The sequence below is a fragment of the Qipengyuania sp. 902 genome, from assembly GCF_051195295.1.
Classification (GTDB): Bacteria; Pseudomonadota; Alphaproteobacteria; order Sphingomonadales; family Sphingomonadaceae; genus Qipengyuania.
In genome coordinates this window covers 156336-269338 of sequence record NZ_JBNJLJ010000001.1, presented here as the reverse complement: position 1 = coordinate 269338, position 113003 = coordinate 156336, and the positions used below count along the sequence as shown (strand labels likewise).

Below are 113003 nucleotides of genomic sequence, written 5' to 3'. Positions count from 1 at the left end.
ATAGCCGTAATCGTAAAGGGTCCCGTCGCTCATCAAGGTAGCCAACGGCCATGCGGCCGGCAGCCTCCCGGTAAAATCGTAGCGCGGGTTGCCCTGCCGGTCGCCTACAAGGACGTCGGCAATGCCGCCCCCTTCGCTGCCCGGAAGCCAGGCCACGACGAATGCGTCGGCATCGTTGAGCGCCGGATTGACGTAAAGCGGGCGACCCGTGATCATCACGGCCACTACCGGGATGCCCTGGGCTTTCAGTTTTTCAATGGTCTCGAACGGCGTGGTAAGCTCCGGGTCGAGCACGAGTGCCGCACGGTCGCCCTGGAATTCCGCATAGGGCGTCTCGCCGAAGACCACGACTGCGGCGTCGGGCCTTGTCGTGAAGCTGCCGTCGGGCGACAGCTCGGCGCTTCCTCCTGCGGCCTCCACGGCCTGCGACAGGCCTCCGAAAATAGAGGTCGCGCCGGGGAAATGGCTGTTGTCCACGCCGGTGCCTTGCCAGGTGAGCGTCCACCCGCCCGACTGACGCGCGATGTCGTCGGCACCCTGACCGGCAACAAGCAGGCGACCGCCCGGTGCCAGCGGCAGCACGCCACTGTTCTTGAGCAGGACCAGCGACTTGCGCACGGCGTCACGCGCAACCTCGCGGTGTTCGGGGGCGCCGAGGAGCTCATATTCGCCGGAATAGGGGCGGTCGGAGGGCTTGCCCGCCTCGAACAATCCGAGACGGCCCTTCACGCGCAGGATTTGGGTCACCGCATCGTCGATCCGCGTCATCGGCAGCGTCCCGGCCCGCGCCCGTGCGAGCAGATCTTCGTAGATCGGTTTCCAGGTGTCCGGTGCCATGTACATGTCGATCCCGGCCGTCAGCGCCTGCGGGCAGCTTTCGTTGGTGCAGCCGGCCACCTGGCCGTGCGCATTCCAGTCCGAGACGACGAAGCCCCCGAAATCCATGCGGTCCTTGAGAACACCGGTAACCAGCGACTTATTGCCGGTCATCTTCTTGCCCTGCCAGCTGGAGAAGCTGACCATGACGGTCGAGACACCTTCTGCGATGGCGGGACCATAAGGTAATCCGTGAATATCGCGCAGTTCCTCTTCGCTGATCGAACTATCGCCCTGGTCGACCCCGTTATCTGTCCCGCCATCGGCGAGGAAATGCTTGGTCGAGGCGATCACGTAGGGGCCGGCCAGCAGATTATCGTTGCTTGGCGGGCCCTGTAGTCCGCGGACCATAGCGCCGACATAGGACGCTACCAGCTCCGGATCGGACGAGTAGCCTTCGTAGGCGCGCCCCCAGCGGAAATCCTGGGGCACGGCAACTGTGGGCGCGAAAGTCCATTCCTGGCCCGTCACGCGGATTTCCTTCGCGGTCACCTCGCCGATCTTCTCGATCAGAGCGGGGTCGCGCGCGGCGCCGAGCCCGATATTGTGCGGAAAGATGGTCGCGCCGATGATGTTCGAGTGACCGTGGACCGCGTCGGTCCCCCAGACGATCGGGACGCCAACACCGCCGTCGGTAGTGTCCACCGAAGCCTCGTAAAAATCGTCGGCTGCCTTCAGCCAGTCAGGTGCAGGAGAGAGATCATTGCCGTTGGGTCCACTGTTGCCGCCGACCAGGATGGAGCCAAGGTTATAGGCCCTGACGTCTTCCGGAGTGACGCAGCACAGGTCCGCCTGAACCAATTGGCCGATCTTCTCCTCGAGCGTCATGCGCGCCAGCAGTTCGGCGATACGGGCCTCGTCATCTGGCTGTAGGGGGACCGGATAGTCATAGGCGGGCCAGATTTCGGGGTTGGCAACGCCCGCCATCTCCCCGACATGTTCGGACTGGGACGCCGGTGCGGTTGGCGCGTCCAGCGTAGCCGCGGTTGCGCATCCCGCAAGGGCTGCGCCTGCACAAAGCGATACCCAAACACGACTAGACCAGCAGTTCATACGTCCTCCCCAGTCGGGTAATCCCAAACCCGAAATTCAGCCTCACTCTTTGTGAGCGCTATCATTGTGCTATGCAAAGCTCAGAGGGGAGTCAATTGTCAGGCCTTGCATTTCGTGAACGGCCTACGGTAGCAATCCCGAAAAGTCCTGCGCCAGACGGGATATATTGGTGGGTGAGGGGGAAAGTTCTTGATCGGACCTAAGATGATATCGCTACCATTCACTTGTGCAGCGGCGATGGTAGTTGGTTTTTCGGCGGCGCAGGCGCAGGCGCAGGCGCAGAACGCCGACCACCGTCAGGCGCAAGTTGAAGGCGCATCCCACACCGATATCGACGCGTTTCTGAAGCTAATGACGCGGGCCGAAAAAGTCGGACAGCTAGTACAGCGGATGGGTGGCCGCTCCAAAGCCTTGAATTCGCGTCTTGGTCCCGAGGAACTGGACCGGGTCCGCAGGGGAGAGGTCGGCTCCTATCTCCATGTCGCGGGTGCCGGACCACTGCGGGAACTACAGCGGGTTGCAATCGAGGAAAGCCGGCTGGGCATCCCGCTGTTGTTCTCGATGGATGTCGTCCATGGGTATCGCACGATCTTCCCGGTGCCGCTCGCAATGGCGGCGAACTGGAATCCCGACGCGGCGCGTCTGCACGCGGAGATCGCCGCGCGAGAAGCAAGTGCGGCCGGATTACACTGGACCTTCGCCCCGATGGTCGACATCGCGCGCGACCCGCGCTGGGGCCGCATCGTCGAGGGGGCGGGGGAGGACGCTTATCTCGGCAGCAGGATGGCCGAGGCGCAGGTGCGAGGCTTTCAGGGCGGCGACCTGTCCGCCCGTGATACCATCATGGCCGGGACCAAGCACTTCGGCGCTTACGGAGCAGCCGAAGGTGGGCGGGACTATGCGGGCGCGGAGGCGGGCGAGCGCAGCATGCGCGAGGTCTATTTGCCGCCTTTCCGTGCCGCGGCAAACGCGGGAACTGCCAGCTATATGACCGCCTTCAATGCTGTCGACGGCGTACCCACGACCGGCAACGCGGCCTTGCTGCGCTCCATGTTGCGCGACGAATGGGGCTGGGACGGGCTGCTACTGTCGGATTGGCGCGCGGTCGAGGAGCTGATGGCGCATGGCGTGGCGCGCGATCGTCTGGGTGCCGCAACATTGGCCCTGCGCGCGAGCGTCGACATGGACATGGTCGCAGACGTCTATGCCGAGGATCTGGTCGCCGCGCTGGAGTCGGATCCATCGCTCGAGCCCCTGCTCGACGAAGCGGTCCGGCGCATCCTCAAGGTGAAACGCGATCTCGGCCTGTTCGACGATCCCTACAAATATCACGATTCCGCGCGCGAAACCGAGGTCATGCTGACTGCAGCGCACCGCGATGCGGCGCGGCGTATCGCCGAGCAATCGATCGTTCTGTTGAAGAACGAGCGCCAAGTGCTGCCGCTTGCTCGGGACGCCGGGCGCATCGCGCTGGTGGGCGCGCTGGCCGATGACGCGCTCTCCCAACTCGGCTCGTGGCGCGCCCGGGGCGATGCCGCCGACGTCGTGACGCTTCGCGCTGCGCTGGAAGCGGCACACCCCGACGTAGTCTATGCCAGCGGAGCTGCCAGTCGTTCCGACGATGAGAGCGGCATCGCAGAAGCCGTGCGCGCCGCCGAAAATGCCGATATGGTGGTGCTGGCCATCGGCGAGGATTACGACTGTTCGGGTGAGGCGCGCAGTCGGTCCTCGCTCGAGCTCCCCGGCGCGCAGCAGGCGTTGTTCGATGCTCTCGAGGCGACTGGCAAACCCGTGGTCGTCGTGCTGACGGGCGGCCGCCCGCTCGCCATTCCCGAGGTGACGGAGCGGGCCGACGCTGTGCTTGCAGCCTGGCTACTGGGGGTGGAAGCTGGTCCGGCCATCGTGAACACGCTGTTTGGCGCGAACAATCCCGGCGGCAAGCTACCGGTAAGTTTTCCCCGTGCGACGGGGCAGGTACCGGTGAATTACGACCACCTGCCGAGCGGACGGCCCGCGGATCCCGATCTGTCGAAGGATACGGCACGTTATATGGATGCTCCGGTCACGCCGCTCTACGCTTTCGGTCACGGCCTGAGCTATACGAATTTCGACTATGGCGAGGTGCGGCTGTCCGCTGCCCAGATCCCGGCGCAGGGCGGCGCGATCTCGGTCACCATTCCGGTCACCAATACGGGGCCTGTGGCCGGTGACGAAGTGGTGCAGCTCTATATGCGCGATCCCGTCGCCAGCGTATCCCGGCCGGTCCAGCAATTGCGCGCCTTCGCTCGCATAGCCCTCGACGCCGGTGAGCGCCGCGAGGTCATGTTCACGCTCACATCGGATCAATTCGCGTTATGGAGCCTCGATGACGACTGGCTGATCGAGCCTGGCACGATCGAACTGATGGTCGGCAGCTCATCCGATGATATCCGCAAGCGCATATCGTTCGAGATTGCGGGGACGGCCACGGGGAGCATCGCGCCAGCGGCCATCGCCAGCGGCGTGTCGGTATCGGGAGAGTGACCATGGCGCGCAGGATTCTCTTCGCACTGACCGCGCTGCTAACCACTCCCGCCTTTGCGGGCCAGGCCGAGCAGGTCGCGCATGGAATGATCGTGACCACCGATGCCGGCGAGAAGGTCCGCGTGCTTGCCTATGCCGATGGCACGTTCCGCGTGACGGTGGCCGACGAGCTGCCCGAGGGTCGACCGACGACGATGGTGGTCGCCGAGCCGGACGGATCATCCGTTTTTTCTCAAGATGGAGAGACTGCATATCTCCGCAGCGGCGGGGGCTCGGCTGCAGTAAGCCTCGATGACGGTCGCCTGACCGTATACGATCGCGGCGGCAAGATCCTGCTCGACGAACACGCTCCCGCCCGCAGGATCGATCCGGTCGAGATCGAAGGCCAGCAGTGGTTCGAAACGCGGGTCCAGTTCAATCGCGGCACCGACGAGGGGCTTTACGGGCTCGGCCAGCATCAAAACCGGCAGATGAACTACAATGGCGAGGATCTCGAGCTCGCCCAGCACAATATGGCGATCACCGTACCCTACATGGTCTCGACCAAGGGCTATGGGATATTATGGGACAATGCGTCGATCACGCGCGTGGGCGATCCGGAGCCATACGAGAAGCTCGCTCTCGATTGGCAGGCGCAGTATTACCTCGGCGACCGGCTGGTGCTGGACCGTTTGGAGCGGACCATCGACTACCAGTATCTGAAAGATCAGGAGCGCTGGCCGGAGGAAGCCGATGTTGCGGTCGAAGCAGCGACGACCGGTCAGAATACGCAAGGCAATGCAGTCGAAACGCAGCGGGTCGTCTGGACCGGTAGCTTCACGCCGCAAGCAGCGGGGACGCACAAGTTCCGGCTCTATTCTTCGTCCTATGTGAAGGTTTTCGCGGGTGACGAGCTGGTGCTCGACCGCTGGCGGCAGAACTGGAATCCATGGTACCACAATTTCGAACTCGATCTTGCTAGGGGCCAGCCGATCGAGCTGCGGATCGAGTGGGAGCCCAACCAGGGCTACATCGCACTCGAACATGCCGATCCTCTGCCATCGATGGATCGCAATTCGGTGAGCTTCGCCAGCGAGGCGGGCAAGGCGATCGACTATTACGTGGTGCAGGCACCGACAATGGACGAAGGCATCGCCGGATACCGCCGACTGACAGGCAAGGCTCCGATGATGCCGCGCTGGGCTTACGGTTTCTGGCAGTCGCGCCAGCGCTACAATACGCAGGCCGAACTGGAAGATGTGTTCCAGGCCTATCGCGACCAGCGCATTCCAATCGATAATATTGTGCAGGACTGGTTCTATTGGCCCGAGGATAGCTGGGGCTGCCACTGCTTCGATCCCGAGCGCTTTCCCGACCCAACCGCCATGGTGGAAAAAGTACACGAGCTCGACGGCCGGATCATGATTTCGGTCTGGCCCAAGTTTTATCCCACGACCGAAAACGCCCGGGAACTGCGCGACAAAGGCTATCTTTACGAACGGCCGCTGGAAGCGGAGCAGCTCGATTGGGTCGGGCAGGGCTACCCCAATACTTTTTACGATCCCTACAGCGCCGAGGCGCGCGAGATCTACTGGCGCCAAATGGCAGAAACACTCGCTCCGCTCGGATTCGATGCGTGGTGGATGGATGCGACCGAGCCCGATTGGCATTCCAACCTCTCAGTCGAGGAGCGCAAAGACCAGATGACTTCGCCCGCGACCGGTGTGCCGGGTGCCGCGATCTTCAATTCCTATCCGCTCGTCCATGCTCAAGGCGTTTTCGAAGGGCTGCGGAAGGATAAGCCCGGGAAGCGACCGTTTATCCTCACCCGCAGCGGCTTCGGCGGTGTGCAACGTACATCCTCTGCGCTCTGGTCCGGCGATGTCGCGGCGCGATGGGATGATCTGCGCGACCAGATCAGCGCCGGGCTCAACCTGAGCGTCGCGGGCGTGCCGAACTGGACGCACGACATCGGAGGTTTCGCGCTGGAGGATCGGTTCAGTCGGCAGGATCCCGAACACGTCCCCGAGTGGCGCGAACTCTATCTCCGCTGGTTCCAGTTCGGGGCCTTTACCCCGCTGTTCCGCAGCCATGGCGAGTTTCCTCAACGCGAGACCTACATCGTAAGCGAGAGCGATCCCGCCATGCGCGAAGGGCTGATCTACTATCATCGCCTGCGTTATCGCTTGATGCCCTACATCTACACCGTAGCCGCTGGCACCCATTTCGAAGATGGCACGATAATGCGCCCGCTGGTGATGGATTTCGAGAACGACCGGACAGTTTGGGGCATCGACGACCAGTATCTGTTCGGGCCATCCCTGATGGCTGCACCGGTAAGCGAATTCGAGGCTCGAGAGCGAGAGGTTTACCTGCCTGCCGGAGCGGACTGGTATGATGCGCTGAGCGGACGCAAATTTGCGGGTGGACAAAGAATTGTCGCCTCGGCGGCGCGAGAACGGTTGCCGCTCTACGTGCGCGCGGGAGCGATCGTCCCGGCAGGGCCGGATGTGCAATGGACCGGCGAAAATCCGCAAGGGCCGCTGACGCTACATGTCTTCGCGGGATCGGACGGCAGCTTCACGCTCTACGAGGACGAGGGTACCGACATGGGTTATATCGATGGCGAGCATGCCCAGATACCGATGCGCTGGAACGACGAAGCGCGGACGCTCACCATCGGCGAGCGGAAAGGAGACTTTCCCGGTATGCAGGAAACACGTGCGCTCAAGATCGTGCTGCATGACGGAAGCTGGACCGGCGATCTCTTCGAACGGCGATCCGGGCAGGAAATCGTCTATTCCGGTCAAGCCGTAGAGCTGGCATTCTGATATGCAGTCCAGACTCTCAAATCTGATCGTCGCGATGCTGCTGCTGGGTGGGTGTAACGATACGCTCCAGAAGGCATCCTTCGACTACACGGGCAATCCCATCGTGCGGGACCGTTTTACCGCCGATCCTGCCCCTTTGGTCGTGGGCGACACGCTCTATCTTTATGTTGGCCACGACGAAGCCTCCGGCGATCAGATGTTCAACATCACCGAATGGCTGGCCTATTCGACCCGCGACATGCGTGAATGGACGCCTCATGGTCCGGTCATGACGCCGACCGATTTTTCGTGGGCAATCCGCGATGCCTGGGCGAGCCAGGTGCATGAGAAGAACGGCAGATACTGGTTCTATACCGCGGTTGAACACGATCCTGCGCAGGGCTCGCGCGGCAAGGCGATCGGGGTCGCAGTTGCGGACAATCCGCTGGGACCGTTCCGCGACGCCAAGGGCAGTGCGCTCGTCCGCAACGAGGACACCGACGGCCCGCACCACTGGGACGATATAGACCCGACCGCCTGGACCGATCCGGATGGACAAAGCTGGCTGATCTGGGGCAACGGCAATTGCTATATCGCGCCTCTGTCCGAAGACATGATCAGCTTTTCAGGGCCGATCAGGACCATCGAACTGCCGGACTTCGAAGAAGGACCATGGGTCTTCAAACGCGGTGATCTGTATTATCTGATTTATGCCAGTCGCGACGAAGCGATCCATCCGGATGAGCGAATTTCCTACGCGACGGCGCCCGCCATTACCGGCCCCTGGACGTGGAGGGGCGAGGTGACCGGACCGGCAGCGAACAGTTTCACAATCCATCCCGGTGTCGCGCAGTTCAAAGATGAGTGGTACCTGTTCTACCACATCGGCACCTTGAATATCGGCGACCAAGCCGGCGGGCTGGGTCGCAGGGCGGTCGCCGTCGAACGGCTGCGATTCGACGGAGAGGGAAGGATTCTTCCAGTCGCACAAACACAAGCGGGAATCCTTCGCCCCTAGCCCATCACCAATGTTCACACTGTACCATCCTCGATGCGGGCGATGGGAACCTGCGCCGGCCTGTAAGGATATTTCGCAGCCAGCTTCTCGTCGATACCGGTTCCATGACCGGGCGCTTCATCGCAGTCGAGTGTTCCGGCGGATATTCTGGTCCAGGCCTTGCGAACTTGCGCGGCCAAGCTGTTCGCCCGCTAGACCGGGATGTCTACCTTCACCACTGCGCCACCCTGATCGGCACTGGCATAGCACGCTTCCATGATGCGCATGTCGCGCAGGCCCATTTCGCCTGGCGTGCGCAGTTCCATCGCGCCGCGTGCTGCCAGAGAGAAACCGTCAACTTGCGCAGCGAACTGGCTCATCGCATCCCCTGCCTGATAGGTGCGCGGGGCCGAGCCGCCGCTCTCCAATGTAATCTGGTTGAACCCGTAAGTCGTCGCAGGCTGCAGTTCGATACTGGCCTCGCTTCCGAAATAGCGCTGGCGCGAAACGTAGGGGCTCCAGCAATAGGAAGACGATCCCTGTACGTTGATGCCGCTCGCCATGGTCAGGCGGTAATCGATGGCCCCTTCGACCTCGGTAAAGCGAGGGTCGCCCTCTGGCGTGGCATAAGCCGCCGACACCCCTGTCACCCGGTCGCCCGGAAGCATCATCAGCGAAGTGTTGATGCCGTAGATGCCGATATCCCACAGCGAGCCTCCGCCGCCCAGCGCCTTCTCGAGACGCCATTTGTGCGGCGGGTAGTCGGGATTGGCGGAAAAGCCGTGCTCGGCCGAGATGAAGCGCATCGTCCCGAGCGTGCCGCCGCGCACCTGGCCCAGGACATGGACATTGTTCGGTTCGAAATGGACGCGGTATGCGACGCCCAGCTTGCGCTGCGCTTCGGCTGCCGCGCGGACCATGGCTTCGGCTTCCTTCGCGCTCGCGGCCATCGGCTTTTCGCACAGCACATGCTTACCTGCTTTAAGCGCGCGGATGGTATATTCGGCATGCAGACCCACCGGGAGGACGATATAGACACAATCGATCTCCGGATCTTCGGCGATGGAGTCGAAACTGGAGTAGTCATAATGGCGCCCGACACCGTACCGCTCGCCCAAAGTCTGCGCCTTGTCCGAATTGCCCGACACGAAAGCGGTCATGCGCGAATGGCGCGCATTGGCGAAACCGGGAATGACCTGTCCCACGCCGAATGTGCCGAGACCGACTATCGCCCAGCCCATCCGCTTGCGGGGCTCTTCGGGGAGGTCGGGATTGCCCATCAGCGGCTGACCTTCGGCGGTCTGCGCGGCCGCGCTACCCGCTGCGAACAGTGCTGCGGCGCTGGCCCCTCCGACCAGTGTCTCGCGCCGTGTGGGATGTCTGCGCTTGCCGGTCTTCTCCATAATGCCTTGCCCTTCGTTGCCCTCCAAACCGCTATGGCAAACATCGAGGCGGGAGACTAGGATGGCAGGGCCGAGGAAGAGGGGGACGGAAGATCGCTGAGCAGGCCGGATTGCTGGGCGGTATCGAAGCGGGCGGGACCAAGTTCGTGCTCGCGGCTGGCAGATCGCCCGCCGATATCGCCGCGCGCCACGTCATTCCTACGAGCGATCCTACAAATACCTTGCGGGAAGCGGCAGACTGGTTCCGAGCGCAAGGCGCTCTCGCATCGCTCGGCATAGCCAGCTTCGGTCCGGTAGACCTTGACCCTGGATCGCTCACCTGGGGCCATATCACCTCGACGCCAAAGCCGGGCTGGAGGAATTGCGATATTGCGGGTTTCTTCGCCCAAACGCTGTCCTGCCCGATCGGCTTCGATACCGATGTCAATGCTGCTGCGCTCGCAGAATGGCGCGCGAGGGGAGCTTCGCGGCAGGCCTCGCTGGCCTATGTGACCGTGGGAACGGGTATCGGCGGCGGCGTGGTTGCAGGTGGCGAAATTTTCGGCAGGCCTACCCATCCCGAGGTCGGACATATCCGCGTGGCCCGGCATGAAGCCGATGGAGAGTTCGCAGGCAGCTGCCCCTATCATGGCGATTGCTTGGAGGGGCTTGTCAGCGGCCCTGCCATTGTGGCGCGCTGGGGCAGACGGCTCGATGAGTTGCAGGACGAAGGCACGCGGGAGGTGGTGGCCCATTACCTTGGCCAGCTATGCTTGGCGATCTTCTCGTTCTCGGCAGTGGAGCGAGTGGTGATGGGCGGCGGGGTCATGGAAACCCCGGGCCTGCTCGAACGTGTCCGCGATAGTTTCGCAAAGCTCGACAATTGCTACCTGCCCGGTGGGGTCGAGAGGAAGATAGAAGGTCCCGCGCTTGGCGAGCGTTCGGGCATTACCGGAGCGCTGGTGCTGGCCGAAAACGTCCTCTCGCAGCAGGACGATTAATCGCTGCCACCCTCATATTGCTGGCGCCATTCGCGCGCTCCCGATTGCGACTGCTGCCTGATCCTGGGCACTTCTATCTCCGCTGCCGGGTCGAGCGCGACCGACAGATAGTCCGCCACCGCTGCTACTGCATCCGTGGGAGAGGCGACCACATCTTCGTACCACAGTACTAGTGGCGTGATGCCCATCTCACGGCACATCTGTGCCCAGGCTTCGTCCTGCGCAGCGAGTTCGCGGCGGGCCCGCTTCACCATATGTGCCGAATAGATAGGGTCCGAGTCTTCCCCGCGTTCCTGCTCTGCGCGCCAGATCCCCGACAGGCTTGCTCGGGCCAAGGAGATTGCGTGCGCGATTTCGTCTCTGCGTCGCAATTGCACCACCCGGCTTCCCGGCCCTTTCCCGAGAAGGAAGCGCATGGTTCTTGTGAGAAGCGAAAGGTTCTGGCTGCCCAAGACCTCCATCTGGAGCGGGAAGGCCTTCATCCCGAAAATGCCGTTGGGCGAGGTCCGGTGTGCGACGACATGCTCCCAGACAGCAGCCTGCCGGTCCGGCAAGCCGCTAGCAGAGCCGAAGGGGCCGGTGGCTTCGAAGTTCAGATATTCCAGCGGAGCTCCGAGGCAGCCTGTCTGCCATAGCAGATGGCTGAGGAATGTGCTGCCGCTCCTAGGCGTTGTCGCGAGCAAATAGGGTTTGGGTTGACCTTGATAAAGTGGCCAATCCAGCGTCTTTTCATAACCGGTCACAATAGGGCTCATGGAATCCCTTCATAGTGGGCAGTAGGCGCCTGCGCACCCTCTGTAATTTGGTTCGTTCCCGGAGTAGGTTGCAGCACAAGAAACGCGTCTATTGCAAAAGAGCTGAGGCTTCGGTCTCTCGAGCAGCTGCCAATCTGGCTGTGCGGTTCGTCCGTGCCGCTCCCCGGTCACTCCAACACAGCGTCAATTCTAATCCCTCGCCGCAGGGAGCGTTCGGGTCCAGATCGACGCTGGTGTAGCTTCGCCACCGATCGGCCAGACAACCCCAAGGGAGCTGTGTCCGGTCAGTCAGCTTATTCGCATTATCGCAACTACAGGGAAATGTTCGTCCGTCGTGCGGTCCGGTGCCGGGGTTTAACACTTGTCTATGGTCCGAGAAACCACGCTTGAACGGACCTCGTGTCTTGGTTAGTCGAAAATTCAGCGACAAACCTGGAAACTGCATTGCACACCGAACTTTTTCTCAAAGGCCGCCTGCGGCACGAACTGGCTGCTCAAGAAAAGACCTGGCTCGAAGAAGCGGTCCGTCGCACTATCTGGCTCGAACCGCGGCAAACTCTGGTCGAGCGTGGAGAGCGGATCGAGCATTCCTATTATATCATCGAAGGGACCGTGCTTCGCCACCGCGACGATCGGAAGGGTGAGCGGCAACTGGTCGGGTTGAATATTCCCGGCGACTTCGTCGATTTGCACGGCTTCCCGATGAAGCGGCTGGATCATAATACGACGGCACTAGGGCGCGTTCACCTTGCCGAGGTCCCCCATTCGGCCATTGCCAAGCTGGTCGATCGATCAGGCCATCTAGCCCGCGCACTGTGGTTCTCCACCTTGCTGGATGCAGCCATGCACCGCGAATGGATCTTCCGCCTCGGACGGCTCAATGCGGAAGGGCGAATCGCCCACCTCGTTTGCGAGATCATCGAACGGCTCAAGTTCGTCGGCCTGTATGACGGTCGCAATCTGCCGGTACCATTGCTGCAGCGCGATTATGCGGAGGCGTGCGGCATCACGCCGGTCCATGCCAATCGCAGCTTTCGTATCCTGAAGGAACGCGGCGTGCTGGAACCGCATGGCGAAGGACGGATCGAGATTTTGGACGAGGCCGAGCTGAAACGGCTCGGCGAGTTTTGCGGCGACTATCTCTACGGCGAAGGCATGCTGGCACTGGATTCTTTCGAGGACCGGGACGAACAGGCCTCGCGGTAAAGCGACAGCGTCTCGCGCGCCATTCGCTGGGCAGAAAACCGTTCTTCGAACCGGTGGCGGATGGTTGACCGGTCAAGCTGCAGTACTTCGTCCATCCTACCGATTGCTTCGGCAACGCTATCGACGACGATACCTGTTACCCCGTCCTCGATCACTTCGGGGACGCTCCCCTGTCGCCATGCGATTACAGGCGTCCCGCATGCCATCGCCTCGATCATCACCAGGCCGAAAGGTTCGGGCCAGTCGATGGGGAATACCAGCGCGGCTGCCTTACCCAGATAGCCCTGCTTTTGCGCATCGTCGACACTCCCGACATGCCTGATCCGATTGTCCAGTGCGGGCAGTACGACCTCCTCGAAATAACCGGGGTTGCCTGGATCGACGGGACCGGCGAGGCGCAAGTCCCGGCCGGTTGCGCGCGCGAGTTCTATCGCGCGATCGGGCCGCTTCTGGTCCGTCATCCGACCGAGGAATGCGAGGTAGCCCCCCGATCCATCGCCCGCCCGATATCGCCCTGTGGGCATCCCGTGATGCACAACGCCTGCCAAACTGCCGACCGGCACTGCCCCTGCCTGCGCATTCGATATCGCGATGATCCGCTCTTGCGGGAATGCGCGAAAATGCTCGACGTGATCCGGCTCGTCGGCGCGCCAGTGGATCGTGCGGAACGCCGGGATGCCGAGCGCGCTGGCCGCAGCGCTCGCATGGGCCGAGCCGTGCAGATGAACGACATCGTGCGCTCCGCCATGGGTCAGCACGTCACGCAGCAATTGCGCCTCCAGCACCGCAGGCAGGCCCGGTGGGGCGGAACCCCCTTGCTGCTCGTGCCAGGATAGCGAACGGTAGTCGCCCACGTGCCGCACATCCGGAAGCGTGCAATCGGCCGGGCCGAACAGGGTGACCTCGTGACCGTCCTCGACCTGCGCGGCGGCAAGGTCCGCGATGACCCTTTCGGTGCCGCCGTAAGTGACGGGCGGGACCGAGTGAATGACTGGCGCGACGTGGGCTATACGCATGAAAGCAACATTTATCACCTTGATTGTCAGGAACTTGGAACAGCCACGAGCATCGGTACCCGCAGATCCGGAGCCCGTCGATGTTTGTTTGTCATATTGCCCTGCAGGGCTGCCTCACACTGTCCGATGTGCCCTATGGCATCAACGCCGATACCGGTGGCCACATCACCTATCTGCTCGAACTGGCCTGCGCGAGTGCGCGCGATCCGGCCATCGACCGTATCGATATCGTGACCCGTGGCTTTGCCGATGCGAAGCTGGGCATGCGCTTCGATGCGCAATGCGCAGAGGTGCAAGGCAAGATACGGCTCGTCCGGTTGGATGATGGCGACCCGTCATACCTGCCCAAAGAAGCCCTGCACGAGCGACACGAAGAGCTGTGCGAGGCGTTTCTCGCTTACCTGAACGATCTCGATCGCAAGCCCGACATCATCCATGCCCATTATGCCGATGCCGGCATCCTGGCCCGTAAGGCGAAGGAAGAGCTCGATATCACCTACGTCTTTACCGGCCACTCGCTTGGGGCGGTCAAGCGCGAAGTCAATGGCGGGGCCGACGCAAGCCTGCATACGCGGATAGCTGTCGAAGAGCGGGCACTGGCTCTTGCCGACGCCGTAATAGCAAGCTCGCGCGACGAGGCGGAAGCACAATACGCTCACTACGACAGCATCGAAGCGGGTCGCATCCGCGTGATCCCGCCGGGATGCGACCTGACCCGGTTCGAAAGCGCGCAACCCACCGACAAAGTGCGGGCGGATCTGGCGCATTTCCTGCGCGATCCGGCCAAACCCATGCTGCTCGCCATCGCCCGGCCCGTTCGCAAGAAGAACCTGCTCGGTCTGGTAGAGGCCTACGCCGGGGATCCGAAGTTGCAGGACGCCGCCAATCTGGTGATCGTCGCAGGCTGCCGCTCGCTGCTCGGCGATCTGGAAAACGAATGCCGCGAGGTGATGCAGGAGCTGATCGAGGCGGTCGACCGACACGATCTATACGGCAAGGTCGCCTATCCCAAGCATCACGACCCCGCCGACATCCCCGCCTATTATGCCTTGGCGCGCGAGAGCGGTGGCGTATTCGTGAACCCCGCCCTCAACGAACCTTTCGGCCTGACGCTGCTGGAAGCAGCCGCGTCGCGCCTGCCGGTGGTCGCCACGGACAGCGGCGGCCCGAACGATATTGTGGAACGGTGCAGCAACGGCGAACTCGTTTGCCCGCGCGATCCGCAGGCGATTGCCACCGCTTGCCGGGACATCGTGACGGACAGGCGCAAGTGGGTACGCTACGCCACTGCGGGTGTGGAAGCGGTTGCAGCCTACGACTGGACGGCTCACCGCGGCCAGTATCATCGCCTTCTGCATGAATTGACCGGCCCGCTGGAACGAGCACCGCACTGGGACCGGATCCTGATCTGCGATATCGACAACACCCTGCTGGGTGATCGGGAAGCCTTGCGCGAATTCCTCGCCTGGCAGGCGGAACAGTCGGGCCATATCGCGCTCGGCATCGCGACCGGGCGCAGTTTCCACAGCGCGCAAGCAATCCTTGCGGCGGAAGGCGTACCGACACCCGACGTCATCATTAGCAGCGTGGGCACTCGCATACACTGGTACGACCGGGACGAACGCTGTTTCTCGGAAGACGAAGGCTGGCGACGCCGGGTGGAAAACGCCTGGCAGGAAAATACGGTCCGCGAGACTACGGATACACTCGGGCTGCGGCAGCAGGCTTTGCTGGAACAGCACAGTGGCAAAGCCAGCTTCTTCATAGACCAGCACGATCCCGAAGACATCCGCCGCGCGTTCCGGAAAGCCGGCCTGCGCGTGGAGATCGTGGCCAGCCATGGTCGGTATCTGGATATCCTGTCCGAAGGTGCCGGCAAGGGGCCGGCGGTCGTCCATGTGGCGGATGAGCTCTCGCTGACCCAGTCGCGTGTCGTGGTCGCAGGGGACAGCGGGAATGACCTGACCATGCTGCGCGCCTGTCCATTCCCGATCGTGGTCGGCAATGCGAGCGACGGGTTGGCGCAGGATCCGTCGCTGTCCCATGCCTATTGGGCGAAAGGGTGCTACGCTGCCGGCGTGCTGGAAGGCGTCCGGCACTACCAGGCGCAAGGCAGCTGGTGAGTACCTATCGATCCGTTTCGGTGCTCACGCTGGTGCGCGGGCGCCAGCAGCATCTCGATCACCTGATTGCAGGCCTCGAGGCCCAGACCTTCCCGCCAGACGAACTCGTTGTCGCCTACATGCAGGACGAACCGCCGCGAATCGAAACCGGCGGACGCTTCCTTGTCCGCTGTGTGCAGGTACCGGGCGATCCCATGCCGCTCGCCGCCGCGCGAAACCGTGCTGCGGAACTGGCGGAGGGAGATGTTCTGGCTTTCCTCGACATCGATTGCATTCCCGATCCTGAATTCGTGCGCCGCGCGGCGGAAGCACATGTGCACGACGGCGAGGGCGTGTTCCTGCCCGAAGTGCGGTACCTGCCCGGGCGCGACGACGGCTGGCTCACCTCCGACGGGGCACCGGATTACGACCTGCTGGCCAGCACTGGCGTGCGCCATCCGAGCAAGCGCCCCCTCGATGAATCCTCCGTCGATCCGATCGCGGATTTCGGAGAACTCTGGGGGCTGGCCTTCATCATGTCCTCGCAGACCTGGGCTGAGGCTGGCGGAATGGATGAGGATTACATCGGCTACGGTGCCGAAGAGACGGATTTGGGCCAGCGGCTGAAGCGGGCAGGCGCGCGCATGTACTGGCTGGGCGGGACGATCTGCTTCCACCAGCACCACCATGTTCACAAGCCGCCCTTGCAGCATTTCGATACCATCATCCGCAATGCCCGGCTCTATCGCAGCCGGTGGGGGGAGTGGTGCATGCAGTACTGGCTGGACGATTTCGAGCGGCGCGGACTGGTGAAGCGGTCCGAAACACGCCTCGAGGTGGTGCGTCAGCCCACAACTAGCGAGATTGCGGATACCCGGCAGGGTGCCGACGTGCTGTTCAGCTGACCGCCCACAGGCGGGTTGCCTGTTCCTCCAGCCAGTGCGCGGCCTTCCGCGCGGCATCATCGTCATGCAGCGATGCAAGAACGCCGGCATCCAGCGCGTCGGTCTCGGATAGCGCGCGCTGCCATTCGGGGATCGAGGCGGGCCAGGTCTCCCGATAAGTCGCCGCGCCCAGGCGCTCCAACTCTCTCGCCTTGGCCTGCTGCTCGTCGAAATACCGCCATTCCGGGATGCACAGGAACGGCTTGGCCGCCCGGGCGATCTCGTGGACCGTATTGTCGCCGGCCGAAGCAATCACGCGGTCGGCGGCGCACAGGTAATCGGTCAGATTGTCGATCCAGCCTAGCTCTTGGAGGTTGCCGAAATCGGTTTCGTGCCCTTCGCGGTGTACCGGTCCGGCGACCAGCCATTGCGTTTCCGGCTCCGCCCGCGCGGCGACCGTGAGCGGGGCGTAAGGCGTACCCGATCCTCCGCCACCGGCGATTACCAGCGTCATGGTCCTGTCTTCGGGCAAGCCGAGCATGGCGCGCGCCTTTCCTTTATCGAGCAAGGGTGCGCGGGTGGTGCACAAGCCGCCCGTGTAAAAGGTGCGATCGCGAAGGCGCGGCGGGTAGCTCGCCTGCTCCATCCGCTCGTCGAACGGGGCCAGCATGGCGACACAGGCTTCGTAGCCCGCGACATGACCGACATCCTCACGGTCACCATGCATCCTGATAGTCACGGCCGGCACACTCATGATGCGCGACAACAGGGCGATCTCCGCCGAAACGTCGATGACGAACAGCGCCGGGTCGGCCTTCCGCAGCGTTTCTGCAATCGACCCCATGTGCTGGCGCATTTCCTCCACGCCGAGCGGGACGCAGTGCATCACCTCCGGCGTCGGCTGGTCGTGCAGCGCCGGACTGCGCGAGGGCGCACCGATCATGTTCGGCAGCTCGACCATGGTCGCATCGCGCGGCCGGTCATCGAACTGCGAGGGCGCTGCCGTCATGATCGTGACCGGCCGATCGTCCGGGATATGCTCCAGGATAGCCATGATCCGGTTGGCATGACCGCGGCCCTGATGGTGCGCGAAAAAGGCCAGTGGGCGCTTGTTCATTCCTGTTCCTTCGATTCCTCCTGCTGGCCACTATCCCGCGCTGGATTGACGATACGGCCGGCAGTCCAGTTTTCGCTGAGCCGAACCTTGGGATTGGGGGCGCACCAGATTTCGCCGGTCGCATCGATCGCGGTGATCCAGATAAGATTGTGCTCCAACCCGTAGTCGATGACCGCAAAGGCGAGCCCGGCGCCGCGATCAATGACGTGCACGGGAAGCGGAGGGTTCAGCTGGGTGAACATGTCAGGGGTTCCGTCTGCCTGAAGGAGGGCTGCCTCTAGACATCGTCGTGCGGCGTGAGCTTGGCGATCAGCGACCGGACGGTGCCGAACAGCATGGTGACCATGGCGACAAGTCCAGCACTGAGGACCACCACGATCCAGTACAGAACCTTGAAGAGCATCGGAAACCAGTTTTCCGGCACGTCGTCGAATTCGCCGATCGGCATCGTCATCAGGAGCAGCATGACGACGGCACCGCCCAGGAGGACGGTCGACATTACCGCAATGCGGTAAATCTGCTTGTACATCCGGACGTCGAACTCCGCATCGGCGCGCCTCACCAGACCGAGCAAGGTCAGCATCAGGGCAAGCGTCGTGGCCGCGCTTCCGGCAATGGCACTGCCGAGATAAAGTGCCGGGCTGGATAACGCCGAGATCATCTCGCGCGCTTCGAGCGAGGAGTAAATCGCACCCGAAGCGAAGTGTCCGGCCAGCCCGACAAGCAGGATGATGCCGGCCGAACTGATGGTCAGCGCGGTGTGTTTCATGCCGCGTCTCCAGCCTCGTTTGCGGGCTGCTTGCGTTCGCCTTTTTGCGGGCCGAGATAGCGATACACGCCCCACAAATTGATTAGCAGCAGGGCGATATTCTGCCAGCCGATCCCTTCGGCATCGTCGCTGAGGAAGCCCCAGGCCGTCAGCGCCAGCGAAGACGTGACGAAGAGCACGAAGGCCCATCCCGTCACCCGCGAGCTGACATTCGTCGCCACGACCAGCGCTGCAACCACGGCGGCGATGGCGCCGTACCATTCGAGGAAATCCAACAGCATTTCAGTTGCTCACATCGTAATCGATCGGTTTGAAAGTGCCGCCGTTCGAAGCATAAGCCGCGCACGCGGTGAGCCCGATCACGAGGTCCATCTCGGCCCGGAATCGGGTGAAGGTGCCCGGCGGAGACTGCGGCGGATCGACCGAAAGCGTGCCGTCGCCGGCGACCGGTACGTTCATGAATACGTTGAAGGCGGTGGGTATGTCGTCGGGACCGACGCCATATGGCTCCAGCGCTTCGGCCAGATTTCCGAAACAGCCGCGATGGACCGGCTTGTCCGGGTAGAAGTGGCGGAACGTGTCCTTCGAACAGGGCGTAAGGAGGAAGTCGTGCGCGGGTGCCGTATCTTCCAGAATGGTGAGCATGGGGTTCGACCGGTTCGACCAAAGCCGCGCGCCGGTGGTCAGCATGATCCGTTCTTCGTAGTCGAACGTCCTCCCGTTGGAGAGGATCTCCGCCGGATCGGCCCGCGACACGGCCAGGAGGTCGCTGACTTGCCCGCCCTCGGGATCGGTCACGGTCAGCACCTGCCCTTTCGACAATTCGAAGGCGGTTCCGGTGCGGGGTTCGATGCGGGTCATTTGCCGCTCCTCGGGTCGGAAAAGGGGCAGCGCCAGTCATCGCCGACGACGCGCCCGCTGTACTGCCGCGCCTCGCTCGTCGTGCCGTGCCGCGAAAGCATGGGGTTGATGGATCCGTCCAGCGCCATGTCGCGCTTCAGGATCGTCTCGCGCATGCGCTCGTATCTTTGCGAAGCGCGCAGGGCTTCGAACTGGTCGTGCAGATTGAAAACAAGGGTCGGATGCGGCATTCGCCGTGCGGCACGCGAAGCGTTGGGATGCATGCCGACCACGAAATAGGCCTCGCCGCCGAAGCTTAGAGAGAAATGCGGATCGCTCGGATCGCTGCTAACGTCCGGGTCGTAGTCCAGCCCGCGCCAATCATCCTTGGCAGCAAGCGAATTCAGCCGCTCCCACATCGCTTTCTCGAACGCCGCTTCATCCAGATCGTCGGGTCCCGAGAACACTACGGCGAGGCTGCGCAGACCATCAGGATCACTGGCGTAATCTTCGCTCCAGTCGAGCAAGGCGTCATGGATTTCGATATCGTTCCATGCGCTGGTCAGCGAACGGGCGGAGAGCACCTTGAGCCTGCCGGTCGCCAGAGCCGACTTCGCGCCGACACAGGGGAAGCCGTCCTCGGCAATATGCGCGCGCAGGACATCGGCCAGCGAAGCCTCGCCGTCGGTTGCATCAGCGTCGGTGTCGATGTCGATCTCTCCCATCATGATCGTACAGACGTTCGGGCAGGGAAAGCGTTGCTGCAATTTAACATGGATCATGCGGAAAGCCCGTGCGCATCACGGTAAGGGCCTCGCTCCCTACTCGGAGACATGTCTTGGCTATCGCGAAATTCAGGCGCTTTCAGGTCTATGGCCAGCGGTGCAGCGGCACCAACGCCCTGATCAAATTGCTCGAACGGAATCTGGATGAGCTACAGTTTACCGAAGACTTCGGCTTCAAGCACTGGCTCGTCCCCGAAGAGGTCGAGATTCCCGGCGATGTCTTTGTCGTCGTAATCGCGCGGCAGGTCGACCAGTGGCTGCGCAGCCTGCACGCCAAGCCGTGGCACGCGCATCCGGAACTCAAGCAGATGGACTTCGGCGAGTTTATCAGGGCCAAATGGCGCAGTGTGTGGGACGAAGATTTCTGGGGTATCGACAAACAACACCCGAAGTTCGGACAGCCGATCGAGGAAGAGCTCTGTCCGCAAACCGGATCGCCGTTTCCCAATGCCATCGCGATGCGCACCGCCAAATTGCGCCACTGGTCAGACGTGGCATCACGTGCGACCGGGCATGCACTGGTATCTCATTCCGAGCTTGTTATCCGGCCGGAGAGATTGATCGAGCGACTGGCTGCAGCGGCCAGACTGGAAAAACGTAGAGAATTCGTGCCGGTGACCACTTACAAGGGCCAGAATTCGAGCTCGTTCGTCCCCACGGAATATCCGCCCGTCCACGCCGCGGATGCTGCGTTCATCGCGCGTTATCTGGACCAGTCAGTCGAAAGCCAGTTCGCTTTGGGCCCTCTCCCGCATGGTACGGGTAATACCAGGACCGCTCGTCTCGCTAGTTCCTGAGCGGTCGCGAATATATCCTCCGAATGTCCGGCCGTGTGTTCGATCGGCTGGGCACAACCATTCACTCTCCTGCTTAAATGACCGATCTCGCGCATCGGAGTTTCGGGTGTTCTTAAATCGATCCGGTGCTAAAGAGCATGGTCGTGGACGGAGTTAAGTATCTGAAGGGCTGGATTTTGGCTGGGGTCTCGCTCGCCTTGGTGGTGAGCGCTTCGCCTGCGCTTGCCTCGCAGCAGGAAGACGCTCTGCCAGACGTTCAGAACGCGACGGAACTACCCGATCCGGGCGTGAGCCTGCCGACCGTCACGGAAGTCACCGAACTTCCCGACCCCGGCGAGAGCCCGCTCCAGCTCGATTTCGGTGCCGACCCCATTCTCGGCCTTGCCGACAGTGCGGCGGATCCAGAGCTTTTCCGGCGGATCGTGGCGTCGTCGCTGCAAGCCAACGCCTCGCGCCGCGAGGTCGAGGCCCAGGTCGATCTGGCCGAAGCGCAGGTAGACGAGGCGGAAGCCGGACACTTCCCGACGGTCGATCTCAACTTCACGACCTACAAGACCATCACGCGCAATTTCGGCGACGATCCCTTCAACCTGCTCGAACGCTCGCGCCCCCGCGAACGCTCCGATGCGACCGCGGCCGTGGAGTACACGATCTTCGACTGGGGTGCCGTCAACGGCGCCATCCTCGCCGCGCAAGCGCGTCTGCGAGCGGCGGGATACGAACGCGACGCAGCGCTCACGGGCCTGGTCAACGATGTCGTGACCAATTGGTACAGCGTGTTCGCCTACCAGTCGCTAAGCCGCCTCGCCGAGGGCTATCTCGCAGCGCAGGACGGGATCGACGAGGCACTCGACAAGCGCATCGCCCAGGGCGTCAACGCGCCTGCGGACCGGGCGCGGGTGGAAACGCTGCGCGCCGACGGGCAAATCCGCCTGGCGCAATTCGAGCGGCGGCTGGCTTCGGCAGAAGCACGCTTTGCCGAGCTTACCGGCGTGCCGCCGCCGCCCCTGTTGCAGCGCCCGCCGGTTCTCTCCGACATGCGGATCAGCCGCGACTACGCCGTGATGGCCGCCAGCGAGGCGCCTGCGGTCAAAAGCGCCGAAGCCGCTGCCGAAGCCGCGCGGATCGATGTGCGCAACAGCTGGGCCAGCCAGGCCCCCAAGCTGACCGCGCGGGTCGATGCCGGCCGCTACGGCGTGTTCGAGGACCAGCAGGATTACGACGTTCGCGGCAGTTTGAACCTGCGCTATCGCCTGTTCGGCGGCGCGCTTGCGCGAGACGATCAGGCACGGGCCCGCTCCGCCGCCGCCGAGGCGACGGCCGACCGCATCCGCCAGGAAAGCGAGCGCGATGCCGCGATCATCTGGGCCGATGTGCAGGCGCTGGAACAGCAGCTGGTCGCGCTCGAAGCCGCCTATGTTTCCGCCCGCCAGACGCGCGACGTCGTCTTCCGCCGCTTCGCCGCGCTGCGCGGCACGCTGTTCGACGTGGCCGACGCGCAGAGCGCCTATCTGTCTGCAGCCATCGCCTATATCGAAGGGCTGACCCAGCTCGACGCTTCACGCTATGTCCTGCTGGCGCGGACCGGACGCCTGCTCGAACAGTTCGACATGGAGGCCCAGCCATGAGCGAAGAGCGGATCGTCGACGTCCCGCAAAAGCGGCTCGCCGACTGGATCATGGAGCCGATCAAGGCGAACTGGCGCACCTATTCCAAGGTCGCCATCGCCGCGACGCTGATCAACATCTTCGGCCTTGTCACCGCTCTCTTCACGATGACGGTGTACGACCGGGTCATTCCCAACAGCGCCTTCACTTCGCTGGCGGCGCTCTCGATCGGCCTCGCAATCATCGTCATCTTCGACTTCGCGCTCAAGCTGCTGCGCGCCTATTTCGTCGATCATGCGGGCACCAATATCGACAAGGACGTCGGCGAAACGGTCTTCGAGCGCCTGATCGAGATGCGGCTGGAGCTGCGCAAGGGTTCGACCGGGCAGCTGACGGGGCTCATGCGCGAACTCGAAACGCTGCGCGATTTCTTCGCCTCGGCGACGCTGGCGGCCGTGGTCGACGTGCCGTTCATCTTCATCACGCTGACCGTGGTCGCGCTCATCGGCGGCTGGGTGGTGCTGGTGCCCGCGCTGATGGTCCCGTTAGTGATCCTCGTGGGCCTCGCCGTCCATCCGACCCAACAGCGCCTTGCGGCGAGGGCGATGGACGAGGGGCTGCTGAAACAATCGGTGCTGGTCGAGACGATCGGCAGCATCGAGGCGGTGAAGACCGCCGGGGCGCGCAATCTGTTCGAGGACCGTTGGGCGCGGGCGCTGGGCGACCACGCGCATATCTCGCTCCAGCAGCGTCTGATCTCCAGCATCGGGACCACTTTCGCCACCTCGGCAGGCACGATTTCCTATGCCGGCGTCGTGATCGTCGGCGTGTTTTCCGTGGCCGACAACCGCCTGACGATGGGCGGCCTGATCGCCTGTTCGATTCTCGCCGGGCGGGCCATCGCGCCGCTGGCGCAGATTTCTCAGCTGGTTTCGCGGCTGACCGCCACGCGCACCGCCTATCGCCAGATCCGCGCGTTGATGGAGCGGCCGCCCGAAGGGCCGGGCAGCGATGCCATCGTGATCGACCGGACGCGCGGCGAGCTGGAGCTGCGCAATGTCAGCTTCCAGTATCCCGGCGCCGCGACCAAGGCGCTCGACAGCGTCAGCCTGACGATCCGGCCGGGCGAGAAAGTCGCGCTGCTGGGCCGTGTCGGTTCGGGCAAGTCCACGCTAGCGCGAATGATGCTGGGCCTTTACCCTCCGCAGGACGGCATGGTGCTGTTCGACGGGATCGACATCGCCCAGCTCGATCCCAACTCGCTCCGCCGCTCGGTCGGATCGGTGCTGCAGGAACCGGCGCTGTTCTCCGGCACGATCCGCGAGAATATCGCACTCGGCCGCCCCAATGTGGACGACGAGGAAATGCTGCGCGCCAGCCGCGTGTCGGGCACCGACATCTTCGCCAGCCGCATTCCGCGCGGCTATGACTTGCGACTGGTCGATCGCGGCGAAGGGCTGTCCGGCGGGCAGCGCCAGTCGATCGCCATCGCCCGCGCGCTGGCCGGCAAGCCGCCGGTGCTGGTGATGGACGAACCCAGCAGCGCGATGGATGCGCAGACGGAAGCCGATCTGATCGGGCGCTTGCGTGACGAATTGGCCGACCGGACGCTGGTAGTCGTGACTCACCGCCAGCCGCTGCTCGCGCTGGTCGATCGGATCATCGTGGTCGATGAAGGAAAGATCCGCGCCGACGGGCCGCGCGATGCAGTGCTGGCAAAACTCGCCGAAGGGTCGCGCCAGCAGGGCAACCCGACCAGCGGCCACGTCACTACGGCAGTGACGTCCAAGGCAGTGAAACCGACATGAGCGCGCGCGAAGATCCCGTGAACGAGACGCCCGAAGGCCAGCCCCAGCCTGAGCCGATGCCCGGCCAGGTGCCCGAGCGCGAAGAGGGCCGCGTCGAGCGGTTCATCGACAATCTCGAACCGCGCCGCGTCTCGCGCTGGCTGTTCTGGGCGATCGTCGTCTTTTTCGTCATCTTCCTGGTCTGGGCGGCACTGGCGGAAATCGACCGCACCGTGCGCGGGCAGGGACGGGTCATTTCGAGCAACGAACTCCAGATCGTCTCCAGCCTCGAAGGCGGGGTTCTCGAGGAGATTTTCGTCACCACCGGCCAGCAGGTCGAAGCGCTGGACCCGGTGCTGCGGCTGGATCCGACAGAGACCGGTTCCAATCTCGGCAGCACCTCCGCCACGGCCGGGGCACTCGAAATGAAAGTCGCGCGGCTGGAGGCCGAGCTGGCCGGTCGCGCGCCGAGCTTTCCGGCACCGGCGGATGAGGAGGCGGCACGCCAGCGCAGTATCGAAAGCGCGCTGTACGCCTCGCGGCAGGCCAATTTGCAGAGCTCGCTGGCAGGTGCACGCGCGCAGCTCGCCCGGGCGCGGCAGCAGGTGACCGAAGCGGAACGCCAGTCGGACTCGCTCGCCAGCCAGGCGCAGGCGGCGCGGGCCGAAGCCGATCTTCTGAGGCCACTGGTCGATCAGGGTATCGAACCGCGTCTCTCTTTAGTGCGCGCGGAAGGTCAGGCGACAAGCGCCGAGGCGCAGCTGGCCGGAGCCCGCGCCAGCATCGGGCGCGCGCAGGCGCAGGTAGTCGAAGCGCAGGCCAATCTCGACCGGACCCTGCGCGACTGGCGCGCGCAATCGGCGAATGAACTCGCCGCCGCGCAGGCGGAACTGGGGGCACGGAGTGCAACCTTGCCGGCTCTGGAAGAGCGGCTCGAGCGGACGACCTTGCGGTCGCCGGTGACGGGCACGGTCAATCGCGTGCTGGTGAATACCCGCGGTAGCGCCGTTTCTCCGGGCGAACCGCTGGTCGAGATTGCCGCTACCGACGATGCGCTGCTGGTCGAGGTGCGCATCCGCCCGCAGGACATCGGCACCGTGCGGCTCGGGCAGGAAGCCAAGGTCGGCATCACGGCATTCGACCAGACGATCTACGGCAGCCTCGACGGCAAGGTCGTCACCATTTCGCCGGACTCGATCGTCGATGAGCGGAGCGGCGAGATTTTCTACCTGGTGCGCGTGCGGACCGAGATGGACTCGATCCCCAATGTCGATGGCGACCTCGAAATCGGCACCGGCATGGTCGCGGATGTCAGTCTGCTTGGCGACAAGCGGACCGTGCTACAATACATCCTGACCCCGCTGCGCCGCTTCAGCGATCGCGCGTTTCGCGAATAGGGCGCGCCGGACACCGGGCGGCTTGCAAGTCCGGGTCCGAGCGGCGACAATGCGTTGCATGAACACGACAATTCCGCTCGCCCTGCTCCTTGCGACCACCGGCTGCGCGGCCAGCGAAGGAACTTACGTGGCGGAGCAACGCGCGACCTGCACGGTCGAGAATGCCGAACGGGCAGGAATGGGCGAGGCGGAGCTGTGCGCCGCGTTGATGGGGGGCTTCGCCGAGACGGGTGGCGATCCGGCGATGAGTATCGCGGTGACCGTTGTATCGCCAACGCAGCTTGAAGTGCTGGTGACGGACGCGTCTGGCGCGCAGCGCGAACCGATCACTTTCGATGTGATGGACACCGAAATGCGCGAAGCGATCGTGAAGGGCTTCGGCGCCGATCTCGCGCGTATCCTGGCCCGAGACGCAGCCTCCGGTGGTTGATCCGGCCCATTCGCCCAAACTCGTCGTCTTTGCTCGCCTGCCGGTACCCGGAAAGGCGAAGGCGCGGCTGATTCCGGCGCTCGGCGAGGAAGGCGCAGCACGGCTCTATGCCCGCTTGCTCAATCGCACGGTGGATGAGGCGAAGACCAGCGGGCTGCCGTTCCAGCTGCGAGTGACCGGCGGCGAATGCGCGGCATTCCGCGAGATCTACGGCGAGGATATCGAAGTGGTCGAGCAAGGCCCGGGCGATCTCGGCGATCGCATGGCGCGGGTAGAGGGGCCGGCGCTTATCATCGGGAGCGACTGTCCGGGAATGACAACGTCCCTGATCCATGCCGCTGCGGGGGCGCTGGACGATCGTTCGGTTGTTATCGGGCCGGCGACCGATGGCGGATATTACCTCATCGGCTTTCGCGAGCAGTTGCCCTGGCTATTCGCCGAGATGGAGTGGAGCACGCCGGCCGTCTTCGCCGAAACGCTGGCGAGGCTTGCGGCTCGCGGGCTGGGGCCGGCGGTGCTGCCCGAGCTTTCGGATATCGACACGCCCGAAGACCTTGCCAGCTGGCCGGAACTCCAGTGAGCACCAGCATCGTCGTTCCGGTGCTGGACGAGGAAGCTGCACTGCCTGCGCTGATCGAACGGCTTGCCAGCCTCGACCCCCGGCCTGCCGAGATCGTGCTGGTTGATGGCGGCAGCAGCGATGCGACGGTCGAACTCGCGCAAGCTGCGGGCTGGCGGGTGCTCGCCAGCGAAAGAGGTCGGGCGCGGCAGATCAATCTCGGGGTCGCCGAAGCGATCGGAAACAATGTCTGCGTGCTCCATGCCGACACGCTGCCGCCCGCGGACATGGTCGCCGTGATCGAGGATACGCTGGCCGACAAGCGCATCGCGCTCGCCAGCTTCACGCCGCTGATCAAGGGGCCGCACAAGACCCGCTGGTTCACCACGGCGCATAACTGGATCAAGACCTGGTACGCGCCACTGATCACCCGGCCGCACCTCTTCCTGCGCGGGGTCCGCCTGCTGTTCGGCGATCACGCGATGTTCTTCCGGCGCAATGACTTTCGACGCATCGGGGGCTGCACGCCGGGCGATGCCGTGATGGAGGAAGCCGATCTCTGTGTGAAATTCGCGCGGCTCGGACGGATCAACCTGGTGCCGCGCTGGGTCGAGACATCCGACCGCAGGATCGCCGCCTGGGGGCCGCTCAAGGCGAACTGGATCTATTTCAAGGTCGGCATGATGTGGGCCTTCGGTCTGCGCGACAGGATGGAAAAGCACTATCCCGACGTGCGCTAGGCTTTCGGCAGGAAGCCCGCTTCGATGCAGTAATCGATGAGGCGATGGATGTAGGGTTTGCCGGTCGCCGGACAGGCCTCGCCGCCAAGCTTGCGAAAGGCGCTGTCGTCGAAATGCGGGTCGCGCTGGAAGTAACTGGCATAAAGCCCCGCGATCCGTTTGAAGAGCCGGCGCTCGATAGCCGGAAGGGTGGCCGGATCGAAATTCTCGGGCGCGACCAGCTCGGGTTCGTGGAATTGCGAGTAGGCCCCTATCACGCCGGTAAAGTCGGTCACTGGCAGCGGTTGTCCCGCCACGAGATGGAAGGTCCCGCCGCTGCTCGCGCCAGACGTCGCGGCGAGACTCGCGGCGATGGTCACGATGCCAGTCGCCACATGATCGATGGGCACGAAATCCAGCGTGGCCCCCGGCTTCGCGGGCATGTGTTTAACCCGGCCCTCGGCGATCAGCTTGAAGGCGGCATAGGTCGTGTCGAACTGGCGGATCGCTCCGCTGTCACGCTCGCCGACCACGATCGAAGGCCGCGCAATCGCCCAGCGCAGATCGCTGGCGCGCACCAGTCGCTCGCCCGCCGCCTTGCTCGCCTCGTAGCCATTGGCAAAGCCGCCATCGGGCAGGGGATCGTCCTCGCGGATCGTGCCGTCGCGCGCGCCGCAGACATAGGCGGTGGACACGTGCAGCACGGCCATATCCCCCGCCTCGGCAAGTTCCAGCATGTGCGCGACGCCGTCGACATTCACGGCGCGGTAGTCCGCCTCATCGAGATCGAAGCGCACCGTCGCGGCGCAATGGACCACGACATCGTGCGCCTCGGCCACGTTCGCGAACAGCTCGTCGTCCCAGCCGAACCGCGGCTGCGACACATCGCATGTCAGCGTGCGCGCAGGCACCGGCGTCCCATCGTTCGCGCGCACATCGGGCGTGCGATGGACCAGCGCCGTCACGCGATGCCCGGCATCTATCAGCCGCGCGCAGACCTCTCCGCCCAAGAGACCGGCGGCGCCTGTAACCAGAATGCTTGCGATGACGAATGCCTTCCCATGGACTGCCGGGGGATGCGAAAGAGTTCGCTTCCTAGGCGTATTGGGTTACGGGACAAGCGATGAAATTCACCCATGACGTTATCGTGATCGGCGGCGGTGCCGCGGGCCTCACCGCTGCGGGTGGCTGCGCGCTGTTCGGCCTTGATGTGGCGCTGATCGAAGGCCACAAGATGGGCGGCGAGTGTCTCAACAACGGCTGTGTCCCCTCCAAGGCGCTGATTTCTGCGGCCAAGCGTGCGGCCGAAGCGCGCGAGGAAAAACGGTTCGGGGTGACGCTGGCTGCCCCGCAAGTGGAGTGGTCCGGCGTTCACAAGCATATCCACGACGCCATCGCCGGGATCGAGCATCACGATTCGAAGGAAACCTTCGAAGAGATCGGCTGCGAAGTGTTCCTCGACACCGCTCGGATCACCGGTAAGCAGACGGTCGAAGTTAGCGGACGCACCTTGCGCGCGCCACGCATTGTCATCGCGACCGGCTCCGCCCCCCTCGTACCGCCGATCAAGGGCATCGAGACCGTCCCCTATCTCACCAATGAAAACCTGTTCGACCTTACCGAACAGCCCGGCCATCTGATCATCATCGGCGGCGGGGTCATCGGCATGGAAATGGCGCAGAGCTTTCGCCGCCTCGGCAGCGAGGTGACGGTGATCGAGCCCGGCGAGCCGATGGGCCGCGACGATCCGGAGTCGGTCGCTGTCGTGGTCGATGTCATGACAGCGGAGGGCGTGCACTTCGTTAAAGGCTCGGCCGCGAAGGTAGAAGGCGGCGAGGGCAGCGTGACGGTGCATACCGACAGCTGTGAGACGGTCAGCGGCACCCATCTGCTCGTCGCCGTTGGCCGCACGGCGCGCGTTTCCGGCTTCGGTGCCGAGGAGATCGGCATCGCAACCGGCAAGAACGGCTTCAAAACCGACGAGCGCAGGCGTACTTCGGTGAAGGGCATCTACGCCATCGGCGATTGCCGCGAAGGGCCGCGGCTGACGCATGTTTCGGGTTACGAGGGCTCGAACGTGGCGCTGGAAATCGTAACCGGCTTGCCGACCAAGGTCGATTTCAGCGCGCTGCCCTGGTGCACCTATACCGAGCCCGAAGTCGCGCAGATCGGCCTGACCGAGGCGGAGGCCCGCGACAAGCACGGCGATGCGGTGAATGTCGTGAAGGAGCAGTTTTCCGAGAACGAGCGTGCCATCGCCGAAGGCTATACCAAGGGGCACATGAAGATGGTGCTGAAGGGCAAGAAGGTGCTCGGTGTCAGCATCGTCGGCAAGAATGCGGGCGAATTGTTGCTGCCGTTCACCCAGACGATCAGCGGCAAGAGCGGCACTTTCGCGCTCGGCAGTGCGATCGTCAGCTATCCGACGCGGAGCGAGATTTCCAAAGCGGCGGCCTTCAGCGCCTGGGAGCCAACCGTGTTCGGCAGCCTGCCGAAGAAGTACGCCGGTTTCGTCGCCAAGATGCGGCGCACCTTCGGCTGATGGCCTCGCGCAGCAAGAGCCGCACCCCGCCGGGCGGACCGTCGCCCTTTGCCGTCGAGGCCGCGCCGCTGCCGCGCGAGAAGTTCAGCGATCCGCAACTGACTGCCCAAGGTGAACCGCGCGCCAGTGTCGCGCTGAGCGAACTCGACACGCTGTGGCTCAATACCGGAACGCTCTGCAATCTCGCCTGCGCGACCTGCTATATCGAAAGCAGCCCGACCAACGATGCGTTGGTCTATCTGAGCGCGGACCATGCCTCGCGTTTTCTCGACGAGGCACAGACGATGGGCGCGCGGGAAATCGGGTTCACCGGCGGCGAGCCGTTCATGAACCCGGACATGATCCCGATGCTGGAGGAGACGTTGGCACACGGCTTCGAGGCGCTGGTGCTGACCAATGCGATGAAGCCGATGCGGAGGCACGAGGCGGCGCTGCTCGAGCTGCGCGAGCGTTTCGGGTCGAAGCTCACGCTGCGCGTCAGTCTCGATCATCACAGCCGGCAGGTGCACGAGGCCGAGCGCGGCACGAAGACGTGGGAGCCTGCTATCGATGGCCTGCGCTGGCTATCGGATAACAAGTTTTCAATCGCCGTCGCCGGACGCCTGCTGCCGGGCGAAGGCGTGGTCGAGGCACGCAACGCCTATGCTGCCCTATTCGACGCAGAGAATATCTCAATCGATGCCCGCGATCAGATGCGACTCGTCCTGTTTCCCGAAATGGACGCGGACAAGGACATCGCCGAGATCACCACCGCCTGCTGGGACATCCTCGGCAAGTCGCACGCGGACATCATGTGCGCCACCAGCCGCATGGTCGTCCATCGCAAGGGCGAAGCTGCGCCACGCGTGGTCGCCTGCACGCTCATCCCGCATGATCCGGGCTTCGATCTTGGCGCGACGCTGGACGAGGCAAGCCGCGACGTATCGCTCAATCATCCCCACTGCGCGCGCTTCTGCGTGCTGGGCGGAGCGAGCTGTTCGGCCTGATCTTTATCGGTTTTCGGACCGAAAGCAGTTGCCCGCGCATTTGGCAGGCATGTTCTTCGAAGAAACCTGGCTCGATATAGCCGCCCGCGCTGTAGTTCTCTCGTTGATCGGCATCGCCTGGGTCACGCTGGTGATCCGAATGATCGGCTTGCGATCACTGTCGAAGATGACGAATTTCGATTTCGTCGTAACAGTCGCTTCGGGTTCGCTCCTCGCGGGCGCAGTCCAAGCGAGCGAGTGGCCGGCCTTCATCCAGACATTGGCCGCTCTGGCGGCGCTCTTCGGGCTGCAGTTCGTCATCGCGAAGCTGCGCCAGCAGTCGGAGAGCTTCGAGCAGGCGATCCAGAACGGGCCGATCTTCCTGATGTGGGAGGGCAAGTTCATCGATGATGCGCTCGAGACATCGCGCGTCGCTAAGGATGATATCATCGCCAAGCTGCGCGAGGCCAATGTGCTGGATATGGGACAAGTGAGGGCAGTCGTACTCGAGACGACCGGCGACATATCCGTGCTGCATGGCGACCATCTCGACGACGACCTCGTCGACGGGATCGATCGGCCCTGACGGTCTAGAAGCTGCGCTTGTCCAGTCGGCGAGCCAACGCGACGCCGCCGGTAATCAGGAACGGCACCAGCACGATGCTGAGGGTCACCTTGGCGATCACCTGCCCGATCAGCAGCGGCGTGATGTCGAACTCGCCATAGAAGGCGAGCGTCACGAAGATGACCGAATCGATCGCCTGGCTGAGCGCACTGGCGATCGCGCCGCGGACCATCAGCCCGATCGTATTATCCTCGCCCGAACCGCGCAGGCGCGAGAAGATCCAGACATTGAGCAGCAGCGAGACGATATAGGCGGCAGGCCCGGCCGCCATGATCCGCGGTGTCTGCGCCAGCACAGTGTTGAACGCATCGAGATCCGCGCCGCGATAGTCGACCATGTCGGGGGAAGCGGGCAGCGACAGGACGAGGAAAATCAGTAGCGCGGACACCGCCAACGGCAGAAAGCCCCACCACACCAGCTTGCGGGCGAGTTTCTCGCCGTAGAGCTGGGCGATCGTGCTGGAAATTACCACCAGCCCGAGGAAGGCGAAGATGCCCGATTCCACTGCTAGCTGGGTCGGCCACAGCTGCACCTGCTTGAAGGCGAGGACGCCGGCGATCACCGTCAGCCCGCCGTAAAGCACGAGATAGACGAACAGGCCGAGAGGGATCGAGGCGGCGGCTACGCGTTCCTGATGGGCAGGCTGGTCGGTCATGCGGGGGAAAATCGTCCTTGAAAATCGGGTGACAGCGAATGCTGGCTTGAAATGCGAAAATTGACTAAGCGGACCCGCCGCGCAAGGTAGCGGCCGATTTCATCCGCAATTCGTCGCATCGCGAGAGGGGTCCGCAGTGCAGCCCATCCTGATCAATATCGCCGGTATCCTCGCGATCCTGGCGATCGCTTTCCTCCTGTCGACCGGCAAGCGCCGGATCAAGCTGCGCGTCGTCGGCGCGGCCTTTGCCTTGCAGGCGCTCATGGCGCTGCTGGTGTTGCGCACGCCCTGGGGAGTCGAAGCGATTCAGGCGATGTCCAACGGCGTGATCGCCCTGCTCGACTATTCCAAGGCGGGCATCACCGCGATTTTCGGCCCGATGGAGGGGAACCCCTTCGCCAATACCTTCGTGATTGCGGCGCTGCCGGTGATCATCTTCTTCGCCGCGCTGGTCTCCATCCTCTACCACTGGGGAATCATGCAGCGGCTGGTGCGCTGGGTCGGGGGCGCGATCGGCTGGATCACCGGGATCAGCAAGGTCGAGGCGCTGGGCAGCGCGGCGAACATCTTCGTCGGCCAGTCGGAAAGCCCGCTGGTGGTGCGCCCCTATCTCGCCGCACTGACGCCGAGCCGCCTGTTCACGCTGATGGCAGTCGGCATGGCCGGGGTCGCTGGCACGATCCTCGCGGCCTATGCCAGCTTTATCGGCGCGGAGGCCGTGCCGTTCCTGTTGGCGGCCGCCTTCATGTCGGCACCGGGCGGCATCCTGATGGCGAAGATCATTATGCCGGACGACGAAAGCGATCTCGCCCGCAATGCCGCAGAACTGGCCGAGGTCCAGTTGCCGACTACACGCATCAGCGCCGAAGGACCCGCTGCCCTGACCGAGAGCGGCAAGCCGCATGAGGTGGAAGTCGCCGAGACGTTCGAGGAAGGCCACAAGCCAGCCAATGTCATCGAGGCTGCCGCGCAGGGTACGCAGACCGGCGTGAAGCTCGCCGTGGCAGTAGGTGCGATGGTCATGGTCTTCGTCGCCCTGGTCGCGCTGGCCAACGGCATTCTCGGCGGGATCGGCGGCTGGTTCGGCTATCCGGATGTCAGTTTCCAGCAGTTGCTCGGCTTCATCTTTGCGCCGGTGATGTTCCTGATCGGCATCCCTTGGGAGCAGGCGGGGGCAGCCGGCGGGTTGTTCGGGACCAAGATCGTGCTCAACGAATTCGTCGCCTTCATCGAACTGGGCGCAATGGACGCTACCGTGCTGTCGGACCGCAGCCGCGCGATTGCGACCTTCGCGCTCTGCGGCTTTGCCAATTTCAGCTCGATCGCAATCCAGATGGCGGTCACCGGCGGCCTTGCCCCCAACCAGCGACCGGTCATCGCCAAGCTCGGCCTGCGCGCGCTCGCCGCCGGCAGCCTTGCCAATCTGATGAGCGCGGCGCTGGCGGGACTCTTCCTGCCGTATTAGAGAGCGCGTCATGAGCGAATCGAACACCGACATCGCGGTTGTGTCCCTGGCGCAGCCGATCGAAAGCATTGCCGACGAACTGGGCCGCAGCTTCGAGGAATACGGCTTTGCCGTCATCCGCGATCATGGCATCCCGCAGGAGCTGATCGACCGGGCCGAGGCCCTGTCGAAGGAATTCTTCGCGCTACCCGATGATGTGAAGCGTGCTTACCACATCCCCGGCGGCGGCGGCGCGCGCGGCTATACGCCCTTCGGCACGGAAAAGGCCAAGGATGCCGAGGTCCACGACCTCAAGGAATTCTGGCACGTCGGTCGCGAACTGCCGGAGGGGCACGCGCTCGCGGAATATATGGCCGACAATGTCTGGCCCGAGGAGGTCGGCGGGTTCCGCGACACTTTCACCGAGCTCTACGCCGCGTTCGAGGAAGCGGGCGCGCGAGTGCTGCAAGGCATCGCCCTGCACCTCGGACTGGATCGCGACTTCTTCGCGGCCACGGTAGAGGACGGCAATTCGGTTATGCGCCTGCTTCGCTATCCGCCGCTGGAGGGCGAGGAAGCGGAAGGCGCGATTCGTGCGGCGGCCCATGGCGATATCAACACGATCACGCTGCTGCTGGGCGCCGAAGAGGCCGGGCTGGAGCTGCTGACCGCACAGGGCGAGTGGAAAGCCGTCGCGCCGCCGGAAGGGGCGCTGGTCGTGAACATCGGCGACATGCTCGACCGGCTGACCAACGGTCGGCTACGCTCGACGACTCACCGGGTCGTCAACCCGCGTGGCGAAGCGGCCTACCGGGCGCGCTATTCGATGCCTTTCTTCCTGCATTTCCGGCCGGACTATGTAATTGAAACCCTGCCGCAATGCATCGACCCGGCACGCCCGGACGATCACCCGGAAACGATATCCAGCCACGACTACCTCATGCAGCGGTTGCGCGAGATCAACCTAGCCTGATCGATGCTGCACTGCGGCAAGACAATAAAATTCACGCGGCGTTGCATTTGCGCAACACCGTGAAGTGTCTGATAAGGCATGCATTTTCTGTCGTTCGCAGGTGCAGCGTAACCGGGCGGCCACCACTGTCTTGACTCTGTCACAAAACCTCCGCTTTGCGGCAATCAACCCGGATTAGCCGGGCTCCGCTTCTCTCGAGCACAGTTTTGATTTGGACACTTAAGGGGTCTCCTGACATGAAGTTCAAGTATCTCCTGGCTGCCTCCGTAGTCAGTACCGCCAGCGCAATGGTCGCCGCACCGGCGGCCGCACAGTCGACCGGTTCGGTCGAATTCGAAGACGATGTGATCGTCGTTTCCGGCGCCCGCAATCAGGACGTTGGTGGCATCGAAGTCCCCGATACGCCCAAGGCGAAGCAGGAGCTGAACGAAGAAATCATTCGTCGCCAGCGCCCCGGCCAGACGGTAAACGACATCGTCAACCTCGTCCCCGGCGTCAGCTTCCAGAACAACGACCCCTGGGGCTCGTCGGGCGGTAGCTTCACCATCCGCGGCTTCAACGACAGCCGTATTTCGCAGACGCTCGACGGTCTGCCGCTGAACGATTCGGGCAACTACGCGCTCTACACGAACCAGCAGGTCGACCCGGAAGTTCTCGAATCGGTCAACGTCAACCTTGGCGTTACCGACGTCGACAGCCCGACTGCTTCGGCCGTCGGCGGCACGATCAACATCCGTACGCGTGAACCCGCCGACGAATTCGGCGTGACCATGACGCTGACCGCTGGCGACACCTTCCCTGAAGGCGACAACATCGGTGTCGACCGCCTCTACGGTCGCGGCTTCGTAATGATCGACACCGGCGACATCACCGGCATGGGCACCAAGGCGTTCGCTTCGGCCAGCTACACGACCTACGCCAACCCCTTCAACAATTACGGCGAAGTGGAAAAGCAGCAGTACAACGGCCGTATCTGGCAGGACATCGGCAGCAATGGCGATTTCGTTGCCGTTGCCGGTCACTATAACGAGAACCGCAACAACTTCTTTGGTTCGTTCTTCGTCACCGACATCATCGATGCGATCGAAGCGGGTAACGACAGCTTCCGTTTCTACAACATCAACTATCCCTGCACCGTGGACAGCGTTCCGGGCGTGTTCGAGACTCCTGCCGATCTGGTTAATCCCGCTAACCTCGATGACGAAGGCGATTACATTGATCCCGATGGTGTGAATGGCTGCGGCGCCGAATTCGAGCGTCGCTACAATCCTTCGAACACCGGCAACATTCGCGGTGCGTCGCGCTTCACACTGACCCCGGACCTGATTCTGACGATCGACCCGAGCTATCAGTATGTGAAGGCCAACGGCGGTGGTAACGAAGAATTGCTGGAAGGCACGCGCACATACAATGGTCAGCAGTACACCGGTTTCCTTCGCGGCGGCTACTACTTCGGCCGTGACCTCAATGGCGACGGCGACATGCTCGACGAGATCAGCGGTTTCGACCCGAGCCAGACCCGTACGCACCGTTTCGGCGTAATCTCGAACCTCGCGTACGAGATAAATGCCGACCACCGCGTCCGCCTGAGTTACACCTATGACGATGCGAACCACCGTCAGACCGGTCAGACCTCGATCGCGCGCATCGACGGTGAAATCGTCGACGTTTTCCCGGTCAACGATCCGGTCATAACGGCAGACGGTTTCGAACTGAACAAGCGTAACCGCCAGTCCTATGCGACGCTGCATCAGGTGTCGGGCGAATATCGCGGTCGCTTCGGCAACCTCACGACGGTTCTCGGCCTGCGTGCGCCGTTCTTCAAGCGCGAGCTCAACCAGCTCTGCTACACGACCAGTGCTTCGGGCTTCGTCGATTGCTTTGCAAACCAGGATGCCGCTGCTTACGAAGCAGCCAATCCGAATGCGGCACCACCGATCTCGGTCACCTACAAGTACGACAAGCTGCTCCCGAACGTGGGTGCGGTTTACGAATTCGGCGATGCTTCGGTTTTTGCGAATTATGCCAAGGGCCTCTCGGTCCCTGGTACGGACGAACTGTACGACTCGCTGTTCTTCTCGAACAAGACCGACGACTTCCAGCCGGATTCCGAAACCACCGACAGCTTCGATCTCGGTTTCCGGTTTCAGAACGGCCGCGTTCAGGCCCAGATCGCCGGCTGGTACACCAAGTACAGCAACCGCCGTGCCGTGGCTTACGATCCGATCCTCGACGAATCGATCGCGCGTAATCTCGGCCAGGTCGACAAGTACGGTATCGATGGCTCGGTCGCGTTCCAGCCGACCAACAACACGCTGCTCTATGTGTTCGGTTCAATCAATGAATCGGAGATCAAGAACGACGTGCTGGGTGGCGTTTGCGGCTTGGACGATGGTGAGCCCGATCCTTCGGAATACTGCACACTGGCCACTGTCGGCGAACAGTATTTCATTCCCACCGGCGGAAAGAACGAGAGCGGCACGCCGCTTTGGTCGGTCGGCGGCCGCGCCCAAGGCTCCTTCGGTCCGGTCGAACTGGGCGTTCAGATCAAGCACACCGGCAAACGCTGGGTCAATGACACGAACACGCTTTCGGTCGGCGGTTACACGCTGGTCGATCTCGACGCGCGTGTCCGCCTCGGCGAGTACTTCAACGGTCGCGACGCAGCCTTGCAGTTCAACGTCACCAACCTGTTCGACGAATTCTACGTCGGCGGCTTCGGAGGCGATCTGGACGGCGTCGGCTTCGCGCAGCTGTCGCCGCCGCGCGCAGCCAGCGTGTCGCTGATCCTCGGCTACTAAGCCTATAACGGAACCGGGGCACGCATCCCGGGCCGATATACACTGGGGGCGGCCTTCTTTCGGGAAGGCCGCCCTTTTTGTGTCTCACGGAGTTTCAGGCCGCTTCGAGCAATTCCTCGGCTAGCTTCAGGCGCACATCAACGTCTACGCTCGAGCGAAGCGCCCTTTCGAGCGCCGCTGCGCGCGAGCCGAGTTCCTCCTCGCCGAACATCCCGGCTGTCCCGGCAAGCTTATGTACCACGCGCGCCAGGTCCTCGATCCCGGCGCCCTCCATCGCTTGGGCGCGAACCGCAGCTCCGACCGCTTCGATCGCTTCGCTGCGGCGTTGCTTCCAGCGTTCATCGATGTCTGAGGATTTCGGTGGCAGGGTCGCGGCGCCCGGATCGGGACGCCGGATGCGGGCCTTTTCGTTCTCGTTGTCCGCCACGATGTGCATCGGAAGCCAGCGGGCGAGCGCGGCGGCGAGATCCTCGAACACCAGCGGCTTGGCCAGATGCGCCTGCATCCCGGCTATTTGCGCTGCGAGCACATCTTCGGGATAGGCGTTCGCGGTCAGCGCAACGATCGGCAGGTGCTCTGCCTCGATGCCGTAAGAACGAATGGCGCGCGCTGCCGCATAACCGTCGCAGCCGGGCATCTGGATGTCCATCAGCACCAGGTCGAATGAAGGCCGCCTACCGAAATTCGACGTCACCGCTTCGATCGCGGCCACGCCGTCATGCGCATGAGTTACCTCCTGCCCAAGGTCCTCGAGCATGGCGGTCACGAGCATGCGGTTCACGTCGTGATCCTCGGCCAGCAGGATGCGACCCTTGGGCGGCATGGCAATATCGGTCGCTCGGCGACCATGACCTTGCTGGCGGGCAGGTACGGTTTCCACTTCGACGAGCGGAATGCACAAGGTGAAGCGCGATCCGATGCCGGGCATGGAATCCACGCTCAAGGACCCGCCAAGCAATTCCGCCAGCTGGCGCGAAACGCTGAGGCCCAGGCCGGTCCCGCCGAAGCGCCGCGTAGTCGATCCTTCCGCCTGGACGAAGGGATCGAAAATCATCGCAAGGCGGCTTTCATCGATGCCGATGCCGCTGTCCTCGACCGAGATTGCCAGTTGCGTCTGCTCCCGAGCGACTGCCATCTTGATGCCTCCGCTTTCGGTAAACTTCACGGCGTTGCCGATGAGGTTGAGCATTATCTGCCGCAGGCGCAACGGGTCGCTGGAAACCGACTGTGGTATGCCGACAACCGGTGCGATACTGAGAGACACGCCCTTGCATTCCGCCTGGGCGCGGTGCAACTCGACGCAATCCGCCGATAGCTGCACGACATTCACCGGCTCGCTGGTTACCTTGAGCTGGCCGGATTCGATTTTCGACAGATCGAGAATGTCGTTGAGCAGCATCATCATGGACCGGCCGGAACGTTCGATCAGTTCCGCATAGCGGGCCGATTCCGCATCGAGGTCGCGGCGCTGCAACAGCTCGGCGAAACCCAGCACGCCGTTCATGGGTGTGCGGATTTCGTGGCTCATATTGGCAAGGAACTGCGCTTTGGCGCGCGCCGCGTTCTCCGCATGCGATCGTGCGCCCTTGAGCTGGCGCTCGAGCAGCACGCGGTGCGTTACGTCGCGGGCGGAGACCACGATGCCTTCCTGCTCGCCTGTTTCGGCATCACGCGCAACGGCACAGTCGGCCTCGATGTAAACCGCCTCGCCATCCTCGCCGTCGAGATATCGGCGGTAAGTGAAGCGTTCCTTCTCGGCCTCACCGGAATTGAGCCGGTGTTCGACCGCAGCGATCTCGTCCGCGGCGTCGGCGTGGACCCGCTCGCTGACGCGCTTCCCGATGAACTGCTCTGGCGGAAGACCCAGGACTGCCATCACCGAAGGTGACGCATAGGTAATTACGCCTTCGCCATCGACCCGCAGGATGGCGTCGGTTACATTCTCGGCCAACAGGGCGAGCTCGGCTTTCTGCGCAGCGAGTTCGGCAGCGAACCTTTGGCGCGTAGCAAGCACTGCGGAGACCGGCAGACCCAACAGGATGGCGGAAGCAAGGAAAGCTTCGAGGACCAGGAAACGGATGGTTTCCGGATAGGTCAACAGGTTGATCGGACCATGGCCCAGCTCGGTGCAGACCAAGGCGATCACCGCCACCTTGATCGTCGAAAAGGCAGTCCCGAGGCTGCCGAGCCGGAAGGCATGGATGACCACGACCGGCGGGACGAGGAACAGCAGCGGATAGGTCGTCTGGACGAAGACCACGATCGTGAGGGCCGTCCCCGCGAGGGACAGGCCGACCCATTCGGCAAGCTCTCGCCTTCGCAGCTTCCTGCGTGTCCGCAAGGCATCGATCGCAATCATGATGCTGGGCGCAAGGATCAGCATGCTCAGGGCATCGGACGTCACCCACTTGCTGTAGACCGCCAGCAGAGTCGCCGGCTGCGCCCCGAAAGCGAGGATCGCGATCAGCCCACTGGCGGCGGGCGCGATCATGCCCGAAGCAATGGCGAAACGGCGCAGGTCGTCGATATCCTCCATGATCGGCTGCCTCCAGCACCAGCGCCGCGTGAGCCACACCGCGAGTGCGATCTCGATGCCGTTGGCGCTGGCGAGCAGGAGGGCTTGCGCGATCGGGTCCCCGGAGGCGATGTTCGCCACGACATTACCGACGAAGATCGCGCCAATCAGGGACCTGAATTGCTCGAAACGGAAGCGCAGGAGAATTGCGACGGCAACCGCATTCGGTAGCCAGATCGCCGCGATCCGCCCCTCGTTACGGGCGAAATCGATGCTGACATAAGCCAAGGCGAAGAACGCCAGCGCGGCTCCGGTGTGGATCGCCACCATGCGCCTAAGTCCGGGAGATACTGCCTCGGAAAGCGAGGAAGTGGCGAGCGTCTGGTCCATGCTGTCCTCGTGCAGCGATCGATGATCCTGCCCCTGCGTCCGGCGGAACACGGGGGGCGAGTGGGCCGTTCCAAACCCCATGGCACACGAAGCGACGCGCTACGCAGGGATCAGAAGAAAGCCCAATCCGTGGGTTATCCTCGCCATCGTGCTGATTCATTTGGGCATCTTCTACGTGCTCATACGTAGTCTGGCGCCGAATGCGGTCGCGACCGTGGAGGAAAGCGTCGTCTCCGCCTTTACTGTCACCGTCACCGTCCCGCCAGAGCCAGAGCCAGAGCCGGAGGTGCAGCAGCCGGAGCCGGAAGGGGAGCAGGGCGACCCCGGGCGCGATGCGGTGGCGAAACCTGTGACCGCGCCCACGCCGAAACGTCCGCTGCGCGAGGATCGGCCTGCTCCGCGTGCGGCATCGACCGGCACGGCAGATACCTCGGGCGCAACCGACGCAGGCGACGGCACTGGCGCTGCGGGATCGGGGCTCGGCACCGGCAGCGGCAATGCCGGAACCGGTCGTGGCGGAGGCGCGGTGACGAAGCCGGAAATTGTTTCCGGCGCGCTCAATTCGGCGCGCGACTTCCCCATTCCGCCAGGCGGGCGCGAAGCGCGTATCGGCACCTCGGTGATCGTGAAGGTCACGGTGTTGCCGAGCGGCCGGGCGACGAATTGCTCGGTTTACCGCTCAAGTCCGTTTCCCGACACCGACGCGGCAGTCTGCCGCTTGGTGGTCGAACGGCTGCGCTTCCGCCCGGCGACCGATGCCGACGGCGAACCGGTGGCCGCGCCGTTCTATTACCAGCAGCGTTTCTTTAATTAACTTTCCGCTGATCAGGCAGCAGGCTCGTATTCCGACAGTATTCGCGATAGCTCCTCACGGCCGTATGGCTTGGTCAGCAAACCAGTCGCGCCGAGTGCTTCCAGCCGCTCCTGCATCTCGCCATAGCCGGTCGCAAGCCAGAACGGGATGCCGAGTTTCACAAGCTCCTGCGCGACACGCTCGCTCGACTCCTGGCCTAGGTTGAAATCGAGGATCCCAAGTTGGGGAGCGTTCTTGCGAATGGCATCGAGCGCGCCGGTGACATTGCTCTCGACATCGACCGTCGGCACGCCGAGATCGCGAAGACAGTCTTCGGTATCCAGCGCGATCAGCATGCTGTCTTCGACCAGCAGAACTCTCTCAGGAAGATCTCCGGGCATATCGTCCTTCGGTTTAGGGACGCTGGTCGGGCTCGGCGTTTCTCCGCGCGATGCCCATTCGACGAAGCGCTCAGGCACGCAGAAACGCGCTCTAACGCCTTCCAGCTTATATTCGATGCTGGCCTCGCCGCCGAGTTCGTAAGGCAGTGAGCGTTCGATGATCGTGCTGCCGAAACCGCGACGCTTGGGCGGTTTGACCGGCGGACCGCCGCTTTCGTGCCACAGGATTTCCAGATCGCCGGTATCCCCCCGCCGGACATCGATTTTCAGCTGACCGGTCGAATCGCTGAGCGATCCGTACTTCGCCGAGTTCGTAATCATCTCGTGGATGACGAGTGCCAGGACGGTGTAGGCTTCCGGGGTAATCATCGCTTCCGGCCCATTTACCTCCAGCCGGTCGCATTTGCCGGCAAGATAGGCTTGGGCTTCGGAATCGATCAGCTCAGAAAGCGGGGCTGAACTCCAGTTCCCCTTGGTAATATTGTCGTGCGCCATCGCGAGCGAAGCGATGCGCCCGCCGACGATTTCGGCGAAATTGTCGACGTCTTTCGCATCGCCCTTCGACTGATTGATCAGGCCGCGGATCAGGTTGAGGATGTTGCGGACCCGGTGGTTCAGCTCGGCGATCAGGAGTTCCTGCTTCTCCTGAGCCCTGCCCCGCTCCTGCATCGCCTCGTCGGTGACGCGAAGGATGATTTCGAGCAGCGTGACGCGCAGGCCCTCGGCGATCTGTTTCTCGGATGCCGTCCACGGGGAAGACCTGCCGTCGACCGTTTCCTGCCAGGCCTCGAAGCTCTTGCGCGGGGTCAGTCGCGCGCCGTTCGGTCCGTATTCGACAGGCTTTTCCGGATTGCCCGCCCAAGTCACGACCTGGCTCAGCGGCTTGCGCCAAAGAACGAGATAGTCGCGCGGGGTGCGCGACACCGGGATGGCCATCGCGCCAACTGCGCGGTCGGCAAAACGCTCGGCCTTCGGGATGCGTTCGGCGATCGCGTCGGTGGTAAAGACGCGGCTGGTTGCAGCCGCGTTGAGCAAACCCACGATGGCACGGAACTCTTCCTCGTTCGGTGCCGAGCCGCGGGCATTGTAGACATCGTCTATGAAGACGCTGGCCCCGTCGTGCTCGACTATGCGCTGGATCAGCGGATCGATCGTCGGCAGGCTTTCGGAGAGCGACTGGCCAGCGGCGATGTCGCGCATCAGGCGGTCGTGCACCTTGCGACCTTCTTCGCGAACCGCTTCCTCCTGGCTGGCGATTACGCGCTCGAGCGTCAGGGAGAAAAGCTCGGAAAACAATTCCGCGCCGGTGCGCTGCGAATAGGGAAGCAGCTTGGGGCTGTAATGATGGCAGGCGAACAGGCCCCACAACTTGCCGCCGATGATGATCGAGATCGACAGCGAGGCGCCGACGCCCATGTTTTTCAGATATTCGATATGGATCGGCGAGACGGCGCGCAGTGTGCTCATGCTGAGGTCGAGCGGTTCGCCGTCGAGCGAGATGCCGGGCTCGATCGGGACGGGCTCTGAATGCACATCGCTGATGATGCGGAAGCGATTGCGCACGTAAAGCTCGCGCGCCTGTGCGGGAATATCGGACTTCGGATAGCGCAGGCCGTGGAAGCCTTCCAGATCCTCGCGCTTGGCCTCGGCGACGACTTCGCCCGACAGGTCATCATGGAATTTATAGACCATGACCCGGTCGATATCGAGGCTGTGGCGCAACTGCCGTGCCGCTACGCCGACAAGCGCCGACACCTCCGTGAACTTGTCGAATCGACCCAGTACCGGGCGCAGCGCAGCCAATTGGCGGTCGAGTTCGCCTTCCAAGTACGGCTCGATTTCCAGAACGGTGTAATTGCTCGTGGAGTGGATGGCGCAGTCGAACTTCTTGCCATTGCCGAACAAATCGAATCCGAACATCCGTTCGACCTGATCGGAATGGGAGACTTGCGAGGCAAGGCTGCGAAGGCGCTGCATTGCATGGGGCGGCACGATGTCCGTGAGTGCCATGCCCAATTCTATAGGCTTCTCGGAGCCGGTAATCTCCCCGAAATTTGCCGAGTAATGCGACACGAACCAGTCGGCATTTAATGCGACGAGCGCGCCGAAGGGCTGGATAGCACCCAGCTGGTGGATCGGCTCGCGATCGCAATTCGTCAGGTCGACATCGTATTTGGCGGCTTTCATGCGGCGGCCCTTTCGGTCGCTGAGCGCTGAACCGCAAGGAAAATCTCGAACACCCGGCGCGCACCGCGGATGGCGTGCTTATGCGTTGCTTCGTCCATGGGGACTTCTATGCGCGGGCGCAGCTCCGCCCAATAATGCGGCATGGCTTCGTCACCGAGAAAGCGATCCGCGCCGCGCAGCCCCGCCTTGCGGCGTCGGTGCAGCAAGGCCCGGTTGCCGAGAGAGGACCCGGCGAGCGTCCATGCGATGCCCCACGCCTCACGTGGGTCTTCCGCCTCGAACGTCGGCACATCGTCGATCGGCCGAGCGCCAAGCTCTCTAAGGTCTTCCCGGATCAGCGAAGTCTGGTTTGGCGGCAGGGGGGCGGTTGCATGCACCGACAGCCAGCTTTCGACCGGAGAGCGCACGGCATGTTGGATCTGCAGGAATTGGGCATACTGCGCGCCCTCGGCCAGTGACGATAATTCCCGGTCGAGCGCATCGTGCTGGAAGCGTGTGGCTGCCTTCAAATCGGTGCGGAGCGTGGTTCGCTCGGTCATGGAACGGGTTGGTCCCCCAAAAATCGGACTTTTCCCTCCGCGACAGCCTAACCCGCCTGCGACGCGGGATGGGGGATGATGCCGATCTCAAACAACCGCGCAGGGCAGTTGCTGTTCCGGGAAATGGGCAGTTTTCGGCTGGTGGTCAGTCGCCGCTCTTGTCGGCCAGCATCCGCTGGCCCTGGCTGGCGATCGCCTTTGCGACCATCGGCTCCACGAAGGAGAGGGCCGGAGGCAGGTTCACCTCGAAAACGACCTGGTTTTCCTCGATCAACACCTTGCCGTCCACGCGCTGGCCCATGGTGGAAACCGACAGGTTCATGCAGTCCTCGTCCGGCCAGCTGGTCTCCACCTCGGCCATGCCGCCGGGGACGAAGTCGCGGATCTTGTGCGAGCGCGATTTCAGGCGGTTGCGGACGGTGTCCTTGGGCAGGTCGTGGGCAATCGGAACGCGCATCAGCTCTTGTCCTCCAGTTGCGGGCTGGTCTCGGTGCCCGCGCCGAACTTGTAATCGAGATAGCGATGTTTGATCGCCAGATCGTCGAGCGAACCTTCGGCCAGTTGGCGGGTGATCGAATCGATCTCGCCGCTAATCTTGCCAAGGCTCTCGGTCAGTTGCTCGTCGGGCGTTATCCCCGCGCGCTTCTCGGTGCGGAGATGCGCCGGGATCTTGCGATAGCTTTCGATCATCTCGGGGAGCTGCTCGCCGACAAGGCTGCGCACTTCGCGCGCCTTGGGATGGTTCTGGTCGACACCTTCGAGCTGGAGGCCGAGCGCGTCGAGCTGGACGCCCATGTCGTTGACGATAGTCGCGGCAGGCGGGGGCAGGGCGGGGCGCTGGGCTTCCAGCCACAATTCGGTCCGGCCGACCATCTGCTGGACATTGCCTTTGTTGATGTCGGCCCGCCTAGGCGTCTTCACCTTCGGGAAATTCGAGAAAACGGCGATGGCTATGGCAGTCGCGACGACTACGGCCATCACGCCCCAGAAGCCGATCCCGCTCAGGATGGCCCCGGCGATGCCCGCGCCCACCCAGATCGCGAAGACGGCGAGCACGATATTGCGCACGCGCAGCCACAGGTTCTTCTGCTTCAGCCTGGCCGAACCTTCGCCGATCGACGGCGCGCGGCGGTGCCGACCGCCCGCGCGATTGTCGTCGCGCAAGATGCGGCCCTGCTCGATCAGGCGCTCGCTATCGCGGGTGAGGTCGTCCACGTGACTGGCCTCAGTTCTCGATGCTCAGCAGACCGCTGTCGGCCACCTGCTGCTGCGCTTGGGCCTGCCCTTCGGCGCGGGCGATATAGCCCTTCGACTTTTCGACCTCCTGCCCCAGCAGGGTGACGGTCTGCTTCATGGAGTCGAGCGCGCGGATTTTGAACTCGTCCACCTCGTCCATCGTGTCGTAGATGTTCTGGAAGGCGCGTTGCAGCGTTTCCAGAGGAATGGTGCTGGCGGCGGCCTGCTCGTGGATCTTGCCGGTCTGATCACGCAGCATGGTGCTGGTGCTGTCGATGATGCCGGCGGTCGTGTCGTTGAGTGCGGTGATCTGGCCGAGCACGAGGCGCTGGTTGGTCATCGCCTCGGCAACCGTGACCGCCGTGCGCAGCGCGCCGACGGTGGTGGTGCTGGCGCGATCCACGCCCTTGACCAGCTCGACATTGTTCTTCTTCACGAGATCGAGCGCGAGATAGCCCTGCACGCTCACCGCCATCTGCGTAAGCAGATCCTGCGTGCGCTGGCGGACATAGAACAGCGCAATTTCGCGCACGGCCTTGGCTTTCGCCGGATCGGTCGCGTCGAGTTCGGCGGCCTTCTCCTCGAGCTTGGCGTCGAGCGTGTTGGAGATGTGGATCATCTGTTCCAGATTGCCCATCGCCTCCCACAGCTTCTGGCGCTCCACATCGATCGCGGCATTGTCCATGATCAGCTCGTCCTTGCCGCTGGCGAGGTTCGAGAGGATCGACTGGATGTGCGTCTGCGCACTCTGGTAGCTGCGGAAGTAATTGGTCAGCTTGTTGCCGAACGGGATGATGCCGAGGATCTTGCGCGTGCCCGACAGCTTGCCGCGCTTGCCGGGATCGAGGTCCTCGACCACGCGGCGCAATTCGGCAAGGTTCGCGCCGACGCCTTCGTCCTTGTCCATCGCGCGCACGGGGCGGTCGAGGAAGCGATTGGACATGCCGGCGGCCGCCATGATCTCCTTGCGGCCCATATTGGTGAGCTGGTCCACCTTCTTGCCGAATTCAGGCGAATTGGCGTCGGCGGAGATCAGGTCCTGAACGAAGCCGTCGACCTTGGTTTCCAGCTTGCTCTTGGTCTCTTCGGAGACGGGAACGAGGCCGGCTGCCTTCTCGGGCGCGACCTGCCGCACCGGATCGGGCGGCGTCAGGTCGAATTCGGTCGCAGTGGCAGTCGCGGTTTGCGTCTTGCTGTCGCTCATGGTCGCGCGGGTCTCCCGGTTACAGGCGCTGATATCTCTCCACCTGTATTAGGATCGTAAGACACGATCTTCAAGGCGGCATCGCAATCCTGCGCGCAGCGTCGCGCGTTCGGCAAGCATTTTCGGCGGTGGTCGCCCGCGCAGGGCTCGTTAGGCGGCGAGGTCCAGCGGCTGGATTTCGCCCGACAGGTAGAGCCGCTTGGCCTTGGCGCGGCTGAGCTTGCCGGAACTGGTACGCGGCAGCGTGCGCGGCGGTACAAGTTCGACCACGCAGCTCATGCCGGTGACGCCGCGGACCTTGTCGGCGATCTGGTCGCGCAGCTTGATGCGTTCTTCCGGTTCGGACACGCGGCAGTGGACCAGCACGGCGGGCGCTTCTTCGCCGTTATCGGTATCGACCGAGAAGGCGGCAATGTCGCCGTGGTTGAAGCCGGGCAACTGCTCCACCGCCCATTCGATATCCTGCGGCCAGAGGTTCTTGCCGTTGATGATGATCATGTCCTTCGCCCGACCGACGATGAACAGGTAGCCATCGGCCATGTAGCCCATATCGCCCGTGTCCAGCCAGTCGTCGACGAGGCATTCCTGCGTCGCTTCCTCGTTGCGGAAATAGGAGTGCATCACGCTCTTGCCGCGGCACCAGACCTTGCCGATCTGATGGTCGCCCTTGGCCGTGCCCTTTTCGTCGCGGATCTCGACCTCCATGCCAGGGATGGGTTTCCCGCAGTTGACGATGGCGCGATAGCGAGCAGGCTTCGACAGATCGCGCGGGCGACCCGACAGGCGCTCTTCCTCGACCAGTTCGACTCGGATGCCTTCTCCCGGCGGCATGACCGTCACCGCGAGGGTCGCTTCGGCGAGACCGTAGCTGGGGTTGAAGGCACTGGCCTTGAAGCCTGCTTCGGCAAAGGCATTGACGAAATTCTGCATGACGTCGGGCCGGATCATGTCTGCGCCATTGCCCGCGACCCGCCAGCGTGAGAGGTCGAACCGGTCGCCGACATTGCTCTGGCTGGAAATGCGGCGCGCGCAGATGTCGTAGCCGAAGGTCGGGGAATAGCTGAGCGTGGTGCCTTTGTTGCGGCTGATGAGATCGAGCCATGCGAGCGGACGGCGGGCGAAATGCTCCGTCTTCAGATAATCGATCGACGCCTGGTTCGCGATGACCGACAGGAAACAGCCGACCAGCCCCATGTCGTGATACCACGGCAGCCAGCTGACCACGCGGTCGTTACCGCAGAACTCCATCGAGATGGAATGGCCCTGCAAATTGTGCAGTAGCGCCTCGTGCGTCACCGCGACGCCGGTCGGGAAACGGGTCGAGCCGGAGGAATACTGGAGGTAGCAGATGTCTTCGGGCCGCGCTTCGGGCAGATCGCATTCGGGATCGGGCCGCAGGGCGAAATCTTCCCAGCTCTGCCCTTCGCAACTCTGCCGTTCGGCAGCCGCGGCGCCCATTTCGGCGATTTCGTTGGGGTAGATCAGGATTTTCGGATCGCTGCTGTCCAGCTGCACGGCAAGCTGGTCGATATAGCCTTCCTTGCCGCCGAAGCCGGTCGGCAAGGGCAGCGGCACGGGCCAGGCCCCGGCATAGACGCAGCCGCAGAACAGCGCGGCGAATTCGGCGCAGGTTTCCGCCACCAGCGCCACGCGGTCGTCCTTGCCGATCCCGGCGGCGACCAGCTGGCGCGCGACCTTGAGCGCGTCTTCCCGCATGTCGGCATAGCTGTAGACGCGCTGCAACGTCCCGCGCATATCGTGGAAATTCATGCCTTTCGCGCTCTTGGCGGCATAGTCCACCGCCTCGGTAAAGGTCGCGAAATCGGAACGGCGACGGGTGAGGTCGCAATCGTTCGGCGTCGGCGTCAATGCGGCGTCGGTCATAATCTTGTAGCGATACCCGTGGATTGCGTAGGCGCCCGAGGCCACCCTCATGATTCCCGAAAAGCGCCCGTCGTTATGCGGGCGCTTGCACAGTCTTTCCCATTTCATGGGGACTGTGGCAGGAATATGGCCGATGAGTGATGCAGACGCAACGTCCCGGCGTAGAAAGCGCACGCCTAAACCCCTCGACGCAAGCCGTCTGGAGGAGCTGGCGCTGGCTTACGTGGCGCGGTTTTCCACCAGTGCAGGCAAGCTGCGCGCCTATCTGAAGCGCAAACTGCGCGAGCGGGGCTGGGATGGCGATAGCGAGCCGCCGGTGGAGCAGCTCGTCACGCGCTTTGTGGAAAAGGGCTATGTCGACGACGCGGCTTACGGTCGTGCCAAGGCGCAGGGCCTTCTTGCACGCGGCTATGGCGGGCGGCGGGTCGAACAGGCGCTGCGCGCTGCCGAGATCGAAGAAGAAGTGCGGAGCAAGCTTGCGCCCGACGAGGCGGAGCGGCGCGCGGCGATCGTCGCGCTGGCGAGGCGGCGCAGGTTCGGCCCTTATGCCGGGCCGCCGCCCACAGATACAGAAGCCGCGCACAAGCTGCGTGAAAAGCGGCTTGCCGCGCTGCTGCGTGCAGGCCATGATTTCAACGCGGCACGGCGCGTGCTGGAAGCCGCGACTGTCAAGGAGCTCGAAGAATGGGTCGCGGAAGCAGCGCAGGACGATTGATGGCGCGTGGCCTGGCGGGGCTCGCCGCGGCGCTGCTCGCGGCCTGTTCGGCGCAACCGGCAGCGGAAGCCGGACCTGCGGCGGACGTCGCGGCCGAGACGACGCATCCCGTTTCCGGCCTCGAAGTCATCCCGCTCACCGTCACCGGCGCGTCGGGCACGCATCGCTTCGCTGTCGAGCTTGCCGACTCGCCCGAAGCCCAGCGCCGCGGCCTGATGTTCCGCACTGAGCTGCCGGACGATGCGGGCATGATCTTTCCCTATGACGGGACGACGGCGCAAAGCTTCTGGATGAAAAACACGCCGCTGCCGCTCGACATCATTTTCATCGGGCCGGACGGGCGGATCAGCAATATTGCCGCGATGACGGAGCCCTATTCGCTCGAATCGGTTTATTCGGTCGGCCCGGTCCTCGGCGTGCTGGAGCTGCGCGGCGGCCTTGCGAGCGAGCTCGGGATCGAGCCCGGCGACAAGGTGGATTGGTGATGGGGAGATGAGTGTACGCCTGCGCCTGCCAGGAACCAGACAACCGAGCGGATGCGAGGCAAGCGCGACTGCGCGCCCGCAGCGACGCGACCTTAAGGTCGTGTGAGCGAGGAAAGCCAAGTGCGCGGATGCGCACGCCGGCGCTTGAGGCGCAGCAAATAAAAGGCTAATCGCGCCGCCATGAGCTTTCTCGGCAAGATCTTCACCTGGTGGAACGGTGCCACCATCGGCACCATGCTGTGGTCCTCGCGCAATGGCGAACATGTCGGCACCGATGCGCAGGGCAATGCCTATTATCGCTCCAAGAAGCGCGGCGAAGGGCAGCGCGAGCGGCGCTGGGTGATTTACGAAGGCAATAACGACGCGAGCCGCATCCCGGCCGAATGGCACGGCTGGCTGCACGGCGCGGGCGAAGATGTGCCCGAGAGCTTCCTGCCGCCGCCGCGCATCTGGGAAGCGGATTACACGCCGAACGCCACGGGCACGACGGGTGCCTATCGCCCCGCCGGTGCGCTCGAACGCGGCGGCAAGCGTGCGCGCGCGGTCGGCGATTACGAAGCTTGGTCGCCGGACGCGTGAGCATGCGCGGGGCACTCGCCCTCATCGGCACCATGGCTTTGGTCGCAGGCTGCTCGGACGAGGTTCCGGAAACGCCTGCGACGCTGGAAACCGAAATCCCCGAGGATTTGCAGCAGTCGGAGCTGCCTGAGGTGCCCGCCGACGAAGCCGGCATCGGCACGCCCATGGCCGAGCGAGTCGCCACGATCGGCCTTCTCAACAAGCGCAACAATGTCAGCCAGGAGTTCGAGCTTTCGCCCGGCGAGCAGCGGCGCGCGGGCGATGTCATCGTGCGGCTGCAGGCCTGCGAGCGCACCGCGCCGTGGGAAATGCCGAAGGAAACCGGTGCCTTCGTCCAGGTGCTGGTGCGTCAGCGGGGTAGCGAGGACCAGTTTGCCCGCATTTTCTCGGGTTGGCTGTTCAAGAACTCGCCCAGCCTGAACGTCGTCGAACACCCGATCTACGACGTCTGGGTCAAGGATTGCGCGATGAGCTTCCCGGGCGAAGAGGCCTTGGACGAGGCCACTTCCGAATAGGAGCGGATCGCCGTGGGGATTGCCATCTCCGGCGACCCCGTGGCCCCCGACAGCAGGCCGAGATAGCCCGCTTGCGGCAGCGCCACAGCGCCCAGCGTCGCGAGGTGTTCGGTCATGAACTGGCAATCGAGCAGGCGATAACCCGCTTTGCGCATAGCGGCGACCAGCCACGCCAGCGCCACCTTGCTCGCATCGGTCCGGCGGCTGAACATGCTTTCCCCGCAGAACACCTGGTCGAAGGCGACGCCGTAAAGCCCGCCTGCCAATTCCCCGTCCTGCCAGCATTCGATCGAATGGGCATGACCGGCGCGGTGGAGCGCGAGATAGCTCGCCTCGATGCGGTGGCTGATCCAGCTTTCCGCATGCTCTTCGCGCGGCTCGGCGCAGGCGGCGATGACCTCGCCGAAAGCGCGGTCGCACGTTACCTCGAAGCGACCTTGCCGCAGCGTCTTGCGCAGGCTGCCCGACAGGCGGAACCCGTCCAGCGGGATGATCGCCCGCTCGCGCGGCTCGACCCAATAGACCTCCGGGTCACTACGATGGTCGGCCATGGGGAACACGCCCGCGCGATAGGCGCGCAGTAGCAGGTCGACGGGAATCACTTGGGAGCCAGGGGCGTGCATCGCGGGCGGTCTTACCAGTTCGCCGCCACGCATGATATCCGCCTTGCTATTCGCGCGGCCCCATATTAGAGCGCGCCCTCGCTGCAGGGGTGTAGCTCAGCTGGTAGAGCATCGGTCTCCAAAACCGAGGGCCACGGGTTCGAATCCTGTCACCCCTGCCATTTCCTTTTCCTTACTTGTCCAGCGCCGCGCCGCGCCCTATCGCGCCGCGCATGACAGAAGAAGAAAAGCGGAGACGCGATCTCGCAGATCGCAAGTTCTACCCGGCCGAAGAAGAGGCCAAGTTCGAAAAATCTTTGCCGAAGCAGACGCCGCAGACGGCGCATCCGGCCTATAAGCTCGCCTTCCAGGACAAGGACTTCCTGCTGCGCGAGGAATTGCGCCCGGTGCGCTTCCAGCTGGAGCTGCTGAAGCCGGAAATGATCCTCGACGAGGCCGGGGTCGGATCGACCATGGTGATGTACGGTAGCGCGCGCATCCCGCCCCCCGAATCTGCCGAGGAAGCACTGGAAGGCGCCAAGGACCTGCCCGACGACGAGCGCAAGATCGTTGAGAGCCTTGTCGCGAAGAGCAAATATTATGGTGAGGCGCGCAAGCTCGCACGACTGGTCACCGAAAAGTCGATCATCGAGGACGGCAAGCGCCAGTTCGTCGTCTGCTCGGGCGGCGGCCCTTCCATCATGGAAGCGGCCAATCGCGGCGCCAGCGATGCGGGCGGGGAAAGCATCGGGCTCAACATCATCCTGCCGCACGAACAGGCGCCCAACAGCTATGTGACGCCCTATCTGTCGCTCAACTTCCACTATTTCGCTTTGCGCAAAATGCATTTCCTGCTGCGCGCGAAGGCCGTTGCCGTATTCCCCGGCGGCTTCGGCACGTTCGACGAATTCTTCGAACTGCTGACGCTGATCCAGACCGGCAAGATGAAACCGATGCCGATCCTGCTGTTCGGCAAGGATTTCTGGACCCGCGTGGTGAATTTCGAGGCGATTGCCGAGGAGGGCACGATCTCGAAGAAAGATCTCGACCTGTTCCGCTGGTGCGAAACAGCGGACGAGGCCTGGGCGCATATCAGCGCCTTCTACGAACTCGACCGCTAAGGCCGGGTCACTCGGAAGATAGCGAGCGCACGGCCTGATGGCCGAGCGGGCCGTTACCCTCACCGAAGCCGGGCGCGCTCTCGATTGCCGCGAAGGTAAAGGCGCGGGCGATCCGCACGGCATGGGTCAGCGGCTGGCGATGAGCCAGCATTGTGGCGAGCGCGGCGGATAGCGTGCAGCCCGTGCCGTGGGTGTGCCGCGTATCGAGTCGGGCGTGGCCGAAGCTGCCGATCTTGCCTGCTGCGGAGACGATCCGGTCGATGGCTTCGCTGCCCTCTCCATGACCGCCCTTGGCGAGGATGACCGTGTCGTGGCGTGATGCGAGTTCGCCGGCCGCGTCGTAGATTGCTTCGTCTGCCAGCGTGTCCTGACCGGTCAGCGCGGCGAGTTCGGGCAAGTTGGGGGTGACCACCGTGGCGATGTCCATCAGCGCGCCAAAGGCGGCGATCGTCGCCTCGCTCGCCAGTTCCGCACCGCTTGTCGCGACCATGACCGGATCGAATACGATGGGGCCGGCAAAACTGTCGAGACGCTCTGCCAGCAGCATGGCGATCTCGGGCGAGCCGAGCATGCCGATCTTGATTGCGTCGGCGCCGATATCGTCGAGGCAGCTCTCGACCTGATCGAGTACAAGGTCTGGATGCATGACCTCCACCCCCTGTACGCCCCGCGTATTCTGCGCTGTCACGGCGGTGATCGCGGTCATCGCATAGCCGCCGAGCATTGCGATGGTCTTGATGTCGGCCTGAATACCGGCTCCGCCCGAACTGTCCGAGCCGGCGATCGAGAGGACTCTGGGAGGGGCGCTCATCCCTTGAACCTGCGCTCTTGCGAGGCAGGAAGCTTTTCCTGCAGCGCCTTGCTTCGCGTCGGGCGATCCATCAGTTCGCCGCCGCAATTGGGGCAACGGTCGTCGAGCGCTTCGGAGCATTCGGCGCAGAAGGTGCATTCGACACTACAGATGAAGGCACCGGGCGCCTCGGCGGGCAAGTCGGTGCCGCAACGCTCGCAATCGGGACGCATTTCCAGCGCCATCAGGCAGCTGCCTTCACGGCATCGCAGATCCGGTCGACGCACGCCTCGACCTGTGCGGCATCGTCGCCTTCCGCCATCACGCGGATGACGGGTTCTGTTCCGGAAGGCCGGATCACCAACCGACCCTTGCCTTCGAGCTCAGCTTCGGCTTCGGCAATTACCTGCTTCACGGTTTCGTTGTCGAGCGGCTTGCCGCCCGAATAGCGCACGTTCTTCAGCAATTGCGGCACCGGATCGAAGACATGGAGCAACTCGCTTGCCGGCTTGCCCGATCGCACGAGGCTGGCGAGCACGCGCAGCGCCGCGACCGACCCGTCTCCGGTAGTCGCGTGGTCGAGCAGGATCATGTGGCCGGACTGCTCTCCGCCGACGTTGAACCCACCTTCCTTCATCCGTTCCAGCACATAGCGATCGCCGACCTTGGTCCGCTCCAGCGTCAGGCCGAGGTTCTCGAGATACCGCTCCAGCCCGAGGTTCGACATGACCGTCGCCACGACGCCGCCGCCGGTCAGCGAGCCGCGCTCGTGCATGCGCGAGGCGATCAGCGCCATGATCTGGTCGCCATCGACCGTCTCGCCCTTCTCGTCGATGACGATCAACCGGTCGGCATCTCCGTCGAGCGCGATGCCGATGTCCGCGCCTTCCTCCACGACCCTGGCCTTGATCGCTTCGAGCGAAGTCGAACCGACGCCGTCGTTGATGTTCGTACCGTTCGGATCGACGCCAAGGGTGATGACCTTCGCCCCCAGTTCCCAGATGACCGATGGTGCGACCTGATAGGCCGCGCCGTTGGCGCAATCGACCACCACCGTGAGGTTGTCGAAGCGGATGTCGCTGGCCACCGACTGCTTGATCGCATGGATGTAACGCCCGCGCGCGTCGTCGATCCGGCGGGCGCGGCCAATGCGGTCTGCCGAGACAAGCAAGGGCTGTTGTTCGAGCAGACGCTCGATCGAAACCTCCGCATCGTCCGACAACTTGAAGCCATCGGGACCGAACAGCTTGATGCCGTTGTCCTCGAACGGGTTGTGGCTGGCGGAGATCATCACGCCGAGGTCGGCGCGCATCTCGCGGGTGAGCAGGGCGATGGCGGGGGTGGGCAGCGGCCCGGTCATGATCACATCCATGCCCACGCTTGTGAAACCGGCAACCAGCGCGCTTTCCATCATGTAGCCCGAAAGGCGCGTGTCCTTGCCGATCACGACGCGGTGCCGGTGGTCGCCGCGCAGGAAGTGCGTGCCTGCCGCCTGGCCCACGCGCATGGCGGTTTCGGCTGTCATCACGCCTTCGTTGGTGCGTCCGCGAATGCCGTCGGTGCCGAAGAACTTGCGTGCCATATGCGTTGGAAACTCCTGCCTTTCGCGCGCGCTCTCTGTGCCGCGAATGCCGGGCGAAAGAAACCCCTGGCGATCTTTTCGCCGGGAAATGGCGGGAGGCTGCAACTCATCGCTTCCCCGCGCGTTGCAAACCTGAACCTTACCTTTCCGACGCCAGACTAGAGGGGACTCCCAATGGCATTCGATCTGATCGACCTACCCTATGACGACACTGCACTCGAGCCGGCCGTTTCGGCCAAAACGCTGTCGTATCACCACGGCAAGCACCACCAGGCCTATATCGACAAGACCAATAAGGCGATCGAGGGCACCGACCATGCCGACAAGAGCCTGGAAGAGGTGATCGCTGCGGCCCGCGGATCGGACCAGGGCCTGTTCAACAATTCGGCCCAGAGCTGGAACCACGGCTTCTACTGGCACTCGATGGCGGCTGACGAGACCTCCGCTTCGGACGAACTGAAGTCCATGATCGACCGCGACTTCGGCTCGGTCGATGGCCTCAAGGAAAAGCTCGCAGAGCGCGGCGCCGGCCATTTCGCCAGCGGCTGGGTCTGGCTCGTGGTCAAGGGCGGCAAGCTGACCATCGAAGAAACGCACGATGGCGACACGCTGGCCGATCAGGACGGCGTGAACCCGCTGCTCGTGATCGACCTGTGGGAGCATGCCTATTATCTCGACCACCAGAACGCCCGTCCGGCCTATCTCGACGCCGTGAACGGCAAGCTCAACTGGAGCTTCGCCAGCGAGAACCTCGCGCGCGGCACGACTTGGGTCTATCCCAGCTAAGTCACTTGGCTATCTGATTATGCGAAAGCCCGCTGCGCCACTCGCGCGGCGGGCTTTTGCGTTTGCGCTCAGCTACTTTCCTCGGTTTCTTCGCCACCGAATATTTCGCTGGCGAACAGCGGCTCGCCGAAGACGAAGCCGACGAGGTTCGGCCTGCCGACATGGTCGAACAGGGCAGTCAGCATGAGCAGGATCGGGACCGACAGCAGCGCGCCGAAGACGCCCCAGATCCATGAAAAATAGGATAGGGCGATCAGGATCATTACCGGGTTCATGGTGAACCGGGCGCCGAGGATCGACGGGGTAACGACATTCGCCTCCACCGTGTGCAGCGCGAGATAGGCGATCGCCGGGACCATGCCGAGCAGGATCGTATCCGCCGTGCCGATGCCGAACAGGCCCAGCAGCGTGACCATTACGATCGGCCCGATATAGGGCAGGAAATTCAGCAGCGCGGCAAGCCCGCCCCACATGATCGGCGCGTCGACACCAAGTGCCCATGCGCCGAGGGCCACGACCACGCCGACCATCGCGTTAATCCAGCCGACCGTGAGGATATAGGCGGCAACGCGCTCCTGCACCTCGCGCAGCACCCGCGCCGCCTTTATGCTGGTGCCGAAGCTGGCGCGGCCGAACAGCAGGCGCTGGCGCAGGCGAACGCGCGCTTCGATCATGAAATAGGCCATCAGCAGGGTGAGCACGGTTTCGAGAACCACGCCGGGCGTCGCGAAGGCCAGTTCTTCCAGCAGGCTTGGGCTGGCGAGAACCACCTCGCGCCCGCCTTCGCGGCTCATCAGCTCGGCCAATTGCTCGTTGATCTGCGCAACCCAGGCGAACTGGCGCTGCAATTCGCCGAAGCGGTCCATCACCTGGTTGGCCATCGCCGGCACATCGTCGAACAGCGCCACCGCCGGCTGGAGAATGAGCGCTAGGGCGAGCAGCAAGACAGCGAAAAATATCAGCAGCGCGACCAGCGAAGCGATCGCATTGGGCAAGCCCCAGCCGTTCAATTTGTCGGCGAGCGGGGACAGGATCACGGTCAGTACCAGCGCCGTCACCAGGGGCAGGAATACGACCGCGCCGATCGAAAGGACGAAGGGCAGGGCGAAGAACAGGCCGAGGCCGATCAGCAGCACCAGCGAGGAAATGAGTCGCAGCTCCTGCTCGGCAAAGGCGAGCCGCCGCGAGCGGCCCGTGCGCGCAGGCGTCGGTTCGACCGGTGCGGAGGCTTCGCTGTCGTCCATCGCGCCTATCTGCCGCGCACGGCAATTTCTGACAAGTTTACAGTGCGGTTTGCGCCTGCGTCAGCTGCGCGCGGCAATGCCGTTGCCTGCGGCGACGTCGTCGAGTTCTTCGAGGATCGCCCGGTGCGCCGCATCGTCCTGGAGCGAGCGCTTGGGGATCGAACCGTCGCTGAGCATCGTGTTCAGCGCAGCACGCGCGCGCCCGACACGGCTCTTGATCGTACCGACGGCGCAGTCGCAGATCGTGGCCGCTTCCTCGTACGAAAAGCCACCCGCGCCGACGAGCAATAGCGCTTCGCGACGTTCCGGCGGAAGCGTCAGCAGGGCGCGGTGCATGTCCGACAGATGGATCGGCTCTTCCTGACCGGCGGGCGCCGTCAGGATGCGCTCGGCCACGGTCTCGTCATACTCGCCGCGGAAGCGGTTGCGCCGCATGTCGGTGAGATAGGCATTGCGCAGGATCACGAACGTCCATGCGCGCATGCTGGTGCCCGGCTGGAACCGTTCCTGCGCAGCCCACGCCTTGAGCAGCGTTTCCTGCACGAGGTCGTCGGCCATATCCGCACGTCCGCAGAGCCCGCGCGCAAACGCGCGCAGGTGCGGGACGACTTCCGTCAGTTCCCGCTTGAATTCGGCCTTCTCGGAGGCCGTTCGTTCAGTGCCTCCCATCAGTCCTTCGTATCCAGTTGCTCGAGAAGATCCTTGAAGCTGTCCGGCAGCGGTTCGTCCACTACAGAATCATACAACTTGCGCAAACCGTTTGCCCATTCGGGATCCTTGCCGTCCCTCTTCGCGGTCGATCCGCCGCGAGGGGATGGCATGTGTGACTTATCGGAATTCATATCGATCCAGAATTATTCCCTCTACGGCTCTATTGCGCGCATCGCCATCACTGTGAGAGCGCAGAACCGAACCCGTGTGTGGAGGCGGAACGCAGTCGATAGCTTCTGGTTCCCACCAAAATGTATCATGGAACCAAACGCCGGGCGCGACATACTACAGGCACGCCATCAAATGATAACAGGGGTTCGCGCTGGGAACCGAGAATTTCGAACGAAAGGGTAGCCGCCGGCGATTGCTGGCCGAATACCCGCGTGCGGCGCCGGTGGTCATTTTTCTGCTGGTCATGGCGATTACCGTCACCAGCGTTTTCGGCATCGAGCGTGGGGAGACGAAGCGCGACGAAGCCGAGATCAACCGCCTTACCATGGCGATGGCATCGGCGATCGAACGGCGGGCCTTTTCCAGCACCTCCTATCTTCGTGCCGGTGCGGCCCTGCTGAGCACCCAGGACGAGGTGACCGGCACTCTTTTCCGACGGTTCGTCGAGGAGTTGAGGCTCGATTCCAATTTTCGCGGTGCGGAAGGGATGGGCTGGGCGCCATCGATCACGGCGTCGGAGGTGCCTGTCTTCGAGGAAAGGCTGTCCGAAGGCCGAGTGTCCGACGTGAGGATCACGCCGTCGCTTCCCGCCCAGCCGCGGCCTACGCTTGTGCCGATCCTGTATCTCAGACCCGATACGTTGCGGAATCGCCGCGCGCTCGGCTACGACATGTACTCCGAGCCGGTTCGCCGGGCCGCTATGGACCTTGCCGAGCGCGAGCAGCGTCCGATCGCAAGTGGCCGGATCGTTCTCGTTCAGGAAGGTAGTGGAGACGAGCCAGGCTTCATCGTATTCATGCCGGTCTTCGACACGAGCGGATCGGGCCAGGACCTGAAGGGCTTCATATATAGCCCGTTCAACGGCCAGCAGCTCCTTGCTTCCGCCGCCGAGCTGGTAAGCTACGACGGCCTGTCCGCTCGGTTGTACGATGTCGAAGGCGGCGAACGCAGTCTGCTTGCTCAGCTGCCGGGTTGGCGCAATTCGGCGAACGTGGTCGAGCGCGAAGTCGAGATCGCCGATCGCAACATGCTCTTGGTGGTCGAGTCCGGTCGCGACGAAGCGTTGTCGATGATGTCCATGATCACGCTGCTGTTCGGTCTGGCGGTGGCCAGCCTGCTGATGCTGGTCGCGCGCCTATTGGCCCAGCAAGCGATGGAGGACAGTCGTTCGCTCGATTGGTTCGCGCAGCAGAATTCGATCCGCGATTCGCTGACCCGCGAACTCAATCACCGCGTGAAGAATACACTCGCCAACGTGCTTTCGATCGTCTCGCTGACCCGCCGTCGGGCCAGCGATCTCGACGAATTCGCCGAAGGGATCGACGGGCGCATCCGGGCCCTTTCCGCCACGCACGACCTGCTGACCCAATCGGAATGGGGCACGACGCCGATCCGCTCCGTAGTGGAGGTGGAGCTGGCGCCCTATTCGCGCAACGCGGAACATGAAGTGGTGCTCGACGGGCCGGATGTTGATCTGGCGCCCAACGATGCGTTGAGCTTCGGTCTCGCGATCCATGAACTGGCAACCAATGCAGCGAAATATGGGTCACTCAGCGTGGACGGTGGAAGGGTCGAGGTCCAGTGGGCCAAGGTCAACGAGCGCCTCGCAAAGGTGGAATGGACCGAGCGCGGCGGGCCGACCGTCGTCAAGCCGGAGCGGCGCGGCTTCGGCACCGAACTGATCGAGAAGATCGTGGCGCATGAACTGCGCCATCCGGTCGAGCTGGTGTTCGACGAACGCGGTGTGTGCTGCACATTGCTGGTCCCCGTGCGCCAACCGAGCGAGTTTGCCCTGCGGGCGGCCTACCAGACCGGCAGCAGGCCCACCCCGCCCGACCAAAGCTAAGCGCCGCTCTGCGTTGCTAGCGCAACGAAAAAGGCCCGCCGGATTGCGGCGGGCCTTTCGGATCATTCTGCGATGACTGTCTTCAGAATCAACCCAAGGGCCTGCTCGATCCGAAGAAGAGCGCCTGACTGATGGCAGCGCGAACGGTCTGTTCCTGGAATGGCTTTGTAACCAGATAGGTCGGCTCGGGCCGATCGCCGGTCAGCAGCCTCTCAGGATAAGCCGTGATGAAGATCACGGGTACGCTGCTGATCGCGAGAATGTCGTCCACCGCGTCGAGACCCGACGAACCGTCGGCGAGCTGGATGTCGGCCAGCACGAGGCCGGGCGTCTTATCCGCCACGACTTCCTGTGCCTGCGTCCGCGTGGCGGCCGTGCCGCAAACTTCGTGGCCGAGCGAGGTCACAAGATCTTCGAGCTGCATCGAAATGAGCGGCTCGTCCTCGATGATCAGCACGCTGGTCGCGGATTCCTTGTCGATTTCGCCGACGGCCTCCTGGACCAGCTGCTCGATCTCTTCAGGCTCCATTTCCATGATGTCTGCTGCCTGTTCGACGGAAAAATCCTCGAGCGTGGTCAGAAGCAGGGCCTGGCGGTTGAGCGGCGTGATGGATTTCAAGCGGTCATGCGCCGCGCCTTCGTGGCCTTCGCCGGAGTCCGGCTCGGACACATCCATATAGGCGCTGGCCCATACCTTGTTGAACGCCCGGTAGAGCGGCACGCGCCCCCCTTCGAGCGATGCCTTGAGACTTTCATCGGCTAGCGCCGCCTCGAGCGTGGCGCGTACGAACGCGTCACCCGTGGCCTGCGAGCCGGTCAGTGCGCGCGCATAACGGCGCAGATACGGAAGGTTGCGGGCAATTTGATCACCAAGCGACATAAGACCCCTTTTGGTTAAGTGCGCGCATTGAACGCCCTGCATCCATCTTGGTTCCTTTCCGCGGCGCGTTGTGTAGTAAGGACGAACGACATGCAGGTGCAGGCGGTTTGGAGCCCGTCTGTAGCGAAGAGGGGAGATGATGCATGCACGAGGTCGCAAATCCGTACAGCTGCGAGAATTGCCCCCTTCAAAGTAGGCCGGGATTGCGCCCGCTCGAACCGCAGCAATTGGCTTACATGGGCGAGTTCAAGGAAGGCGAGATTGCGCTCGAGGGTGGCGAGAGCCTGCTGGAACAAGGCGAGGAAGGTAATCGCCTCTACACGCTGATCGAGGGTGTCCTGATCCGGTTCCGCACGCTCGATGACGGACGCCGCCAGATTGTCAGCTTCATGTTTCCGGGCGACCTGAGCGGACTTCAGGGCGCGTTCGACGAGCCGGCGAGTCATTCGGTCGAAGCGCTTACCAACGCACGCCTGTGCACGTTCAAACGCCGGGACTTCATCGAACTGATCTCCCAGCATCCGCGCCTCGGTTATGACATTACCTGGCTGGCCGCGAAGGAGGAGCGTCTGCTGGAAGACCATATCGTCGCGCTGGGCCAGCGCAGTGCGCGCGAGCGAGTGACCTATTTGGCGGTCTGGTTGGTGGATCGGGCCCTCGAGACCGGACTCGCGGCACGCGACAATGTGCTGCACCTGCCGATTAAGCAGGCCCAGATCGCCGATATGCTCGGCCTGTCGCTGGTCCACACCAACCGCACCATCCGACAGCTGGAGCGCGAAGGACTGGTGATCTGGAAATCGCGCGAAATCTGCGTGCCGGACATGGATGCCGCCTGCAAGGTCGCGCAATTCGATCGGGACGACAACAGCCTGCGGCCGTTTATTTGAGGCGGAAACCAAGGATTTCCGGTCCTATGAAAGTGGACCGAAAATTTTTTCCTTTTCGATGGAACCGGATTTCAGGCCGGTCATTTAGTCTATGTCACCGCCGAGACCCCCCTCCCGTCCAAGCGGCTGGTGATACGATCCCGAAAGGCCTCCATTGGAAATATCCAGTGGAGGCCTTTTTTCGTGGATCGCGATTTTCCATCCGGCGATGGCAAGCATGTGGTGCTGCGCCGCGGGTGCGACGTTTCCTTCCTCCAGCGATTTATAAGATTCAGCGGAGCCGGCCGCGAAGGCGCGAAATTATGCCGCGGCGTTTGGGCTCGCGGAGCAGGTCGATCAGCGTTTCGATATCGTAAGGCTTGGCAAGGACACAGCCCATCTCGGCGACCTCCTCGGGAATATCCTGCGGCGCCCCGGTCGAAAACACGATCCGCGGGCTGTCGGGCCCCAGCGTCTTGACGAGCTCCGCGATCGCCCAACCGTCGTCGCGATCGGCCAGATGCACATCGAGCACAATAGCGTCGGGGCGTTCGCGGCGCAGCGCATCGAGCGCCTGCTCCGTCGTCGTGCTGATCTCGACATTCCGCACGCCAGCATCGGCCAGTGCGTCCTCGAGCGCCAAGCCGATGATCGCATCGTCCTCCACGATCAGGACGCGGTCGGGAAGGGGCGGCAGGTCTGTTTTCGTGGTTGCGGGTGCGTCTGGCATTGTCTGGCGATCGAGTGGGCGGGCGGCTGCCCATGTGTCGCCTAACGGTGCAGGGCCGCAGTGTGTTCCGGCAGGGCGCAGAACGCAGGGTTGGCGTGTCCGCGATGCAACAGCGCTGCGCTATAACGGCTTGCGATAGATCACGTATTCGCGATTTACGGAGCTGTCGATCGCATCGGCTATCGCCTTCATTCCCTGGTTGTCGTCTAGGATCCAGCCGATCTCCGCCCGTTTCGCGCCGTAGGCCTCGGTCGCGTTCACGCGGATCTGGCTAATCATCATGAAGGCGAGCTGGCTGGCGAGGCGCGAGTTATGCAGTTCCCTGAGGACCCCCATCAGCGGCACGCGCATGGCGGACCCGGTTGGCTTGCGCAGCCAGCGCAGCATGCGCACCCAGCCGAAGGGCAGCAGCTTGCCGCCGGTCTTCTTCAGCACTCCGTTTACGTCGGGGAAGGTGAGCATGAACGCCACCGGACGGCCATCCAGCTCGGCGATCATGTTGAGATTTTCATGGATGATCGGCTTCAGCTTCTTGCCTGCATAGGCGATTTCTTCGGGCGTAAACGGGACGAACCCCCAATTCTTCGACCACGCATCGTTGAGAATGGACAGCACGATCTCGATCTCTTCGGCCCAGCGCGATTTGTCGACCGGGCGGATGCGAATGCGCTCGTTGCGCTGGCCCGATTGCACGATGCGGCGGATCAGCGGCGGGAAATCCTCGGTGACATCGAGATCGTAGGTCAGCAGCGTCTTCTCGCGCACATAACCCGCGCTCTCGATCCATCCGGCATAGGCTTCCGGATGGTGGCCCATCATGATCGTCGGCGCGTGATCCTGCCCCTTTACGAGCAGCCCCGGCTCTTCCCAGACCGACATGGAAATCGGGCCGATGACATGCGTCATGCCCTGTGTACGCAGCCAGTCCTCGGCTCGCGCTAGAAGTGGAAGGGCGACTGTCTCATCTTCGGCATCGAAATAGCCGAACATGCCCGTGCCCGGTCCCATGCCCTGTTCCGGCGGCAACTCGAGAGCTAGATGGTCGATATGTGCGGAAATCCGCCCGACATCTCGGCCGCCCCGGGTGGCGACAAACAGTTGGTGGCTGGCGTGGCCGAAGAACGGGTTCTTGCCCGGATCGACCAGCTCGAGCTGCTCCGAACGCAATTGCGGAACGGCATGGGGTTCGCGCGCGGCGAAGGCGCGGCCTAGGTCGACGAAGCGGGCGCGCCCTTGCTTGCCTTCGACCGGTTCGATCACTATTTCGCCTGCCGACACCAAAACACTCCCGTTCAGTCTGCATTAGCCCGTTGTGTGCTGAATGATCTTTGTCAAGGAATGACCCCGCGGCCCCCGCGCACCGTCGATCACAATGATCGCAAGCGCCCGCTGTATTCCGCGCCCCTTTTGCGATAGGGGACCTCCAAGGAAATCGAGAGATGAACGCCCACCAGCCCATGCCTTCCGACGATTTCGTCGCACGCCGCGATGCGGGCGCCGGCTGGCATGCGCAAATGCCGGATGACAAGGCGATGCTGCGCGCCGCGCGCGACCTGACCAAGGACATCGCCGAAGCGCGGCCCGCGATTTACTGGCCAGACATGATCGGCTCCGCGCTGCTCGGCTACGTTGCAATTGCGGCTGCGATACTGGTCGACGGGGCGCTGGCGAAGATCGCTTTCGGCATCGTTGGCGCGCTCGCCTTCTACCGCGCGCTGATGTTCATCCATGAGCTCACGCATATTCACAAGAACGCGCTGCCGGGTTTTCGGTTGGGCTGGAACCTGCTGGTCGGCATCCCCCTGCTGGTGCCGTCTTTCATGTACGAGGGCGTGCACACGCTGCACCACAAGCGCACGCAATACGGCACCGTCGAGGACCCGGAGTACTTGCCGCTCGCGCTGATGAAGCCGTGGAGCCTGCCGCTGTTCGTGCTGGTTTCGCTGCTCGCGCCGATCGGGCTGATCGTGCGCTTCGGCCTGCTGGTACCACTTGGTGCAATCTTGCCGCCGGTCCGCAAGTTCGTGTGGCAACGTGCCTCCTCGCTCTCGATCAATCCCGAATTCCGCCGCCGTCCGCCCGAAGGCGATATCTCGAAGCGTGTCTTCTGGCAGGAGCTGGGCGGTATGCTGTGGGCCTGGGCGCTGGTCGGCAGCGTGTTCTGGCTCGGCTGGGCACCGCTGCTGACTGCCGGAGCGATCCTTTCGGTAACGGCCCTGCTCAACCAGCTGCGCACGCTGGTGGCGCATCTGTGGGAGAACGAGGGCGAGGCGATGACTGTCACCGCGCAGTTCCTCGACAGCGTCAACGTGCCGCCGCCGGGCTATGCGGCGGAAATCTGGGCGCCGGTCGGCCTGCGCTATCATGCGTTGCATCACCTGATGCCCTCGATGCCGTATCACTCGCTGCCCGAGGCCCACCGCCGCCTGGCCCGCGAGCTTGGCGTGAGTTCGACCTATCACGGGGCCAACCACAAGGGCATGGCGACGCTGGTGGGACGGATCGCGCGCAGCACGATGACGCCGCGCGGCTGATCAGCCGAGAAACCGGATCATCGCACAGCGCCGTTCGCGCGGCAGGCCCATCTCGACGGCTTTCTCGAGCGATTCCGCCAGATGCGGGCGGCCATCGAAATCCTGTAGCTCCACGAAACCATGGCGCGCATAGAACGGCGCGTTCCAGGGGATGTCGATATAGGTGTTGAGCGTGATGGCGCGGAAACTGGAATTCGCTGCATCGATCGCCAGTGCTTCCAGCAGCGTCGCGCCGATGCCGCAGCGCTGGTGCGTGCGCGCGACGCTGATTTCGGCGAGGTGCAATTCCCGCCGGATCGGCGCGGCGGCAGCGAAACCGACTACACGCTCGCCTTCGTAGGCCGTTAGGCAGTGGCCCTTGCGGATCAGGCGGCGATAGTGATCGGCGCTTTCGGAGGGCGGGACCGGGATGCCGTCCAGCGATGGCTCTTCGCGGAGTAAGCGGGCCGCATCTTCCTCGACCTCCCGGAACCCTTCCGCATCTTCCGCCCGCGCCAGCCGGATATGCCAGCCGCTCATTCCTCCGTCCGGACGAGCACCGTCTCGCCGATCAGGACGAACAGCAGGAACGGCGCCCAGGCGGCAAGGAAGGGCGGGTAGCCGCCGAAGCTGCCCATGGCGAGCGCAGCATTGTCGACTACGAAATACGCAAAGCCCAGCGCCATTCCGATGACCGCGCGCACGAACAGCTGTCCCGAGCGGGCAAGGCCGAAGGCGGCCACTGCGCCGAGCAGCGGCATGAGGAAGGCAGATAGCGGCCCGGAGATCTTGTGCCACCACTTGGCGCGCAATTCGGCGGTGCGCCGGCCGACCCTCTCATAGGCATCGATGGAGTCCGACAGCTCCCAGAAAGGCTGGGTCTCGGGATCGACCTTGGCAAGATCGATCTGCGCCGGTGTCAGACCTTCGCCGACCACCAGCGTATCAAGCTCTTCGGTCACCGCATTCTGCACGCTGAAGCGGGTCGCATCTTCCAGCCGCCAGCCGGGGGCAGCATAGGTCGCGCGCTCGGCATCGACCTGCTCGAGGATCGTGCCGTCCGCGTTGCGGTTGTACCAGGTGACGTCGGCCATCGCGATGTCGCTGCCGGAGCCGGTGAGGTTGGCCGCGCTTAGCACGCCCGTACCGTCGGTGAGATAGACATTGGCCCGCACGTCCGTCTCTTGAGGGATCGCGCCGTATTCGACCGCCTCCCACGCCTTGAGCGTGGCAGTTGCCCGTGTCGTGATCTGCTCGTTGAACGCGAAGCTCAGCAGCGAGACGATCCCGGCGGTCAGCAGCAGCGGCGCCAGCACCTGATGCGCCGAAAGCCCCGCCGCCTTCATCGCGATCACCTCGCTGTTCTGGTTCAGGGCAACCAGCGTAATGAGGGTCGCAAGCAGCACCGAATAGGGCAGGAAGCTCTGGACCAGCTGCGGTATCCTGAGGCCCGCATAGGTTAGCAACTGGCCTTGGCCGTTGCCCTCGACGGCGAGGATCTTGCCGCTGTTTGACAGCAGGTCGAGCATCATCAGCACCAGCACCAGCATGAACAGCATGGCGAGGATCCGCACCACGAACAGCTTGGCGAGATAGACCGTCAGGGTCTTCGACGGGAAGAAATCGAATTGCATGCCCGCGCCCTATTCCGCCGGTTGCGCCACGAGGTCGGGCCTCGCCCGCCTGCGCCGGAACAGCTTGCCGAGTTTCTTCGACAGCTTGGCGAACCACACCTCCAGCGCGCCGATCGCCTGCCCGCCCGGCACGAAAGCAACGCGGTAATACATCCAGCCGATCAGCGCGGCGAAGATGACGAAGGGGCCCCACAGCGCGATGATCGGGTCGATCCGCCCGAGGGCGGCCACGTCCTCTCCATACTGATTCACCTTGTGATAGCTCACCACCATGATGATCGAGAGGAACACGCCCAAGGCGCTGGTCGATCGCTTTGGCGGGATGCCCAGCGCCACGGCCAGCAGCGGCAGCATGGCCATCATCACCACTTCCACCAGCCGGAAATTAAAGCTCGCCTGGCTGGCATCGCGCTGGGCTTCGCTGGCATTGTCGCTCCAGCCGACGCGAAGCAATTCGGGCAGGATATACTCGCGCTCCGCATCGCCGCGGTCGCGGAAGGCCTCGATCGCGGGCAGGTCGATCGGCAGGTCGTGGCGAGTGAAGGTGAGCACGCGCGGCGTCTGTTCGCCGGTGTCCTGCACGATCGTGCCGTCGGTCAAGCGCAGGATGATCGTGTCGGGATCGTCGGAGGTCGCCAGGAACGCGCCCTGCTTGGCGGAGATCGAGAGGACCTGGTCGTTGCTGTCCGACACGCGCGCGAAGATGCCGTGCAGTTCGCGCCCCTCGTCCTCGCTCCGCTCGATCCTGAGCGCCATGCGATCGGCCAGTGTGGTGAACTCGCCGACTTTGATCGATGCTCCCAGCGCGCCCGAGCGCAGGTCGTATTCGAGCTGTTCGTAGTAATACCGGCTGATCGGCTGGACGTAGAACACCAGCGCGACATTCACCGCCATCAGGATCGCGGTGAGGATATAGGGCACACGCAGCAGCCGCCCGTATCCGAGGCCGACCGCGCGAAACACGTCGAGCTCGCTGGTCGTCGCGAGCTTGCGGAAGGCGAGCAGCACGCCGAGCAACAGGCCGAGCGGGATGGCGAGGCTGGCATATTCGGGCACCAGCGCGGCCAGCATCTTGAACACCACGCCGACGGGCCCGCCCTCGACCGAGACGAATTCGAACAGCCGCCCCATCTTCTCCAGCGTCAGCAGCGACGCGGCGACGAAGAACACGCCGAGCATCGGGACGATGACCAGCCGGAAGATATAGCGGTCGATGGCGGGAATGAAATTCAGCAAGGCGGTACCGGCGTTGAGGCGTTCGAAATGGCCCTAGCGTGAATTGCGGGCGAGGTCATGTCTCTTGGTCGATCGATGAAATTACCAGAACCGGCTGCCGGGGATGCCCTTGAACGGACCAGCTTCCTTGCTGGTGATCCACCCGCCGTAGAAGCCGCCTGGTTGCGGCACGACCTGCTCGCCATCGACCAGTACCTCGTCAAAGGGCTCGGGGTAGAAGGCGACATGTCCCGCGATGCCGGAAAAGCTCAGAGTGGGATCGGGGTAGGACCATCCCGCCGCCTCGATCCGCTCGCCTGCGATCTCGACATCCCAGTAGCCGGCCTGCCCCTTCCACTCGCACAGCGAACGACGGCCATTGGGCGACAGGTGGTCCATCGCGATGTCGGCCTGCGGGATGTAATAGGTCGGCGGGTGGCTCGTCTCGAGCGTCCGCCAAGCGTCGCGCGTATCAGCCAGCGTTACGCCGCGGTGGCGGATGACTGTGTGGCGGTTTGTGGGCTCGGCAATGGCGGGGCGGGGATAGTCCCAGACGCTTTCCTGCCCGGGGCCGGGCGGATCGGGCTCCGGATGGCCGAAGAGCGAAATCGCGTCAGGCCTTTTCCAGCGTACATTGCAGCGGATGCTGGTTCTGGCGGGCGAAATCCATCACCTGGTTCACCTTGGTTTCGGCCACTTCGTAAGGGAAGATGCCGCACACGCCGACGCCCTTCTGGTGGACGTGCAGCATCACCCGCGTCGCCTCTTCCATGTCCATGCGGAAGAAGCGCTTGAGCACGATCACCACGAACTCCATCGGGGTGTAATCGTCGTTCAGCAGCAGCACCTTGTACTGGCTGGGCTTCTTGGGCTTGGTCCGCGTCTTGGTGGCGATGCCGACCTGGCCTTCTCCGTCCTTCGCATCGTCGTCGTCGCCATCGGCGGCGCGGGCGGGAAAGGGAGGAAGGCGATCTATCATTGCAGGCCCATTATCGTAACGCTTTGCCAAATCGCAAGGCGGACGAGCGTTTCACACCATGTTTCGGGTTAAGAAAACGCTGAAATGCTGCGCCCCACGGTCGAAAATCGATGAAGCGAAAAAAATGGGCCGAATGGCGCGATGCCATCCGGCCCGGGTGTCCAATCACCGGGCGGGGAGAGAGGAGAGAGTGCCCGGCGGATTGAAGCTGGTAATTTCGCTTAGGCGGCGTTGCGGACCTTTTCGGCGGCGAGGCTCATGCGGTTCGAAACCGGTGCGAAAGCTTCGTTGGCGAGCTTCAGCATGGCTTCGGTGTTCTTCGAGGTGGTCGAAACCATCGCGTCGAAGTTGCGGCGCATGATTTCGCCCTGCAGCTGGAACAGCTCGGTCGGCGACTTTACGGCAGCCATCTTCTTGACGTCGGCCTGGACGGTCTCGGCAGCGGTCTTCGCTTCCTCGACATAGGTGCGGCCCATGTCCTGCATGCCCGAAGCGAGGATCTTGCCGCTTTCCACGAGAGCTTCGAAATTGCCCTTCTGGAATTCGACGGTGTCCTTGGTCAGCTCGGTGCCCTTGTCGTAGGCAGCCTTGGCGCGGGTCTGCATGTCGGCAGCAACTTCCTTGGCCTTGGCGGTGTAGTCGGTGGTCTTGGCGTTCTTGGCAGTGGCCATGATATTTTCCTTCAGCTTGGAAATCGGGGTGGTGTTGGTGGTGGCCGCTTTCTTGCGAGCGGCGATAGTCTTCTTCGCGGCGACCGGTGTCTTGGCCGGGGCCTTCTTCTTCGCGACGGTCTTGGCGGCAGCCTTCTTCGGCTTGGCCTTTTTCGGTGCAGCCTTGTTGGCGGCGACCTTCTTGGCCGGGGCCTTCTTCGGCGCTGCCGTCCTGGCAGGCGCGGCAACGGCTTCGGCGACCTTGTCGGTCTTCACCGGAGCGGTCGCGTCCGCTTCGACAGCCTTCTCGACGGTCTTCGCGTTCACGCTCGCCTTGGCGGCGTCGGCGGTCTTCTTTTCCGCAGCCTCGGCGAAAGCCTTCTCGGCGGCGGCATCGATTTTGCTCTGGCTGTCAGCCATGGGAACCTCGCTTTTGTTGCAGTGCACAAAATAGGCATCGCAGGTGCGAAGTCAAGCGGTTTTTGTGCAGTGCACAATAAAGCGCGATAGGTCGTTATATCAGTAAGTTAGCGCATGGCGACGTAGCGTCCCGGTGCATCTTCGATCACTTTGTCGCCCTTGCAGCCCGGCTTGCGCTTGCCCTCGGCGGGCACGGTTTCGCCGTCCTGCTCGCGCAGCCAGTCGATCCAGTCGGGCCACCAGCTGCCCGGATGCTCGACCGCGCCTTCACGGAACTCGGCCAAGCTACGGGGCTCCCCGTCGTTGAGCCAGTATTGGTATTTGCCCGCATCCGGCGGATTGACCACGCCCGCGATATGGCCGCTCCCTGCCAGCACGAACTTGATCGGTCCCTTGAAGTGGTCGGTGATCTTCCAGACGCTTTCGGCCGGGGCGATGTGGTCTTCCTTGCCCGCCTGCACATAGGTCGGCGTCTCCACGATGCCGAGATCGATCGGCGTATTGTCGACGCTGAGCGCACCCGGTTCGACGAGCTTGTTGTCCTTGTAGAGATCGCGCAGATACTGGGCGTGCCACTTCGCCGGCAGATTGGTTACGTCGCCGTTCCAGTGCAGCAGGTCGAAGGCCGGATAGTCCTCTCCCAGCAGGTAGTTGTTGACGACATAATTCCAGATCAGATCGGTGCCGCGCAGCAGGTTGAAGGTCGCCGCCATGTAGCGCCCGTCGAGATAGCCGTCCGCACTCATCGCCTTGACCATGCCGAGCTGCTGGTCGTCGACGAAGTTGAGCAGCTCGCCCGCCTTCTCGAAATCGACCTGCGCGGTGAAGAAGGTCGCGCTCTTCACCTTTCTTTGTTCGCCGCGGCGGTGCAGCAGCGACAGCGTCGCGGCCAGCGTGGTCCCGGCAACGCAATAACCGATCGTATGGACGGCCGGCACGTCCAGCCGCTCGCGAATATGGTCGATCGCATCGATCTGGGCGCGGACGTAATCGTCCCAGATCACATCCTTCATGCTGGCATCGGCCGATTTCCAGCTGACCATGAACACGGTCACGCCCTGGTCGACCGCCCATTTGACGAAGCTCTTCTTCGCATTGAGGTCGAGGATGTAGAAGCGGTTGATCCACGGCGGGAAGATCACCAGCGGCGTCGCCAACACTTCATCGGTGGAGGGCGAATACTGGATCAGCTGGTAGAGAGGCGTTTCGTGGACCACCTTGCCCGGCGTCACGGCGATGTTCTCACCCAAGGTGAAGGCGCTGGCATCGGTATGGGACAACTGGCCGCGCCTGAGATCGTTGAGCAGGTGCTCCATGCCCTTGACCAGATTGTCGCCGCGGCTTTCCAGCGTGCGCTCCATCACCACAGGATTGAGCAGCGGGAAATTCGCCGGGCTGGCAGCTTCGGTGATGGCCTTGGTGGTGAAGCGCAGCTGCTCGCGCTTGTCCTCGCTCAGCCCCTCCATCTGGTCGACCATGTCGGATACGCGCTGGGCGAGGAACAGATAGGTCTGGTGGATCAGCGCAAAGGCGGGATGCGCGCGCCACTTGGGATCGGCGAAGCGGCGATCCTTCAGCGGCATCTCGGGATCGTCCGCCGGGATGCCGGCCATTTCGCCCAATCCGTATTGCCCCAGCACCTGCTGCCAGAGCTGCATGCCTTCCTGCATCAGCTGTTGTTGCTGCGCCGGATCGGCGATCGGCATCTGGCGGAACCAGTCCTGCGCGAGGCTCTGCCAGCGCGTGGGATCGAAATAGGGTGCCATGGCCTGCGGATTGGCCAGCTGTTCGGCCTGATACTGCATCCACATGGTCTGCAGCTTCGTGCCGACCTCGGCCCAGTGCTGCGCGTCTTCCGGCTTCATCGGCGTATCGCCCATCATGCCGCCCGCCATCGCGCCCTGGAACGGCGCAAACATCATCCGCGCCAGCTTGGCCGGGGCTTCGTACATGTTGGTGAAGGGATCGGGGCCGGTCTCGGTCATTGTCGCTCCTGAGGGTGGCAAGCGCGGATTGTGCTGGCCATAGGATATTGCGTGCCCGCATGCACCTAGGCCGATTGCACCTGCACCGTGAATAGGTAATCAGTGTGACTCGTGTAACGCCTTACGGAGCCGGAATGTCCGAAGAATTCTACCGCATCAAGCGCATGCCCCCCTATGTCATCGCGGAAGTCAACGCGATGCGGCATGCGGCGCGGCAGGCGGGGCGCGACATCATCGACCTCGGCATGGGCAATCCCGACCAGCCGCCGCCGCAGCATGTCATCGACAAATTGTGCGAGGTCGCAGCCAAAGCCGACGCGCATGGCTATTCGCAGTCGAAGGGCATTCCGGGCCTGCGCCGCGCTCAGGCGAATTACTACCAGCGCCGCTTCGGGGTGGAGCTGGACCCTGAACGCGAGGTGGTGGTCACCATGGGCTCCAAGGAAGGCCTTTCGTCCATGGCCACTGCTATCAGCGCGCCGGGCGACGTGATCCTGGCGCCGAGCCCGGCCTATCCGATCCATACCTATGGCTTCATGATCGCTGGCGCCACGATCCGCAGCGTGCCGACCACGCCGGACGAGAATTACTGGAAAGCGCTGGACAATGCGATGGCTTACACCGTCCCGCGCCCGACGGTCTTGGTGGTCAATTATCCCAGCAATCCCACGGCCGAAACGGTCGATCTCGATTTCTACGAGCGGCTGGTCGCATGGGCGAAGCGCAACGAGGTCTGGGTGCTGTCCGACCTCGCCTATTCGGAACTCTATTACGATGGCAAGCCGACCCGCTCGATCCTCGAAGTGCCGGGCGCGAAGGATGTGGCGGTGGAGTTCACCTCCATGTCCAAGACCTTCTCCATGGCCGGCTGGCGGATCGGCTTTTGCGTCGGTAATCCCACGCTCATCGCCGCGCTGACGCGGGTGAAGAGCTACCTCGACTATGGCGCCTTCACCCCGGTGCAGGCCGCGGCCTGTGCGGCGCTCAACGGCCCGCAGGACGTGGTCGAGCAGAACCGCGCCCGCTACCAGCACCGGCGCGACGTGATGGTCGAGAGCTTCACGCGGGCAGGCTGGGCGATCCCCAATCCCCCCGCCAGCATGTTTACCTGGGCTAAGCTTCCGCCGGGTTTCGAGCACATGGGCAGCCTCGAGTTCTCGAAACAGCTGCTGCAGGAGGCCGGAGTTGCCGTGGCGGCCGGAGTCGGTTTCGGCGAGGAGGGGGAGGGCTGTGTCCGTATCGCCATGGTCGAGAACGAACAGCGCATCCGGCAGGCCGCGCGCAACATCAAGAAATTCCTCTCCGACCACCCACGCTGAGGCGCTGGCCTACCGGGGTGCTGGACAGACCGGTTGCGATCGGCAACGGTGTTCGCCTTCACCCGACGACTTGCACAAAGGATCCATCATGCAGCCCAACGACCGCGTTTCGATCGAGCTTGGCGACAATGGCGTGGCGCAGGTGCGCTTCACCCGCGGCGACAAGATGAACGCGCTCGACCAGGCGCAGTTCGCCAGCATCATCGAGGCGGGTGAGGCGCTGCGCGAGATGGAGGGCCTGCGCGTCGTGGTGCTCTCGGGCGAAGGGCGAGCGTTTTGCGCCGGGCTCGACCTGTCGAACTTCAACGCCGCACCCGATGTCGATCGCACGCCGCTGACCGAGCGCACCCACGGCAATGCCAACCAGGCACAGGAGGTCGCGATGACCTGGCGCAAGTGCCCCGTGCCGGTGATCGCCGCGGTGCACGGCGTATGCTTCGGCGGCGGGCTGCAGATCGCCAGCGGCGCGGACATCCGCGTGGTCCATCCCGACACGCGTATGGCGGTGATGGAAATGAAATGGGGCCTGGTGCCCGACATGGGCGGCTATGCCCTGTGGCGCGGTCTGGTGCGTGACGATGTGCTGCGCGAGCTTACCTACACGAATCGCGAATTCACCGGCGCGGAAGCGCTGGACCTAGGTTTCGCTACCATGGTGGAGGACGATCCCCTCGCCCGCGCCACCGCGCTGGCCGAAACCATCGCCAACAAGAACCCCGCCGCCATCCGCGGCGCCAAGCGCCTGTTCAAGGTGATGCACGAGGAGGGCGAAGACGCGATACTGATGGCCGAGAGCGAGGAGCAGGCCGGCATCATCCGCAAGCCCAACCAGATCGAGGCGGTGATGGCGGAGATGCAGAAACGCGCGCCGAAGTTTGCGTGACCTGACGCGGTGGGGCCGCAATCGCTGTCTCCTGCGACAGCCAGGCGGACTACTGTCAAAGCATTAGCACATACAGGTTAGCTCTCATGTCGAATTGAAAGGAATCGCGCTGTCATCGACCAAACCAGGACAGATCCTCTAATTCGTGAGGATTTGTTCTAACAAAATAAGGAGTGAGTTGATGGCAGTAGCAATGATCTGCGAACTTGACGAAGCTGAAATGACTGTAATTTGCGGAGGTCAGGTCAGCTACGAAAAAGGCACCGGAGATGCCAGCGTGAGCTGTTGTTCGTGGAGCTTTTTCGGTGTCGAATTCAGCATCGACCTCGGCACAGTGAACGTTGAACTGAATTCGGATTATGCCGCGCAGGAAGGTGCGCGTCAGCAGGAAATCGGTACCACGCAGGCCGGACGCTGACCTTGCGGATAGCAAATGCGAGCGGGGTTTTACGCCTCGCTCGCTATTTCAGATCGAGGCGGTACTCTGCGCCGTATGAGTGACTTCAGACTCTATCTCGAAGGGTTCGGCTGGACAGTGCTGATCGGCTTCTGGGTCACTATCGCAACGGTTATAATCGGCAAGGTCTTCCCACCGATTTTCAATCACTCCAATACGCTGGCCATCGTCGGCATCGTTCTGTCCAAAATCGTGACGGTTTCGATCGAGGACTCGTTGCGATACTTCGGTCTGAGCAGAATGCGCAGACGCTATAAGCTTGGTGCCAGCGCCTTCATCGTCGCGCTGTACATCGCACTTATCGAAAATGTGCAGCAGTTCTTCAGGGTCAGGGATGGCCTCGCAGAAAGCGGCGAAATGATGAACGCCGGCCTGCTCGTCGCGATCTTCATCGTGATCGGAGCAGCGCGACTCTTGCTTCATTTCGTTTTCGGCAAATATTACGTGCTTTTCGCCGACAAACGCCTGTGGGGTGGTATTGCCTTTCTGTTTGTCCTCCATGTCACCACGAATGTTGTTCTGGCGATCTTGCCGTTCTTCGCCGACTCATTGGCGCAAACGGTTGTTTGGGCGTGCGCATCCTTTGTGTTGGCGTCGGGTTTGGCTTTCACTGTCTGTCGCAAATGGTTCGGAAGATCAGCGCGCTCTATGACGCCGACATGACCGTGCATGTTTTCGTCTTTCCCAAATAGTTGGCGAAAGATGTCTTTCCTACTCGCGCCGAATTTGTCTTAACCTCGTGGATGACGAACCAACCGCACCCCTCTTCGTTCGCGCCCGCCGGCGATTCCGCTGCCGAGACGCTCCCTGCAACCCTCGATGGGTCCCCCGCCGCTCCCTCCCCATCCGAGCGCCACGATGGCTGGACGCCTGCCAGACAGGCCGCGTTCCTGCGCGAGCTTGGGGCGACGCATAATGTCTCTGCCGCGGCGAGGGCTGTGGGGATGGGGCGGCAGTCGGCCTACAAGCTGCGCGCGCGGCTACGCGGGACGCCATTCGACCGGGCGTGGGAGGCGGCCTTCGCCTCGCGCTTCGATGCACTGGCCGAGGCAGCGCTCGATCGCGCGCTCAACGGCGTCGAGGTTCCGCATTTCTACAATGGCGAGTTGATCGGCACCTCGCGCAAATACGACGAGCGGCTGACCTTGTCGCTGCTCGCCATGCGGCGCGAACTCGTGCGCAAGCCGAAATACGACTTCCTGCCCGAAGCCGCCTTTGAAACCGGCGATCTCGCCGCGCTGGCCGACCGGGTAGAGCAGGGGCCGCCAGAATGGCGGTCGAACGCCGATGCCGAATGCAAGGCCCTCAAGAAAGCGAAAAAGGCGAACGGTAAGTAAGGTGCGGGGGCGGGGGCGGCCCTTGCAATGCCGCTTTTCCAAGAACGGAAAACTTCCTTTTGTAACAGCGGTTTAGCGCCTATCATGAGCGGGCGACAGAGTGTCGCCTTTGTCGCCGCAGTGTCGCCCTATCCGAACACCGCCACGCACTGCATCCCGTCCAGCACCTGTTTGCCATCCGCGTTCCACAGCCGCAGCCGCTCGCTGGAATAGCCGGCATCGGCATGCTGGCTGGCATTCTCGCTCAGCCACCAGCCGTCGCGGGTCGTCGGTTCGGTGTCGAGCAAGTTGAATGACCAGTTGATCGAGCTGATCGGGCCCTGCCGCTCCATCGCCCGCATCGCGCCGGGCGGCAGGACATCGCCGAGCAGGATCAGCTCGCTGACGGGATCGAGGCCCTCGCGCTCCGTCAGCCGCGCCCAGCGGCGCACCACCGGATCGCCCGGCCCGCGCATCTTCTGCGCGCGCAGGATCTCGAAATTGTTCTGGATGAAGGCCGGGCCCTTGCCCTTCATCGCCGGCTCTTGCTCCTCCGGCGCGCCGGGCCAGTTCTCGACCGGGGCGGCGGGATGCACGGCATTAGGCTCGCGCGCGGTACCGAACAGCCAGAAAGCGGTGAGGGTGCATTTGCCCTCGCACCAGATCTCGCTGCGCACCTGCGCCACGTTGCGGCCCTGGCGCACGATCTCGCGCCGCAGTTCGACCTCCGGCCCGGTCGGTGCGACGAACGCCACCTGTCCGGCGCGAAGCGGCGGGAGGTCGGGAAAGGCGCGCACGGCGGCGAGATACGCGATCAGCGCAGACGCGCCGCCATAGAGCGTGCGCCCCTGCATCCAGTTGTCGAGGCCGCTAAAACGGGTGGCGCCGCCTTCGGCAGTGATGGGGTCGATAAGATTGGCAAGGCTCATGCGCGCTGTCATTGCGGCTGAGCGCGCGCGCGTCCAGAGTGACGTTACGTAAGGGTGTCACGCGGCGATTGCCAAGCCCGCGCAGAATCGCTAGTGCGCCGCTTCCCGTGCCGAGAGGCAAGGGCGAGGCCCGATGGCGGAGTGGTTACGCAGAGGACTGCAAATCCTTGCACGCCGGTTCGATTCCGGCTCGGGCCTCCACTTCCCGCAGGCGGGAATGTGCCGCTTTAGCTCAGTTGGTAGAGCACATCATTCGTAATGATGGGGTCACGTGTTCGAGTCACGTAAGCGGCACCACTTTACCCATCTCTCATTCGTCCGCCTCGCGGCTCGCGCCTCACGCTCGAGCCTGCAGATCGCCAGGCTTTGGCGGCCCGACTAGTGCAATGGCACTATTTGCGGCATTGAGGCCGAGGATAGACAACCATGCGGTGGACGATCGGGTCACACCCGGTTGGCAAGCAGGGGGTCGAGGCGGAAAATGGCATCAGGTTCGGCCAAAACATCCCTGTTGCGCATTTCGTCGCGCCGCGAGAAGGTGTTCTTTGCAACCGTCGCGGCTCTTTTCGCCCTGATCGCACCTTTGCAGCTATTTGCTCCCTACGACTGGATGCAGAGCATCGTATCCGCACATATCAACCAGAAGCCCTACGATGGGGATGGGGTCGTCGTCGCAATAGACGACGCGACCATTGCTGCCTCTCCGGAGGGCGAATGGACGCCGCAACAACTCGCGGCGCTCCTCGATCGGATCGCGGCCGCAAAGCCTGCGCGGGTGGTGGTGGAAAACCAGTATCTCGATCCGGGAGAAACGCAGCGGACGGGCGCGCTTGCGCAGGCGCTGGCCCGCTTTACGGCCGCTCCCATCTGGGAAACCAGTCTGCCGACCGACGACCGGCAGGAATTGACCACCAGTTCCTTGCCACCGCCGGATGTCGAGTATTCCAAAGTCGCCCTAGCCGGAGAGGCCTTGCCGGGTCCCGCAACCATTCCGGCTGTAATGCCGATCAAGGCGACGTTCTCGCCCGCTCCTGTCTGGACGGTCTATACCGCCAGCGCTGCGACCGGCGTCTACCCCTCGGTGGCGAACCTGCTGGCAAATGGCAGCCGGCCGGGGGAGAACATCTTCAATATAGACGTCAGCTACGATCCGGAAACGGTGCCGGTGATAAGTGCAGGTTCCGTTTTGAAGGGTGAAGATTTTCGGCCCACTCTTGCAGGGCGAACGGTAGTAATCGGCCTCGTTACCGATGCCAGACGCGATTATGTGGCGACACCACACGATTTCTATACACCGAAGCCAATTATCACCCTACTGGCGGCTCAGACCCTTCTCGACGGCCCGCCGGTTTACATCGACTGGCTCCCTGCTTTTCTAGTCGCGCTGTGTGGTGCTGCCGCCTGGCTGTTCCTGACCCCGGCGGTCGGGCGCACCGTGCTGTTCGCCAGCATCGTTTGCCTGGTCGTGGCACCGACGATCCTCGAAGCGCGGTTGATCTATCTGGAAAGTTCGGCCGCTGTCGTTTTCCTGGCTGTGCTGATGATCGGGCGGCTGTGGCAAAAAAGCGGCCACGCGGCGCGTGCCTATCGCGAGGCGGCGGAATCCAAATCGCGCTTCCTGGCCCAGGCCAGCCATGATCTGCGCCAGCCGATCCATGCGATCGGCTTGCTGGCCGACCGGCTCGAGCAGACACGGCTTTCAGCGCAACAAGGCGATATGGTCGCCAAGATCTCGTGGTCCGTCGACAACGCGAGCAGGATGTTCCGGGTCCTGCTCGATATCGCCGCTATCGAAAGCGGTGCCTTGCAACCGGACATCGAGGCCGTTTCGATGAACGAGCTGCTGGCCAAGATCGATGGTCAGAACTCGCTGGCGGCCGAGCAGGCAGGGGTCGAGATCAGGTTCGTCCCCTGCGATGTCACGGTGCTGACCGACCGGGCGCTGATCGGCACCATGCTGCAAAACCTGGTATCGAACGCGATCAAATATTCGCGCGGCGGGCGGATCGTCGTCGGCTGTCGGCGGGTGCGCGGGCGGATGGCGATACACGTCGTCGATACCGGCAGGGGTATTTCGCAATCCGATCTCGCGCTCGTCAAAAAGGAATTTTATCGTGGCGGAAGCAATTCGCTGATGCGGAGCGACAACAAGGGGCTTGGCCTTTCGATCGTCAATCGCCTCGCTTCGCTACTCGACTTGAAGTTCACGATTAAATCGGAAGAAGGAAAGGGTACGTCGGCGATTATCAGCGGCCTCAAGGTGACCGATGCCTTGCCCGAGCTTGCTACGCCCAAATCCAGCCAAGGCCTTCCTCTCGAAGGATTGTCGGTTCGTATTGCGGATGACGATCCGGAATCGGTCGAGGCGACTGTAAAGGTGCTGAGCCAATGGGGTTGCGATGTACGCACGACCTTCAAACCTGCGACAGGCGACGTGACTGAGGCCGTTCTTCTTACCGATTTCGACTTCGGCGATGGCGAGACCCTAGCCGATCATGTTGCGGTATTGGAGCTGATACGCTCGAACGGCACGAGGATTGCAATCCTTTCGGGGCGCCATCCAGATCAGATCAAAGAGGAATTGCCGAACTTCCCGGGACTGGTTCTGACCAAGCCCTTACGTGCAGCCGAATTGCGATCCGCACTGATGTCCATGAAAGCAGGCGACGGGCGCAGATAATACCGCAACTAGTGCAAATTCACTAGTGCAAGCTAGGCAAGCGCAATCCATGCTGCTGTTATCAAAGGAGATCAGATTCGCAATCAGGAGGACGCGATGAATAAGACGGCTGGTGAAATTTTGATCGAAGACGAGGTCGAACTCGTTGTCGGCGGCAATGACGAGACCGATACGTCGGTCGTCACGCCACCACCCCCAGGCCCGGAAGACATCCTCAACTGGATGCCGCCCTGGCGCTCTCCCATGCAAAGTTAAACAGAAATAATCTAGCCAAAAAGGTGCCGCTCGTGGGCGGCCCTTTCTATTGCACGAGGCGGGATACGGCTGCGCGAACCGATGCTTTCGGCAGTTCAATGCACCCCGTATTTCATCGCCATGGCCGCTGCTGCCGTGCGGGTCTCCACGCGCAATTCGCGGAGCAGCGCCGAAACGTGAATGCGTACCGTGAAGGGCGATATGCCGAGGTCCTTGGCGATCTGCTTGTTGGAATGGCCATCGGCGATGCCGCGCAACACATCCATCTGACGCGGTGTCAGGCGCGAGAACTGCGATACCGAAGCGGCTTGCGCCAGACCGCTCCCGACGCTGACGTTGACGAACTCCCCCTCCATCACCGCGGCAATACCGTCACGGATCTGGTCCTGTGTGGCGGCCTTGCTGATGAAGCCGTCGACACCGCAGGCCATCACATTGTCGGTCGATCGCTTGTCGTCCGCCATCGAGATGACGACGATCGATGCCAGCGGGAACTTGCGCCGCAACTGGGGGACCGCCGTTTCGATATCCATCCCCGGAAACCGCAGGTCCAGCAGGAAGAGGTTCGGGCTGTATCCGGCTTCGGCCGTCTCCAGCATTTCCTCGTAGGTGCCCGCCTGGTCGATCTTCGCATCGGGGTCGAGCTTCTTCAGGATCGAGCTGATCCCTTCGCGGAAAATCGGATGGTCATCCGCCACCATCATTCTGGCCGGTCTATTGTCCATCGGTCTGCGTTGCACTCTCACGACTTCAAACTCCCGCAATCATGCATCGGTAGGGGCCGCTGACCATAGCACATGACGACTATCGGTTGGCGATAGAAAACGGTCGCCGCCGCTTGCTTCGTGCCCGCATGCGGATCGCGGCATAGTACATTCGCACTGTTGCCCGCAGTCGTTCGTTGCTGAAATCAGCAGGGCGGCATACTGATCGACAGTAGGCGCACCGGCATACAGGCGCGGGGGGGAATTCGGGTCGATGACACAGCTCTTCCGCACGGAAGCTCTGCAACAGAAGAAGGATCGCCTGTCGGGCGAAGTGGCCATTGCCGTCCCGGTCAAATGGCAGCTGATCGGCTATCTCATCTTCGGCAGCCTCGCGGCGGCGCTGATCTTCCTCTCGCTGGCGAGCTACGCGCGGGTAGAGACCGTCACCGGCACAATCGTGCCGGACAAGGGTGTCGCATCGATCGTGCCCAACCGCCGCGGTGTCATCACCGAAATGCTGGTGGAGGACGGGCAGTTGGTCGGCATGGGCGAGACGTTGGTCGCGATCCGTGCCGAGGAAGACAGCGCATCCGGCGTGTCCGCACTGGCGATGACCGAACAGGCCATCGCGCAGCAGGACGCCAGCCTGCTTGCGCAGTTGACCGCGACCCAGCGCACCGCGTCGGCCCAGCGCAGCCAGATTTCTGTCCAGGCGGCAGGCCTGCGTACCGAAATCGACCAGTTGCAGTCGCAAATCGCGCTCCAGCGGGATCTCGTCAATTCGGCCGAAGCCGATCTCGAACGGGCCCGGCGGGTGGCGGAACGCGGCTTCATCAGCCAGCAGGACCTGCGCGCGCGGGAGGATGTGTATCTCTCACGTCGTCAGCAATTGTCGCAGCTCCAGCAATCGTTGACTTCGCGGCGGGCGACCCTGGCGGAGCTGACCAATAGTGCGGCGGGCATCTCGGCGCAGGCGGAAAGCCAGGCGGCGAGCATCGCGGCCTCGCGGGCGCAGGTGGCGCAGCAAGCCGCCTCCAATGCCGGCGCGCGATCCTATGCGCTGACGGCTCCGGTCGCTGGTCGGGTCACTGCGCTGACCATGCGGGCAGGCCAGCTCGTCAGTCCGCAATCACCGGTCATGGCGATCGTGCCTGAAGGCTCGACATTGAGGGCCGAGCTTGCCGTGCCGAGCCAGGCGATCGGCTTCGTCGAGCCCGGTCAGGAAGTGCGGCTGGCAGTCGATGCTTTCCCCTACCAGCGCTTCGGTACGGTGACCGGCACGATCCGCACCGTCTCTTCCAGCGCGATCAGCCAGGCGCTGCCGAACGGCGCAGTCGTTTCGGTCTATCCGGTAATCGTGGACCTTTCGGCGAGCGAGATATCGGCTTTCGGGCGGATGGAGGAGCTGGTGCCGGGAATGTCGCTGACCGCCCGGATCGTGACCGAGAACCAGTCGCTGATCGAGTGGCTGTTCGAACCCCTCTTTGCAGTGCGGAACCGCTAGGATGGAACTCGACCTCGGCCTCACCACCCGCAGCCGCGTGCGCCTCGTCCGGCAGACGGAGGTGGCGGAGTGCGGGCTCGCCAGCCTGACGATGGTCGCCAACTATCACGGGCTCGACATCGATCTCGGCACCATGCGGCGACGCTATTCGCCTTCGCTGCGCGGTGCTCCGCTGCGGGCGTTGATCAACCTCGCCGACCAGATCGGCCTGACCCCGCGCGCCGTGAAACTGCCGCTGGAAGAGCTCGGCAATCTGCACATGCCGGCGGTCCTGCACTGGGACATGAACCACTATGTGGTGCTGGAGGCGGTGAAGGGCGGCAAGGCCCTGATCCACAATCCCGACGGCCGCTCACGCTGGATGCCGCTGCTGGAGGTGTCCGAGCATTTTACCGGCGTCGCTCTGGAATTGCGCCCGAGCAGCGATTTCGATCGCAAGTCGCTGCGCGAACGGCTGAATCTATCGCAGCTCTGGCAGAGCATGACCGGCCTCAAGCGGTCGCTCGCGCAGATACTGTTGCTCAGCCTGGTGCTGCAGGCCTTCGTTCTCGCTTCGCCCTATTACATGCAGGTTGCGATCGACAGCGCCCTGCCCGCGCTGGACAACGATCTGCTGACGGTGCTCGCATTGGGGTTCGGCCTGTTCACAGTCATCAATGTCATGGCCAGCCTGTTGCGATCCTTCGTGCTGCTGAACGCAGGTACAAGTATCGGTTTCTCCCTCGCGTCCAATATCGCGCGCCGCCTGTTCCGCCTGCCGGTGGAATGGTTCGAGAAGCGCCACACGGGCGACGTTCTTTCGCGCTTCCAGTCGATCACGCCTATCCAGTCGCTGCTGACACAGGGGGCGGTGGCGGCGCTGGTCGACGGGGTGATGGCGCTGCTGACGCTGGCGGTGATGTTCTATTACAGTCCGATGCTGGCCTTCATCGCGATCGTGGCTTTCGGCCTCTACGCGCTGGTGCGCGCGATCAGCTTTTCCTTCCAGCGCGAGGCGCAGGAAGCGAGCATCATTACCAAGGGCAAGGAACAGTCGACGCTGATCGAGACCGTCCGCGGCATGGTGACCCTGCGCCTGTTCGGCCGCGAGGCGCTGCGCCATGCGCTGTGGCAGACGCGGCTGACCGATGCGGTCAATTCCAATGTCCGGCTCGCGCGGATCGGCATCTGGCAGTCGACGGCCAATATGCTTATCTTCGGGATCGAGAACATCATCACGATCTGGCTGGCAGTCGGCTTCGTGATCGACGGCGCGGGCTTCAGCGTCGGCATGGTCTTCGCCTATATCGCCTACAAGGGACAGTTCATCAGCAAGTCTGCCGCGCTGATCGACCAGGCGATCGCCTTCAAGATGCTCGGTCTGCACCTGGAGCGCCTGTCGGACATCGCCCTCTCGCCCGAAGACCGCAGCTTCCAGCCCGGCACCGATGCCGTGACCGAGCTGAAGGGCAAGATAGAGATGCGCGACATCTTCTATCGCTATTCGTCGAGCGACCCGATGGTGTTGCAGGGCGTCAGCCTGACCATCGAGCAGGGGGAGCACGTAGCGATCACCGGCCCCTCGGGCGGCGGCAAATCCACCTTGCTCAAGGTCATGCTCGGCCTTGTCGAGCCGGAAAGCGGCGAGGTGCTGGTCGACGGCATTCCGCTGCACCGCTTCGGCTACAAGAGCTTCCATTCGCAGACGGCCGCGGTGCTGCAGGAAGACAGCCTGTTTGCCGGATCGCTGGCCGACAATATCGCATTGTTCGATGACGAGGTCGATATGGAGCGGGTCATTTCCGCCGCGACCGCCGCCTCGATCCACGACGACATCATCCAGATGCCGATGCAGTACGAAACCCTGATCGGAGACATGGGATCGACGCTGTCGGGTGGTCAGAAGCAGCGCGTGATCCTGGCGCGTGCCCTGTATCGCCAGCCGAAGATCCTCTTCATGGACGAAGGCACCGCGCATCTCGACGCCCGCCACGAGCGCAAAGTGAACGAAGCGATATCCGCCATGGGTATCACCCGCGTGATCATCGCCCACCGCAAGGAAACCATCGAAGCGGCCGACCGCACGCTGGTGATGATGGGCGGGGCGATGGCCGAATGGCATGGCGAGGGCGCCTGATTGCCACCGGAGCGCTTTCAGGGTAAAGAGTTCGCAGCGTTTACGACTTAATGGGTGCGCAATGCGTAAGCTTCTGATCTCGACCATTTCTGCAATTTCGCTTGCTGCAGGCGGTGCCGCAGTGGCGCAGAGCGTTGGCGATCAGGCGATCCCGTCGGACCAGGATGACGCGCTCGATGAGCCGGAAACCTGGAATTGCACCCGCATCCAGCCGGAATATTCGCGCTGGCTGGATGACGGCAACAGTCCGCAAAGCTGGCGCTATGTTGGCAAGACCTACCGCGATGCCGATACGGGCGAATTCTACACTTGGCAGGACTGGCTTGAGTGGGCGGAAGATGCCGGCTGCGGGGTTGCCCCCGTGGAGGAGATTCTCCCTTTCGCCCCACTTCTCGCACCAGCAATCACCGCGCTTGGGGTAGGAGGGCTATTGTCGAGCAGCAGCGGAGCCAGGCCTATGAGCCCGGGCTAGATAAGCCGAGTTCTTCAGAAGTCTCTGCCGTATTGGGTCAGTGAATATCACAGCGACACCAAACGCTCTCTCTCGGCCGCTGTGCACCCCTATGATCTGAAGATGCCCATCGCGCGTCTGCAAGATCGGTGCGCCGCTCCAGCCACGACCGGTATCACAGTCGTAATGCAATACCGCCGCTCCCGATGCCTGTGGAGAAGACGCACAAGTGCGTCGCAAGAGGCGTGGTCCGCCACTTCGTCGATCCATTCCGAAGAGGCTTACCGGCGCTCCGTCTTGCACTCGTTGCTTTCGACCCAATTCTATCGGGCTGAATTCCACAGGAGCGGGTTTGGTCAAATGGAAGACCGCCCAGTCGGTCGCCCTGGAAAAGCGTCTGTCTACGGCCTGCCCGCCCTGTGCCATCAGGATCACATCTGATTTGAATGAAGCCTTCCCGCTTTTGTCATAGAGCACAAATTCACAGTTGTTCGAACGCATTGCTGACGTTCTCTTGCCGCCATCTACAGCAGCGTAATGCCCAACACCGACAATCGTCCGGCGATCCATCGCAAGAGTGGCGATACTGGACCATCGGGTGAGGCCCGATCTACATTGCAAAAGACCGATGGAAGTGATGATCTGTCTAACCGGTTCCTGCGCCGCCAAGCGTCCTTCCATCCCATGAAATATCAGACCGAGCAGAACGGTGCCGATGACGACTGTTTCCTTGATCATGGCTCGAACCATGAGCACTTGAGATCAAATCACAGCTAGGGAGCAAATCCGGTAAACTACCTAATGCTGGTCCTCCGAGCCTTATGGATGGAAGCTCATTTCAACGGCAAAATTTTCCCGATGATGTAATCGGCCGCCTCTTCCGGGCTCATCTCCACCGTGTTGACCCGGATTTCGGGATCCTCCGGTGCCTCGTAGGGGCTGTCGATGCCGGTGAAGTTCTTGAGCTTGCCCTCGCGGGCCTTCTTGTAGAGCCCCTTCACATCGCGCGCCTCGGCGACCTCCAGCGGCGTGTCGACGTGGATTTCGATGAACTCGCCCGCGTCGATCATGTCGCGTACCAGCTGGCGGTCTGCGCGGAACGGACTGATGAAGGCCGTCAAGACGATCAGCCCCGCATCGGTCATCAGCTTGGCGACCTCGCCGATGCGGCGGATGTTCTCGATCCGGTCGCTTTCGGTGAAACCCAGGTCCTTGTTCAGTCCGTGGCGGACGTTGTCGCCATCGAGCAGGAAGGTGTGGCGATTCATGATCGCCAGCTTCTTCTCCACCTCGTTGGCGATGGTCGACTTGCCCGAGCCGGACAGGCCGGTGAACCACAGCACGCGCGGTGTCTGGTTCTTCATTCCGGCGTGATGATCGCGGGTGATGTCGGTCGCCTGCCAGTGCACGTTCTGGCTCCGGCGGAGGCTGAAGTGCAGCATGCCGGCACCGACCGTGCGATTGCTGATCTTGTCGATCAGGATGAACCCGCCCAGCGCGCGGTTTTCCTCGTAGGGATCGAACACGATCCGCTTGTCGGTGGTGATCTCGCACACGCCGATCTGGTTGAGGTGCAGCGTCTGCGCGGCGAGATGGTCCATCGTGTTGACGTCGATCTCGTATTTCGGCTCGGCGACGGTCACGCTGACCGTCTGCGTGCCGAGCTTGAGCCAATAGGCGCGACCGACCACCAGCGCTTCGTCGTCCATCCACACGATGGTGCTTTCGAACTGGTCGGCCACCTCTGGCGGGTTGTCGGCGGCAGCGAGCACATCGCCGCGCGAGCAGTCGATCTCGTCCTCAAGTGTGATGGTGACCGACTGGCCGGCAATCGCCTCGTCGAGCTCGCCCGACATCGTCACCACGGATTTCACCGTGCTCGTCTTGCCCGAAGGCAGCGAGCGCAGCGTATCGCCCGGCTTGACACTGCCGGTCGAAATCAGCCCGCTGAAGCCGCGGAAGTCGAGGTTGGGGCGGTTGACCCACTGCACCGGCATGCGGAACGGCTTGGCCAGATTGGCAGCGCTGCGCACTTCGACCGCTTCGAGGTGATCGACCAGCGTGGGGCCGTCGTACCAGCTCGTATTGTCCGACGACGCGGTGATATTGTCGCCCGCGAGGCCCGAAATCGGGATGGCGGTAAAGCTCTCGATCCCGATGCTCCTGGCGAACTCTTCATAGTCCGCGACGATCGCATCGAACTTCGCCTGGTCGTAACCGATCAGGTCCATCTTGTTCACGGCGAGGACGAGGTTCTTAATGCCGAGCTGATGGCATAGGAAGCTGTGGCGCTTGGTTTGCACCAGCACGCCCTTGCGCGCATCGATCAGGATGCAGGCGAGGTCGGCGGTCGAGGCGCCGGTGACCATGTTGCGCGTGTACTGCTCGTGACCCGGGCAATCGGCGACGATGAACTTGCGCTTCTCGGTCGCGAAAAAGCGATAGGCGACGTCGATCGTGATGCCCTGTTCGCGCTCGGCGGCGAGGCCATCGACCAGCAGGGCGAAATCGATCTCCTGCCCCTGCGTGCCGACGCGCTTGCTGTCGGCTTCGAGGCTGGCGAGCTGGTCCTCGAAGATCATCTTAGAATCGTAGAGCAGGCGGCCGATCAGGGTCGACTTGCCATCGTCCACGCTGCCGCAGGTGATGAAGCGCAGCATCGACTTGTTCTGGTGCTGCTCGAGATAGGCGTCGATGTCCTCGGCAATGAGGGCGTCGGTCTGGTACACGGGTTCGGTCATCAGAAATAACCCTCCTGCTTCTTTTTCTCCATCGACGCGTCGCCCGCGTCCTTGTCGATCACACGGCCCTGGCGTTCGCTGGTAGTGGTCAGCAGCATTTCCTGCACCACCTCGCTCAGCGTGGCGGCCTCGCTCTCGACCGCGCCGGTCAGCGGGAAGCAGCCCAGCGTGCGGAAACGGATCGATTTCTCGGTGATCTCGGGGCGGTAGCCCATGACTTTTTCCAGCCGGTCGAGGTCGTCGGCCATGAACAGGCCGCCTTCATATTCGAAGGTCGGGCGCGGTGCGCTGAAATAGAGCGGCACGATCTCGATGTTCTCGGCCATGATGTACTGCCAGATGTCGAGTTCGGTCCAGTTGGAGAGCGGGAAGACGCGGATGCTCTCGCCCTTCTTCTTGCGCGCGTTGTAGAGGTTCCACAGCTCGGGGCGCTGGTTCTTCGGGTCCCAGCCGTGGCTGGCGGTGCGGAAGGAGAAGATGCGCTCCTTGGCGCGGCTCTTTTCCTCGTCGCGGCGGGCGCCGCCGAAGGCCGCGTCGAAGCCGTATTTGTCGAGCGCCTGCTTGAGCCCTTCGGTCTTCCACATATCGGTATGCAGCGGGCCATGGTCGAACGGGTTGATGCCGCGTTCCTTGGCTTCCGGGTTCTGATGGACGATCAGCTCCATGCCTGCATCCTGCGCGCTCTTCTCGCGCAGGGCGTACATGTCCTGGAACTTCCAGGTCGTGTCGACATGCATCAACGGGAAGGGCGGGGGCGAGGGATAGAATGCCTTCTTCGCCAGGTGCAGCATCACTGCGCTGTCCTTGCCGATCGAATAGAGCATCACCGGCTTCTCCGCCTCGGCAACCACTTCGCGCATGATGTGGATGCTTTCGGCCTCGAGGCGCTGGAGATGGGTAAGGGTCTTCGCGTCGCTCATCGGAACTCCTTTTCGGCGGCGAGGGGTAGCGGACCGGCAATTGGATGGACCTCCCAAATGGGAGGCATTATATACCATGCATGCGTATTCCGAATATTGGCGAGGTCGAACTGCTTGTCCCCTTGCAGGAGGGTGTTTTCGAGCAGCCGATGTGGGGCACGTTCCTGCGTCGCCTGAGGCGCGTAGCAGGCGTCGACAGTGCGATGATCCGCTTGAGTATTCCCGGCGCGCGGGACGAGATCGATCTCGTCGAGGGGAAAATGCGGGCATCGGCTGACCTGCCGCTCGCCGATCTGCGGGAGGGCCGCGTTTATTCGGCGGACGAATTGAGTGAGCCGGGGGCGGGCGGGCCGGACATGCGCGTGATCCGGCTGGCGGGGGCAGAAGGGATAGAGGCGTGGATGGCGCTGCTAGGAGACGATATCGATGCCGAGCATTCGCGCCTGCTCACCGCTCTCGCGCCATATTTCCGCGTCGCCTTGCGCGTTCTTGCCAGCATGGAGCGCGAAAAAGCACGGGCCTCGCTGAGCGCGGATGCGCTGGCGCGGATGAACTTCGGCTGGGTCGCGCTGGACGAACGCTGCCGCATCGTCGAATGCGATCCCCAGGCGGACAGATTCCTCTCCCGGTCCGGGGCATTGCGGCGCGGCCCGTATGATCGCCTGACACCTTCGTCGCCGGAACTCGACCGCCAGCTGACCGCGCTGGTACGCGAATGTGCTGCCGATCGGCACCTTCGCCCTCGCGCCATCAATTTGAGCCGCGATCCCTGGGTGGAGGTGCTTGTATCGCCCGTCCATCTCGACACACTCGTGGGCGACAGCCGCGCGGTTGCCATGCTCTACCTTCGCGGCGACCGCTCCTCCAGCGCGGACCGGCACGAGCAATTGGCCGACCTGTTCGACCTGACACCAGCCGAGGCGCGGCTGGCTTGGTCGCTATCGCAAGGGCTGTCGATCGCCGAAGCGGCGGAACAACACGGCCTGACCATCGAGACGGCGCGGTACTATTCGAAGAAGATCTACGCCAAGACCGGCGCGCGCGGGCAGGTCGACCTCGTGCGCAACATCCTCACCGGAGTGCTGGCGTTGGCCTAGTCGGCCCGCGCGGTCAGGTCCGGCCAGAAAGCGTCGGCGCCGCGGGCGATCACGCTGTCGCCAAGCGCCTTGCTCCAATACGCATCGCCGCCGAACTCGCTGCGCCAGTGGCGAAGGCGGCCTGTCAGATCGTGGAGCGGATATTCCTGCGTGAAGCCGATCGCGCCATGGACCTGGTGGGCAATGCGCGCACCTTCGCTCGCCGCGCGATTGGCGCGCAGCTTGGCGGCAGCAATCTCGAATGCAGCATCGCCGCGGTCGAGCGCTTCGGCCACGCCCATCGCGGCGCAATTGGCGGCGGCCGCTTCGCAGGCGAATGTCGCCAGCTCTTGCTGCACTACCTGAAACTTGCCGAGCGGGCGGCCGAATTGCTGGCGCTCGTTCACGTAAGCAACGCTCATCGCCAATGCCGCATCGAGCGCGCCGGCGATCTGCGCCGCGCGGGCAAAAGCACCGAGATGGAAATGCGCTTCGGTTCCTTCCTCTTCGCGGCTGGCGACGATTCGGTCGACCAGAGGCAGGCCGAGCGCGTGATAGCCGGCGAGGCGGAAGACGGTCAGCGCATCGACATGGTCCCCGCCGAAGCCGTCGCCCGCTTCGGACACGAGCAGCAATGGGAGACCGAGCTCGTCTAAGCGAGACCAATCGCTGTCGGTCGCAGCGGGCCCCAGCTCGGCGAACAGGGGATCGGCCATTTCGGCCAGCATTCGGCGGGTGTCGCTCATCTCAGTCCTAGTCCCCGCGCAATGATGCCCTTGAGGATTTCGCGCGTTCCGCCGCGCAACGAGAAGCTGGGCGCGACCTGTAGCAGATAGGCCGTGACGCTCGCCAAGACCTCGTCGCCGGACAGGTCCATCTCGATGGCGCCTTGCACCAGCTCGGGGATCGCCTGTTCGTAGGCATTGCCGAGATCCTTGACCATGGTCGCCTCCAGCGCGGGATCTTCGCCCCGCGCGAGCTTGGCTGCGACCGATGCGCTCATCAGGCGCAAGGTCCACGCGTCCGACGCCAGCCTGCCGACGAGATCCCAAGTCGCAGGATCGGCGTGCTTCTCGGCATGACGCACCAGTTCCAGGAACAGCACCATCGAAGACAGATACCGCTCCGGCCCCGAACGCTCGAGCGACAGCTCCGCCGTTGCCTGTCGCCAGCCTTGGCCTTCCTCTCCGAGCAGTGTGGAGGCGGGCAGGCGCACATCCTCGAAGAACACTTCGTTGAACTCGTGCGCACCGGTGAGATCGATGATCGGCTTTACCGAGACACCCGGCGCATCCATCGGAATGACGAATTGCGACAGGCCCTGCTGGCGCTCCGAGCCCGCTTCGGAGCGGATCAGCGCGATCATGAAATGCGACCAGTGCGCGCCGGTGGTCCAGACCTTCTGCCCGTTAATGATCCACTCGTCTCCATCGCGTCGTGCGGATGTCCTGACGGAGGCGAGGTCCGAGCCCGAGTTCGGTTCGGACAAACCGATGCACGCGAATACTTCGCCGCGCGCCATGCCGGGCACCCAGCGCTCCTTCAACTCGTCGTTGCCGAGCCGCAGCAGCAGCGGCCCGCTCTGCCGGTCCGCAATCCAGTGCGCGCCGACCGGAGCGCCGGCAGCCAGCAATTCCTCGATCACCACATAGCGCTCGAGCTGGCTGCGCTCGTGGCCACCATACTCTTTCGGCCAGGTCATGCCGAGCAGCCCTGCCTCACCGAGCCTGCGGCTGAAGTCCGGATCGGCCTTGGTCCAGCAATTGGCCCGGCGCACCGGATCGCGCTCGCCATGCTCGGCCACCAGCGCGCGAACCGTGGCGCGCAGTTCGGGAGCGCTCTCCGGCCAGTCGACTGCTTCGGTGACGAAGGTCTGCACGCATTCTCCTCTCACGGCCTCTCTCACCAATTTGCCGCCGCACCGCAAGACCCGTTGCAACGAGCAACGAATCCCGACAGTGTATCGGCAAAAGAAACGAGTCCCCAATTTGCGAGGAGAGACCATGACCGATTACAAGAACCTCATCGACGGCGAGATGGTCGACAACGGCGAATGGCTGGATGTGCTTAACCCGGCCAACGAGCAGGTCGTCGGCCGGGTGCCCGCCTGCGGCAAGGACGAGCTGGACCGCGCCGTCGCCGCCGCGCGCCGCGCATTCAAGGACTGGCGCAAGACCTCGCAGGAAGAGCGCCAGAAAGTCGTCCATGGCATTGCTGCCGCGATCAAGGACAATGCCGACGAGCTGTTTCGCCTGCTGACCACCGAACAGGGCAAGCCGCATGCGCAGGCCCAGCAGGAGATCTACGGCGCCGCGGGCCTCGCCGCAGCACAGTCAACACTGACGCTGGACGATGTCGTCAATCAGGACGACGACCAGCGCTTCAGCCGCACGCGCCGCGTGCCCGTGGGTGTGGTCGGCGGCATCGTGCCGTGGAACTTCCCCGTCATGATGGCGATCCAGAAGATCGTCCCCGCGCTGGTCGCAGGCTGCACCATAGTGCTGAAACCGTCGCCCTTCACGCCGCTCACGACGCTGCGAATTGCCGAGCTGATAAAGGACGTGGTTCCGGCAGGGACCGTCAACATCATCACCGGCGAGGATCACCTCGGCCCGATGATCACCGAGCACCCGGATATCGACAAGATCACCTTCACCGGCTCCACCGCGACCGGCAAGAAGATCATGGAGGGCGCATCGGGCGACCTCAAGCGGATCACGCTGGAACTCGGCGGCAACGATGCCTCGATCGTCCTGCCCGATGCCGATGTCGAGAAGGTGGCCGAACAGCTGTTCTGGTCCAGCTTCTCCAATGCCGGCCAAGTCTGCATCGCGGCCAAGCGCGTCTACATCCACAAGGACATCTACGACGATCTCAGCAAGGCGATCGCCGAATATGCCAAGAGCGTGGTCGTGGGCGACGGATCGCAGCAGGGGACTGGCGTCGGCCCGATCCAGAACAAGAAGCAGTACGATCGCGTGCTGGAGCTGATTCAGGACGCCAAGGACAATGGCTACAAGTTCCTGACCGGCGGCGACAAGGACCCGTCGGGCACCGGCTATTACGTGCCGATCACCATCCTCGACAATCCGCCCGAAGACGCGCGGATCGTGGCCGAGGAACAATTCGGCCCGGTCATGCCGCTGCTCAAGTTCGACAGCATCGACGAAGTCATCGAGCGGGCGAACAATTCGGAATACGGCCTCGCCGGTGCGGTCTGGACCAAGGATACCGACAAGGGCGTCGAGATCGCCGAGCAGCTCGAAACCGGTACGGTGTGGATCAACGAATTCATGCACCTGTCGCCCTTCTCGCCCTTCGGCGGGCACAAGCAGTCGGGCTTCGGCGCAGAATACGGCGTCGACGGATTGAAGGAATTTACCTACCCGCAGGTGATCACGGTCAAGCGCGACGCGGTCGTCTGAGCACATCGGACTGCGTCAATTCTACAGGCTACGCCAGCGGCATGCAGCTGCTGGCGTAGTCGTTTCGATATCTCGAGCTAGTAAAAAGCTTTATCGGCGGCGAAATCGGGCGATGGAGGTTGAACCTTTCACCTCGCGGGCGAGAAAGGCGTTCGGTGCGGTCCCGAACAGATACTCGTCCTCCGCGTATCGCTTATTCCAGAAGGTCGCCTGATCCGCTTCGGCCATGGGCCGCTTTCCATGCGCCCATGGAGCCGAGATAGATGTCCAGCTTGTCGAAACCGCGGCTCGCAAGCCAGCCGGCAGCGACCGTAGCCCGCATTCCGCTGGCGCACATCAAAGTGTAGTGCTGCGCCGGATCGAGATCGCAATAGCGCACGTTAAGTTCGCCCACGTAGATATGCCGAGAGCCTTCGATAGCGCCTTCTGCGCGTTCGTCCGCATCCCTTACATCAAGCAGCGTCCAATTATCCCTGCCGCCTCTTAGGCGACGCTCGACTTCCTCGGTTCCAATCATCGGGATAGTCCGCATCGCCTTGCCCTGCGCAGCGGCAGGCACGACGCCGACATAACCGCCTTCGATATTGTCGAGAGCGATCCGTACGAGATGCGTCATGGCAGCTTCGAGCTGGTCTTCATCGGAAGCAACAAGAGCGACCCTCTCTCCCTCACGAATGAACCATCCTGCGAATGCCGAGATCATTCCGACCGGCAGGTTCATGGAAACGGGAAGATGGCCTGAAGCAAAGGCAAGCGGCTCGCGCACATCCACCAGATGGTCGACCTCGATGTCGCCCAACTGGGGCAGCGACAGCCGCTTGGGTCGCATTACGCGAGGCGCAGCATCGCCGCCTTCCAGATTAAGGCGCTCCATCAGCCGGAAATATGGTGGCTGGTAGTGGTTTTCCTCCACTTTGAAGTCGATGAAAGCATCGCGGCTTTCGATTTGCAGCCGTGGATTGTTCGCCCGTTCGTGGCCGAGGGTCGAGAACTCGCGTTCCGCCATGCCCGATCCGCAGACCGATCCTGCCCCATGTGCCGGGTAGAGGATGACCTGATCCCCGAGTGCCAAAATCTTCTGGAGGGAATCGTAGAGAAGGCCAGCAACCTCGCGCTTGCGATCAGGATAGAAGTCCGTGCGACCGACGTCGCCGACGAACAGCGCATCTCCCGTAAACACGCCGACCGGCCCATCGGAGTAGGCAGTGTCGTGGAGAACGAAAGCAAGATGATCGTCCGTGTGTCCCGGTGTCTCGAGCACTTCTAGTTTGAGCTGGCCTATTTCGAACTCGTCATCCTCATGCGCCGTTTCGGCATACTCGACAGGGCCGGCAGCATTGGGCCCATGAAGGACGCGCGCGCCGGTCAGTTCTTTCAGGATCGGCGCTCCGGACACCAGATCCTCGTTGCGATGGGTCTCGAAGATATGGGTAATCTCCAACCCTTCGGCGCGTGCCATTTCCACGTAGCATTCGCAGTCCCGGCGCGGATCGATGACGGCCGCCTTGCCGCCGGAACCGATCAGGTAGGACAGGTGGGACAGGCCGGGTGTCCTTATTTTCTCGAGCAGCATGGTGCCTCCTTCAGTACAAAAAACGGGACCGGCGCGAACCGATCCCGTCCCTTAGGACAAGCTACACGTGCGACGCCGTCGGGATAGCTTTCGCGCCAGCGGCGAGAAAACAGGAGTCACTCCGCAGCGGCCGCACCGTCCCGGGAACGCTTTTCGTGTTGCCATGGCTTTTAATCGTCGATTGCAACCGGCACCAACTCCCCGATCGAGCTGGATGCGGAAGGGACTGCCCGGCCCGCGGGCTAGACTTGTACATTTCGGCTTGGGAATACCAATTCCCGCCGTGCAGTTTTTCTGGTCACAGCGATCCGGCAAATTCTTCGTAGGGTCTGCCTATCCCCGCTTCCCCCGGCCCTGTATATTCGTTAGGTCGCAAGCGTGCCCAGTCCGATCTTTCGACTTAGCGCCGTCGCACTCGCGCTTCTCGGCACGGCTTGCGGAGAATCCGAGACCGAGCCTCAACGAGAGGCCGTTCCGGTCGTGGCGCAGACTATCCGCCTTCTGCCCGAGGAGCTGGAAGTCGAGGCGATCGGTTCCGCACGGGCTGCCACCTCGGCCGAAATCTATGCCGAGACAGACGGTCGTGTTACGAACGTGCTGTTCAGCGCAGGCGATTTCGTCAGAAGCGGGCAACCCCTCGTTCGTCTCGATTCCAGACAGGAAAGGCTCGCGGTCGAAGCGGCGCAAGTCGACGTGCGCGAGGCGGATCAGCTCCTCGGGCGGTATCGGCGCATCGAAGATACCGGGGCCATTTCCGAAAGCCAGATCGAGGCGGGCGAAACCGCACTCGCGTCCGCCCGTGTCGCCCTGGAGCAGGCTCGAACCGCACTGGCCGATCGCGTCGTGCGCGCGCCGTTCAGTGGCCATGTCGGCCTGACCGAGATAGATCCGGGCGACCGTGTGAACGACGCGACGCCTATCACCCAGATCGACCAGCGCGGCACGCTCTACGTCGATTTTCCTGCGCCGGAGGCTGTCTTTAGCGCGCTTCGGCCGGGGCAGGTCGTGCAGGTTACGCCGTTCTCCGACCCCTCGCGCGAAATCGATGCTCGGGTGGTGGCAACCGACACCCGCATCTCGCAGGACAGCCGCGACTTTATCGTTCGCACAGCGATCCCGAACGAGGACGACCGGCTGCGTCCCGGCATGAGTTTTCGCGTGACCTTCAATCGCGCAGGTGAGACGCGGCCCGTCGTTCCGGAAGAGGCAATCGTGTGGGGTGGCGAAGGTTCGCACCTCTTCGTAATCCGCGAGGGCAAAGCGGTCCGGGTGCCGGTCACCATCACGGCACGGCGGGAAGGAAGCGTCTTCGTCGACGGCGCAATCCGCCGGCAGGACCGCGTGATCGTCGAAGGCGTGCAAAAGGTCCGCGACGGTCAGGATATCCGGATCGTGCGCAATGGGGGATCGGGCGAGCAGCAGGTCCGGGTTCGCGAACGGCAAGGCGCGGCCGCGCAATCCGCAGCCGATGAAGAATAAGTTCGACCTGCCCATGCTGGCGGTCAAGCGACCGCTGCTGATCGGCGTTCTCAACCTGCTGATCGTCATTGCCGGGATCGCGGCGCTGCTGGGCGCGGAGGTCCGCGAATTGCCCAATGTCGATCGCCCCATAGTCTCGGTCACGGCGAGCCTGCCCGGTGCCGCGCCAGAGACGATGGATTCCGAAGTGACCAGCATTCTCGAAGACGCGGTCGCGCGCGTTTCCGGCGTGCGCCAGATCAGCTCGTCCAGCGAGGAAAACAATTCGCGCATCCGGGTCGAGTTCAATCCCGGTATCGATCTCGATACGGCGGCATCGGACGTGCGCGAGGCGGTGAGCCGCGTCAATCGGGACCTGCCCGAACGGGTCGAACAAGTGACCGTGGTCAAGGCCGACCAGGATGCCCAGCCCATCATGACGCTGGCGGTGCAGTCGACCGAGTACGACCAGGCCGAGCTGACACGCATCGTCGAGAACGACATCGTGCCGGAATTGCTGGCTGCCGAAGGTGTGGCGAGCATCGAGCAGTTCGGGACCCGCGCGCGGCAAATGCGGGTGTCGGTCGATCCGGCGCGGCTCAATCGTTTCGGCCTGACGCTGACCGACGTGGCGGACGCGCTGGAGAATGCGCCCTACGACGTACCGGTCGGCTCGTTCCGCTCGGATGCGCAGGAGCTGGTGGTGCGCGCCGAAGCGAGCGCGACGAGCCCTGTGCTGATCGAGAACGTCGTCATTGACGGAACCACCCGGGTCGGCGACGTCGCCCAGGCCGATTTCGCGCCTGCCAATGCCACGAATTTCGTGCGGCTCGACGGACGGCCCATCGTGGGATTGGGCGTCGTGCGGCAGGCAAGCTCGAACACGATCGAGATTTCGGACAGCATCCGTCAGGGTGTGGACCGGCTGAACGAGCGCTTCTCCGACATATCCATCGAAGTCGTATCCGACGATGCCGAATTCATCCGGATTTCCGTGCGCGAGGTGCTCATCACGCTCGGCTTCACGATCCTCGTCGTGGTCGGGACGATGCTGGTATTCTTCCGGGCATGGCGGCCGACCGTCGTCCCGAGTGCGACGATCCCGGTCGCCCTTGTTGGCGTGGTCGCCGGTATCTGGCTCATGGGCTTCTCGATCAACTTGCTGACCTTGCTTGCCCTGGTCCTGGCGACGGGCCTTATTGTGGACGATGCCATTGTCGTGCTCGAGAATGCGCAGCGATTGCAGAACAAGGGGCTCGGTAGGCGCGCGGCTGCCGTGCTGGGGACGCGGCAGGTGTTTTTCGCAGTGGTCGCGACCACGGCAGTGCTGGTGTCGGTATTCGTGCCGATCAGTTTCCTTCCATCGGAGGCCGGCCGGCTGTTCCGGGAATTCGGTTTCGTCCTCGCAGTTGCAGTGATCATTTCGAGTTTCGTTGCACTCTCCTTGGTGCCAGCACTCGCCGCCCGCTTCGACCTGACGAGCGACAAGGATGACGGGGATGAAGCGGAAGGCGGACACCTCTCTCGCTGGGGTCACAAGGCGAACGACTGGTACGAAAGCGCGCTCAGGCGCTGCCTCGACCGGCCGAAACTGGTCGGCATCGCGTCTATCGTGGTCGCAGGGGCTGCAGGCCTGCTCTATTCGCAGCTCGACAACGAGCTCGTGCCGGACGAGGATCGCGGCGTGATCACGGTCGATGCGACCGGGCCGGACGGCGTGGGCCTCGACTTCATGGACGGCGAACTCGACGAGGTGGAGCGGGTACTCCAGCCCTATCTCGACAGCGGCGAGATCGAGAGCACCTTCTCCATCGTCGGCCGATACGATCCCAACCGCGTGCGTGTGACCGCCCAGCTCGCCGACTGGAGCGACCGCGACCGTAGCCAGACGGAGATCGTCGACGAACTCAACGAACCGCTGCAGGAAATCCCGGGATCACGCACCAACGCGCGCGGGCGCGGGACTCTGAGCTTCGGCGGCGGCGGCAACGGGATCGAGGTCGCCCTGACCGGCGCCGAATACGATACGATCTACGCATCGGCGCAGGCGCTTGCGAATGCGATCGACACCCGGTCGGATATCCTGTCGAATGCCGAAATCTCTTATCAGCCGACCCAGCCCCAGTTGTCCGTGCAGATCGACCGGCAGCGCGCTGCCGATCTTGGCGTCGATCTGGACGATCTGTCCCAGACCTTGCGGGCGATGATCGGTGGAGAAGACCTCGTCGATCTCAACGTAGGCGACCAGGCGGTGCCGATCTTCCTGACAGCGCAGGCGGTGACGGTCACCAACCCTTCCGACCTGCGCAACCTCTACGTTCGGGGCACCGTCGGGGGCGAGAGCAGCCTGGTCCCGCTTTCCACGCTGGCCCAGATCGAAGAACAGGGAATCGCCGCCGAACTCGACCGCACCGAACAGCGCCGGGCGATCGAGGTCAGCGCGAACATCGAAGCGGGCACGCCGCTGCGCGATGCGGTAGACGAAATCGAACGCTTGTCCGAAGAGGCCGTGGGTCCGGGCATCGACATGCTGCTGCAAGGCGAGGCCGAAAGCCTCGAAGAGACCTCGAACGATCTGCTGCTGACCTATGGCTTCGCGCTGATCATCGTATTCCTGGTGCTGGTGGCGCAATTCGAAAGCCTCACGAGTGCGCTCGTCGTGTTGCTGACCGTGCCGTTCGCTCTCGCAGCGGCGATATTCTCGCTGTATCTATCGGGCGTGTCGCTCAACATTTATTCGCAGATCGGCCTCGTCATGCTGATCGGCCTGATGGCGAAGAACGGAATCCTGATCGTCGAATTCGCCGACCAGTTACGCCAGCAGGGCCGCAACGTGCGCGAGGCAGTCGAAGAAGCCGCCGCCATTCGCCTGCGCCCGATTGCAATGACGCTCATTTCGACCGTGCTCGGTGCCGTACCGCTGATCCTGGCGAGCGGAGCCGGCTCGGAAGCGCGCCAGTCGATCGGCTGGGTAATTTTCGGCGGTCTAGGCATTGCGGGCGTTTTCACCCTGTTTCTGACCCCGGTCATCTACCTCGCCATCGCGCGCTTCGGCAAACCGCGCAACGTCGATCTGGAGCGACTGAATAGCGAGATCGAGGACGTGGACGAAGACATGACGATGGCTCCGGCATGAAGAGGCTGTTCGCTGTCACCGGAGCGGCTCTGATGGCGTCCGCATGTGCGGGCGTCGAGCCGGAGGTGATGATGCCGGTCGTCGAGGCACCGCCGGCTTATGCGACGGACCTTCCGCCATCGGGTATCGAGCGGGACTGGTGGCTCGGCTATAACGACCCTGTGCTCGACGCGCTCGTGCGCCAGGGCCTTGCCGCCAACCTCGATATCGACGCGGCGACCGACCGGCTCGGTTCGGCGGCGGAATTGCTGCGCGCCGAACGATCCGACCTCGTCCCGTCTGTCGACGGCACGGCCGAGATTGGCGCATCCCTGACGAACGACAGCGCGATCACTGCGAGTGCGGGCCTCTTCGGTCTGTTCAATCCAGATATCAACGGCAGGCTTGCAGCCGAAGTCCGCGCTGCCGCTGCAGATTATGCCGAAGCGGAATACCTGCTTGCGGATCAACGGCGCATCGTGGCCGCGGCGATTGCCAGCCAGTATATCGAGTATCGCCGCACCGGAGCGCAGCTCGAATTGCTGGAGCAATCGACCGACTTGCAGGAACAGACGCTGCGGATCGTCACCTTGCGCTTCGAGGCCGGTCTTGCCGCCAACCTCGACGTGCGGCGAGCCGCAGCGGACCTTGCGCAGACGCGGGCCCGGCGCGGTCTCATCGAGATCGCGCGCAACGAAGCGCAGAACGCCCTCGCGATCCTTCTGGCCGAGCCGCCAGGCGCTTTCGCTGTTCCGACACGTGAAGAGGCCGAAATCCCCGATTACGGGCTGGCGCCGCCCGCAGGTGTTCCTGCAGACCTGCTGCGGCGGCGGACCGATATTCTCGCGGCCGAAGCGCGGCTCGCGCAAGCGGCAGCCGCAATCGGGATCGAACGAGCGGATTTGCGACCTTCGCTGACCATTCCGGGGATGATCGGTATCGGTGACGGAACGCTCGGCGGCCTGTTCAGCGACTTTCTCGTCGGGATCGGCGCGGCGCTCGACTTGCCGCTGTTCGACGGGGGCCGGCGCCGGGCGGAAGTCGCCGCGGCCGAATTCGAGGCCCAAGCCCGGCTTGCGGAGTACAACAGCGTATTCCTGAACGCGCTGGGCGAAGTCGAAAACGCTTTGGTCGCGATCGAAGCCTATCAACAGCGCAGCGAGGCGCTGTCGGAAGCGATCGAACAGAGCGAGGTCGCCCTTTCGCAATCCAATGCCCTTTACCGCGAAGGGCTCGCGTCGCTGTTCGATGTGCTGGATGCGCAGCGCCAACTGATTGCGAGCAGGCAGTCGTTGATCGACAGCGACGCTGCATTGGCCAGCTCCCACACCGCGTTCCACGCAGGCATTGGTTCGGACTGATCTTTACCGCATGTCCGGGGCGCGTTCCCGGAACGAGCAAAACTGGGGCGCGATGCGGCTAGGGCAAGGCTATGTGTGGCGGAGCAGGAGTCCGCCATACTACTTGCCGGAGGCGTGCTAATCAGTCCAGCTAAGGTGCCAAAACACGGGAATTTCTGCGATAGCGCTGGCGAACCAGTTCAAATCTGTTCGATTGCGTTCCCATAAAACCGCGCTATTATCGGGGAACGGTTATGGGAACGGCTGCTATTTCCGCTAATCTGGCGGGACGCTGGCAGGTTCGATTCCCTCACAGGGAGCCGAAATGCCAAGAAAGCTGCACAACGCGCTAACTCCTCTCGCCGTAAAGAACGCAAAGCCCGGACGCCATGCCGATGGTGGCGGGCTACATTTGCTGGTGAAGCCGACCGGCGCGCGCTCTTGGGTTTATCGCTTCATGCTCAACGGCAAGTCGCGCGATGTTGGCCTTGGCGCGGCTGGGCAAGGCGGAATGTCGCTTGCCGATGCGCGGGACGAGGCGGCGGCGCTGCGTCTGAAGGTGAAGGCGGGCATTGATCCGCTGGAGGAGCGGTACAGGGAAGCTGCTGAGGCGCTTGCGGCGGCTCAGGCTGCCAAGGTGGCCGGAACCACGTTCAAGGACGTAGCCAAAGCCTATATCACCGCGAATGAGGAAAGCTGGCGCAATCCAAAGCATCGCCAGCAATGGCGCAATACGCTCGATAGCTATGTTTATCCGGTGATCGGAGATTTGCCGGTTGCCGAGGTCGAAACGGCGCACGTTTTGAAAATCCTTGAGCCGATTTGGAAAGGGAAAGCCGAGACTGCCAGCCGCATTCGCGGGCGGATTGAAACCGTGCTCGATAGCGCCAAGGCACGCGGCTATCGGCAAGGGGAGAATCCGGCGCGCTGGCGCGGGCATCTTGCGCAAATCCTCCCCGCTCGCACTCGCCTATCTCGCGGGCATCACAAGGCCCTTCCCTATGAGGAAATTCCGGCATTCGTCCGCGCGTTGCACAAGCGGGAGGCGGTTGCGGCGTTGGCGCTGGAATTTACGATCCTCACCGCTGCCCGCTCTGGCGAAGTGATCGGCGCGACTTGGGCAGAGGTCGATCTGGACAAGGCAATCTGGACGATCCCAGCCGACCGCATGAAGGCCGCGAAAGAGCATCGCGTGCCGCTGTCCGCGCGCGCGGTTGCCATCCTCGAAAGCCTCCAGCCGCTTGGCAGCGAATATCTGTTCCCCGGGGCGAAGGGCGGCAAGCTGTCCGGCATGGCCATGTCCATGCTCATGCGTCGCATGAAGGTTGACGCGACCGTGCACGGTTTCCGTTCGGGCTTCCGCGATTGGGCAGCCGAGTGCACCGGCTATGCCCATGAGGTTGCCGAAATGGCGCTGGCTCACACAATCGAAAACAAAGTTGAGCGGGCCTATCGGCGCGGCGACCTATTCGACAAGCGGCGACGTCTCATGGACGATTGGGCCACCTATTGCGCCAGAGACGGCGCGGCTGGTGCCAAGGTAGCGCCGATCAGAAAGGCAGAAGCCGGATAATCCGCAGACAGCACAACGTCCGATGACTCATGCTATTGCAGGCAAGAAGAAATGGGGGCATTCAGCTCGCCGCGAGACGGTAAGGGCTTCAAGAGGAAAAATCGTGCCACTGGTTATACTTCACGTCGGAAATGATGCGCGGCGCTATCATAGTGAGCATGATGCCAAGACTGCTGGAGCTGTGAGCCATACCATTGAAAATCCGGCCAAGATTGAAATTACACCCGATGGCGGCGGTCTCGTGACAACGCTTGCTTATGATGCTGCAACTGGAGTCTGGGTCGAGCAATCGGATTGAAAATTCGAATAAGGGTGTGGAAAAACTAAGCAAAATCAGACCCAACTTGGTATTTTCAAGATTTGAGTAGGTTTAGCTAATTTTTGTGCATTTCCCGACTTCGATTGCGAGGCTATCCTTGTAATCATTTTCTGGACGTGCAGCGGTATTCGTATGGTTACTTGCTCGATGAAATTCACCATCGAACGAGCCTGCGAAGCTCGTCATTGCCCTATCACACGCAAATGATTTGTCCCATTTCCCATTTTCAAGAAAGTAGGTTTCTTGACAGGGTTGCGATAGAAATGATGAATATTCGTCTTCTACATCTCGCACATTCAAGCAAACTGACTTTTGATACAGCGGCCCAAAATTTTGCATGACTCCGTTATTTGGGATGCTCTGAAACTTGCCATTGTAGACGATGCGGCAGTTGTTGGATTCAATCTTTGCGACGATATAGCGCCTGGGGCTATAGCGAGACTCCACCCATTTCCCGGCTCGCCAATTGAAGCCAATGCTCTGCTGCCCCTCGCATAGCAATGTATAGCTGTCGGGCATGGCTGGAACATTTGCCAGTGAAACCGCTGTGGCCAGTGTAATTATAGCGATGTTCATTTGTCCCCCTTTCCCGAGAGGGTTAGCTGTGGAAACGTGATCTGCCAAGGGCCGTAGGTCGCATTGTGTGCACTGCCATCGGAAAGTTGTGTTCGTGCTTCCCGGCTAACCTGAGGATGGTTTCTGAGTGCGGCTGGCAAGCTGCCGCCTGAGATAATAAATTGCGGGCGGGGATAGGCAGGCCAGCCGACAAGCGCGCATCCCACGCGCTTCCCCGCCTTAATTTGGGTGCCGCTAGGGAGGCGGTATGGATCATTGTAGCGAAGGCACCTCGCCACCATCCGCGTTGGAACGCCGGACGTTGCCAAGCGTCCCGTGGGTGTCATTGGCGGAGACATTGACTTGGGTCGCGTTCGGCAGTGCGATCACAGTGGATCACCTCCGGACACAGGTGGAAGGTCATTGCCCACTCATCACTGATGACCCTGCGGAGCGGTCGCGAAAGTTCTTCGCCGGGCACTACGACGAGGTGGGCAAAGTTCCGGGCCTCGAATTTTTCAAAGAACGTCAGTCGGGGCTAGACAGGCTGACAGAAGCCTGGAACCAATTGCGCAACGAGCTCGAGCGCGGGGCCGTCAAGGTGCGTGGCCGGTTCACACCAACATACTCACTCGCCGACGCTCACTTAGCAGGCTTGGAGGATTTGACAGCCAATTTACTCGGGACGTTCTCCCAGTTCGACGTCTCGACAGGTGGTATTCGACGCCAGCCCCCCGGATCACCGGACGTCCTCTGGCAAAACGATCCCCGCAGTTTCGACCGGGAGTACGAGGCATTTGGTGACGATGCTCGCGCGGCAGATGGATACCTTCTGGTCGAGGTCTGCCGCGCCGATTTGCTCAAAGCATTTCCGGCAAGAATCGAAGGTACTGAGAGGCCTACCATGCAGCGCAAGCGGCGCGGTCCCGCGCCTGATCCTGACTGGCCACATGCAATCGCCAAGGTGACGCAGGATTGCGTTGCTGCTGGCTACAAGTGCCCCTTGAAGCGCGGCGACAAAGCGGCAATTCAGATAATGTTACTCAATTTCATGGCTGAGAAGGATAAGCATTTCTCAGATGACACCGCGGCGAAGTACGCAACGGCGGTGATCGCACGACTTCCCGACAAATAGCGCCGAATTGTCGGCAAGTTAGTCGTATCTGTCGGCAAGAGACGTGGCGGGTTAGAGCATGGTTGAACAGCCTCGCACATAACAAGCGAGGTTTTTCAAATGCACACCGAAACTAACGATCCCCCCAAGATCGCGTATTCCATCAAGGAAGCCTGCAAGGCGTCTAGCTTGGGGCGCACCACCATCTATTCGCACATTGCGGCGGGGCGCTTGCTCGCACGGCGCATCGGCGGGCGCACGGTCATTCCGGCAGAGAGCTTGCACGCGCTTATTGCGGGAGACGCTTGAGCCATGACCCAAACATGCGAAACCCGCGCGGATGAGGCGCGGGCATCGCGGAATAGCTATGTCGGCTGGTTCCGTGATCCCTCTAACCTCTGCACCCCTAAACCGCAAGCAATCCCGCCCCTGATCGCTTCCCATATTGGCGGGCCGTATCTTTCGCAGCTGGCAATGGGAGGCGAGCATGGATGATCGCTATCCTGAAATTCCCGGAGCAAAGGGAGCGGACGGCACAAGCCAGGATGCTGCCGAGGCAATCGCCCCGACCGTCTCCCACCTTCGCCGCCTCGCCATGCGCGCACTGGCACGGCTGGGAGAGGCGACCCCGTTGGAGGTCGTGGCAATATCCGGCGTCACGCGAGAGTCACTCCAGCCGCGCTTTTCGGAACTGCGAGCTATGGGCTTGATCGAACCGACCGGCGCGCGGCGGCGTAATCCCAGCGGCAAGAGCGCATCCGTGCTCAGGCTTACCAACAAAGGGAGGGCCGCGCTGTGATCGTAGATATTGAAGCGATAGCGCGCCACTATGGCGGCAAGGTCTGCAAGGGGAATGCGCTTATCCCGACACCGGGCCATTCCGCCCGTGACCGGGGGACAGCGATCAAGGCGAGCGCGCACGCTCCCGATGGCTGCCTTGTCGCCTGTTACAATGGCACTCAAGCCGATGCGCTGGCAGTCAAAGCAATGCTTCGCGCAGACGGTTTTCTATCGGACAATACCTCGCTCGCGCGCGAATTATCTGCGGCTGAGCGGAGCTCGATCCGGCAGGCCGAGCTTGCCCGCAAGCGCTACCGGCTGGCGGCTGAGGATGCGGCGGCACGGTGCGCCGCGAACCTGTGGGCCACTGCCAGCCGCGCCGATCCCGCGCACCCCTACCTTGTCGCCAAAGGGCTGGAGCCGTTCGGCATCCGGCAGGCGGGGCGCGATCTGCTGGTGCCGATGGTTGATCCCGGCTTCAGCCTGCGCAACGTCCAGCGCATCCGGCCCGATAGTTTCAAGCTGTTCGGTAAGGACGCTCGCACGGCTGGCCTGTTCTGGCCCCATGGTGTGCACCTGATCAATGGCATACCATCGGCTGGTCCCTTGGTGATCGGAGAAGGCTTCGCCACTATGGCGGCTGTCCATTCGGCAACTGGCTTTGGCGTTGTCGCTGCCATGTCTGCGCGCAACCTCGGAACCGTGGCGCGGGCCATACGAAAGCTGTTTCCCAGCCGTGAACTGATCCTTGCTGCGGACGATGATCGGCATCTTGCCGACAATCTCGGCCTAAGGGTCGCCAAAGAGGCCGCTCAGGCGGTTGACGGGGTTGTTGCCACCCCAAGGCTGGAAACGAGCCCAGCGGACTCCAGCGCCGATTTTGCGGACATTCCGCGCGGCTCTGTTGCCGGTCGCATTGAAGCGGCGCGGGTGGCTAAGGAATGCTAAGCTCCGAACCGCTCGATTTTGCCGCGCTCCAGCCGGACGAGGCGGCGGCGCGCATTAATAGACCTTCTGCCTTGCGCGCCACGCCTTATCGTTGGCCCGATCCCGCTTCGTTGCCACGGCGTCAGTGGCTCTTGGGCCATTGGTTGCTGCGCGGCGAAGTGACTGCGATCATCGCACCGGGTGGCACCGGCAAAAGCACAATCGGCAACGCGATTGCGCTTTGTCTCGCCAGCGGACAGCCGCTATTGGGCAAGCCCCTGCATCGCGGGCCGCAAGCGGTGTGGATCTTCAACCTTGAGGACGGCACCGACGAATTGGAGCGGCAATTGTCGGCTGCTTGCGCCTATCATGGCATTGGCCCCGACGATTGCGGGAACCGGCTCCACCTCGATAGCGGGCTAGTCCAGCCGCTCTGCACGGCAAGCGAGGACCGCGACGGTTTCACGCTGGCGGAGGACGTGTTTGCCCAGCTCGCCGCCACGATCCGGGATCTGGGCATTGCAACGGTGATCGTCGATCCTTTCGTTTCGAGCCACGCCGTGCGGGAAAGCTCGAACGAGGCAATCGACGCCATCGCCAAGCGGTGGAAGCGGCTGGCTCAGGAAACAGGCTGCGCGGTCGTGCTGGTGCACCATACCAAGAAACTGGGCGGGCGTGAGGTCACGGCAGAGGATGGGCGCGGCGCGGTCGCCCTGCGCGATGCTGCCCGCGTGGTGCTGCCGCTCAATGCCATGAGTCAGGCCGAGGCCGAGGAATTGGGCATTACCGATCCCGCCTTGCGCCGTTCGCTGGTGCGCGTCGATACCGGCAAAGCAAATCGCGCTCCCCCCGACGCGGCAACTTGGATCAAGCTGGAAAGTCAGTGCCTTGATAACGGCGATGGCAGCGAGCCTGCCGATTATGTCGGCGTTGCCTGCCTTTGGGAAAAGCCGGACGTGTTCCACGGGCTGAGCACGTGGCACCTTTACATGGTCCAGCAACGGCTTGCGGCTGGTGACTGGCGCGAGAGCGTGCAGGCAAAGGATTGGGTTGGCCATCTTGTTGCTGACGTGGCGGGCCTGTCCGCCGAGGCCGACAAGGGGCGGATCAAGGCCATCCTACGGACATGGTTCCGGAACGGCGCACTGGCGACCGAGCATCGCCGCGATGCCAAGGGCAATGACCGCCCGTTTGTCATCGTCGGCAACCCCGTCGAACATAGCGAGATTGGACGTCCTCCCCACCCTGAAAAGTGGGGTGGGGAAAGTGGGGAAGGTGGGGAAGATGACCCGCGCTGAACGCCATCCCCACCACCCCCACCTCCCTTATAGGGAGTGGGGTGGTGGTGGTGCGGGTGAGGTGGCTCGCATGACCGATGATGACCTGACCCCATGGTGGGGGTCGCCAAGGGGGTGCGGCCTCGCCAAGCGGACCGTTGTCATCCTCCATGCCCCGATGTATCGCAGATGCCGTCGCAGGGCCGCCTTGGCCGAGTGGTTAGGCACCGGGCTTCCATCCCGTTCACAGGAGTTCGATCCTCCTAGGCCGCTCCATCGACGTGATGACCGTCGCCATCATGACCTCGATGGGCACGTCTCGAACCACAGGGGGATATATCAAGGACGTGGCGGAGTTTGTGCCAACTTGTCGATTGGCAAGGGGTGTTTCCGCCCCTTGGTGGGTCAACATGGGAACAGGGTAAGGCACATGCTCCAAGGGGTGGCCACTTACCCTGGGCTTACCCGATGAGACGTCTGCCTGATGTCATCAAGCGCCGGATCGTCGAGCATCTGGCATGCTATCAGACACATGCCGAGGTGGCTGACCTGGTTGCCGGTGAGTTCGACGTCATCCTGACCCCGCGACACGTCCGAGCCTATGACCCCACGTCGTTCCAGTTCGCCGGGTCACACCGTTGGCTGGACTATCACCGGATCGTGCGCGAACGCTGCGAGAACGAGTTGGGTGAGGTCGCCATTGCCCATCGCGCGTACCGGATGCGGCAGCTTCAACGAATACTCGATCTGGCGATGGACCGTGGCGACTATCGGCTGGCCCTCAAGACTCTTGAACAGGCCGCAAAGGAAATGGGGAACTGGTATGTCAAACGCTGAGCCTTAGGCTCGAAGTCACGGCGCACTGATCTCAGGGCAGGCTCCTGCGCCCACAAGCAAATTCCATGATTGTGTAACCGATCGTGTCAGGTGTCTCCGGCTCATACTTAAAGTCGTAGTCCTCGTCAGACCATGACCGAGCCACACGACCATCGGGATTGTAGGTTACACTGCTTGCGATCATGCTTGTCTCGGCGGTGCAGTTAAAGCGAAATAGCTGACGACGCTCTCGATACGTCACAGATTTGTCCTGACTAAAGTCCATCAGGACCCAAATCTGTCGCACCGGGAATGGCCGCCGAATTTGGATGGCTGGAAGTTCTCGCACTGATTCCACATCGACCTTCACGATGACGCCAGTCGTGCCTGAGGTGAGATAGCGCCAATCCGATGCAACGGAGACATTCGGAAATGCCGCCGCGACAAGTGCAAGTGCAACATACTGGAAGCGCCAACTCTGCATCATGATCGATTCCCCCGAAGCCGAGCCAAACTACTGGCTTGATGCCGAGTTTGTTGCAACCCAGACAACACAGGCGAAAGACTGTGACGGCTTGGCGCTTGACGTTTGTGCGGTAGTGTTGTTGGCTCGTCCCCGTCGCCCAACTGGATAGTGCAAGACTCTTCTAAAGTCTCAGGTGCAGGTTCGAGTCCTGCCGGGGGGGCGCCAGCTGGAAGACTACGGAACCCTGGTGCTTCTAATGCTGAGACACGTACCGCAACGGGTACCATTCATGGCTGTTGCAAACCATCAGAACCATCCTATGTTCTCTTTGATCGAGTACAAATCCCACTCGTTGGGCGTGTATTGGATCACTCATCCTGACACCGTCAGGTCGCTGAAAACGGACCCGAGCCCTTGCGCTCTGTTGGGGTTCGTACCAGCGATGCAGAGGCTCGGCTTCTCTTGGAGATTGCCGATGAACGAGTGCATTCCACGCAAATTTGCGGACCCCACTTCTCGATCCAATACGGACAATCAAATACTGTTGGAAGCTGTATGCTTTGCCGCCGAGCGCCACCGTCATCAACGTCGTAAGGACGCCGGCGCCACCCCGTACGTTAACCACCCTCTTGAGGTTGCTCGGATACTCACTCAGGCGGGCGTGGTGGACCTAGATGTCCTCCTGGCAGCACTTCTTCACGACACGATCGAGGACACCGACACCACCGTCGACGAGATCACTCAACGGTTCGGCGAACGCGTTAGCGGGTTCGTCCTCGAGGTGACGGACGATAAGCGCCTGCCAAAAGCTGAACGCAAGCGGCGCCAGGTCGAGAGCGCAACTGGTAAGTCAGACGGGGCGAAGATGATTAAGCTCGCTGATAAGATCGCCAACCTGCGGGATCTTAGTCAATCTCCTCCGCGGTGGACGTCTGATCGCATGTGCGCCTACCGCATCTGGGCGCATGAGGTTGTTAGCGGGTGTTGCGGCGTAAACCGGCAACTTGACGAGTGGGCTGCAGAGCTTTGCGGGCCAGACGTCACGTCTCTTACTCAAGGAGGCGCATGATGGACGGCCGGGGCAAGCTTGTTCGTCTCCCAATGATGTATATCGAGGGCCAGTGGGTCCTCGAGTGCGGTGGCGACCTGCCAGTCAATCACGGCGCGTCATGGGAGCTGTTGCTGGAAGCGGCCTCTATCGAGTCCTCGCCGGCTAAGGATCTTTTCTTGCAAGAAGAGAGGGTCAGGATACTTCCTGAAGGGAGCGCTCTGCGGATCCTGATGGATGTGCGCGACTGGTCTTCCATTAGCGATGAGCAGGTGAAGTACCTACTGCACTGGGAGGGTGCCTATCCGCGACCGTTCTTGCATCCTTCGCCGGACCATCGTTTCGTCGAAGTCCATCTCTCAAGTCCCAGCCCCCACCAGTCCACGTTCCTTTCCAGCGATAGGGGTGGGCTATGGCTACGGGTGCAGGGCGTTAGCGCGATTGGTCTTGGCTGCTCGGGCGTGACGCTACCGGCATGCCTTTCGGCTAGGCCCGCTCAGAGCTTGAACCATGCCTACACTGTGCTCTCGGAGATCTTCGAGCCGTGGCGAACCTCGCACACGGGCAGCGTCTATCGACACGTATTCTATCGCGAGGCGGACGGTAGTTGGCACCCGTTACGCTTACTAAGGGACAGCTACCTATCCGAAAAGTCCCATCAGATTGCGCACGAACTTTGGCAGCAAATGCTTCATCGCTCTGCGAAGGACATCACGAATAATGATCGGGCGTAGGTCGTGCCAATCGCCTACGGTGAAGGGCAAGGAGCGGTGCAGGATGCACGGCGGGACAAATCCTGGCGCGCCGAGGGGTAAATGCAACGCGTGGAAGCACGGGGTTCACTCTGGTGAGACAAAGGCGGCCGCGCGCTACCTGAGCGAAGTTACAACCAACTTTCGCGGCTTCGCTAGTTGGCGCCACAAGCCAGAAAGAAGTTCCTGATGCTGCGTCGCTCTCGCTCGGTTCGCACCGGATAATAGCGGCTTTTCGCACCTAGCGAATTTCCACGAGCCCCAATGTGAAGGGTCTCACCCTCCATCAAGGCGCTGACTACTCGGTGCTTCGTAGGTAAGGCTGCATCATAGTAAAACTCCTCTGTCGCCTCGTCAGTTTCGCCAAGCAGAGGCAAGATGAGCGCATTCCCGCCAGATTGAAGGATGAGGTATTCGAGGTTCGGCTTCGTTTCCTCCGGGCTCAGGAAAACCCAACCGCTTTCCGGCTCGCATCTGAAATATAGAAGTCCGTGGTCGCTATGCGGCCTGCTGAAGAACAATTTATGATAGCCTTCCGATTCGCCGTACTGATAAGACCATGAGCCCTCTTCAGACTGGGCGAGGGCGCTCCCTGAAGAAAATAGAAAGGCGATGCTGCAGAACGTCTTGCTTAGCGTTTTCACTGTGTCCCCCGTGAATACTCTGGCATTTTGCTTTGTCAGCTGACGATGCGCATGCCTAATCATTCCGTTTATAAGTCTCTCGTCTCCTTAGCAAACGGTGCGACACGTGCACGTCAAAGAAGGCGGGCAAGCGGTCGTGGCAGACCATTTTCACAATCATACCGGGGGCGCAGCAAATGCCGGAACGAACAAACAATCCCATGCAACAGGACCGGCTGGCAAATGCGCCTCGCTGCCTCGCCCAGACCCGCAAGGGCACGGAGTGCCAATCGCCGGCGGTGAAAGGCAAGCGACGGTGCCGGATGCATGGTGGCAAAATCCCGGGCCGCCGAGGGGTAATCGGAACGCATGGAAGATGGCGGGTGGTCAGCCGACATTGCCGCGGCAACAAGATACCTGAAGCAGCTTGCGCGCCTTACCCGTTCGACGTTCAATCATTGACGAGAGCTGTCGTTGTTTTCAGCCGACAACGCCAGCCCCCCGGATCCTGTCACTCGTCCTATCGCGAAAGCCGGTATTCCATGGAAGTACGAAAGCTTCCTTCAACTGGCGTTCCATCGTTACCCAGCGCCGGTTCGAACCTAGCCGAGCGCATCATCCCTTCGCAAGCTGCCGTATCTAAGACCGCGTGGCCGCTTGACCTCAGCACGTTACACGCGCTTACGCGGCCGGTTGGCGCCACCAACAGTTCCACCTCGACCTGACCCTCCAAGCCGTCGCGTAGCGCGCGGGAAGGATAATTTTGAGCAAGAGAGGCGCGGAAGTTATTGGTAGGCGATGCTTGGCGGGGGCCTAGTGCAGGCCTATTTTCGCTCGGGCCAAGCTGCGCTCCCGCTCCTACTTCGCGAATCGCGCGACCTGCTGCTTCCGCCTCAGCCGCTGCTATCGCATCTTCCACCGCTGCTACTGCTGCCTCCGCTTCCGCTGCTGCAGTCGCTGCGGCTTCTTCGCCCTCTTCTGTCGAACTGGTTACAGGTTCTGCATGATTGGCTTGCTCGATTTTGTCTTCGTGGCTGAAACTGTCTTGTGTTTCAGAAGTCCACAGGACATCCTCACTGGCTTCATTCGTTCTGTCCGCCAAGAGGGCGTACATTCCCGCTGCTATCGCAGCGATTCCGAGAACGCCGGCAAGCGAAAAGTAAACCAATTTTCCTCTAGTTGGCTGTTCAAGGGAAGAGGCATAAAGATCGTCATCCGAACGGGCATCGAAGGTCGTTGCGCCTTGAGCGAGCACTTGCTTCTTCGCGTTCGCAAACTCGTCGTCTGTCAATGCTCCCGCTCGACGAAGTCTAGCCAAGCCCTCGATTGCCGTCAGCTTATCGGAAGAGTTCATATCTTTAACTCGCCTACCGCTCGAAACATTCGAGAGACTCGATTCCGGTAATCGTTCGGCCTTCTTCGCCTTCGCTGGGCGGATCGCTATTCTTTATGGGACACAATACTCGAAGATTGTAGGAGGTGCCGTCAACGACTCCGCTAATAGCGAACTCGGCGTGACATTCTCCTCGGACTGACTTGACATCAGTGAAGGCAACTCCGCCATTCTGCCTTAGCTGGCCATAAACGCTGGACTCGATCGGGGAGGACATTGCGAAATAAGCGTATAACGCACTGTAAGGACTATCAACACCGGTTGAGGTTTGAACGAATTGGTATCTTTGGCATAGGTCGGCTGAGGGTGCTGCTGCGAGCTGGATCTCGGGCTGTTCCAAATCTTTAGTGCTGCTGGCCCCACTTTCATTATTGGCCATCTGGTTGTTCGCGGCTGGCGAGGGGGAAGTGCTCGACCACCAAAGCATGATTGCAACGGCGATGACCGCCGCCAGCACTACTATAGGAAGCCAGAAGGCCGTTGATCGGCTGGCGCGAAACTCCTCCGAACCATTCACGGCTGGAGCAGAATGGGAGAAACTCGCCAAGATGAGAGACTTCTCTTCCGCGAACTCGGCTTCGCTTAGGTGACCTGCCTGGCGCGCAGCCGCTAAGCGCTCGAGCAGCGCAATTTTTTCAAGCATAAGTCCTCGTCAAGCCCCCATCTTGTCCCCTTGGTGACGCTTCGGGGCCCGCGCGATTAACTTGTCAGTCCGCGCCGAAGTGGCGCTGGCCATTGAATGTGTTAGCCGATCGAATCCACCATTACGTTATAAAGTTTAGAAATTGATGAAACGCGCGAATAGTCACGTGCAACCAAAGTGACTGGCATCGACCCCAGCGCCGTTTGGCGAGGACGGGCTCGGGGGGTGCAGTGCGAACCGGATCTGAGGGTGGAAATGGTGCCGCATATAGGGCCGAACGAGCGCGGCCGCGTCTAAGGGTAATCGTAACGCCTATATCGACGCTTTGGAGCGATACGGGCGTCTAGCACTTCGCGCGCAAACGAATTGCAGAACGACACTGGAGGCGCTGGCCAAGCTGCACCAGCCGCGCGAGCAGACTGTGCGACACGTGCACGTCAATGAAGGCGGGCAAGCGGTCGTGGCGGACCATTTTCACAATCATCCCGGGGGCAAAGGAAATGCCGAAACGAACAAACAATCCCATGCAACCGGAGCGACTGGCAATTGCGCCTCGCTGTCTCGCCCAGACGCGCAAGGGAACGGAATGCCAATCACCAGCGGTGAAGGGAAAGAGGCGTTGCCGGATGCACGGAGGGACAAACCCCGGAGCGCCAAAAGGTAATCAAAATGCTTGGAAGCATGGCGCGCGCTCTAGGGCTGCGACATTGGTTGCCCGCAAGCTTAGGTCCATATCTAAGTTACTCGTTTAAACGCTGTGATGTTTGATGATCACGGGTGCACCGTTGGTACGCTTGATGATCACCGTTTAAACGCTGTGATGTTTGATGATCACGGGTGCACCGTTGGTACGCTTGATGATCACCGTTTAAACGCTGTGATGTT

The 113003-nt window shown here is 62.6% G+C and carries 106 protein-coding genes, 5 tRNA genes and 1 pseudogene (1 of these 112 only partly in view); 63 read left to right on the top strand and 49 right to left on the bottom strand.

What is annotated here, in order from left to right; genetic code table 11:
* Positions 1-1803, bottom strand: partial view of a glycoside hydrolase family 3 N-terminal domain-containing protein gene (locus ACSH0F_RS01265; protein ID WP_435199142.1) — the 5' portion only. The gene continues 600 nt to the left of window position 1, outside the view; the window shows 1803 of its 2403 coding nt (coding positions 1-1803); its start codon is at positions 1801-1803; the stop codon falls past the left edge of the window.
* A gap of 363 nt (positions 1804-2166) precedes the next feature.
* Between ACSH0F_RS01265 and bglX the strand changes: the two genes are divergently transcribed.
* Genes bglX through ACSH0F_RS01250 form a run of 3 tightly spaced genes read left to right on the top strand, consistent with a single transcriptional unit; the run spans position 2167 to position 8259 of the window.
* Positions 2167-4452 (top strand): beta-glucosidase BglX, encoded by a 2286-nt coding sequence (bglX, locus tag ACSH0F_RS01260; protein WP_435199140.1) that lies wholly within the window; start codon positions 2167-2169, stop codon positions 4450-4452.
* A 2-nt stretch (positions 4453-4454) separates the two neighbouring features.
* On the top strand, positions 4455-7262 hold the full coding sequence (locus tag ACSH0F_RS01255) for a TIM-barrel domain-containing protein (protein ID WP_435199138.1): 2808 nt from the start codon (positions 4455-4457) through the stop codon (positions 7260-7262).
* A gap of 1 nt (position 7263) precedes the next feature.
* The gene (locus ACSH0F_RS01250; RefSeq protein ID WP_435199136.1) at positions 7264-8259 is read left to right on the top strand and encodes a family 43 glycosylhydrolase; all 996 of its coding nucleotides are present in this window, start codon (positions 7264-7266) and stop codon (positions 8257-8259) included.
* Between the two features lie 191 nt (positions 8260-8450).
* On the opposite strand, the gene ACSH0F_RS01245 is transcribed toward ACSH0F_RS01250, so the two are convergent.
* Complete coding sequence (locus ACSH0F_RS01245; RefSeq protein ID WP_435199134.1) at positions 8451-9641, bottom strand: Gfo/Idh/MocA family protein; 1191 nt, start codon at positions 9639-9641, stop codon at positions 8451-8453.
* A gap of 110 nt (positions 9642-9751) precedes the next feature.
* Here ACSH0F_RS01245 and ACSH0F_RS01240 point away from each other — a divergent pair, with 110 nt between their 5' ends.
* On the top strand, positions 9752-10621 hold the full coding sequence (locus ACSH0F_RS01240) for an ROK family protein (protein ID WP_435199132.1): 870 nt from the start codon (positions 9752-9754) through the stop codon (positions 10619-10621).
* Here the strand turns inward: ACSH0F_RS01240 and ACSH0F_RS01235 are convergent.
* Complete coding sequence (locus tag ACSH0F_RS01235) at positions 10618-11376, bottom strand: Stf0 family sulfotransferase (protein ID WP_435199130.1); 759 nt, start codon at positions 11374-11376, stop codon at positions 10618-10620. The genes ACSH0F_RS01240 and ACSH0F_RS01235 overlap by 4 nt on opposite strands.
* Before the next feature lie 444 nt (positions 11377-11820).
* On the opposite strand from ACSH0F_RS01235, the gene ACSH0F_RS01230 reads away from it, so the two are divergent.
* Complete coding sequence (locus ACSH0F_RS01230) at positions 11821-12582, top strand: Crp/Fnr family transcriptional regulator (protein ID WP_435199128.1); 762 nt, start codon at positions 11821-11823, stop codon at positions 12580-12582.
* Here the strand turns inward: ACSH0F_RS01230 and ACSH0F_RS01225 are convergent.
* Entirely contained in the window at positions 12519-13598 is a 1080-nt protein-coding gene (locus tag ACSH0F_RS01225) for a glycosyltransferase family 4 protein (RefSeq protein WP_435199126.1), read from the bottom strand. The two genes, ACSH0F_RS01230 and ACSH0F_RS01225, sit on opposite strands and share 64 nt — an antisense overlap.
* 80 nt (positions 13599-13678) lie before the next feature.
* Here ACSH0F_RS01225 and ACSH0F_RS01220 point away from each other — a divergent pair, with 80 nt between their 5' ends.
* Both ACSH0F_RS01220 and ACSH0F_RS01215 read left to right on the top strand, forming a co-directional pair.
* Positions 13679-15721 carry an HAD-IIB family hydrolase gene (locus ACSH0F_RS01220; protein WP_435199124.1) on the top strand — a complete coding sequence of 681 codons (2043 nt, stop codon included), beginning with the start codon at positions 13679-13681 and terminating at the stop codon, positions 15719-15721.
* The gene (locus ACSH0F_RS01215) at positions 15718-16605 is read left to right on the top strand and encodes a glycosyltransferase family 2 protein (RefSeq protein ID WP_435199122.1); all 888 of its coding nucleotides are present in this window, start codon (positions 15718-15720) and stop codon (positions 16603-16605) included. The genes ACSH0F_RS01220 and ACSH0F_RS01215 overlap by 4 nt, the downstream gene beginning before the upstream one ends.
* Here ACSH0F_RS01215 and ACSH0F_RS01210 read toward each other — a convergent pair.
* From ACSH0F_RS01210 to gntA, 6 genes are read right to left on the bottom strand one after another with little or no spacing between them, the layout of a single operon-like run.
* A complete protein-coding gene (locus ACSH0F_RS01210; RefSeq protein ID WP_435199120.1) occupies positions 16598-17701 on the bottom strand; it encodes a glycosyltransferase in 1104 nt (367 codons plus the stop codon). The two genes, ACSH0F_RS01215 and ACSH0F_RS01210, sit on opposite strands and share 8 nt — an antisense overlap.
* Entirely contained in the window at positions 17698-17943 is a 246-nt protein-coding gene (locus ACSH0F_RS01205; RefSeq protein WP_435199118.1) for a hypothetical protein, read from the bottom strand. The genes ACSH0F_RS01210 and ACSH0F_RS01205 overlap by 4 nt, the downstream gene beginning before the upstream one ends.
* A 35-nt stretch (positions 17944-17978) precedes the next feature.
* Positions 17979-18470, bottom strand: coding sequence for a hypothetical protein (locus ACSH0F_RS01200; protein ID WP_435199116.1), 492 nt, complete (start codon positions 18468-18470; stop codon positions 17979-17981).
* On the bottom strand, positions 18467-18751 hold the full coding sequence (locus tag ACSH0F_RS01195; protein ID WP_435199114.1) for a hypothetical protein: 285 nt from the start codon (positions 18749-18751) through the stop codon (positions 18467-18469). Before ACSH0F_RS01195 ends, ACSH0F_RS01200 begins: the two co-directional genes overlap by 4 nt.
* Position 18752: 1 nt before the next feature.
* Positions 18753-19331 carry a DUF1989 domain-containing protein gene (locus tag ACSH0F_RS01190; protein WP_435199112.1) on the bottom strand — a complete coding sequence of 193 codons (579 nt, stop codon included), beginning with the start codon at positions 19329-19331 and terminating at the stop codon, positions 18753-18755.
* Complete coding sequence (gntA, locus tag ACSH0F_RS01185; RefSeq protein WP_435200509.1) at positions 19328-20035, bottom strand: guanitoxin biosynthesis heme-dependent pre-guanitoxin N-hydroxylase GntA; 708 nt, start codon at positions 20033-20035, stop codon at positions 19328-19330. Before gntA ends, ACSH0F_RS01190 begins: the two co-directional genes overlap by 4 nt.
* Before the next feature lie 113 nt (positions 20036-20148).
* Here gntA and ACSH0F_RS01180 point away from each other — a divergent pair, with 113 nt between their 5' ends.
* The 7 genes from ACSH0F_RS01180 (at position 20149) to ACSH0F_RS01150 (ending at position 27412) form a co-directional block, all read left to right on the top strand.
* Positions 20149-20892, top strand: coding sequence for a hypothetical protein (locus tag ACSH0F_RS01180; protein WP_435199110.1), 744 nt, complete (start codon positions 20149-20151; stop codon positions 20890-20892).
* A gap of 143 nt (positions 20893-21035) precedes the next feature.
* Positions 21036-22520 carry a TolC family protein gene (locus ACSH0F_RS01175; RefSeq protein ID WP_435199108.1) on the top strand — a complete coding sequence of 495 codons (1485 nt, stop codon included), beginning with the start codon at positions 21036-21038 and terminating at the stop codon, positions 22518-22520.
* The gene (locus tag ACSH0F_RS01170; RefSeq protein ID WP_435199106.1) at positions 22517-24307 is read left to right on the top strand and encodes a type I secretion system permease/ATPase; all 1791 of its coding nucleotides are present in this window, start codon (positions 22517-22519) and stop codon (positions 24305-24307) included. The genes ACSH0F_RS01175 and ACSH0F_RS01170 overlap by 4 nt, the downstream gene beginning before the upstream one ends.
* On the top strand, positions 24304-25683 hold the full coding sequence (locus ACSH0F_RS01165) for an HlyD family type I secretion periplasmic adaptor subunit (protein ID WP_435199104.1): 1380 nt from the start codon (positions 24304-24306) through the stop codon (positions 25681-25683). The genes ACSH0F_RS01170 and ACSH0F_RS01165 overlap by 4 nt, the downstream gene beginning before the upstream one ends.
* Positions 25684-25741: 58 nt before the next feature.
* Positions 25742-26113, top strand: coding sequence for a hypothetical protein (locus ACSH0F_RS01160; protein WP_435199102.1), 372 nt, complete (start codon positions 25742-25744; stop codon positions 26111-26113).
* Positions 26106-26693, top strand: coding sequence for a TIGR04282 family arsenosugar biosynthesis glycosyltransferase (locus ACSH0F_RS01155; RefSeq protein WP_435199100.1), 588 nt, complete (start codon positions 26106-26108; stop codon positions 26691-26693). The genes ACSH0F_RS01160 and ACSH0F_RS01155 overlap by 8 nt, the downstream gene beginning before the upstream one ends.
* A complete protein-coding gene (locus ACSH0F_RS01150; RefSeq protein WP_435199098.1) occupies positions 26690-27412 on the top strand; it encodes a glycosyltransferase in 723 nt (240 codons plus the stop codon). The genes ACSH0F_RS01155 and ACSH0F_RS01150 overlap by 4 nt, the downstream gene beginning before the upstream one ends.
* Here the strand turns inward: ACSH0F_RS01150 and ACSH0F_RS01145 are convergent.
* A complete protein-coding gene (locus ACSH0F_RS01145; RefSeq protein ID WP_435200507.1) occupies positions 27409-28425 on the bottom strand; it encodes an SDR family oxidoreductase in 1017 nt (338 codons plus the stop codon). The genes ACSH0F_RS01150 and ACSH0F_RS01145 overlap by 4 nt on opposite strands.
* An 89-nt stretch (positions 28426-28514) precedes the next feature.
* Between ACSH0F_RS01145 and ACSH0F_RS01140 the strand changes: the two genes are divergently transcribed.
* The 3 genes from ACSH0F_RS01140 to ACSH0F_RS01130 are packed head-to-tail and all read left to right on the top strand — an operon-like array spanning position 28515 to position 31484.
* Entirely contained in the window at positions 28515-29933 is a 1419-nt protein-coding gene (locus ACSH0F_RS01140) for a dihydrolipoyl dehydrogenase family protein (RefSeq protein ID WP_435199096.1), read from the top strand.
* Entirely contained in the window at positions 29933-30919 is a 987-nt protein-coding gene (locus ACSH0F_RS01135) for a radical SAM protein (RefSeq protein WP_435199094.1), read from the top strand. Before ACSH0F_RS01140 ends, ACSH0F_RS01135 begins: the two co-directional genes overlap by 1 nt.
* A gap of 49 nt (positions 30920-30968) precedes the next feature.
* Entirely contained in the window at positions 30969-31484 is a 516-nt protein-coding gene (locus ACSH0F_RS01130) for a DUF421 domain-containing protein (protein ID WP_435199092.1), read from the top strand.
* Between the two features lie 4 nt (positions 31485-31488).
* On the opposite strand, the gene ACSH0F_RS01125 is transcribed toward ACSH0F_RS01130, so the two are convergent.
* Positions 31489-32178, bottom strand: a complete 690-nt coding sequence (locus tag ACSH0F_RS01125; protein ID WP_278327783.1) for a queuosine precursor transporter — start codon at positions 32176-32178, stop codon at positions 31489-31491.
* Between the two features lie 136 nt (positions 32179-32314).
* Here ACSH0F_RS01125 and ACSH0F_RS01120 point away from each other — a divergent pair, with 136 nt between their 5' ends.
* From ACSH0F_RS01120 to ACSH0F_RS01110, 3 genes are all read left to right on the top strand, one after another.
* A complete protein-coding gene (locus ACSH0F_RS01120; protein WP_278327782.1) occupies positions 32315-33643 on the top strand; it encodes a NupC/NupG family nucleoside CNT transporter in 1329 nt (442 codons plus the stop codon).
* A gap of 10 nt (positions 33644-33653) precedes the next feature.
* Positions 33654-34595 (top strand): isopenicillin N synthase family dioxygenase, encoded by a 942-nt coding sequence (locus ACSH0F_RS01115; RefSeq protein ID WP_435199089.1) that lies wholly within the window; start codon positions 33654-33656, stop codon positions 34593-34595.
* A 236-nt stretch (positions 34596-34831) separates the two neighbouring features.
* Positions 34832-37396 carry a TonB-dependent receptor gene (locus ACSH0F_RS01110; protein WP_435199087.1) on the top strand — a complete coding sequence of 855 codons (2565 nt, stop codon included), beginning with the start codon at positions 34832-34834 and terminating at the stop codon, positions 37394-37396.
* A gap of 94 nt (positions 37397-37490) precedes the next feature.
* On the opposite strand, the gene ACSH0F_RS01105 is transcribed toward ACSH0F_RS01110, so the two are convergent.
* On the bottom strand, positions 37491-40301 hold the full coding sequence (locus ACSH0F_RS01105; RefSeq protein WP_435199085.1) for an ATP-binding protein: 2811 nt from the start codon (positions 40299-40301) through the stop codon (positions 37491-37493).
* Positions 40302-40380: 79 nt separating this feature from the next.
* Between ACSH0F_RS01105 and ACSH0F_RS01100 the strand changes: the two genes are divergently transcribed.
* Complete coding sequence (locus ACSH0F_RS01100; RefSeq protein WP_435199083.1) at positions 40381-41115, top strand: energy transducer TonB; 735 nt, start codon at positions 40381-40383, stop codon at positions 41113-41115.
* A gap of 11 nt (positions 41116-41126) precedes the next feature.
* Here ACSH0F_RS01100 and ACSH0F_RS01095 read toward each other — a convergent pair whose 3' ends face one another.
* The 6 genes from ACSH0F_RS01095 to ACSH0F_RS01070 form a co-directional block, all read right to left on the bottom strand.
* A complete protein-coding gene (locus ACSH0F_RS01095; protein WP_435199081.1) occupies positions 41127-43682 on the bottom strand; it encodes an HWE histidine kinase domain-containing protein in 2556 nt (851 codons plus the stop codon).
* Complete coding sequence (locus ACSH0F_RS01090) at positions 43679-44221, bottom strand: biliverdin-producing heme oxygenase (RefSeq protein ID WP_435199079.1); 543 nt, start codon at positions 44219-44221, stop codon at positions 43679-43681. The genes ACSH0F_RS01095 and ACSH0F_RS01090 overlap by 4 nt, the downstream gene beginning before the upstream one ends.
* A 145-nt stretch (positions 44222-44366) precedes the next feature.
* Entirely contained in the window at positions 44367-44678 is a 312-nt protein-coding gene (locus tag ACSH0F_RS01085) for a polyhydroxyalkanoic acid system family protein (RefSeq protein ID WP_278327775.1), read from the bottom strand.
* Positions 44678-45436 (bottom strand): hypothetical protein, encoded by a 759-nt coding sequence (locus tag ACSH0F_RS01080; protein ID WP_435199077.1) that lies wholly within the window; start codon positions 45434-45436, stop codon positions 44678-44680. The genes ACSH0F_RS01085 and ACSH0F_RS01080 overlap by 1 nt, the downstream gene beginning before the upstream one ends.
* Before the next feature lie 10 nt (positions 45437-45446).
* Entirely contained in the window at positions 45447-46661 is a 1215-nt protein-coding gene (locus ACSH0F_RS01075; protein WP_435199075.1) for a toxic anion resistance protein, read from the bottom strand.
* 150 nt (positions 46662-46811) lie between these two features.
* On the bottom strand, positions 46812-48545 hold the full coding sequence (locus ACSH0F_RS01070; protein WP_435200505.1) for a fatty acyl-AMP ligase: 1734 nt from the start codon (positions 48543-48545) through the stop codon (positions 46812-46814).
* A 133-nt stretch (positions 48546-48678) separates the two neighbouring features.
* Between ACSH0F_RS01070 and ACSH0F_RS01065 the strand changes: the two genes are divergently transcribed.
* From ACSH0F_RS01065 to ACSH0F_RS01050, 4 genes are all read left to right on the top strand, one after another.
* Positions 48679-49260 carry a regulatory protein RecX gene (locus ACSH0F_RS01065; RefSeq protein ID WP_435199073.1) on the top strand — a complete coding sequence of 194 codons (582 nt, stop codon included), beginning with the start codon at positions 48679-48681 and terminating at the stop codon, positions 49258-49260.
* Positions 49260-49745, top strand: a complete 486-nt coding sequence (locus tag ACSH0F_RS01060) for a DUF192 domain-containing protein (RefSeq protein ID WP_435199071.1) — start codon at positions 49260-49262, stop codon at positions 49743-49745. Before ACSH0F_RS01065 ends, ACSH0F_RS01060 begins: the two co-directional genes overlap by 1 nt.
* A 180-nt stretch (positions 49746-49925) precedes the next feature.
* On the top strand, positions 49926-50324 hold the full coding sequence (locus ACSH0F_RS01055; RefSeq protein ID WP_278327769.1) for an NADH:ubiquinone oxidoreductase subunit NDUFA12: 399 nt from the start codon (positions 49926-49928) through the stop codon (positions 50322-50324).
* A 2-nt stretch (positions 50325-50326) separates the two neighbouring features.
* Positions 50327-50839, top strand: a complete 513-nt coding sequence (locus ACSH0F_RS01050) for a DUF2155 domain-containing protein (RefSeq protein ID WP_435199069.1) — start codon at positions 50327-50329, stop codon at positions 50837-50839.
* Here the strand turns inward: ACSH0F_RS01050 and aat are convergent.
* Entirely contained in the window at positions 50764-51462 is a 699-nt protein-coding gene (gene aat / locus ACSH0F_RS01045) for a leucyl/phenylalanyl-tRNA--protein transferase (RefSeq protein ID WP_435200503.1), read from the bottom strand. The two genes, ACSH0F_RS01050 and aat, sit on opposite strands and share 76 nt — an antisense overlap.
* Positions 51463-51547: 85 nt before the next feature.
* Here aat and ACSH0F_RS01040 point away from each other — a divergent pair.
* Positions 51548-51623, top strand: a tRNA-Trp gene (locus ACSH0F_RS01040).
* Positions 51624-51674: 51 nt separating this feature from the next.
* Positions 51675-52562 carry an LOG family protein gene (locus ACSH0F_RS01035; RefSeq protein ID WP_435199067.1) on the top strand — a complete coding sequence of 296 codons (888 nt, stop codon included), beginning with the start codon at positions 51675-51677 and terminating at the stop codon, positions 52560-52562.
* Positions 52563-52569: 7 nt separating this feature from the next.
* Here ACSH0F_RS01035 and thiD read toward each other — a convergent pair whose 3' ends face one another.
* Genes thiD through glmM form a run of 3 tightly spaced genes read right to left on the bottom strand, consistent with a single transcriptional unit; the run spans position 52570 to position 54934 of the window.
* Positions 52570-53373 (bottom strand): bifunctional hydroxymethylpyrimidine kinase/phosphomethylpyrimidine kinase, encoded by an 804-nt coding sequence (gene thiD / locus ACSH0F_RS01030; RefSeq protein ID WP_435199065.1) that lies wholly within the window; start codon positions 53371-53373, stop codon positions 52570-52572.
* The gene (locus ACSH0F_RS01025) at positions 53370-53597 is read right to left on the bottom strand and encodes a DUF1272 domain-containing protein (protein WP_435199063.1); all 228 of its coding nucleotides are present in this window, start codon (positions 53595-53597) and stop codon (positions 53370-53372) included. The genes thiD and ACSH0F_RS01025 overlap by 4 nt, the downstream gene beginning before the upstream one ends.
* Positions 53597-54934 (bottom strand): phosphoglucosamine mutase, encoded by a 1338-nt coding sequence (gene glmM / locus ACSH0F_RS01020; protein ID WP_435199061.1) that lies wholly within the window; start codon positions 54932-54934, stop codon positions 53597-53599. Before glmM ends, ACSH0F_RS01025 begins: the two co-directional genes overlap by 1 nt.
* A gap of 174 nt (positions 54935-55108) precedes the next feature.
* On the opposite strand from glmM, the gene ACSH0F_RS01015 reads away from it, so the two are divergent.
* Entirely contained in the window at positions 55109-55720 is a 612-nt protein-coding gene (locus ACSH0F_RS01015; protein ID WP_435199059.1) for a superoxide dismutase, read from the top strand.
* A 68-nt stretch (positions 55721-55788) separates the two neighbouring features.
* On the opposite strand, the gene ACSH0F_RS01010 is transcribed toward ACSH0F_RS01015, so the two are convergent.
* The 3 genes from ACSH0F_RS01010 to ACSH0F_RS01000 are packed head-to-tail and all read right to left on the bottom strand — an operon-like array spanning position 55789 to position 57785.
* Entirely contained in the window at positions 55789-56964 is a 1176-nt protein-coding gene (locus tag ACSH0F_RS01010) for an AI-2E family transporter (protein ID WP_435199057.1), read from the bottom strand.
* A gap of 60 nt (positions 56965-57024) precedes the next feature.
* The gene (locus tag ACSH0F_RS01005; protein ID WP_435199055.1) at positions 57025-57633 is read right to left on the bottom strand and encodes a sigma-70 family RNA polymerase sigma factor; all 609 of its coding nucleotides are present in this window, start codon (positions 57631-57633) and stop codon (positions 57025-57027) included.
* Complete coding sequence (locus ACSH0F_RS01000; protein ID WP_435199053.1) at positions 57633-57785, bottom strand: NepR family anti-sigma factor; 153 nt, start codon at positions 57783-57785, stop codon at positions 57633-57635. The genes ACSH0F_RS01005 and ACSH0F_RS01000 overlap by 1 nt, the downstream gene beginning before the upstream one ends.
* Positions 57786-58069: 284 nt before the next feature.
* Between ACSH0F_RS01000 and ACSH0F_RS00995 the strand changes: the two genes are divergently transcribed.
* Positions 58070-59692, top strand: coding sequence for a CHASE domain-containing protein (locus tag ACSH0F_RS00995; RefSeq protein WP_435199051.1), 1623 nt, complete (start codon positions 58070-58072; stop codon positions 59690-59692).
* Positions 59693-59780: 88 nt separating this feature from the next.
* On the opposite strand, the gene ACSH0F_RS00990 is transcribed toward ACSH0F_RS00995, so the two are convergent.
* Entirely contained in the window at positions 59781-60572 is a 792-nt protein-coding gene (locus tag ACSH0F_RS00990; protein WP_435199049.1) for a response regulator, read from the bottom strand.
* 143 nt (positions 60573-60715) lie between these two features.
* Here ACSH0F_RS00990 and ACSH0F_RS00985 point away from each other — a divergent pair, with 143 nt between their 5' ends.
* Positions 60716-61462 (top strand): Crp/Fnr family transcriptional regulator, encoded by a 747-nt coding sequence (locus ACSH0F_RS00985; RefSeq protein ID WP_435199047.1) that lies wholly within the window; start codon positions 60716-60718, stop codon positions 61460-61462.
* Positions 61463-61733: 271 nt separating this feature from the next.
* Here the strand turns inward: ACSH0F_RS00985 and ACSH0F_RS00980 are convergent, their stop codons facing one another.
* Together ACSH0F_RS00980 and ACSH0F_RS00975 are read right to left on the bottom strand one after the other, a co-directional pair.
* Positions 61734-62171, bottom strand: coding sequence for a response regulator (locus ACSH0F_RS00980; RefSeq protein WP_435199045.1), 438 nt, complete (start codon positions 62169-62171; stop codon positions 61734-61736).
* A 120-nt stretch (positions 62172-62291) separates the two neighbouring features.
* Positions 62292-63431: an N-acetyltransferase gene (locus ACSH0F_RS00975; RefSeq protein ID WP_435199043.1), complete on the bottom strand. Its 1140-nt coding sequence runs from the start codon at positions 63429-63431 to the stop codon at positions 62292-62294.
* Positions 63432-63610: 179 nt separating this feature from the next.
* Between ACSH0F_RS00975 and ACSH0F_RS00970 the strand changes: the two genes are divergently transcribed.
* The gene (locus tag ACSH0F_RS00970) at positions 63611-64705 is read left to right on the top strand and encodes a fatty acid desaturase family protein (protein WP_435199041.1); all 1095 of its coding nucleotides are present in this window, start codon (positions 63611-63613) and stop codon (positions 64703-64705) included.
* Here ACSH0F_RS00970 and ACSH0F_RS00965 read toward each other — a convergent pair whose 3' ends face one another.
* From ACSH0F_RS00965 to ACSH0F_RS00935, 7 genes are all read right to left on the bottom strand, one after another.
* A complete protein-coding gene (locus tag ACSH0F_RS00965) occupies positions 64706-65224 on the bottom strand; it encodes a GNAT family N-acetyltransferase (RefSeq protein WP_435199039.1) in 519 nt (172 codons plus the stop codon).
* Entirely contained in the window at positions 65221-66318 is a 1098-nt protein-coding gene (gene lptG / locus ACSH0F_RS00960) for an LPS export ABC transporter permease LptG (protein ID WP_435199037.1), read from the bottom strand. Before lptG ends, ACSH0F_RS00965 begins: the two co-directional genes overlap by 4 nt.
* Before the next feature lie 9 nt (positions 66319-66327).
* On the bottom strand, positions 66328-67551 hold the full coding sequence (locus ACSH0F_RS00955; protein ID WP_435200501.1) for an LptF/LptG family permease: 1224 nt from the start codon (positions 67549-67551) through the stop codon (positions 66328-66330).
* 84 nt (positions 67552-67635) lie between these two features.
* Positions 67636-68142 (bottom strand): DUF427 domain-containing protein, encoded by a 507-nt coding sequence (locus tag ACSH0F_RS00950; protein WP_435200499.1) that lies wholly within the window; start codon positions 68140-68142, stop codon positions 67636-67638.
* Between the two features lie 4 nt (positions 68143-68146).
* Positions 68147-68512 (bottom strand): ATP-dependent Clp protease adapter ClpS, encoded by a 366-nt coding sequence (clpS, locus tag ACSH0F_RS00945; RefSeq protein WP_435199035.1) that lies wholly within the window; start codon positions 68510-68512, stop codon positions 68147-68149.
* Positions 68513-68733: 221 nt separating this feature from the next.
* Positions 68734-69582 carry a phasin family protein gene (locus tag ACSH0F_RS00940; RefSeq protein WP_435199033.1) on the bottom strand — a complete coding sequence of 283 codons (849 nt, stop codon included), beginning with the start codon at positions 69580-69582 and terminating at the stop codon, positions 68734-68736.
* 107 nt (positions 69583-69689) lie between these two features.
* Positions 69690-71567, bottom strand: a complete 1878-nt coding sequence (locus ACSH0F_RS00935) for a PHA/PHB synthase family protein (RefSeq protein WP_435199031.1) — start codon at positions 71565-71567, stop codon at positions 69690-69692.
* A gap of 134 nt (positions 71568-71701) precedes the next feature.
* Between ACSH0F_RS00935 and ACSH0F_RS00930 the strand changes: the two genes are divergently transcribed.
* From ACSH0F_RS00930 to ACSH0F_RS00910, 5 genes are all read left to right on the top strand, one after another.
* Positions 71702-72886: an LL-diaminopimelate aminotransferase gene (locus ACSH0F_RS00930; RefSeq protein ID WP_435199029.1), complete on the top strand. Its 1185-nt coding sequence runs from the start codon at positions 71702-71704 to the stop codon at positions 72884-72886.
* An 88-nt stretch (positions 72887-72974) separates the two neighbouring features.
* Positions 72975-73769: a crotonase/enoyl-CoA hydratase family protein gene (locus tag ACSH0F_RS00925; RefSeq protein ID WP_435199027.1), complete on the top strand. Its 795-nt coding sequence runs from the start codon at positions 72975-72977 to the stop codon at positions 73767-73769.
* Positions 73770-73950: 181 nt separating this feature from the next.
* Positions 73951-74187, top strand: a complete 237-nt coding sequence (locus tag ACSH0F_RS00920; protein ID WP_435199025.1) for a hypothetical protein — start codon at positions 73951-73953, stop codon at positions 74185-74187.
* A gap of 75 nt (positions 74188-74262) precedes the next feature.
* Positions 74263-74889, top strand: a complete 627-nt coding sequence (locus tag ACSH0F_RS00915) for a hypothetical protein (RefSeq protein ID WP_435199023.1) — start codon at positions 74263-74265, stop codon at positions 74887-74889.
* Between the two features lie 80 nt (positions 74890-74969).
* On the top strand, positions 74970-75563 hold the full coding sequence (locus ACSH0F_RS00910; RefSeq protein WP_435199021.1) for a hypothetical protein: 594 nt from the start codon (positions 74970-74972) through the stop codon (positions 75561-75563).
* Positions 75564-75691: 128 nt separating this feature from the next.
* Here ACSH0F_RS00910 and ACSH0F_RS00905 read toward each other — a convergent pair whose 3' ends face one another.
* Positions 75692-76471, bottom strand: coding sequence for an acyl-CoA thioesterase (locus ACSH0F_RS00905; RefSeq protein ID WP_435199019.1), 780 nt, complete (start codon positions 76469-76471; stop codon positions 75692-75694).
* A 127-nt stretch (positions 76472-76598) separates the two neighbouring features.
* Between ACSH0F_RS00905 and ACSH0F_RS00900 the strand changes: the two genes are divergently transcribed.
* The 4 genes from ACSH0F_RS00900 (at position 76599) to ACSH0F_RS00885 (ending at position 79406) form a co-directional block, all read left to right on the top strand.
* Positions 76599-76672, top strand: a tRNA-Cys gene (locus ACSH0F_RS00900).
* A gap of 20 nt (positions 76673-76692) precedes the next feature.
* Positions 76693-76768, top strand: a tRNA-Thr gene (locus ACSH0F_RS00895).
* 184 nt (positions 76769-76952) lie between these two features.
* Positions 76953-79151: an ATP-binding protein gene (locus ACSH0F_RS00890; protein WP_435199017.1), complete on the top strand. Its 2199-nt coding sequence runs from the start codon at positions 76953-76955 to the stop codon at positions 79149-79151.
* 96 nt (positions 79152-79247) lie between these two features.
* Entirely contained in the window at positions 79248-79406 is a 159-nt protein-coding gene (locus ACSH0F_RS00885; protein ID WP_435199015.1) for a hypothetical protein, read from the top strand.
* 95 nt (positions 79407-79501) lie between these two features.
* On the opposite strand, the gene ACSH0F_RS00880 is transcribed toward ACSH0F_RS00885, so the two are convergent.
* Positions 79502-80131: a LuxR C-terminal-related transcriptional regulator gene (locus ACSH0F_RS00880; protein WP_435199013.1), complete on the bottom strand. Its 630-nt coding sequence runs from the start codon at positions 80129-80131 to the stop codon at positions 79502-79504.
* A 253-nt stretch (positions 80132-80384) separates the two neighbouring features.
* Here ACSH0F_RS00880 and ACSH0F_RS00875 point away from each other — a divergent pair, with 253 nt between their 5' ends.
* From ACSH0F_RS00875 to ACSH0F_RS00860, 4 genes are all read left to right on the top strand, one after another.
* Positions 80385-81617: an HlyD family efflux transporter periplasmic adaptor subunit gene (locus ACSH0F_RS00875; RefSeq protein ID WP_435199011.1), complete on the top strand. Its 1233-nt coding sequence runs from the start codon at positions 80385-80387 to the stop codon at positions 81615-81617.
* A 1-nt stretch (position 81618) separates the two neighbouring features.
* Positions 81619-83733, top strand: a complete 2115-nt coding sequence (locus ACSH0F_RS00870) for a peptidase domain-containing ABC transporter (protein WP_435199009.1) — start codon at positions 81619-81621, stop codon at positions 83731-83733.
* 61 nt (positions 83734-83794) lie between these two features.
* The gene (locus ACSH0F_RS00865) at positions 83795-84205 is read left to right on the top strand and encodes a hypothetical protein (protein WP_435199007.1); all 411 of its coding nucleotides are present in this window, start codon (positions 83795-83797) and stop codon (positions 84203-84205) included.
* A 516-nt stretch (positions 84206-84721) separates the two neighbouring features.
* Entirely contained in the window at positions 84722-84961 is a 240-nt protein-coding gene (locus ACSH0F_RS00860; RefSeq protein ID WP_435199005.1) for a hypothetical protein, read from the top strand.
* Between the two features lie 56 nt (positions 84962-85017).
* On the opposite strand, the gene cysN is transcribed toward ACSH0F_RS00860, so the two are convergent.
* Together cysN and cysD are read right to left on the bottom strand one after the other, a co-directional pair.
* Complete coding sequence (cysN, locus tag ACSH0F_RS00855; protein ID WP_435199003.1) at positions 85018-86925, bottom strand: sulfate adenylyltransferase subunit CysN; 1908 nt, start codon at positions 86923-86925, stop codon at positions 85018-85020.
* Positions 86925-87923 carry a sulfate adenylyltransferase subunit CysD gene (gene cysD, locus ACSH0F_RS00850; protein ID WP_435199001.1) on the bottom strand — a complete coding sequence of 333 codons (999 nt, stop codon included), beginning with the start codon at positions 87921-87923 and terminating at the stop codon, positions 86925-86927. Before cysD ends, cysN begins: the two co-directional genes overlap by 1 nt.
* 2 nt (positions 87924-87925) lie before the next feature.
* Between cysD and ACSH0F_RS00845 the strand changes: the two genes are divergently transcribed.
* Positions 87926-88942 carry a helix-turn-helix transcriptional regulator gene (locus tag ACSH0F_RS00845; protein ID WP_435198999.1) on the top strand — a complete coding sequence of 339 codons (1017 nt, stop codon included), beginning with the start codon at positions 87926-87928 and terminating at the stop codon, positions 88940-88942.
* Here the strand turns inward: ACSH0F_RS00845 and ACSH0F_RS00840 are convergent.
* On the bottom strand, positions 88939-89667 hold the full coding sequence (locus tag ACSH0F_RS00840) for an acyl-CoA dehydrogenase family protein (protein WP_435198997.1): 729 nt from the start codon (positions 89665-89667) through the stop codon (positions 88939-88941). The two genes, ACSH0F_RS00845 and ACSH0F_RS00840, sit on opposite strands and share 4 nt — an antisense overlap.
* The gene (locus ACSH0F_RS00835; protein ID WP_435198995.1) at positions 89664-90800 is read right to left on the bottom strand and encodes an acyl-CoA dehydrogenase family protein; all 1137 of its coding nucleotides are present in this window, start codon (positions 90798-90800) and stop codon (positions 89664-89666) included. Before ACSH0F_RS00835 ends, ACSH0F_RS00840 begins: the two co-directional genes overlap by 4 nt.
* Before the next feature lie 124 nt (positions 90801-90924).
* On the opposite strand from ACSH0F_RS00835, the gene ACSH0F_RS00830 reads away from it, so the two are divergent.
* Positions 90925-92346: an aldehyde dehydrogenase family protein gene (locus ACSH0F_RS00830; RefSeq protein ID WP_435198993.1), complete on the top strand. Its 1422-nt coding sequence runs from the start codon at positions 90925-90927 to the stop codon at positions 92344-92346.
* Between the two features lie 193 nt (positions 92347-92539).
* On the opposite strand, the gene ACSH0F_RS00825 is transcribed toward ACSH0F_RS00830, so the two are convergent.
* Positions 92540-93919 (bottom strand): MBL fold metallo-hydrolase, encoded by a 1380-nt coding sequence (locus tag ACSH0F_RS00825; protein ID WP_435198991.1) that lies wholly within the window; start codon positions 93917-93919, stop codon positions 92540-92542.
* Between the two features lie 480 nt (positions 93920-94399).
* Between ACSH0F_RS00825 and ACSH0F_RS00820 the strand changes: the two genes are divergently transcribed.
* The 5 genes from ACSH0F_RS00820 (at position 94400) to ACSH0F_RS00800 (ending at position 101703) form a co-directional block, all read left to right on the top strand.
* Positions 94400-95398: an efflux RND transporter periplasmic adaptor subunit gene (locus tag ACSH0F_RS00820; protein ID WP_435198989.1), complete on the top strand. Its 999-nt coding sequence runs from the start codon at positions 94400-94402 to the stop codon at positions 95396-95398.
* The gene (locus tag ACSH0F_RS00815) at positions 95388-98513 is read left to right on the top strand and encodes an efflux RND transporter permease subunit (protein ID WP_435198987.1); all 3126 of its coding nucleotides are present in this window, start codon (positions 95388-95390) and stop codon (positions 98511-98513) included. Before ACSH0F_RS00820 ends, ACSH0F_RS00815 begins: the two co-directional genes overlap by 11 nt.
* Before the next feature lie 32 nt (positions 98514-98545).
* On the top strand, positions 98546-99853 hold the full coding sequence (locus ACSH0F_RS00810) for an efflux transporter outer membrane subunit (RefSeq protein ID WP_435198985.1): 1308 nt from the start codon (positions 98546-98548) through the stop codon (positions 99851-99853).
* Between the two features lie 304 nt (positions 99854-100157).
* Entirely contained in the window at positions 100158-101405 is a 1248-nt protein-coding gene (locus ACSH0F_RS00805) for a tyrosine-type recombinase/integrase (RefSeq protein WP_435198983.1), read from the top strand.
* 22 nt (positions 101406-101427) lie between these two features.
* Positions 101428-101703, top strand: coding sequence for a hypothetical protein (locus ACSH0F_RS00800; RefSeq protein WP_435198981.1), 276 nt, complete (start codon positions 101428-101430; stop codon positions 101701-101703).
* Positions 101704-101775: 72 nt separating this feature from the next.
* Here the strand turns inward: ACSH0F_RS00800 and ACSH0F_RS00795 are convergent, their stop codons facing one another.
* Positions 101776-102300, bottom strand: a complete 525-nt coding sequence (locus ACSH0F_RS00795; RefSeq protein WP_435198979.1) for a hypothetical protein — start codon at positions 102298-102300, stop codon at positions 101776-101778.
* Positions 102301-102637: 337 nt separating this feature from the next.
* Here ACSH0F_RS00795 and ACSH0F_RS00790 point away from each other — a divergent pair, with 337 nt between their 5' ends.
* The 7 genes from ACSH0F_RS00790 (at position 102638) to ACSH0F_RS00760 (ending at position 107214) form a co-directional block, all read left to right on the top strand.
* The gene (locus ACSH0F_RS00790) at positions 102638-103414 is read left to right on the top strand and encodes a hypothetical protein (RefSeq protein WP_435198977.1); all 777 of its coding nucleotides are present in this window, start codon (positions 102638-102640) and stop codon (positions 103412-103414) included.
* A 99-nt stretch (positions 103415-103513) separates the two neighbouring features.
* A complete protein-coding gene (locus ACSH0F_RS00785) occupies positions 103514-103702 on the top strand; it encodes a helix-turn-helix domain-containing protein (RefSeq protein ID WP_435198975.1) in 189 nt (62 codons plus the stop codon).
* A 178-nt stretch (positions 103703-103880) separates the two neighbouring features.
* Positions 103881-104192 carry a hypothetical protein gene (locus ACSH0F_RS00780; protein WP_435198973.1) on the top strand — a complete coding sequence of 104 codons (312 nt, stop codon included), beginning with the start codon at positions 103881-103883 and terminating at the stop codon, positions 104190-104192.
* On the top strand, positions 104189-105121 hold the full coding sequence (locus ACSH0F_RS00775) for a toprim domain-containing protein (RefSeq protein ID WP_435198971.1): 933 nt from the start codon (positions 104189-104191) through the stop codon (positions 105119-105121). Before ACSH0F_RS00780 ends, ACSH0F_RS00775 begins: the two co-directional genes overlap by 4 nt.
* A complete protein-coding gene (locus ACSH0F_RS00770) occupies positions 105115-106398 on the top strand; it encodes an AAA family ATPase (RefSeq protein ID WP_435198969.1) in 1284 nt (427 codons plus the stop codon). Before ACSH0F_RS00775 ends, ACSH0F_RS00770 begins: the two co-directional genes overlap by 7 nt.
* 181 nt (positions 106399-106579) lie before the next feature.
* Positions 106580-106653: transfer RNA gene (locus ACSH0F_RS00765), tRNA-Gly, on the top strand.
* Positions 106654-106845: 192 nt separating this feature from the next.
* Positions 106846-107214 (top strand): DUF2280 domain-containing protein, encoded by a 369-nt coding sequence (locus tag ACSH0F_RS00760; RefSeq protein ID WP_435198967.1) that lies wholly within the window; start codon positions 106846-106848, stop codon positions 107212-107214.
* Positions 107215-107245: 31 nt separating this feature from the next.
* On the opposite strand, the gene ACSH0F_RS00755 is transcribed toward ACSH0F_RS00760, so the two are convergent.
* Positions 107246-107680: a surface-adhesin E family protein gene (locus tag ACSH0F_RS00755; RefSeq protein WP_435198965.1), complete on the bottom strand. Its 435-nt coding sequence runs from the start codon at positions 107678-107680 to the stop codon at positions 107246-107248.
* Between the two features lie 125 nt (positions 107681-107805).
* Between ACSH0F_RS00755 and ACSH0F_RS00750 the strand changes: the two genes are divergently transcribed.
* From ACSH0F_RS00750 to ACSH0F_RS00740, 3 genes are all read left to right on the top strand, one after another.
* Positions 107806-107884: transfer RNA gene (locus tag ACSH0F_RS00750), tRNA-Arg, on the top strand.
* A 250-nt stretch (positions 107885-108134) separates the two neighbouring features.
* Complete coding sequence (locus ACSH0F_RS00745; protein ID WP_435198963.1) at positions 108135-108728, top strand: HD domain-containing protein; 594 nt, start codon at positions 108135-108137, stop codon at positions 108726-108728.
* Between the two features lie 32 nt (positions 108729-108760).
* Positions 108761-109441, top strand: a complete 681-nt coding sequence (locus tag ACSH0F_RS00740) for a hypothetical protein (RefSeq protein ID WP_435198961.1) — start codon at positions 108761-108763, stop codon at positions 109439-109441.
* Positions 109442-109614: 173 nt separating this feature from the next.
* Here ACSH0F_RS00740 and ACSH0F_RS00735 read toward each other — a convergent pair whose 3' ends face one another.
* A complete protein-coding gene (locus tag ACSH0F_RS00735) occupies positions 109615-110103 on the bottom strand; it encodes a hypothetical protein (protein ID WP_435198959.1) in 489 nt (162 codons plus the stop codon).
* 176 nt (positions 110104-110279) lie between these two features.
* Here ACSH0F_RS00735 and ACSH0F_RS00730 point away from each other — a divergent pair.
* Positions 110280-110387: pseudogene (locus ACSH0F_RS00730) on the top strand (hypothetical protein); the annotation flags it as partial.
* Between the two features lie 215 nt (positions 110388-110602).
* Here ACSH0F_RS00730 and ACSH0F_RS00725 read toward each other — a convergent pair.
* The 3 genes from ACSH0F_RS00725 to ACSH0F_RS00715 all read right to left on the bottom strand — a co-directional run bounded on the left by ACSH0F_RS00725 (position 110603) and on the right by ACSH0F_RS00715 (position 112644).
* Positions 110603-111373 (bottom strand): energy transducer TonB, encoded by a 771-nt coding sequence (locus ACSH0F_RS00725; RefSeq protein ID WP_435198957.1) that lies wholly within the window; start codon positions 111371-111373, stop codon positions 110603-110605.
* A gap of 76 nt (positions 111374-111449) precedes the next feature.
* The gene (locus ACSH0F_RS00720) at positions 111450-112118 is read right to left on the bottom strand and encodes a hypothetical protein (protein ID WP_435198954.1); all 669 of its coding nucleotides are present in this window, start codon (positions 112116-112118) and stop codon (positions 111450-111452) included.
* A 343-nt stretch (positions 112119-112461) separates the two neighbouring features.
* Positions 112462-112644 carry a hypothetical protein gene (locus ACSH0F_RS00715; protein ID WP_435200571.1) on the bottom strand — a complete coding sequence of 61 codons (183 nt, stop codon included), beginning with the start codon at positions 112642-112644 and terminating at the stop codon, positions 112462-112464.
* On the opposite strand from ACSH0F_RS00715, the gene ACSH0F_RS00710 reads away from it, so the two are divergent.
* Positions 112559-112870: an HGGxSTG domain-containing protein gene (locus tag ACSH0F_RS00710; RefSeq protein WP_435198952.1), complete on the top strand. Its 312-nt coding sequence runs from the start codon at positions 112559-112561 to the stop codon at positions 112868-112870. The genes ACSH0F_RS00715 and ACSH0F_RS00710 overlap by 86 nt on opposite strands.
* The last annotated feature ends 133 nt before the right edge of the window (positions 112871-113003 follow it).

Bases quoted from the DNA above. Each gene is read 5' to 3' on its own strand.
- bglX (WP_435199140.1), top strand. From the start codon at position 2,167: ATGGTAGTTGGTTTTTCGGCGGCGCAGGCGCAGGCGCAGGCGCAGAAC.
- ACSH0F_RS01255 (WP_435199138.1), top strand. From the start codon at position 4,455: ATGGCGCGCAGGATTCTCTTCGCACTGACCGCGCTGCTAACCACTCCC.
- ACSH0F_RS01250 (WP_435199136.1), top strand. From the start codon at position 7,264: ATGCAGTCCAGACTCTCAAATCTGATCGTCGCGATGCTGCTGCTGGGT.
- ACSH0F_RS01245 (WP_435199134.1), bottom strand. From the start codon at position 9,641: ATGGAGAAGACCGGCAAGCGCAGACATCCCACACGGCGCGAGACACTG.
- ACSH0F_RS01235 (WP_435199130.1), bottom strand. From the start codon at position 11,376: ATGAGCCCTATTGTGACCGGTTATGAAAAGACGCTGGATTGGCCACTT.
- ACSH0F_RS01225 (WP_435199126.1), bottom strand. From the start codon at position 13,598: ATGCGTATAGCCCACGTCGCGCCAGTCATTCACTCGGTCCCGCCCGTC.
- ACSH0F_RS01220 (WP_435199124.1), top strand. From the start codon at position 13,679: ATGTTTGTTTGTCATATTGCCCTGCAGGGCTGCCTCACACTGTCCGAT.
- ACSH0F_RS01210 (WP_435199120.1), bottom strand. From the start codon at position 17,701: ATGAACAAGCGCCCACTGGCCTTTTTCGCGCACCATCAGGGCCGCGGT.
- ACSH0F_RS01205 (WP_435199118.1), bottom strand. From the start codon at position 17,943: ATGTTCACCCAGCTGAACCCTCCGCTTCCCGTGCACGTCATTGATCGC.
- ACSH0F_RS01200 (WP_435199116.1), bottom strand. From the start codon at position 18,470: ATGAAACACACCGCGCTGACCATCAGTTCGGCCGGCATCATCCTGCTT.
- ACSH0F_RS01195 (WP_435199114.1), bottom strand. From the start codon at position 18,751: ATGCTGTTGGATTTCCTCGAATGGTACGGCGCCATCGCCGCCGTGGTT.
- ACSH0F_RS01190 (WP_435199112.1), bottom strand. From the start codon at position 19,331: ATGACCCGCATCGAACCCCGCACCGGAACCGCCTTCGAATTGTCGAAA.
- gntA (WP_435200509.1), bottom strand. From the start codon at position 20,035: ATGGGAGAGATCGACATCGACACCGACGCTGATGCAACCGACGGCGAG.
- ACSH0F_RS01170 (WP_435199106.1), top strand. From the start codon at position 22,517: ATGAGCGAAGAGCGGATCGTCGACGTCCCGCAAAAGCGGCTCGCCGAC.
- ACSH0F_RS01165 (WP_435199104.1), top strand. From the start codon at position 24,304: ATGAGCGCGCGCGAAGATCCCGTGAACGAGACGCCCGAAGGCCAGCCC.
- ACSH0F_RS01160 (WP_435199102.1), top strand. From the start codon at position 25,742: ATGAACACGACAATTCCGCTCGCCCTGCTCCTTGCGACCACCGGCTGC.
- ACSH0F_RS01140 (WP_435199096.1), top strand. From the start codon at position 28,515: ATGAAATTCACCCATGACGTTATCGTGATCGGCGGCGGTGCCGCGGGC.
- ACSH0F_RS01135 (WP_435199094.1), top strand. From the start codon at position 29,933: ATGGCCTCGCGCAGCAAGAGCCGCACCCCGCCGGGCGGACCGTCGCCC.
- ACSH0F_RS01130 (WP_435199092.1), top strand. From the start codon at position 30,969: ATGTTCTTCGAAGAAACCTGGCTCGATATAGCCGCCCGCGCTGTAGTT.
- ACSH0F_RS01125 (WP_278327783.1), bottom strand. From the start codon at position 32,178: ATGACCGACCAGCCTGCCCATCAGGAACGCGTAGCCGCCGCCTCGATC.
- ACSH0F_RS01115 (WP_435199089.1), top strand. From the start codon at position 33,654: ATGAGCGAATCGAACACCGACATCGCGGTTGTGTCCCTGGCGCAGCCG.
- ACSH0F_RS01110 (WP_435199087.1), top strand. From the start codon at position 34,832: ATGAAGTTCAAGTATCTCCTGGCTGCCTCCGTAGTCAGTACCGCCAGC.
- ACSH0F_RS01105 (WP_435199085.1), bottom strand. From the start codon at position 40,301: ATGGACCAGACGCTCGCCACTTCCTCGCTTTCCGAGGCAGTATCTCCC.
- ACSH0F_RS01100 (WP_435199083.1), top strand. From the start codon at position 40,381: ATGGCACACGAAGCGACGCGCTACGCAGGGATCAGAAGAAAGCCCAAT.
- ACSH0F_RS01095 (WP_435199081.1), bottom strand. From the start codon at position 43,682: ATGAAAGCCGCCAAATACGATGTCGACCTGACGAATTGCGATCGCGAG.
- ACSH0F_RS01090 (WP_435199079.1), bottom strand. From the start codon at position 44,221: ATGACCGAGCGAACCACGCTCCGCACCGATTTGAAGGCAGCCACACGC.
- ACSH0F_RS01085 (WP_278327775.1), bottom strand. From the start codon at position 44,678: ATGCGCGTTCCGATTGCCCACGACCTGCCCAAGGACACCGTCCGCAAC.
- ACSH0F_RS01075 (WP_435199075.1), bottom strand. From the start codon at position 46,661: ATGAGCGACAGCAAGACGCAAACCGCGACTGCCACTGCGACCGAATTC.
- ACSH0F_RS01070 (WP_435200505.1), bottom strand. From the start codon at position 48,545: ATGACCGACGCCGCATTGACGCCGACGCCGAACGATTGCGACCTCACC.
- ACSH0F_RS01065 (WP_435199073.1), top strand. From the start codon at position 48,679: ATGAGTGATGCAGACGCAACGTCCCGGCGTAGAAAGCGCACGCCTAAA.
- ACSH0F_RS01060 (WP_435199071.1), top strand. From the start codon at position 49,260: ATGGCGCGTGGCCTGGCGGGGCTCGCCGCGGCGCTGCTCGCGGCCTGT.
- ACSH0F_RS01055 (WP_278327769.1), top strand. From the start codon at position 49,926: ATGAGCTTTCTCGGCAAGATCTTCACCTGGTGGAACGGTGCCACCATC.
- ACSH0F_RS01050 (WP_435199069.1), top strand. From the start codon at position 50,327: ATGCGCGGGGCACTCGCCCTCATCGGCACCATGGCTTTGGTCGCAGGC.
- aat (WP_435200503.1), bottom strand. From the start codon at position 51,462: ATGCACGCCCCTGGCTCCCAAGTGATTCCCGTCGACCTGCTACTGCGC.
- ACSH0F_RS01035 (WP_435199067.1), top strand. From the start codon at position 51,675: ATGACAGAAGAAGAAAAGCGGAGACGCGATCTCGCAGATCGCAAGTTC.
- thiD (WP_435199065.1), bottom strand. From the start codon at position 53,373: ATGAGCGCCCCTCCCAGAGTCCTCTCGATCGCCGGCTCGGACAGTTCG.
- ACSH0F_RS01025 (WP_435199063.1), bottom strand. From the start codon at position 53,597: ATGGCGCTGGAAATGCGTCCCGATTGCGAGCGTTGCGGCACCGACTTG.
- glmM (WP_435199061.1), bottom strand. From the start codon at position 54,934: ATGGCACGCAAGTTCTTCGGCACCGACGGCATTCGCGGACGCACCAAC.
- ACSH0F_RS01015 (WP_435199059.1), top strand. From the start codon at position 55,109: ATGGCATTCGATCTGATCGACCTACCCTATGACGACACTGCACTCGAG.
- ACSH0F_RS01010 (WP_435199057.1), bottom strand. From the start codon at position 56,964: ATGGACGACAGCGAAGCCTCCGCACCGGTCGAACCGACGCCTGCGCGC.
- ACSH0F_RS01005 (WP_435199055.1), bottom strand. From the start codon at position 57,633: ATGGGAGGCACTGAACGAACGGCCTCCGAGAAGGCCGAATTCAAGCGG.
- ACSH0F_RS01000 (WP_435199053.1), bottom strand. From the start codon at position 57,785: ATGCCATCCCCTCGCGGCGGATCGACCGCGAAGAGGGACGGCAAGGAT.
- ACSH0F_RS00990 (WP_435199049.1), bottom strand. From the start codon at position 60,572: ATGTCGCTTGGTGATCAAATTGCCCGCAACCTTCCGTATCTGCGCCGT.
- ACSH0F_RS00985 (WP_435199047.1), top strand. From the start codon at position 60,716: ATGCACGAGGTCGCAAATCCGTACAGCTGCGAGAATTGCCCCCTTCAA.
- ACSH0F_RS00980 (WP_435199045.1), bottom strand. From the start codon at position 62,171: ATGCCAGACGCACCCGCAACCACGAAAACAGACCTGCCGCCCCTTCCC.
- ACSH0F_RS00970 (WP_435199041.1), top strand. From the start codon at position 63,611: ATGAACGCCCACCAGCCCATGCCTTCCGACGATTTCGTCGCACGCCGC.
- ACSH0F_RS00965 (WP_435199039.1), bottom strand. From the start codon at position 65,224: ATGAGCGGCTGGCATATCCGGCTGGCGCGGGCGGAAGATGCGGAAGGG.
- lptG (WP_435199037.1), bottom strand. From the start codon at position 66,318: ATGCAATTCGATTTCTTCCCGTCGAAGACCCTGACGGTCTATCTCGCC.
- clpS (WP_435199035.1), bottom strand. From the start codon at position 68,512: ATGATAGATCGCCTTCCTCCCTTTCCCGCCCGCGCCGCCGATGGCGAC.
- ACSH0F_RS00940 (WP_435199033.1), bottom strand. From the start codon at position 69,582: ATGGCTGACAGCCAGAGCAAAATCGATGCCGCCGCCGAGAAGGCTTTC.
- ACSH0F_RS00935 (WP_435199031.1), bottom strand. From the start codon at position 71,567: ATGACCGAGACCGGCCCCGATCCCTTCACCAACATGTACGAAGCCCCG.
- ACSH0F_RS00930 (WP_435199029.1), top strand. From the start codon at position 71,702: ATGTCCGAAGAATTCTACCGCATCAAGCGCATGCCCCCCTATGTCATC.
- ACSH0F_RS00925 (WP_435199027.1), top strand. From the start codon at position 72,975: ATGCAGCCCAACGACCGCGTTTCGATCGAGCTTGGCGACAATGGCGTG.
- ACSH0F_RS00920 (WP_435199025.1), top strand. From the start codon at position 73,951: ATGGCAGTAGCAATGATCTGCGAACTTGACGAAGCTGAAATGACTGTA.
- ACSH0F_RS00915 (WP_435199023.1), top strand. From the start codon at position 74,263: ATGAGTGACTTCAGACTCTATCTCGAAGGGTTCGGCTGGACAGTGCTG.
- ACSH0F_RS00910 (WP_435199021.1), top strand. From the start codon at position 74,970: ATGACGAACCAACCGCACCCCTCTTCGTTCGCGCCCGCCGGCGATTCC.
- ACSH0F_RS00905 (WP_435199019.1), bottom strand. From the start codon at position 76,471: ATGAGCCTTGCCAATCTTATCGACCCCATCACTGCCGAAGGCGGCGCC.
- ACSH0F_RS00890 (WP_435199017.1), top strand. From the start codon at position 76,953: ATGGCATCAGGTTCGGCCAAAACATCCCTGTTGCGCATTTCGTCGCGC.
- ACSH0F_RS00885 (WP_435199015.1), top strand. From the start codon at position 79,248: ATGAATAAGACGGCTGGTGAAATTTTGATCGAAGACGAGGTCGAACTC.
- ACSH0F_RS00880 (WP_435199013.1), bottom strand. From the start codon at position 80,131: ATGGACAATAGACCGGCCAGAATGATGGTGGCGGATGACCATCCGATT.
- ACSH0F_RS00875 (WP_435199011.1), top strand. From the start codon at position 80,385: ATGACACAGCTCTTCCGCACGGAAGCTCTGCAACAGAAGAAGGATCGC.
- ACSH0F_RS00870 (WP_435199009.1), top strand. From the start codon at position 81,619: ATGGAACTCGACCTCGGCCTCACCACCCGCAGCCGCGTGCGCCTCGTC.
- ACSH0F_RS00865 (WP_435199007.1), top strand. From the start codon at position 83,795: ATGCGTAAGCTTCTGATCTCGACCATTTCTGCAATTTCGCTTGCTGCA.
- ACSH0F_RS00860 (WP_435199005.1), top strand. From the start codon at position 84,722: ATGCCCAACACCGACAATCGTCCGGCGATCCATCGCAAGAGTGGCGAT.
- cysN (WP_435199003.1), bottom strand. From the start codon at position 86,925: ATGACCGAACCCGTGTACCAGACCGACGCCCTCATTGCCGAGGACATC.
- cysD (WP_435199001.1), bottom strand. From the start codon at position 87,923: ATGGTATATAATGCCTCCCATTTGGGAGGTCCATCCAATTGCCGGTCC.
- ACSH0F_RS00845 (WP_435198999.1), top strand. From the start codon at position 87,926: ATGCGTATTCCGAATATTGGCGAGGTCGAACTGCTTGTCCCCTTGCAG.
- ACSH0F_RS00840 (WP_435198997.1), bottom strand. From the start codon at position 89,667: ATGAGCGACACCCGCCGAATGCTGGCCGAAATGGCCGATCCCCTGTTC.
- ACSH0F_RS00830 (WP_435198993.1), top strand. From the start codon at position 90,925: ATGACCGATTACAAGAACCTCATCGACGGCGAGATGGTCGACAACGGC.
- ACSH0F_RS00825 (WP_435198991.1), bottom strand. From the start codon at position 93,919: ATGCTGCTCGAGAAAATAAGGACACCCGGCCTGTCCCACCTGTCCTAC.
- ACSH0F_RS00815 (WP_435198987.1), top strand. From the start codon at position 95,388: ATGAAGAATAAGTTCGACCTGCCCATGCTGGCGGTCAAGCGACCGCTG.
- ACSH0F_RS00810 (WP_435198985.1), top strand. From the start codon at position 98,546: ATGGCGTCCGCATGTGCGGGCGTCGAGCCGGAGGTGATGATGCCGGTC.
- ACSH0F_RS00805 (WP_435198983.1), top strand. From the start codon at position 100,158: ATGCCAAGAAAGCTGCACAACGCGCTAACTCCTCTCGCCGTAAAGAAC.
- ACSH0F_RS00800 (WP_435198981.1), top strand. From the start codon at position 101,428: ATGACTCATGCTATTGCAGGCAAGAAGAAATGGGGGCATTCAGCTCGC.
- ACSH0F_RS00795 (WP_435198979.1), bottom strand. From the start codon at position 102,300: ATGAACATCGCTATAATTACACTGGCCACAGCGGTTTCACTGGCAAAT.
- ACSH0F_RS00785 (WP_435198975.1), top strand. From the start codon at position 103,514: ATGCACACCGAAACTAACGATCCCCCCAAGATCGCGTATTCCATCAAG.
- ACSH0F_RS00780 (WP_435198973.1), top strand. From the start codon at position 103,881: ATGGATGATCGCTATCCTGAAATTCCCGGAGCAAAGGGAGCGGACGGC.
- ACSH0F_RS00770 (WP_435198969.1), top strand. From the start codon at position 105,115: ATGCTAAGCTCCGAACCGCTCGATTTTGCCGCGCTCCAGCCGGACGAG.
- ACSH0F_RS00760 (WP_435198967.1), top strand. From the start codon at position 106,846: ATGAGACGTCTGCCTGATGTCATCAAGCGCCGGATCGTCGAGCATCTG.
- ACSH0F_RS00755 (WP_435198965.1), bottom strand. From the start codon at position 107,680: ATGATGCAGAGTTGGCGCTTCCAGTATGTTGCACTTGCACTTGTCGCG.
- ACSH0F_RS00745 (WP_435198963.1), top strand. From the start codon at position 108,135: ATGAACGAGTGCATTCCACGCAAATTTGCGGACCCCACTTCTCGATCC.
- ACSH0F_RS00740 (WP_435198961.1), top strand. From the start codon at position 108,761: ATGATGTATATCGAGGGCCAGTGGGTCCTCGAGTGCGGTGGCGACCTG.
- ACSH0F_RS00720 (WP_435198954.1), bottom strand. From the start codon at position 112,118: ATGCTTGAAAAAATTGCGCTGCTCGAGCGCTTAGCGGCTGCGCGCCAG.
- ACSH0F_RS00710 (WP_435198952.1), top strand. From the start codon at position 112,559: ATGAAGGCGGGCAAGCGGTCGTGGCGGACCATTTTCACAATCATCCCG.
- ACSH0F_RS00715 (WP_435200571.1), bottom strand. From the start codon at position 112,644: ATGGGATTGTTTGTTCGTTTCGGCATTTCCTTTGCCCCCGGGATGATT.